The organism is Sulfobacillus sp. hq2, from assembly GCF_002903155.1.
GTDB classification, from domain to species: domain Bacteria; phylum Bacillota; class Sulfobacillia; order Sulfobacillales; family Sulfobacillaceae; genus Sulfobacillus; species Sulfobacillus thermotolerans.
Genome location: NZ_NWUL01000047.1, coordinates 346028 through 461370 on the forward strand (window position 1 = coordinate 346028; position 115343 = coordinate 461370).

At 51.2% G+C, this 115343-nt stretch carries 106 protein-coding genes, 1 tRNA gene and 1 pseudogene (2 of these 108 running past the window's edge); 42 read left to right on the forward strand and 66 right to left on the reverse strand.

Annotated elements, in window-relative coordinates:
• From CO251_RS15175 to CO251_RS15195, 5 genes and pseudogenes are all read left to right on the forward strand, one after another.
• Positions 1–1255: the 3' portion of an MFS transporter gene (locus CO251_RS15175; RefSeq protein WP_103376635.1), read on the forward strand. Its footprint begins 86 nt before the window's first position; 1255 of the gene's 1341 nt are visible here — the last part of the coding sequence; its start codon lies beyond the left edge, outside the window; it ends in the stop codon at positions 1253–1255.
• Between the two features lie 499 nt (positions 1256–1754).
• Positions 1755–2384, forward strand: a complete 630-nt coding sequence (locus CO251_RS15180) for an IS607 family transposase (protein WP_103376636.1) — start codon at positions 1755–1757, stop codon at positions 2382–2384.
• The gene (locus CO251_RS15185) at positions 2381–3568 is read left to right on the forward strand and encodes an RNA-guided endonuclease TnpB family protein (protein ID WP_103376637.1); all 1188 of its coding nucleotides are present in this window, start codon (positions 2381–2383) and stop codon (positions 3566–3568) included. Before CO251_RS15180 ends, CO251_RS15185 begins: the two co-directional genes overlap by 4 nt.
• Before the next feature lie 201 nt (positions 3569–3769).
• Positions 3770–4021, forward strand: a pseudogene (locus CO251_RS18120) (hypothetical protein); the annotation flags it as partial.
• 43 nt (positions 4022–4064) lie between these two features.
• On the forward strand, positions 4065–4973 hold the full coding sequence (locus CO251_RS15195) for a beta-ketoacyl synthase (RefSeq protein WP_103376638.1): 909 nt from the start codon (positions 4065–4067) through the stop codon (positions 4971–4973).
• On the opposite strand, the gene CO251_RS15200 is transcribed toward CO251_RS15195, so the two are convergent.
• Positions 4953–6563, reverse strand: a complete 1611-nt coding sequence (locus CO251_RS15200; RefSeq protein ID WP_103376639.1) for an AMP-binding protein — start codon at positions 6561–6563, stop codon at positions 4953–4955. The two genes, CO251_RS15195 and CO251_RS15200, sit on opposite strands and share 21 nt — an antisense overlap.
• A gap of 628 nt (positions 6564–7191) precedes the next feature.
• On the opposite strand from CO251_RS15200, the gene CO251_RS15205 reads away from it, so the two are divergent.
• Both CO251_RS15205 and CO251_RS15210 read left to right on the forward strand, forming a co-directional pair.
• On the forward strand, positions 7192–8973 hold the full coding sequence (locus tag CO251_RS15205; RefSeq protein WP_173677120.1) for an SLC13 family permease: 1782 nt from the start codon (positions 7192–7194) through the stop codon (positions 8971–8973).
• A 68-nt stretch (positions 8974–9041) separates the two neighbouring features.
• A complete protein-coding gene (locus CO251_RS15210; RefSeq protein WP_103376640.1) occupies positions 9042–9464 on the forward strand; it encodes a phosphate-starvation-inducible PsiE family protein in 423 nt (140 codons plus the stop codon).
• Between the two features lie 230 nt (positions 9465–9694).
• Here CO251_RS15210 and CO251_RS15215 read toward each other — a convergent pair whose 3' ends face one another.
• Positions 9695–10156 (reverse strand): NUDIX hydrolase, encoded by a 462-nt coding sequence (locus tag CO251_RS15215; RefSeq protein WP_207654694.1) that lies wholly within the window; start codon positions 10154–10156, stop codon positions 9695–9697.
• Between the two features lie 146 nt (positions 10157–10302).
• Here CO251_RS15215 and CO251_RS15220 point away from each other — a divergent pair, with 146 nt between their 5' ends.
• Positions 10303–10725 (forward strand): isoprenylcysteine carboxylmethyltransferase family protein, encoded by a 423-nt coding sequence (locus tag CO251_RS15220; RefSeq protein WP_158246382.1) that lies wholly within the window; start codon positions 10303–10305, stop codon positions 10723–10725.
• Here CO251_RS15220 and CO251_RS15225 read toward each other — a convergent pair whose 3' ends face one another.
• The gene (locus tag CO251_RS15225; RefSeq protein ID WP_103376642.1) at positions 10726–11352 is read right to left on the reverse strand and encodes a TetR/AcrR family transcriptional regulator; all 627 of its coding nucleotides are present in this window, start codon (positions 11350–11352) and stop codon (positions 10726–10728) included.
• An 86-nt stretch (positions 11353–11438) separates the two neighbouring features.
• On the opposite strand from CO251_RS15225, the gene CO251_RS15230 reads away from it, so the two are divergent.
• From CO251_RS15230 to CO251_RS15240, 3 genes are all read left to right on the forward strand, one after another.
• A complete protein-coding gene (locus CO251_RS15230; RefSeq protein ID WP_103376643.1) occupies positions 11439–12413 on the forward strand; it encodes an ABC transporter ATP-binding protein in 975 nt (324 codons plus the stop codon).
• On the forward strand, positions 12394–13173 hold the full coding sequence (locus tag CO251_RS15235) for an ABC transporter permease (protein WP_103376644.1): 780 nt from the start codon (positions 12394–12396) through the stop codon (positions 13171–13173). The genes CO251_RS15230 and CO251_RS15235 overlap by 20 nt, the downstream gene beginning before the upstream one ends.
• Positions 13174–13316: 143 nt before the next feature.
• Complete coding sequence (locus tag CO251_RS15240) at positions 13317–15071, forward strand: peptide ABC transporter substrate-binding protein (RefSeq protein ID WP_242968635.1); 1755 nt, start codon at positions 13317–13319, stop codon at positions 15069–15071.
• A 125-nt stretch (positions 15072–15196) separates the two neighbouring features.
• Here the strand turns inward: CO251_RS15240 and CO251_RS15245 are convergent, their stop codons facing one another.
• On the reverse strand, positions 15197–16843 hold the full coding sequence (locus CO251_RS15245) for a hypothetical protein (protein WP_103376645.1): 1647 nt from the start codon (positions 16841–16843) through the stop codon (positions 15197–15199).
• 212 nt (positions 16844–17055) lie between these two features.
• On the opposite strand from CO251_RS15245, the gene CO251_RS15250 reads away from it, so the two are divergent.
• Together CO251_RS15250 and CO251_RS15255 are read left to right on the forward strand one after the other, a co-directional pair.
• Positions 17056–17649 carry an RNA polymerase sigma factor gene (locus CO251_RS15250; RefSeq protein ID WP_158246383.1) on the forward strand — a complete coding sequence of 198 codons (594 nt, stop codon included), beginning with the start codon at positions 17056–17058 and terminating at the stop codon, positions 17647–17649.
• Positions 17633–18244: an anti-sigma factor domain-containing protein gene (locus tag CO251_RS15255; RefSeq protein ID WP_103376647.1), complete on the forward strand. Its 612-nt coding sequence runs from the start codon at positions 17633–17635 to the stop codon at positions 18242–18244. The genes CO251_RS15250 and CO251_RS15255 overlap by 17 nt, the downstream gene beginning before the upstream one ends.
• Here the strand turns inward: CO251_RS15255 and CO251_RS15260 are convergent.
• From CO251_RS15260 to CO251_RS15280, 5 genes are all read right to left on the reverse strand, one after another.
• The gene (locus CO251_RS15260; RefSeq protein WP_103376648.1) at positions 18241–18780 is read right to left on the reverse strand and encodes a DNA topology modulation protein; all 540 of its coding nucleotides are present in this window, start codon (positions 18778–18780) and stop codon (positions 18241–18243) included. The genes CO251_RS15255 and CO251_RS15260 overlap by 4 nt on opposite strands.
• A 310-nt stretch (positions 18781–19090) precedes the next feature.
• Positions 19091–19813 (reverse strand): hypothetical protein, encoded by a 723-nt coding sequence (locus CO251_RS15265; protein ID WP_103376649.1) that lies wholly within the window; start codon positions 19811–19813, stop codon positions 19091–19093.
• Between the two features lie 42 nt (positions 19814–19855).
• The gene (locus CO251_RS15270) at positions 19856–20155 is read right to left on the reverse strand and encodes a hypothetical protein (protein WP_146039109.1); all 300 of its coding nucleotides are present in this window, start codon (positions 20153–20155) and stop codon (positions 19856–19858) included.
• 247 nt (positions 20156–20402) lie between these two features.
• Complete coding sequence (locus tag CO251_RS15275; RefSeq protein ID WP_103376651.1) at positions 20403–21419, reverse strand: cupin domain-containing protein; 1017 nt, start codon at positions 21417–21419, stop codon at positions 20403–20405.
• A complete protein-coding gene (locus tag CO251_RS15280) occupies positions 21416–23068 on the reverse strand; it encodes a class I adenylate-forming enzyme family protein (protein WP_103376652.1) in 1653 nt (550 codons plus the stop codon). The genes CO251_RS15275 and CO251_RS15280 overlap by 4 nt, the downstream gene beginning before the upstream one ends.
• A 441-nt stretch (positions 23069–23509) precedes the next feature.
• Here CO251_RS15280 and CO251_RS15285 point away from each other — a divergent pair, with 441 nt between their 5' ends.
• Complete coding sequence (locus CO251_RS15285) at positions 23510–24940, forward strand: MFS transporter (protein ID WP_103376653.1); 1431 nt, start codon at positions 23510–23512, stop codon at positions 24938–24940.
• Positions 24941–25890: 950 nt separating this feature from the next.
• Here CO251_RS15285 and CO251_RS15295 read toward each other — a convergent pair.
• Positions 25891–26814 carry a fumarylacetoacetate hydrolase family protein gene (locus CO251_RS15295; protein WP_103376654.1) on the reverse strand — a complete coding sequence of 308 codons (924 nt, stop codon included), beginning with the start codon at positions 26812–26814 and terminating at the stop codon, positions 25891–25893.
• A gap of 15 nt (positions 26815–26829) precedes the next feature.
• Positions 26830–27300: a thioesterase family protein gene (locus tag CO251_RS15300; protein WP_242968636.1), complete on the reverse strand. Its 471-nt coding sequence runs from the start codon at positions 27298–27300 to the stop codon at positions 26830–26832.
• Between the two features lie 244 nt (positions 27301–27544).
• On the opposite strand from CO251_RS15300, the gene CO251_RS15305 reads away from it, so the two are divergent.
• Together CO251_RS15305 and CO251_RS15310 are read left to right on the forward strand one after the other, a co-directional pair.
• The gene (locus CO251_RS15305; RefSeq protein WP_242968637.1) at positions 27545–28765 is read left to right on the forward strand and encodes an FAD-dependent monooxygenase; all 1221 of its coding nucleotides are present in this window, start codon (positions 27545–27547) and stop codon (positions 28763–28765) included.
• 16 nt (positions 28766–28781) lie between these two features.
• Positions 28782–29015 carry a hypothetical protein gene (locus CO251_RS15310; RefSeq protein ID WP_103376655.1) on the forward strand — a complete coding sequence of 78 codons (234 nt, stop codon included), beginning with the start codon at positions 28782–28784 and terminating at the stop codon, positions 29013–29015.
• 54 nt (positions 29016–29069) lie between these two features.
• Here the strand turns inward: CO251_RS15310 and CO251_RS17935 are convergent, their stop codons facing one another.
• Positions 29070–29198 carry a hypothetical protein gene (locus CO251_RS17935; protein ID WP_255398166.1) on the reverse strand — a complete coding sequence of 43 codons (129 nt, stop codon included), beginning with the start codon at positions 29196–29198 and terminating at the stop codon, positions 29070–29072.
• A gap of 55 nt (positions 29199–29253) precedes the next feature.
• Here CO251_RS17935 and CO251_RS15315 point away from each other — a divergent pair, with 55 nt between their 5' ends.
• Positions 29254–30747 (forward strand): APC family permease, encoded by a 1494-nt coding sequence (locus tag CO251_RS15315; protein WP_158246384.1) that lies wholly within the window; start codon positions 29254–29256, stop codon positions 30745–30747.
• Between the two features lie 61 nt (positions 30748–30808).
• On the opposite strand, the gene CO251_RS15320 is transcribed toward CO251_RS15315, so the two are convergent.
• The 10 genes from CO251_RS15320 to CO251_RS15365 form a co-directional block, all read right to left on the reverse strand.
• Positions 30809–31663, reverse strand: coding sequence for a hypothetical protein (locus CO251_RS15320; RefSeq protein ID WP_103376657.1), 855 nt, complete (start codon positions 31661–31663; stop codon positions 30809–30811).
• 381 nt (positions 31664–32044) lie between these two features.
• Positions 32045–32869, reverse strand: coding sequence for a M20/M25/M40 family metallo-hydrolase (locus tag CO251_RS15325; RefSeq protein ID WP_103376658.1), 825 nt, complete (start codon positions 32867–32869; stop codon positions 32045–32047).
• Positions 32870–32875: 6 nt separating this feature from the next.
• Positions 32876–33238 carry a M28 family peptidase gene (locus tag CO251_RS15330; protein ID WP_103376659.1) on the reverse strand — a complete coding sequence of 121 codons (363 nt, stop codon included), beginning with the start codon at positions 33236–33238 and terminating at the stop codon, positions 32876–32878.
• Between the two features lie 3 nt (positions 33239–33241).
• Positions 33242–34630 (reverse strand): dihydropyrimidinase, encoded by a 1389-nt coding sequence (gene hydA, locus CO251_RS15335; RefSeq protein ID WP_103376660.1) that lies wholly within the window; start codon positions 34628–34630, stop codon positions 33242–33244.
• 113 nt (positions 34631–34743) lie between these two features.
• Positions 34744–36192 carry an NCS1 family nucleobase:cation symporter-1 gene (locus CO251_RS15340; protein WP_207654695.1) on the reverse strand — a complete coding sequence of 483 codons (1449 nt, stop codon included), beginning with the start codon at positions 36190–36192 and terminating at the stop codon, positions 34744–34746.
• A 695-nt stretch (positions 36193–36887) separates the two neighbouring features.
• A complete protein-coding gene (allB, locus tag CO251_RS15345; RefSeq protein WP_103376661.1) occupies positions 36888–38249 on the reverse strand; it encodes an allantoinase AllB in 1362 nt (453 codons plus the stop codon).
• Complete coding sequence (locus tag CO251_RS15350; protein WP_158246385.1) at positions 38236–39891, reverse strand: PucR family transcriptional regulator; 1656 nt, start codon at positions 39889–39891, stop codon at positions 38236–38238. The genes allB and CO251_RS15350 overlap by 14 nt, the downstream gene beginning before the upstream one ends.
• Positions 39892–39915: 24 nt before the next feature.
• Entirely contained in the window at positions 39916–41148 is a 1233-nt protein-coding gene (locus CO251_RS15355; RefSeq protein ID WP_158246386.1) for a M20 family metallo-hydrolase, read from the reverse strand.
• The gene (locus tag CO251_RS15360) at positions 41141–42403 is read right to left on the reverse strand and encodes a M20 family metallopeptidase (RefSeq protein WP_103376664.1); all 1263 of its coding nucleotides are present in this window, start codon (positions 42401–42403) and stop codon (positions 41141–41143) included. Before CO251_RS15360 ends, CO251_RS15355 begins: the two co-directional genes overlap by 8 nt.
• Positions 42381–43148, reverse strand: a complete 768-nt coding sequence (locus CO251_RS15365; protein WP_103376665.1) for an aspartate/glutamate racemase family protein — start codon at positions 43146–43148, stop codon at positions 42381–42383. Before CO251_RS15365 ends, CO251_RS15360 begins: the two co-directional genes overlap by 23 nt.
• 362 nt (positions 43149–43510) lie before the next feature.
• Between CO251_RS15365 and CO251_RS15370 the strand changes: the two genes are divergently transcribed.
• Positions 43511–44734 carry an MFS transporter gene (locus CO251_RS15370; protein WP_103376666.1) on the forward strand — a complete coding sequence of 408 codons (1224 nt, stop codon included), beginning with the start codon at positions 43511–43513 and terminating at the stop codon, positions 44732–44734.
• Positions 44735–44786: 52 nt separating this feature from the next.
• Here CO251_RS15370 and CO251_RS15375 read toward each other — a convergent pair whose 3' ends face one another.
• Together CO251_RS15375 and CO251_RS15380 are read right to left on the reverse strand one after the other, a co-directional pair.
• A complete protein-coding gene (locus CO251_RS15375; RefSeq protein WP_103376667.1) occupies positions 44787–45356 on the reverse strand; it encodes a sulfocyanin-like copper-binding protein in 570 nt (189 codons plus the stop codon).
• A gap of 95 nt (positions 45357–45451) precedes the next feature.
• The gene (locus CO251_RS15380) at positions 45452–46339 is read right to left on the reverse strand and encodes a response regulator transcription factor (RefSeq protein WP_242968652.1); all 888 of its coding nucleotides are present in this window, start codon (positions 46337–46339) and stop codon (positions 45452–45454) included.
• Between the two features lie 194 nt (positions 46340–46533).
• Between CO251_RS15380 and CO251_RS15385 the strand changes: the two genes are divergently transcribed.
• Together CO251_RS15385 and CO251_RS15390 are read left to right on the forward strand one after the other, a co-directional pair.
• A complete protein-coding gene (locus CO251_RS15385) occupies positions 46534–48438 on the forward strand; it encodes a PQQ-binding-like beta-propeller repeat protein (protein ID WP_103376669.1) in 1905 nt (634 codons plus the stop codon).
• A gap of 529 nt (positions 48439–48967) precedes the next feature.
• The gene (locus CO251_RS15390; RefSeq protein WP_103376670.1) at positions 48968–50440 is read left to right on the forward strand and encodes a PQQ-binding-like beta-propeller repeat protein; all 1473 of its coding nucleotides are present in this window, start codon (positions 48968–48970) and stop codon (positions 50438–50440) included.
• 70 nt (positions 50441–50510) lie between these two features.
• Here CO251_RS15390 and CO251_RS15395 read toward each other — a convergent pair whose 3' ends face one another.
• Both CO251_RS15395 and CO251_RS15400 read right to left on the reverse strand, forming a co-directional pair.
• Positions 50511–51542, reverse strand: coding sequence for an NAD(P)-dependent alcohol dehydrogenase (locus CO251_RS15395; RefSeq protein WP_103376799.1), 1032 nt, complete (start codon positions 51540–51542; stop codon positions 50511–50513).
• A gap of 329 nt (positions 51543–51871) precedes the next feature.
• Positions 51872–52342: an HIT family protein gene (locus tag CO251_RS15400; protein ID WP_103376671.1), complete on the reverse strand. Its 471-nt coding sequence runs from the start codon at positions 52340–52342 to the stop codon at positions 51872–51874.
• A 239-nt stretch (positions 52343–52581) separates the two neighbouring features.
• On the opposite strand from CO251_RS15400, the gene CO251_RS15405 reads away from it, so the two are divergent.
• Complete coding sequence (locus CO251_RS15405) at positions 52582–53127, forward strand: general stress protein (RefSeq protein WP_103376672.1); 546 nt, start codon at positions 52582–52584, stop codon at positions 53125–53127.
• A gap of 53 nt (positions 53128–53180) precedes the next feature.
• On the opposite strand, the gene CO251_RS15410 is transcribed toward CO251_RS15405, so the two are convergent.
• Together CO251_RS15410 and CO251_RS17855 are read right to left on the reverse strand one after the other, a co-directional pair.
• A complete protein-coding gene (locus tag CO251_RS15410) occupies positions 53181–54206 on the reverse strand; it encodes a hypothetical protein (protein ID WP_103376673.1) in 1026 nt (341 codons plus the stop codon).
• On the reverse strand, positions 54176–54922 hold the full coding sequence (locus CO251_RS17855) for an SEC-C metal-binding domain-containing protein (protein ID WP_242968638.1): 747 nt from the start codon (positions 54920–54922) through the stop codon (positions 54176–54178). The genes CO251_RS15410 and CO251_RS17855 overlap by 31 nt, the downstream gene beginning before the upstream one ends.
• 310 nt (positions 54923–55232) lie before the next feature.
• On the opposite strand from CO251_RS17855, the gene CO251_RS15420 reads away from it, so the two are divergent.
• The 4 genes from CO251_RS15420 to CO251_RS15435 are packed head-to-tail and all read left to right on the forward strand — an operon-like array spanning position 55233 to position 59065.
• A complete protein-coding gene (locus CO251_RS15420; RefSeq protein ID WP_158246387.1) occupies positions 55233–55964 on the forward strand; it encodes a glycerophosphodiester phosphodiesterase in 732 nt (243 codons plus the stop codon).
• Positions 55958–56899: a carbohydrate ABC transporter permease gene (locus CO251_RS15425; protein ID WP_103376675.1), complete on the forward strand. Its 942-nt coding sequence runs from the start codon at positions 55958–55960 to the stop codon at positions 56897–56899. Before CO251_RS15420 ends, CO251_RS15425 begins: the two co-directional genes overlap by 7 nt.
• Positions 56896–57723, forward strand: a complete 828-nt coding sequence (locus CO251_RS15430; RefSeq protein WP_103376676.1) for a carbohydrate ABC transporter permease — start codon at positions 56896–56898, stop codon at positions 57721–57723. Before CO251_RS15425 ends, CO251_RS15430 begins: the two co-directional genes overlap by 4 nt.
• A 31-nt stretch (positions 57724–57754) precedes the next feature.
• Positions 57755–59065, forward strand: a complete 1311-nt coding sequence (locus CO251_RS15435; RefSeq protein WP_103376677.1) for an ABC transporter substrate-binding protein — start codon at positions 57755–57757, stop codon at positions 59063–59065.
• Between the two features lie 52 nt (positions 59066–59117).
• Here the strand turns inward: CO251_RS15435 and CO251_RS15440 are convergent, their stop codons facing one another.
• The 6 genes from CO251_RS15440 to CO251_RS15465 all read right to left on the reverse strand — a co-directional run bounded on the left by CO251_RS15440 (position 59118) and on the right by CO251_RS15465 (position 66785).
• Positions 59118–59978, reverse strand: coding sequence for a carbohydrate ABC transporter permease (locus CO251_RS15440; RefSeq protein ID WP_242968639.1), 861 nt, complete (start codon positions 59976–59978; stop codon positions 59118–59120).
• Positions 59979–60012: 34 nt separating this feature from the next.
• Entirely contained in the window at positions 60013–60939 is a 927-nt protein-coding gene (locus CO251_RS15445) for a carbohydrate ABC transporter permease (RefSeq protein ID WP_103376679.1), read from the reverse strand.
• Positions 60940–60941: 2 nt separating this feature from the next.
• A complete protein-coding gene (locus CO251_RS15450) occupies positions 60942–62219 on the reverse strand; it encodes an ABC transporter substrate-binding protein (RefSeq protein ID WP_103376680.1) in 1278 nt (425 codons plus the stop codon).
• Between the two features lie 83 nt (positions 62220–62302).
• Complete coding sequence (locus CO251_RS15455) at positions 62303–64447, reverse strand: glycogen debranching N-terminal domain-containing protein (RefSeq protein ID WP_103376681.1); 2145 nt, start codon at positions 64445–64447, stop codon at positions 62303–62305.
• A gap of 75 nt (positions 64448–64522) precedes the next feature.
• Positions 64523–65527 (reverse strand): LacI family DNA-binding transcriptional regulator, encoded by a 1005-nt coding sequence (locus CO251_RS15460; protein ID WP_103376682.1) that lies wholly within the window; start codon positions 65525–65527, stop codon positions 64523–64525.
• 136 nt (positions 65528–65663) lie between these two features.
• Positions 65664–66785 carry a class I SAM-dependent methyltransferase gene (locus CO251_RS15465; RefSeq protein WP_158246388.1) on the reverse strand — a complete coding sequence of 374 codons (1122 nt, stop codon included), beginning with the start codon at positions 66783–66785 and terminating at the stop codon, positions 65664–65666.
• A gap of 209 nt (positions 66786–66994) precedes the next feature.
• On the opposite strand from CO251_RS15465, the gene CO251_RS15470 reads away from it, so the two are divergent.
• From CO251_RS15470 to CO251_RS15500, 7 genes are all read left to right on the forward strand, one after another.
• Positions 66995–68947, forward strand: coding sequence for a hypothetical protein (locus tag CO251_RS15470; RefSeq protein ID WP_103376684.1), 1953 nt, complete (start codon positions 66995–66997; stop codon positions 68945–68947).
• Positions 68948–69212: 265 nt separating this feature from the next.
• Positions 69213–70013 carry an IclR family transcriptional regulator gene (locus CO251_RS15475; RefSeq protein WP_242968640.1) on the forward strand — a complete coding sequence of 267 codons (801 nt, stop codon included), beginning with the start codon at positions 69213–69215 and terminating at the stop codon, positions 70011–70013.
• Between the two features lie 53 nt (positions 70014–70066).
• Complete coding sequence (locus CO251_RS15480) at positions 70067–71041, forward strand: thiamine pyrophosphate-dependent dehydrogenase E1 component subunit alpha (RefSeq protein ID WP_242968641.1); 975 nt, start codon at positions 70067–70069, stop codon at positions 71039–71041.
• Between the two features lie 22 nt (positions 71042–71063).
• The gene (locus CO251_RS15485) at positions 71064–72077 is read left to right on the forward strand and encodes an alpha-ketoacid dehydrogenase subunit beta (RefSeq protein WP_103376686.1); all 1014 of its coding nucleotides are present in this window, start codon (positions 71064–71066) and stop codon (positions 72075–72077) included.
• Positions 72078–72120: 43 nt separating this feature from the next.
• Positions 72121–73140 carry a 2-oxo acid dehydrogenase subunit E2 gene (locus CO251_RS15490; RefSeq protein WP_242968642.1) on the forward strand — a complete coding sequence of 340 codons (1020 nt, stop codon included), beginning with the start codon at positions 72121–72123 and terminating at the stop codon, positions 73138–73140.
• A gap of 223 nt (positions 73141–73363) precedes the next feature.
• Positions 73364–73945, forward strand: coding sequence for a TetR/AcrR family transcriptional regulator (locus tag CO251_RS15495; protein ID WP_103376688.1), 582 nt, complete (start codon positions 73364–73366; stop codon positions 73943–73945).
• A 12-nt stretch (positions 73946–73957) separates the two neighbouring features.
• Positions 73958–75415: an MFS transporter gene (locus tag CO251_RS15500; protein WP_103376689.1), complete on the forward strand. Its 1458-nt coding sequence runs from the start codon at positions 73958–73960 to the stop codon at positions 75413–75415.
• Between the two features lie 66 nt (positions 75416–75481).
• Here the strand turns inward: CO251_RS15500 and CO251_RS15505 are convergent, their stop codons facing one another.
• Positions 75482–76855, reverse strand: a complete 1374-nt coding sequence (locus CO251_RS15505; protein WP_103376690.1) for an FAD-binding oxidoreductase — start codon at positions 76853–76855, stop codon at positions 75482–75484.
• A gap of 169 nt (positions 76856–77024) precedes the next feature.
• Here CO251_RS15505 and CO251_RS15510 point away from each other — a divergent pair, with 169 nt between their 5' ends.
• The 3 genes from CO251_RS15510 to CO251_RS15520 all read left to right on the forward strand — a co-directional run bounded on the left by CO251_RS15510 (position 77025) and on the right by CO251_RS15520 (position 81995).
• Entirely contained in the window at positions 77025–78851 is a 1827-nt protein-coding gene (locus CO251_RS15510) for an APC family permease (protein WP_103376691.1), read from the forward strand.
• A 99-nt stretch (positions 78852–78950) separates the two neighbouring features.
• A complete protein-coding gene (locus CO251_RS15515; RefSeq protein WP_103376692.1) occupies positions 78951–80117 on the forward strand; it encodes a SufD family Fe-S cluster assembly protein in 1167 nt (388 codons plus the stop codon).
• Between the two features lie 135 nt (positions 80118–80252).
• Positions 80253–81995: a peptide ABC transporter substrate-binding protein gene (locus CO251_RS15520; RefSeq protein WP_103376693.1), complete on the forward strand. Its 1743-nt coding sequence runs from the start codon at positions 80253–80255 to the stop codon at positions 81993–81995.
• A 96-nt stretch (positions 81996–82091) separates the two neighbouring features.
• Here the strand turns inward: CO251_RS15520 and CO251_RS15525 are convergent, their stop codons facing one another.
• Entirely contained in the window at positions 82092–82829 is a 738-nt protein-coding gene (locus tag CO251_RS15525; RefSeq protein WP_103376694.1) for a TenA family transcriptional regulator, read from the reverse strand.
• Between the two features lie 214 nt (positions 82830–83043).
• Between CO251_RS15525 and CO251_RS15530 the strand changes: the two genes are divergently transcribed.
• On the forward strand, positions 83044–85389 hold the full coding sequence (locus CO251_RS15530; RefSeq protein WP_103376695.1) for a plasma-membrane proton-efflux P-type ATPase: 2346 nt from the start codon (positions 83044–83046) through the stop codon (positions 85387–85389).
• A gap of 103 nt (positions 85390–85492) precedes the next feature.
• Positions 85493–86353, forward strand: coding sequence for a cytochrome c oxidase assembly protein (locus CO251_RS15535; RefSeq protein WP_103376696.1), 861 nt, complete (start codon positions 85493–85495; stop codon positions 86351–86353).
• A 132-nt stretch (positions 86354–86485) separates the two neighbouring features.
• Here the strand turns inward: CO251_RS15535 and CO251_RS15540 are convergent, their stop codons facing one another.
• The 4 genes from CO251_RS15540 to CO251_RS15550 form a co-directional block, all read right to left on the reverse strand.
• Complete coding sequence (locus CO251_RS15540) at positions 86486–87265, reverse strand: G1 family glutamic endopeptidase (protein ID WP_242968643.1); 780 nt, start codon at positions 87263–87265, stop codon at positions 86486–86488.
• Between the two features lie 872 nt (positions 87266–88137).
• Positions 88138–88287 carry a hypothetical protein gene (locus tag CO251_RS17475; RefSeq protein WP_158246389.1) on the reverse strand — a complete coding sequence of 50 codons (150 nt, stop codon included), beginning with the start codon at positions 88285–88287 and terminating at the stop codon, positions 88138–88140.
• A 109-nt stretch (positions 88288–88396) separates the two neighbouring features.
• Entirely contained in the window at positions 88397–90289 is a 1893-nt protein-coding gene (locus tag CO251_RS15545; RefSeq protein WP_103376697.1) for a protease pro-enzyme activation domain-containing protein, read from the reverse strand.
• A 144-nt stretch (positions 90290–90433) separates the two neighbouring features.
• Positions 90434–92851 carry a hypothetical protein gene (locus tag CO251_RS15550; RefSeq protein ID WP_103376698.1) on the reverse strand — a complete coding sequence of 806 codons (2418 nt, stop codon included), beginning with the start codon at positions 92849–92851 and terminating at the stop codon, positions 90434–90436.
• A 187-nt stretch (positions 92852–93038) separates the two neighbouring features.
• On the opposite strand from CO251_RS15550, the gene CO251_RS15555 reads away from it, so the two are divergent.
• Both CO251_RS15555 and CO251_RS15560 read left to right on the forward strand, forming a co-directional pair.
• The gene (locus CO251_RS15555) at positions 93039–94151 is read left to right on the forward strand and encodes a class D sortase (protein WP_103376699.1); all 1113 of its coding nucleotides are present in this window, start codon (positions 93039–93041) and stop codon (positions 94149–94151) included.
• Positions 94148–94963, forward strand: a complete 816-nt coding sequence (locus CO251_RS15560; RefSeq protein WP_103376700.1) for a hypothetical protein — start codon at positions 94148–94150, stop codon at positions 94961–94963. The genes CO251_RS15555 and CO251_RS15560 overlap by 4 nt, the downstream gene beginning before the upstream one ends.
• Before the next feature lie 59 nt (positions 94964–95022).
• On the opposite strand, the gene CO251_RS15565 is transcribed toward CO251_RS15560, so the two are convergent.
• The 14 genes from CO251_RS15565 to CO251_RS15630 form a co-directional block, all read right to left on the reverse strand.
• A complete protein-coding gene (locus CO251_RS15565; RefSeq protein WP_158246390.1) occupies positions 95023–95718 on the reverse strand; it encodes an anti-sigma factor in 696 nt (231 codons plus the stop codon).
• A complete protein-coding gene (locus CO251_RS15570) occupies positions 95708–96268 on the reverse strand; it encodes an RNA polymerase sigma factor (protein WP_103376702.1) in 561 nt (186 codons plus the stop codon). Before CO251_RS15570 ends, CO251_RS15565 begins: the two co-directional genes overlap by 11 nt.
• 107 nt (positions 96269–96375) lie before the next feature.
• Positions 96376–96657 (reverse strand): hypothetical protein, encoded by a 282-nt coding sequence (locus CO251_RS15575; RefSeq protein WP_103376703.1) that lies wholly within the window; start codon positions 96655–96657, stop codon positions 96376–96378.
• 313 nt (positions 96658–96970) lie between these two features.
• Positions 96971–97447 carry a GNAT family N-acetyltransferase gene (locus tag CO251_RS15585; protein WP_207654696.1) on the reverse strand — a complete coding sequence of 159 codons (477 nt, stop codon included), beginning with the start codon at positions 97445–97447 and terminating at the stop codon, positions 96971–96973.
• Between the two features lie 1853 nt (positions 97448–99300).
• The gene (locus CO251_RS15595) at positions 99301–100617 is read right to left on the reverse strand and encodes a DUF5677 domain-containing protein (RefSeq protein ID WP_146039111.1); all 1317 of its coding nucleotides are present in this window, start codon (positions 100615–100617) and stop codon (positions 99301–99303) included.
• A 371-nt stretch (positions 100618–100988) separates the two neighbouring features.
• Complete coding sequence (locus CO251_RS18125) at positions 100989–101336, reverse strand: DUF6527 family protein (RefSeq protein WP_369825295.1); 348 nt, start codon at positions 101334–101336, stop codon at positions 100989–100991.
• The gene (locus tag CO251_RS15605; protein ID WP_103376708.1) at positions 101323–102735 is read right to left on the reverse strand and encodes a ThiF family adenylyltransferase; all 1413 of its coding nucleotides are present in this window, start codon (positions 102733–102735) and stop codon (positions 101323–101325) included. Before CO251_RS15605 ends, CO251_RS18125 begins: the two co-directional genes overlap by 14 nt.
• Complete coding sequence (locus CO251_RS15610) at positions 102732–103139, reverse strand: E2/UBC family protein (protein WP_207654697.1); 408 nt, start codon at positions 103137–103139, stop codon at positions 102732–102734. Before CO251_RS15610 ends, CO251_RS15605 begins: the two co-directional genes overlap by 4 nt.
• Positions 103136–103435, reverse strand: a complete 300-nt coding sequence (locus CO251_RS15615; RefSeq protein WP_103376709.1) for a multiubiquitin domain-containing protein — start codon at positions 103433–103435, stop codon at positions 103136–103138. Before CO251_RS15615 ends, CO251_RS15610 begins: the two co-directional genes overlap by 4 nt.
• A 51-nt stretch (positions 103436–103486) precedes the next feature.
• Positions 103487–103636: a glycine zipper domain-containing protein gene (locus CO251_RS17480; RefSeq protein ID WP_158246391.1), complete on the reverse strand. Its 150-nt coding sequence runs from the start codon at positions 103634–103636 to the stop codon at positions 103487–103489.
• 79 nt (positions 103637–103715) lie between these two features.
• Entirely contained in the window at positions 103716–104399 is a 684-nt protein-coding gene (locus CO251_RS15620; protein ID WP_103376710.1) for an ImmA/IrrE family metallo-endopeptidase, read from the reverse strand.
• A 24-nt stretch (positions 104400–104423) separates the two neighbouring features.
• Positions 104424–104762 carry a helix-turn-helix domain-containing protein gene (locus CO251_RS15625; RefSeq protein ID WP_103376711.1) on the reverse strand — a complete coding sequence of 113 codons (339 nt, stop codon included), beginning with the start codon at positions 104760–104762 and terminating at the stop codon, positions 104424–104426.
• Between the two features lie 120 nt (positions 104763–104882).
• Positions 104883–105143, reverse strand: coding sequence for a tyrosine-type recombinase/integrase (locus CO251_RS17940; protein ID WP_255398175.1), 261 nt, complete (start codon positions 105141–105143; stop codon positions 104883–104885).
• Positions 105035–105460, reverse strand: coding sequence for a site-specific integrase (locus CO251_RS15630; protein WP_255398170.1), 426 nt, complete (start codon positions 105458–105460; stop codon positions 105035–105037). The genes CO251_RS17940 and CO251_RS15630 overlap by 109 nt, the downstream gene beginning before the upstream one ends.
• A 126-nt stretch (positions 105461–105586) precedes the next feature.
• On the opposite strand from CO251_RS15630, the gene CO251_RS15635 reads away from it, so the two are divergent.
• A complete protein-coding gene (locus CO251_RS15635; RefSeq protein ID WP_103376712.1) occupies positions 105587–105817 on the forward strand; it encodes a hypothetical protein in 231 nt (76 codons plus the stop codon).
• Positions 105818–105833: 16 nt separating this feature from the next.
• On the forward strand, positions 105834–106139 hold the full coding sequence (locus CO251_RS15640) for a hypothetical protein (RefSeq protein WP_146039112.1): 306 nt from the start codon (positions 105834–105836) through the stop codon (positions 106137–106139).
• Positions 106140–106605: 466 nt separating this feature from the next.
• Here the strand turns inward: CO251_RS15640 and CO251_RS15645 are convergent, their stop codons facing one another.
• The 12 genes from CO251_RS15645 to CO251_RS15695 form a co-directional block, all read right to left on the reverse strand.
• Positions 106606–107046 carry a putative toxin-antitoxin system toxin component, PIN family gene (locus CO251_RS15645; RefSeq protein ID WP_103376714.1) on the reverse strand — a complete coding sequence of 147 codons (441 nt, stop codon included), beginning with the start codon at positions 107044–107046 and terminating at the stop codon, positions 106606–106608.
• Positions 107043–107312, reverse strand: coding sequence for a ribbon-helix-helix protein, CopG family (locus tag CO251_RS15650; RefSeq protein WP_103376715.1), 270 nt, complete (start codon positions 107310–107312; stop codon positions 107043–107045). The genes CO251_RS15645 and CO251_RS15650 overlap by 4 nt, the downstream gene beginning before the upstream one ends.
• Positions 107313–107627: 315 nt before the next feature.
• Positions 107628–107723, reverse strand: a tRNA-Sec gene (locus CO251_RS17485).
• Positions 107724–107775: 52 nt separating this feature from the next.
• Positions 107776–108720 carry a cysteine synthase A gene (cysK, locus tag CO251_RS15655; protein ID WP_103376716.1) on the reverse strand — a complete coding sequence of 315 codons (945 nt, stop codon included), beginning with the start codon at positions 108718–108720 and terminating at the stop codon, positions 107776–107778.
• 78 nt (positions 108721–108798) lie between these two features.
• On the reverse strand, positions 108799–109026 hold the full coding sequence (locus CO251_RS15660; RefSeq protein ID WP_103376717.1) for a twin-arginine translocase TatA/TatE family subunit: 228 nt from the start codon (positions 109024–109026) through the stop codon (positions 108799–108801).
• A 68-nt stretch (positions 109027–109094) separates the two neighbouring features.
• Positions 109095–109835, reverse strand: a complete 741-nt coding sequence (locus CO251_RS15665; RefSeq protein WP_103376718.1) for a type 1 glutamine amidotransferase — start codon at positions 109833–109835, stop codon at positions 109095–109097.
• Positions 109826–110860, reverse strand: a complete 1035-nt coding sequence (locus CO251_RS15670; protein WP_103376719.1) for a histidinol-phosphate transaminase — start codon at positions 110858–110860, stop codon at positions 109826–109828. The genes CO251_RS15665 and CO251_RS15670 overlap by 10 nt, the downstream gene beginning before the upstream one ends.
• A 4-nt stretch (positions 110861–110864) precedes the next feature.
• The gene (locus CO251_RS15675; RefSeq protein WP_103376720.1) at positions 110865–111605 is read right to left on the reverse strand and encodes an adenosylcobinamide-GDP ribazoletransferase; all 741 of its coding nucleotides are present in this window, start codon (positions 111603–111605) and stop codon (positions 110865–110867) included.
• Positions 111593–112594, reverse strand: a complete 1002-nt coding sequence (cbiB, locus tag CO251_RS15680) for an adenosylcobinamide-phosphate synthase CbiB (protein ID WP_103376721.1) — start codon at positions 112592–112594, stop codon at positions 111593–111595. The genes CO251_RS15675 and cbiB overlap by 13 nt, the downstream gene beginning before the upstream one ends.
• Positions 112554–114041 (reverse strand): cobyric acid synthase, encoded by a 1488-nt coding sequence (locus CO251_RS15685; RefSeq protein ID WP_242968644.1) that lies wholly within the window; start codon positions 114039–114041, stop codon positions 112554–112556. The genes cbiB and CO251_RS15685 overlap by 41 nt, the downstream gene beginning before the upstream one ends.
• Positions 114017–114553 (reverse strand): bifunctional adenosylcobinamide kinase/adenosylcobinamide-phosphate guanylyltransferase, encoded by a 537-nt coding sequence (locus CO251_RS15690; RefSeq protein WP_103376723.1) that lies wholly within the window; start codon positions 114551–114553, stop codon positions 114017–114019. The genes CO251_RS15685 and CO251_RS15690 overlap by 25 nt, the downstream gene beginning before the upstream one ends.
• Before the next feature lie 137 nt (positions 114554–114690).
• Positions 114691–115119, reverse strand: a complete 429-nt coding sequence (locus CO251_RS15695; protein WP_103376724.1) for a c-type cytochrome — start codon at positions 115117–115119, stop codon at positions 114691–114693.
• Positions 115120–115280: 161 nt separating this feature from the next.
• On the opposite strand from CO251_RS15695, the gene CO251_RS15700 reads away from it, so the two are divergent.
• Positions 115281–115343, forward strand: partial view of a hypothetical protein gene (locus CO251_RS15700; RefSeq protein WP_103376725.1) — the beginning only. It continues 498 nt past the right edge of the window; 63 of the gene's 561 nt are visible here — the first part of the coding sequence; the start codon lies at positions 115281–115283; its stop codon lies beyond the right edge, outside the window.

The window sequence follows — 115343 nt, forward strand, 5'->3', positions numbered from 1 at the left end:
CTTATTTCTTGATGGTTACGACCTCACCATTATTTCGGTGGCCCTGTTATTTATCAAACCGCAATTTCATCCCTCTCCATTCTTATTAGGATTAGTGGGTTCAGCAGCCGTTTTAGGAATGCTGATAGGATCCTTGTTATTTGGCAACCTGACCGATCGATTTGGACGCCGTACCATGTATCTTCTCGATTTAGTATTCTTTGTGGTCTTCGCACTATTAGCTGCCATATCGCAGAACATGGCTGAGCTTATCATTTTTCGCTTTTTCCTAGGGATTGGACTGGGGGCCGATTATCCGATTTCATCAACCCTGACCGCAGAATTTGCTCCACGACGCCGCCGCGGTATCCTAATGGTCACGACAATCGGCTTTTGGACAGTCGGTGCCATTGTCTCCTATTTTGTCAGTTTACTGCTTCTGCACACCGGTCCCAACGCATGGCGCTGGATGTTGGCATCTGGAGCGATTCCCGCCATCTTAGTCATCTGGGGTCGACGCTCTATACCAGAATCGCCCAGGTGGCTAGCAGCTGACGGACAACATGACAAGGCCATTGCCATTGCCCAGCAAGTGGCGCGTGAAGCTGACACCACCCTCAATATCCAAGATGGCGGAGGATTAGGCCAAGAAACCCCCACCACGATGGCGTCATTTTCCCGTTTATTTCACAAAGATCTGATCCGCATGACGCTTTTTGCGTCAGTGACATGGCTTTTGTTTGATGTCGGCAATTATGCAACGATCGTTTTCAGCCCTACCATTTTCAAAATGCTCAAGGGTTCTACATTGACGTCATCGGTACTGGCCTCGGCGGCCATGCAGGCGATTGGGCTCGTAGGAATTGCTGTGGTGTGGATCCTCGTCGACCGCGCCGGACGAAAACGCCTGCAATCTTATGGGTTTTTGGGTTTAGGCTTGATTTTCATTCTTACCGGATTATTACATCACCCCGGATTCGGACTCTTTCTCTCGCTATTTCTGGTTCTTTCGGTCGTGGACCAAGGACCTGGCCAACTGACGTACGTATACGCTGGCGAAGTCTTTCCCACATCCGTGCGTGCCACCGGTCATGGGTTTGCGACAGCTTCATCCCGTGTGGGAGCCTTGATCGGGATTTTAGTGCTCCCCCTCTTTATCGCCCACGTCGGATTATCAACCGGTCTTATTGTCTTTGGGATTTTGGATTTAATAGGTATGGTGTTGACCCTATGGTTAGCCCCCGAGCCCAAAGGCCAAGAGTTAGCCGGCGGATAATCCATTAGCATCACACCAGCGTCACATTGAGAGAACAAAGACGCCAACGAAAGTGGCCGTCCAATGATGTGTTGTGATAGACGTTACGTCACGGATGACACCGTCTATCGGAATAACAGGCATCCCATTCGGTTTCCAAAAGGTCACTGAAATCTCACTTAGGAAGCCGAATGGGATGACTCCTTTTCTTAAGCTAAGGCGCACCTTACCCGCCTAAGCGTAGGAGCTCCCCCCAGAAGAACACGGACTACTATACGGCCTTTACAGTGCCGATGACGAACATGACTCGTGTCTGACGTTCTATTGGTCACCTCGCGATCGCCCACCAAAGACCAGGGGCGTTGAAGTCAAACGTAAAATCCTGCAAAGTGCTATCATAATCACACTGAGAACACGCCTGCATGCGGTGCAACTGCGGCAAAGCCTTGTTTTTTTTAAAGGGGTTTGAACAGTTTCCTTAAATGTTGTATACACTTATCTAATGATGTAAGATCTGGATATGGATCGTAAATTGGTGAGTATTCATGAAGCGGCTCAATTTTTGGGGGTTACTCCGACGACCTTGCGCCGATGGGAGAGAGAGGGACGACTCTTACCGGATGCACGGACTCGCGGTGGGGATCGGCGCTATGATCTGAGTCGCTTGGGATCCGCGTCTCAAGGCTCGGACAATCCCGACCGAAAAACCGTGGCCTATGCGCGGGTGTCGAGTCATGACCAGAAAGAGAATCTGGAGCGCCAAAAGCAAGTCTTGGAGATCTATTGCGCCCACCACGGATGGACGTTTGAGGTCGTGGCCGACCTCGGGTCGGGGATGAACTATCACAAGAAGGGCCTGAAACGCCTCGTAAATGACATCCTCGCCGACCGGGTCGGTCGGCTGGTTGTGACCCATAAGGACCGTCTCTTGCGCTTGGGGGCGGAGCTCGTCTTTGCGATCTGCGAAGCCAAGCAGGTGGAGGTCGTGATTCTCAATCAAGGCGAGGACACGACCTGTGAGGAAGAGCTGGCTCAAGATGTCCTCGACATCATCACGGTCTTTTCAGCGCGGCTCTATGGGAGTCGCTCGCGGAAGAACCAAAAATTGCTGGACGGCGTGAAACACGCCGTGGAGGAGGCGTTGTCATGATGCGGGCCCATAAAATTGCGCTCGATCCCAACAACGTGCAGAAGACGTATTTCCGCAAGGCCGCCGGGACGGCCCGGTTCGCGTACAATTGGGCCTTGGATCAGTGGCAACAACAGTTCGACGCATGGAAAGCCGATCCGACGTTGCCCAAGCCGACCGAAGCGGCTCTGCGGCGTCAACTCAATGCACTCAAGCGCGACGCCTTCCCCTGGATGCTGGAGGTGACGAAAAACGCGCCGCAGATGGCCGTGATCCACTTGGGCCAGGCGTTTAAGAACTTCTTTGCCGGGACGGCGGAGTATCCGACGTTTAAGAAGAAAGGCCGTCACGACAGTTTTACCCTCACCAATGATCAATTGGCCATCAAAGGATCGCGGGTGCATATCCCGAAGCTGGGGTGGGTGCGAATGCACGAAACGGTGCGGTTCGTCGGGAAAGTCGTGGAAGGCACCGTGTCACGCACGGCCGATCGCTGGTTCCTGAGTGTCACCGTCGAAATTCCTGATCCGCCGGTCGTTCACCGTGAAAACCAAACGGTGGTCGGGGTAGACTTGGGCATTGCGGCGTTGGCCACGCTCTCGACCGGCGAGAAAATCATGGGACCGAAAGCCTATGCGGCGGCCTTGACAACGCTTGGTCGGTTGTCGAAACAGTTTAGCCGCCAGATGGAGGCCGCCAAGATTCGCGCCGGGCTCCAGCCCGGCCGGCCCATCCCGAAAGGGATGCCCATGCCCTTGTCCCAGAATATGCGAAAAACACAGCAGCGGATCGCGCGGCTCCATGCCCGGATGGCCCACATCCGGGCGAATGCCTTGCATCAACTCACGACCGATCTGGTCGACCGTTTCGATGTCATCGCCATCGAGGATCTGAATGTAGCGGGGATGCTGAAAAATCACAAGCTCGCCCGCGTTATGGCGGATATGGGCTGGGGCGAATTTCGCCGCCAACTCGAATACAAGGCCTCCAGGCGCGGTGTCACGGTTGTCGTCGTGAATCGCTGGTATCCCAGCAGTAAAATATGTTCCGCTTGTGGCGATAAAGTGCCGAAAATGCCGCTCTCCGTACGGGAGTGGACGTGCCCCGAATGTCATACGCATCATGACCGCGACATCAATGCGGCCATTAATTTACGACACGTGGCCGAGAGTTCGGTGAGGGGCTCCTCACCCGTTTCTGCCTAACGGTAGAACTGCTCGGTGACTCGCTTGGGGAGCGCCCTCCGGTGGACGATCGGTCTTTGAGACCCTAAGAAGCCGTGGCGCGATGAACCAGGAAGGTGGCAACAGAGTGGGTCAGCAATGATCCAATTTGGATAAGTCCATCAGAACGGGGACAGACGCCAAGAGCGCCACAACACTATGCAAATTCCGGTCGTCACAGGTATGGGAATTGTTTCATCCTTAGGATTAACGACCCAAGATTTTTGGCAACAGCTTCTATTGGGAACCCAACAAATTAGTGCCGTTGACTGGCCTTTTAGCCCGATACAGCATCCGATATGGCAATCGCCTATCACTCCGCATTTCGATGCTTCGCAATGGATCCACCATCCAAAGATTCTCAAAAATTCAGCCCGCTTTACGCTCTATGCCTTAGCCGCTGTCGCACAAGCATTGGACCAAGCTGCCTTACCAACTCTTCCTGCCCTTCGCACAGCGGTCATCATAGGCACCTCAAATGGGCGGCGTACCGGAGTTGGTGGACGCCCAAGAACAGTTAGCCAAAGGCCCTCAAGCCGTGTCGGCGCGTCTCATGGCCACCGTAATCCCGAACATGGCCAGTGCACAAATAGCCCTGCTATATGGATTACACGGCCCACAACTCACCCTTACCAATGCGTGCGCCTCGTCTATCGATGCCTTGGGCCTCGCAGCTCGCCTTATCCAATCCGGCACCGTCGACGTAGCCATCGCAGGCGGCGCCGAAACACTCATCAACCCCGTTGTTGGCTATAGCCTCTTTAATGCGCATGCGTTGTCACAAGCGGCGTCGGCTCAAAATGCTTCACAACCATTTGATGCCCACCGAACAGGATTCGTCATGGGAGAAGGAGCCGCCATCTTGGTACTTGAGTCGTATCATCATGCCCAACAACGGGATGCAAAGATTTTTGGCCAGGTGTTAGGCTATGCATCATTAGCCGATGGCTACCACGTGACCTCTCCTGAACCATCCGGAACGTGGGAAGCCCTAGCGATGCGGCAAGCCTTAGCCGATGCCCAACGGACGCCGCAAGATATCGACGCCATTATTGCCCATGGCACCAGCACCGTCGTAGGAGACCGTGCAGAAATGCGCGCGATGCACGACGTCTATGCACATCACCACATTCCGGTCACGTCGATCAAAGGACACCTCGGCCATAGTATGGGAGCTTCGGGTGCCATGTCCGCCATCGCGGCCCTTTACGCCTTGCAAGACGGAATGCTCCCCCCCACGGTTGGCACCACAGAGCTAGACCCGGAAGTAGAGTTTGACCTTGTTCAAGACAAGGCCAAACCCTTTTCCCTATCAATAATTCAAGTTAATGCTTTTGGTTTTGGCGGACAAAATGCCTCGATTATCTTAAGCCGGCTGCTGGGGTGAGCCAAGAACTCCATGACTCAGCCATTCACGCAACCGGTATTTCTGAATTTTGCCGCTCGGTGTTTTCGGCATTGACTCCAATACTTCCAAACGTTCTGGCCAAAACTGCTTCGTAAAATCGCACGCCTCAAGATAACGTAGCAACTCTGGCAACGTTAACGAATGCCCTTCATTAAGTACCACACAGGCGCAGGCGCGGTGGACGAGGCGAGAATCGTCTACCGCCACTAATGCCGCTTCACGGATGGCGGGATGACGGTACAGCAATTCCTCTACATCAGCAACCGGTACTTTCTCTCCGCCACGATTGATCATATCGCGGACTCGTCCCGTAATCCGCACATAGCCTTGTGTGTCTAGTACCGCCATATCCCCGGTCGACAGCCACCCATCATCGCTCAACACTTGTTTGGTTGTCTCAAGATCTTGATAGTATCCGATGAAATTTTGAGGCCCTTTGACTTGCAATTCCCCTTCCTGATAGGGACCCAGTTCTTGTCCTTGGGTATTGACCACACGACATTGCATGTGTGGAACGGGTCGACCATCGGTCGTGTAGGTTTTTTCCAAGTCATCCTCCGGGCGAACTAGCGTCACCAACGAATTCTCGGACATCCCCCACCCCGCTAGGATGTGCACCCCAAACTGGTCATGTGCTTTTTCGACCAAAATGCGAGGAATAGGGGCGCCAGCGCTAATAAAGATTCTAAGCGCCGCTAAGTTATGATCCTGTGCCTGGTAACGGTCGGTCAAGTCCGCTAAAAACGGCGTCGCGCCCATGGAAAACGTCACGTGCCACTGTGACATGAGAGCCAAAGCCGTGTCAGCATCCCAAATGTCTTGATAAATTGCCCGGGCGCCTAAAATTACGGGCAATAACACCCCGTAAAGAAATCCCGTTTGATGAGCAAACGGCGAAGCCATAAAGATAACATCATCGTGTCCTAGATGTAAAAATTCCGTTTGCAACAACAATCCCGTCATCAGCGTACGATGACTGTGCACAACACCTTTAGGACGTCCTGTCGTGCCCGAAGTAAACACAATTTCTGCTATCAGATCGTAAGACACCCCTTGGACCGGCAAAACATCTGCGGGTGTATCAACAAGCAGCTGATGAAAGTTCTGATTAGCGACTACGTCTGGCCCATAAGACCACACTTGCATCTGTGGCCGTTCTTGCCGCATGGTATTAACCATTTCAGCAAAATCAAAGCGACGAAAGGTCTGCGGCACCACCCAAAGTTTCGCGTCCGTTTGTCCTAAAATTTGGCGCACCTCATGGAGACGAAAAATCGGCATAATGGGACAAATGACTGCGCCAATTTTCCAAATCGCCCATGTCAGTACAACAAATTCCCAACTATTGGGCAATTGGACTGCTACCACATCTCCAGAACTAATACCAATATTTTGTAATGCCCGTGCGGTTTTCTTTACAAGCACCGCAAACTGTCCGTATGTATAAACCTCTTCCGCCCGTTCTAAAGAATGATCGACGACGTAGACCGCATCAGGTTGTACCACCGACCAATGATCGAAATAGTCAGCCGCAGTCCATTGCATGTTATCTTCCGCCACTTCGTTCATCGCCTTCCTTTATATAAGGGATTTAAAAACCACATCTGCCCGTTAGGCGCTGTTGTTATGGTTAACTTGTCCACCACTCATGATGGCTCGCGGCCTCGCATGGTCTGTCTTCTCTACTCGGTGGCTTGGGGTTCTCTACGAAGACGAAATGTGTATTACCATGAGCTTAGCTTAAAGGTTCTAACACAAGCCGGCGTAAAAGCTAGCCCGAGTTTTCGAACTACCAGACGTCAATGCAAGTGTTTTGCACATGCTTCCAGTAAATCACTCCATTGCATTAAAACTCTGCGCGGTTCGGGTAGCGAACCCGCCCGCCATGGACAGCCTCAGAAGCTTGTGTGTCTGGTTCATCTATAAAGGAAAATAGGTCCTGAAGCTCAGTCACTTCGGGCACCTGCGATCATTATACTCTTCAGATCTTGGGATGGGTTCCTGACGCTTTAATGTTAAAGATTTCAGGGACTCGCTGATATCTCAAGACGCTGTCCTATAGACCATGCGAGTGATGTGTGGTGCATCGTTCATTTCGCATGTCTTGGGACAAATTTCCCTAATCGCCCTCGTCTTGTATGATAGTAAGGGCTCACATACGACCAACACCATCCAAAAGGACAAAAGGAGCGGGTTTGTGCAAACCAACATCGTACTAAGCATCTTTGTCATCGCCATGATACTTCTGGCGTCGAATCGGGTGCGCATTGACCTCATCGGTCTCATTGTTTTGCTAGGATTAGGCCTCACCGGTGTGGTCCCATCCTCTCAATTATTTGACGGATTTTCATCCGAAGCCGCGATTTTAATTGCCGGAATGCTCGCCTTAGGCGAAGGGTTGGTTGCCTCGGGCGTTACCGAAGCCCTTGCTAACTTTGTGAGGAAGATGGGTCAAGGCCATGAGCGTCGACTGGCCATTGTTCTCATGATCGTGTCCGCCTTGCCGTCCGCCTTTATTAGCGATGTCGGCCTCGTTGGCATGTTTATTCCGGTGGTACGGAGCCTCACCCGTCGCGTACAGATCCCCGCTAGCCGTTTATTAATGCCCTTAGGAATCGCCGCGACGTTTGGCGGGTTGCTTACCATGGTCGGCAGTGCTGGCAATATTGTGGGCAATCAGGCCCTGGTTACGGCCGGCTATCGTCCTCTAGGTATTTTTGGAATTACACCTCTTGGGTTTCTGCTCTTATTATCTGGGGTGGCCTTTATGACCACCATAGGTCGGATACTGCTACCCAAAACGCCTCCCTCAACGACCATGTTGCTTGATGCCGATGAAGGGCATCTCAGACAATTCGTCTCTGAGTTGAAGATCCTTCCCGATTCTCCTCTTATTGGAAAATCCTTGGACCAGGTTCACTTTTTCTCGGACCACGGCATTACCATCTTACGGCGTATTCATGATGAGCAAATCATGACGGTGAACGGGAAAACAATTTTAGCGCCGAACGATATTTTATTGGTGCTCGGTGATGTCGACCAGCTGCTAGAGTCAGACAGTGTGCAATGGGGAGTGGGAATCGCAGGCGAACCCACAACCTTGTCCCTAAAGGAACATGTTGACGTCGTAGAACTCCTGCTAGGTCACCGTGCGCCATGGCTTGGACGCACCGTCGTCCAACTCAATTTACGTCAACGCTACGGAATCAGTGTCCTAGGTATTTACCGCGACGGCCAATTATTACTGCAACGGTTGGCCACCGTACGCTTACGCACCGGAGACATTTTGCTCGTACAAGGGGCGCCGGAAAGTGTTGCGGCTTTAAGAGGATTGCACGGCCTCATCCCCCTTAATGCCCCCATCACGCGACGTGCGCAGCCCTCCTACCGACTCTGGCTCTCTCCAGCCATTTTGTTAGGCAGTTTGTTGCTCGCGGCCTTCGGCGTCATGGGCTTGCGGTTAGCTATCGTCTTGGGAGTCGCTCTCATGGCCGGTACCGGCATCTTATCCTTGTCGAATGCCTATAACGCTATCGAATGGAGGATTGTGGTATTTGTGGCCGGAATGATTCCTTTAGGGTCTGCTCTCATTAGTACGGGGATTACCCACCACATGGTCCACGCCCTTGCACTCTGGAAAAGCGTAGCCCTACATCCTGTGCTCATGATCGCCGTCCTCTTCGTAATCGCAGCGATCTTGACCCAGGTACTGTCTAACATCGCCACCGTCTTAGTCATGGCCCCCGTGGCAGCAGAACTCGCCAAGACCTTGCATCTACTGCCTTATCCCTTTGTCATGGCTGTCATTGTGGCGGTCTCCGTTTCCCCCCTCACGCCGCTGGCTAATAAAGTTGACCTTCTGATTATGGGACCGGGCGGCTTTCGCTATGGAGACTTTTTGCGTCTGGGCATCCCTTTAAGCCTGGTCATGGGGATCGTCACAACATTGCTTATTCCCATCTTCTTCCCGTTGCATTAACGAGGGCCTCGCTTACGACCCTATCATCAGCACCCGCCGTAAACCATAGAGTGCTATGAGGTGATCTGATGAGTTCCATGCTGGAAGGCTCTCCCATGCGTCCCCTTGTCAATCGCCTGACAAGGTGGGGCGTTGATGCGGTCTACCTTTTAACCGTCATTGCGGTTTTGGCTTTAGCCGGTCGGGTCGTCTACAGCATCATCGAGATCTTGTGGCACGCCCCATCTTACAGCGCCATCGTTGACGTTTTAGACCCTCTTTTGTTTCTTCTCATGCTCGCTGAACTACTCCACACTATCCTCATGGCTCTGCAAACGCACCACTTGCCCCTAAGACCGTTATTGGCTTTGGTGCTCATGGCTGTCTTGCGTCATGGAGTCGTGCTGGCGTCGACGTCAGCACTCGACACATGGAATGCCGCCGCCACCTTGGGAGGTCTTTTTGCCCTGACCGGGTTGTTAGCGAAATTGTCATCGCATAATGCCGATTAACCCATACCCACGACAAGACCCTCAAAACATCGACTGCCGTGCAAGGCTAGATGATAAACCCGATGCACGGCAGGATTTTCATAACACCGAAGGACGGTGTAGAGACGACATCAACGCGAACAGTGTGTATCGACATTCTAAAAGGCCATCGCATATGCCCATTCACAGTGGTTCATTTAATAGTCTAGAGCAATCGCTTCGGTGCCGTCCTTAAGAATAAACAGGTGCTCTCATGATGCCACGAATCGGCGCAGGTATTCATGTAAAACACGCGTATCGTTAGGACCCATGCAATCTGGCAATTCACGGGGTCCAAACCACTGCAACTGCAAAGTTTCTTGCGGATCCGCATGCATTGTTCCTGAAAAATTCTTGGATATATAATACACGGCCGCCAAATACACGGGATCCCCATTGGGATACACATGAAAAGTCGCGGCACCCGAATCTGTCATAAAATATTCCAACTCATAGAGTTCCAACCCGGTTTCTTCGCGCACCTCGCGCCGGGCCGTTTCTTCAAAACTTTCTCCGATTTCCATCGCTCCGCCAGGCAATCCCCAGCATTCATTATCTCGGCGATGTTGCAATAACAGTTGCCCCTGTGCATTAAGAATAATGACACCTGATCCGGCCATAATCAGTGGCTTTTTACCCACTTGTTGACGCAATTCTTGAATATAGTTGGCCACCTAAGGCGCCTCCTCGCGTTCGATAATCCTTACAATACCAGGCAGGGTACCCATGCGCCAGTCTCTTAAGAAGTGTGTTAGGATCGATTTATCGATAAAGGAGGGTTTACGAAATCAAAAATTCCCCACACATCATTCCAGCGCCTTTGGTATACGCAGCAGCCTTTGTTTTAGGCGCGTTTGCTCAATCTCTCAAAGCCATAGCATGGCCCGCTGTCTCCATCACTCGGTGGAGCGGTATTCTTCTGTTTCTTAGTGGAGTAGGGATCACGATGGCGAGTTTAAGGGTTCTCCGGCAGCATCATACCCCGGTCGACCCCTCTCGCCCGGTCAATTTTTTGGTAACGACTGGCCCTTACCGGTGGTCACGTAATCCCCTTTACGTCGCACAGACATTATTGTACCTAGGCGCAGCTCTCTACTGGCATTTGACGTGGAGCCTTCTCCTCATCATTCCTACACTCCTTATTGTGCATTACAAAATCATTCGAGCCGAAGAGCGATATCTTCTGCACAAGTTTCCACAAACCTTCTCTCAATATCAACAAACCGTGCGACGTTGGTTGTAATTAGTGCGAGATTGATGCGATTCCCATCCACAACAAGCTTATGATTTTTGCGGGAATGTCCTCGGTAGGATACAAGGGCTGGCCGTCACGATCTTTGGCATAGGCTAAAGAAAGCAAAGCTAAGTACGCATGCGCTAAAAATTCCGGTGTATGATCCGCGTTGATTTCTCCCAATTCTTGGGCGTTATCAAATGCTTGAACCAACACTTGGGCTAAGTCATCCATACACGCATGCAATTCTTGCTGCTGTTTCGCCGTTAACGCCGGCAGCGCTTCACTAAGCACTTGATTAAAATCCAATCGGGTTTGAGCCACTTGTAAACGCGTCAATGTCAAGCGCATTAATCGTTCTCGGAGAGAAACCGGCTCGTGTAAAATTTTAGCCGTCTGCTGCCGGATAATCGTCAACAACTGCACTAGGGCCGCGACAAACAACTCGGTTTTCGTCGAGAAATAATAATAAATAGCGGCTTTTGTAATTCCAGCTTGTGTGGCCACATCGGCAATACTTACCCCATCATATCCAAGCTCCATAAATAACTGAGCCGCCGTGCTTAAAATGCGTTCTTGGGTTTGTCCTTCCGGAACGGCCTTAGGCCGCCCCAGCGGCCTGGATCCGGGAGCCACGTTGAATCACCTCGCAAGAATTTTATCACAGTCTGCTTGCACATTAATTAAATAAACGGTTAAATAAATATAGGGAGGTAATCACTATGAGTGAAACACCGCACTTTGCCATAAATGTTCGCCATCTTACGAAGCAATATGGAGACTTTCTCGCTTTAAATAATTTGGACCTCACCGTAGCCTATGGAGAGTTTTTTGGGTTTCTTGGGCCTAACGGGGCCGGAAAAACCACCTTAATTAAAATTTTGACAACACTTATGGCTCCGAGCACAGGGGAAGCTTGGGTTGGAGAATACCGAATCGGTGAAGACGACGAAGCTATTCGCAGTCATATAGGCGTCGCATTGCAAGACGTGGGCGTGGATCCCTTACTCACCGGTCGCGAAAACCTTCTTCTCCAATGCCGCCTTTTTGGACTCTCTCCCCGTCAAAGTCAAGCACGCGTCGACGAATTACTCGACCAGTTTGGACTAACGACCGCTCAACATCAAAGACTTCGCACGTATTCGGGAGGCATGCGCAGACGATTGGATTTAGCGTTAGCGTTAGTTCACAAACCCCTCGTCTTATTCTTAGACGAACCAACGACTGGACTCGATCCCACGAACCGCTTTATGCTGTGGGATCTTCTCCGCCAACTGAACCATGACGCCGGGATTACCATTTTTCTCACAACCCAGTATCTCGAAGAGGCAGACGTTTTATGCAACCGAGTGGCTTTTATGCGCCAAGGGCAAATTGTGGCAGAAGACACACCCAGCCACTTGAAGCAGCAGCTGGGGCATGACGTGGTGACATTCTCCGTCCCTTCCCCTGACCATATCCCTCGCATCGAACAGTGGTTACAAGAATCCAACATGTTGGGTTCTGTGACCGGCCAACGCGTGCGTATGACTACTCGCGATACGCTGGCGGATGTCGCGCAAACCACCATGTGGTTACAGTCAGCAAATATTTCAGTGGAGGATTTTCATGTCTCATCGCCTTCGTTAGACGATGTATTTTTGGCCGTCACGAATTCTCCTGAAGGAGGCATCCGCCATGCGCAAATTTCTGAGTGATTTGTGGCTTCTTACCGTCCGCGCATTGCGTGTAACCATACGCGTACCATTCGCCATCATTCCCAACTTGCTGATTAGCCTCTTCTTCCTTCTCGTCTATCAAGGAGGACTCTCGGGCATCGCGGCTTTACCTGTGTTTGGTAAGTTACCCTATATCAATTTTATTTTGCCCGTTGCTGTTGTTTCCGGCGCAGTCGGAGGTGCTGGTGGTGCTGGACAATCGCTAATTCGTGACATCGACTCGGGGTATTTTATGAAACTCCGTCTCAGCCCAGTATCGCGTACCGCCCTTGTTTTGGCTCCGATGATTGCGGGCATGGCCCAATTGCTCGTTCAAACCGCTCTGATTATCGCGGTGGCCTATGCGATGGGATTAACACTGCCCCACGGAGCTCTATCGCTTGTGGGCCTACTAGTCTTAACCGCGGGGTGGGGATTGGCCTTTGCCGGCTACGCGGTAGCCATGGCTCTCCGGTCCAAAAATAGTCAAGCCGCTCAAGCTGCTACCTTTGTGTTCTTTCCCCTGCTCTTTTTAAGTGATACCTTTGTTCCGATTCGGGCTATCCGTGCTCACTGGATGCGCATCGCAGCCCAGTTCAATCCCACCACGTATGTCTTTAACGCCATGCGCAGCCTGCTTTCTCCCCATTTTTCGACAACAGTTTATTGGCATGGCGTCCTTGCCGTGCTGCTTTCGGTCGCTATCACATTGTCTTGGGCATCATGGACCGCATCCCGGTCTTTGCGCAAAGAATTGTAGCCATGACCAAAAGAAGACGAAATACAAGATCCGAGTGATATCGGCAGGAGTTTTGATGAGTGTTGTCGAATATATCGCCCTAGTCTTTTTTTGCGCCAACATCTTGCGATGTCGGCGGATAAAGGCCAATAGAAGGAGGCTATATGTTGATTAAACGCAAAGCATTGGCTGCAGGATCCGTGGGATTACTGCTATCCGCTGCAGCACTGTCCGGCTGCGGAACTACATCTTCAACCAGTTCAACAACATCGTCGCACACCGGAGGCACCGCTGTCATTGCTCTGGCAACCCAGACCTCACCCAACTGGTTTTTCCCTGATCTGTCTGCGGCAGCCTTTAGTGATGTCAACACGCAGGTCGACAGCATGATGTATCGCCCCTTAATCATGTTTAACAAACAAGATCAAGTTGATTATGCACGGTCGCTAGTATCTAACATTTCTTACAACAGCACAGGAACGCAATATGTGCTGACGCTTAGCAAAAAGTACAAATGGTCCAATGGACAGCCCATTACGGCTCAAGACGTGGTTTTCACCTGGAATATCTTAAAAGCCACCAGCGGCTCTTCAGCACCGTGGACCTATGGCGGCGTAGGAATTGGTGGACTGCCCACAAGGTGGCAAAACGTCCAAGCCGAAGGCAACGACAAAGTGGTTGTCACATTGACCACTCCGTCCAACCCTGATTGGTTTATTCACAACGGGCTTGGCCAAATTTGGCCCGTACCAGAGTCGGTATGGAACAAAGATCCTAACAACATGACGGCTGAACTCAAGTTTATTGAGTCAGTGGCCAACTCCCCGTCAAATCCCGTGTACAAGGTCGTAGATGGTCCATACCACTTCCAGTCCTATGCGCCAAACAGCCACTGGACATTTGTCCCCAACCCCTCATTTGGCGGACACAAGTCCAGTTTGAGCAAGGTTATCTTTGAATATGAAGCCTCTGACGACGCAGAATTCACGGCATTAAAGACCGGGACCGTCAACATGGGTTACCTCCCATTCTCATCATGGGGAGCTCGCTCGCAACTCACGAATGACGTCTTGACCATTCCTTATCAGCTCGGCTTCAATTATTTGATTCTCAATTTCAATCCCAAAGCCCCCGGTGGACTAGGGCCAATCTTCTCCAAGTTGTATATTCGCCAAGCCTTGCAAATGGGCGTGGATCAACCCGGCATTATTCAAAGTATTTTCAACGGCAATGCCATCGAAGAAGGAGGGCCGGTGGCTTCCTTGCCCAAAACCCCCTATGCGGATCCCGCACTATCCAAACCCCTGTACGGCTTTGATCCGGCTAAGGGGAAAGCACTGTTAGAGCAGCACGGATGGCACGAAGTTAACGGAGTCATGACACGCAACGGCATCAAACTGGAATTTACCTTCTTAGCGGTTTCCGGAGACCAAGCCCAGACCAACTTGCAACAACTACTGAAGAGCGACTGGGCCCAAGAAGGCATTGTCGTCAACATCCAACAGCAGCAGTTTAACAACATTATTGCAGACGCCAACCAGCAAGGCACAGACCCTGAGAAATGGAGCATGGCCGACTGGGGAGGCGGTTGGACTTATCAACCCGATTACTATCCCACAGGGGGAGGATTGTTTGCGACCGGCGCTGCCTCCAACTTCCAAGGCTACAGCAGTCAAACGATGGATACCCTGATTCAAAAATCCTACGCGCCGGGGACTCCTGCCCAAACGCTGCAAGCCCTCTATAACTATGAGAAATTCGCAGCGCAACAACTTCCGGTCATCTGGCTTCCGTACCCTGCGTCATCGTACGCTGGAGCATCCTTGCCAGAACACGCCAAGAACCTACACGGCACGGTCAGTACCTTCAACCCCATTACGGACATGATTTTCCCGAACTACTGGACGGTTTCTCAATAGGCTCTGCATGCACCTTGTACCCTTAATAAGGGGCGCCAATTCTGGCGCCCCTTATTGCTTAAGCCTTTATGACGGTTTGTTCTCTATTCACAACCGCGTTCCTCTCACCAGCCCATGGTCCCGGTTTACTCTAAAACGTTTACCGTATTGGTGTTGTCGTCGGTGTAGTAGACGAATAAATGTCCATTGGAGGTAACAGCATCGACACCAAATAAAGCCGAGCCCGCACCGGTCTTAGGATTCACCGGCGTATTATCCAACACCTTCTGCCCTGCGACATAGGCATGGCCATTATTCAAAGCGATTTCGACCAGGTTGTTGTTGCCCTGATTTACAACCAGCAAGTCGCCATTCAGCGGATCGAGGGTAATACCCGCCGGTTTCATCAATGCACCACCCTGGTAGATGAGCTGTCCTTGCCCTTGATTTGGGGTATTGGCGCCAGTCCACTCGTAGGCGCGAATGGAATTGTCTGCTGTGTCCGTGACATAAACCATGTGCGTCATCGGATCATAGACCATCCCTTGTGGCCCTTCGATGGTACTAGCCGTCGACCCTGAATGCGCCAATCCACTGCCAATCTCCATAAAATGGGTATCGGTGTTAAAATTAGGCGGAGCAAAACCATACATGGCATCGACTGTCCCATTGAGGGCATTCGTCACAAAGAATGCCGGCGTCGTTGGATTGGGAACGAACGCTTGCCCCCATGGGCCATCGAGGTTGCTTCCCGTTATCTCACTGCCACCGTTGGGAAATACACCGCCACCCGGCGTTAACACCATGACATTGCCATTCGTTCCCATAGTGCCAAAGTCTGCAACCCAAAGTGGACCCTTAGGGCTGACGGCCAACGCATCAGCTCCTTGCACATCAGATGAGAACGTCTTAACGCTACCAGTCTGGGGATTAATCGCTTCAATCGTAGTGCCCGCACCTTGGGCCCCTGCTGCATTCGAAAAGTTGGAGACCAGCAGATCGCCATAATAGGGGTTGGGCGCAGCCGAGGTGCCGGCAAAACTGTCGTAAGTGAGTCCATAGGGATTGCTGTCGCCATTCGTAGCATCGACAGTGCTGGCAACTTTTTGGATGGTATGCATGATGCTAACATTGCTATTCATCAGGCTTTGAGTCGACGATGCCATAGTCTGCGCACTCGTCGCCGGACTGTCAATAGATTTCGCGTACGCCACAAATTGATAGGCGCCATTTTCTGTTAACGGAACCGAAAAATTCGGATTGGATTGATATGGACCACTGGCTTGCCATACGCCGCTTGGAGTCTTCCACCATAGTTGATAAACAGGCTGACTCACGTTCGATGTCGCTACGGTAACCACTTCCGCAGGTCCGGATGCGCCTTGTTCGCTCATCATTTTGACAGACACGGTAGCATTGACATACAAACTGTCCGGCGCTGTGGCCATGGCCTTTGCCCAATCACCTTGTTCCACGTCTTGACGGCTTAGCGCGTAGGCGACAACCTCATAACTTCCTGCTTGGACATGGGGCAATATAAAATGCGGGTTAGCTGAATAGGATTGCGCCATTTTCCATTGACCCGAAGGTGTTTCAATCCAAAACTGGTACTCTGTCGACGAGGTCGCTTGACTGTCTTGCACGGTGTATTGAATCGTTTGCCCAATACTGGCAGTCTCCGCGCTTGCTTGTAAGACAGGTCCGGAACTTGCCGCATAGGCCGTTAATGGCAACCATGCCATAGACAAGGCAGCAGATGCCAAAATAATCCGTGAACTCTTCCCCATTGTCATGCAATAGCCTCCTTGATAAAAATGCCGTGTCATCACGGTTTTGGTAATTTGTTCTAACCTTCATTTAGCAATACGCTGAAAAGGTTCCCCATGGATGCACGCCAATGGGCTTCATCCAATGTTTTTATACGCTGAAAATATCATCCACGAATTCTGTCGGATTCTCATGCTATGATGACTTTAAGACTAAGACGACTTTCTTGGGGCGATGGATGAAAACGCAGGGAGAGGATGAACAGCGTACCGATTTAGAGTTAATGGTACGAATTCAAGCAGGCGATCAGGATGCCTTTGCCATTTTATATAACCGCTATGCCCCTCGCGTGCTCGGGCTCACGAGACGCATCATTTTTGATGACCGTGAATCCGAAGACGTGATGCAGATCGTATTTCTTAATATATGGCAAAGATGCCATGCCTATAAACCTGAGCGGGGGTCCGTTGAAGCCTATATTTTTCAAATTGCTAAAAGCCGCATCATCGATGCATTGCGCCAAAAGCGACGGGTAGTGACCGAAGTCTCTAGCACCTTTCTCGATGAGCCAGCGCCGTCTGAAGATGAGATGGCCAAAATTGACGCCTTATTGACGGCCAGACAATTGATCCAACCTCTGAGTTCGCAGGAACGACAAGCCATTATCTTGACGGTTTACGGAGGATTTAGTCAACGAGAAATCGCGCAAATGCTAAGGAAGCCCTTAGGATCCGTGAAGAGTTGGATACACAGAGGACTTCATAAACTGCGAACCGCATTGGAGACTCATCAAGAAACAGAAAGGAGAGAACCCCGTGGCCCATTTAACTGATGAGGCATTGCTCACAGCACATCGTCGCTACGGCCGCGTGCCCAAACACTTGCGGACCTGCCAATTATGTCAAAAGCGCCAAGCCGACCTACTTCGCGCCTTACATCAACTTGCACCGGAACCCTACGCGCACCCTAATGTCGATGCCTATAGCATTTTGGCCCAAGCCCACTTTACGCCACGTCCAAAGGTTTCCCGTATCCTTGCGGTGGTAGCTAGTGCAGCTGTTTTGGCAGCCATCCCAGTGGCCCCATCACATCCCACGTGGCCCACTCCTGTTGCCATGACGGCGTCAAGTCTACCGTTTAGCACTAGTCACGTCACTCTTCAGTGGCGACCAGGCGATATCATGGGACGTATCCACACCACAAATCTGAGCCCCCACTTGGGCCGAGTCCTCGAAGTCTGGATGGTCAAAGGACACCAACACATCCCTGTCACCGTGTTGCCTCTCACGCGCACACCCCAGACGATAACTTTTGCGGTGCCATACCCCGCCCGCGATGCGCGCGCCGTCGGCATTACCATGGAACCGGCCCCTAATATGCCGGTCCCAACCAGCCCGCGCATTTTCGGTTACCATTTCTCTTCCTAGCCCTCTCCCTGAGATGACTGCTCTCGGCATTGTTGAGCCATGCGCGCAAGAAAATCACGCACTTGCCTGGGTGTTTTAAGCGTTATTTGCGTCACGTTAGGAGCTTGGCTGAGCCGTGCCATAACCAGCGGCCGTTCATCCACCGGCCAGCACCAAATCCACCGTAAAAACTCCCTATCGATTTTTTCTGGACAGCCCGGCGCCATGTCCGGACGACTTCGGCCACGATATTGGACCAGGCGCTTTAACACTCTCCACAAACACAGGTGCCGGGGAAAATCCAAAAAAATCACGGTATCCGCAGCTTGCAGCCGAATATCCAATGTCGCCCCATAATTGCCATCGATAATCCACGTGGGTCTTTGCACGAGATTTTCTTGCAAAATTCGCCATTCGTTTCGGCTGGTTTCTTTCCAATTTGGATGCCAATAGACTTGGTCTAAATGAATGACAAAAATCCCCGTCAGTTCTTGTAATTGTCTCGCCAGCGTGGACTTACCAGCCCCACTGGGACCAATAACGAGAATTCGTTGCATAAAAGCTCCTTTCGTTGCGGGGCTCCTCTAGTATGCCGAACGAGCGAAGGTCTCTTCGCCAAACTCTAGGCTGCTGTGTATTCTGCTTGACAGCCCAATTCGCCCAAGCCCACAACACGAGGCATCCGTTTAGGTTTGAAGTAACCGTCCATAGTTTAACGCGCTTTAGACCGCGCCACATCAATCATACCAGCCGTAGTCCCTGTCTGTTCGTCAGCAAACCTTGTCGCGACCACCTGCGCTACGTGGGAGTAATCCCCAAATAAAAAAGAAGGCTGCCCCCATGGGGACAGCCCTAGGCCATTTAAGGTCAATTACTTGAACTCGCCGTAGATGACGCCGAGGGCGACGTGCTTGGAGCGGTGCTCGTACTCGTCGAGGGCGACGTACTGGATCCGGTGGAAGGCGCTGTACTAGGGCTAGTACTCACCGTCGTTGTCAAAGCCTTGACCTGGGCAGTCGCTTTGACAAGGGCTGCGAGTTCCGCTTGAAATTTGGCGATGACGTTAGATAACGCGGTCGGTCCAGATTGACCCCCCATCGTTGCTTGCGCATGTTGAGCTGCCATGACCGTTTGGACCGTTTGCGCTAACGTCGTTTTAATCGTCTGCAATTGCGTCAACGCTTGCTGCATTCCGGTCGCAGATCCTGTCGAGACCGTCTGCGATAAGCCTTGCAGATAGGCGCGAATGGCCGCGACATATTGCTGACGCGCCGTCTTTACCTGCATGATGAGGGCATGCATTTTTTCAACATCCGCCAGCACCTGAGACGACTGGCTGTGAGCGTGGCTGGTCGCCTGTTTTGGCAACGACACTACATGGCTGGGGACAGCGGTCGAACTCTTAGATGCCACAGAACTCGCCTGCGATACACGGGCCGCAACCCCATTAGATGTCGTAGACACGGCATGCGCGACAGCCTGACTGGGCAAGTTAGCTGGACTGTGTCCATGGCCTGCTGCCATGACGGGTACGGCCGCGGTCACCGCTAATGCCGCCGCCACAATAGGCGCTGTTTTCCACACGTTCATTATTCCATCACTCCTACCAAATGTTTTGTCTTGTTTTCTCGTTCAGGGATTTTGCAGTTCTTGCAAAAGCTGATTCAATTGCGCAACAGATTTCTGCAGTTGTTCGACGGTAGCCGTCGAAGCCTTCGACGATGTCGCTACCTTAACCGCTAATTGCCCATGATTTTGCACCACGCTAATATGAACCGCTGGTGATTTGGTCACCGATTTTGCGGTCACAACGGAACCAGATACAGCAGTAGGACTTTGGGGCGTGGCCGTCGCGGTATGAGCGACCCCACATCCCGCGGTTAAGCTCCCTATAATTAGGAGCCCGCCAACACGCCATCCGTGGCGTAACATGGATTCCCTTCCTTTCGTTGTGTCTTCATCATGCATGATTCGACACCACCGTAATCCTTCCTCTTTTTCCTACCGTGTTTTTACCACTAACCTCTTTTGGCCTTTTACGGTTCTGATACAACATTCGATACGTCAAAGAAATCTCTGGGGGTCCTGTGGAAATCTTTTCCGAAGTTTTTAACATAAAAAGTGGCACCACGAAAAATCTTCGTAGTGCCACTCTTCTAGGCTTTTCGCTCGACCTTTACTATATGTGGCGATATAAACCTAACGCTTTCATGACGGGTTCATCGGAATACGAGAATAAGATCGCATCTTCAGACGCCGAGCAATTGACATGCGCATACTGTGCCCAACCGGGAACACAAAACGTGTCGTGTTCCGCCCAATCCAGTTTGACTCCATCAACCACGGTTTCGCCTTGACCCTTGACGACGTGATAAATAGTGCTCGCAGTGTGCTTAAAGGGCAATCCATGAAATCCAGGCTTCAATCGACTCACCCGGCAACTCATCGTAGGCATCACCGGCCCACCCGTCCATGGATTGGTATATTCGAGAACAATCCCCTCGACTGCACTCCCTTCGGCTTCATCAGAAATCCCAGCAAGAGCCTTTTCAGTTTCTGACCAGGGATAGTTTCCAATAGGTGAGTGAGGGCCCGCTGGACTTTCCCAAAGTGGCAACAACCGCCCATGAATAAACTTTTTCGTCGAACTATTGGCAGGCACTGTCTGTTCTTGCATTCTTACGCCCAAAAGTTCAAAGAAGCCTGCTTCAAGCTTATTGACAAGAGGATAATCTAGCCCATCGAGCCACATCATGGGGCAATTTCCTTCATGGGAATGATCGTGCCAATGCCAGCCCGGCGTTAACAGCAAATCGCCCGGATGCATATCAACTCGCTCCCCATTGACCGTGGTATAAGCTCCTTCCCCTTCAATAATGAAGCGAAACGCCGAGGCGGAGTGACGATGGGCTTGAGCCGTCTCACCCGGCAAAATAATCTGGATACCAGCGTATAAAGAATTCACCGTCGCAGGAGGCTCCGTTAATCCAGGGTTGACTAACATTAAGACGCGCCGCTCCGCTTCATGTAAGGACAGCACCTCGGAAAAATGCAACATGTAGGGGCGAAGGTCTCGATACCGCCATACATAAGGCACGGCTTCACTTTTAGGCTCAGCGGGGAACAGATTGCCATAGTATTTCCACAAGGGAGCCGCCCCTAATTCTTTAATGGCTTCATACGGATCTTGTATCATTTCGATGCTCCTTCCGATGTCTTGTTACGTTCCGCTTCTAAAACCGCTTCTTTGAGCAATGCGCGAGCAATTTTTCCTGTCGGCGTAGTTGGCAATTTCTCTAGCACGACTAATTCTTCTGGCCATTTATATTTCGCGAGCCCTTTGGCCTCCAAATGGTGGCAGATGTCTTGAAGCGTCAAAGAGGCTCCCTCACGGAAAGACACCGCAAGACAAGCGCGTTCCCCCAATCGTAAATCGGGACGCGGCAGAATCGCGTGTTGAGCAATTTCTGGCAGGTCGGATAATAAGGACTCGACTTCCAATGCACTAAATTTCAGTCCCCCACGATTCAAGGTTTCCGTCGCCCGTCCCCGGTACTGAATCGTCCCATCAGCATTCCAACTCGCTAAATCTCCCGTACGGAGCCATGCCTCTGCATCCACCTGCTCCGCCGTCAATTCCGGATCGCCATAATAGCCATGAAAGAGATAGGGACTCCGGTAATACAAATCGCCGACATCCCCAACGGGCGCTGGAGCCCCCTCGATCAAAATCCGCACCTCCGCACCGGGAGCCGGAAGCCCCACACTCTCCCCAACAATGGCATCAGGTACGCCGGGCCTCGTAAAGATACCCGACCCAATTTCTGACATACCCCACTGAATCACTACTCCTGCATTCAAATGCTGACGTACCGCAGCAATGAGCTCTTTGGGAACAGCAGCCCCACCTGTACGAATCTCACGAACCGATAATTGATAAGAATGAGGATGGGCATCCAAAGCACTCATCATGTCGCGCAACTGCGTCGGAACAGCAAAAATAACAGTGGCCTGAGACGATTGCGCACGTTCTAGAAAGTCCATAACGTTCCAGTGCGCGATAAGGCTTTGCCCTCCCCCCATAAGCAGGCTGATATGAACCGATAAGATGCCAAACAAATGGGTAAAAGGGCTGCCACTGAGAATGATGTCCTCGGGCCGCGCCTTCCCTTCGGTGGCAGTAACCCAAGCATTAGACAGCAGGCCGTCATGGCTATGCACACAAATTTTAGGACGCGTCGATGTTGTACCGGATGACGCGATAAGCATAAACGGATCGTCCGGACGCACCAAAACGGGTTGCCACGAATCTTGCCGCCCTCGCTCCATTAACGTGTGGTAATCCTTCATGGCGGGGTGCGAGAACGACCCTCCCTGGGCTCCTACCACAATAATTGTTTCCAGAAAGGGAAGCGTTTCCAGCAGATGTTGTGTCAACGTGGATTGCTGATGGCCCCGAAATTGATCTGGCGTGATGACAACACGAGCTTGAGTCCGGGATAATAGAGCCGATATTTCCCGCTCCCCGTGCGCCATATGCAATGGCAGCATCACCGCGCCGCGCATGGCAATACCCACATGAGCCACTAAAAATTCCCACGAATTGGGCAAATGAACGCCAACAACATCCCCACGTCCAATCCCCATGTTGGCCAGAGCTGTTGCAAAAGCGCGAGCGTCTTCCTGCCATTGTTGCCAGGTATATGACCTTTCCCCATCGTATGCCGCAATACGGTGGCCATAATGCGCCACGGTTTTGTCAAAGACGTCAGGGAGTGTGTAGCCCTGAAGGTAGGATTGCAATGACACTGGAATGTTAAATAAATAATCTTTTTCCGTTAGCACTGGCCTTACCTAGCTAAGTTCTCGGGAAACAAATCGCGTTGTCCCATGGTTGTAGCCGTCTACATGCTCAAGACGAACTACATAGCCAGGCATCCTCCCTTCTTTGAGATCCGCTGCACGTTGCGCGTGAGCGATTGCGGTAATTAAAATTTACCGGAAAACATTATATATAATGTATTATTCATTCTAGCCAACCAAAGCCCCTGCCGCAAGACTCCAAACCTCGTAAATATTCCAAAGCCTCCTAGGCCAAGTTCTTACTTTCGTGCCATTATTCTCGCAATATTAAGCCCCCCCCCCCTCATTGACCCCTTACACAAGGCTACTCACAAATAAAACCTTGTTATTGGCATCATTTTTATTGAAGCCCTCTTTAATATAATATATTATATATGCGCATATCCTCCTTATCTCTATTTTCTGACAAACAGAGGTGAATTTATGAAGCCTGAAACAGCGATTTCTCCGAGTAGCGTGCTCTCCCGACTCGAACGATTATCCGTTTGGTCTATGCCCTATTTATTTATTGGCGTCATCGGCGTGGGTTTTTTGTTCACGTTCTACGACATGTTTGATATTAATGTGTCGTTTATTCAAACCTGCACCCAACTCGTCCATGGTTGTACGCCGGAGAGTTCGTCCACATGGCTTGGTTTGCCCGTTCTTTTAAACCTTGTCGGCTATGTCATCGGCACCTTAATTTTAAGCCCTTTGTCTGATCGCATCGGCCGGCGCGATATGCTGCTTGTCACCATGATGATTACAGGAATCGGCTCCTTATGGACAGCTTTTTCTCCCACCTATAACCAATTCATCTTCTCTCGCATTCTGACTGGCGTGGGAGTCGGCGCAGACTTGGCCATTGTCAATACGTATATCAACGAAATCGCCCCACGACAGGGTCGAGCCAAGTATACCTCCTTGATTTTTATAATGTCCTCGTTAGGAGCGTTTTTAGGCATTTGGCTAGGCTTGTTACTGACAACGCCTGCCACTCCATTTCCTCTGGGCTTGCCGTTTGCTATGGCTAGCGCCCATTACACCAATGGCTGGCGCACCATGTATTTGATTGGCGGACTGCTTGCTGTCACGGGCATTTTTGTGCGTATCCGCCTTCCCGAATCGCCCCGTTGGCTCATTACCCAAAATCGAATTCATGAGGCCAGCATGGTTGTGTCCCTCATGGAAGACATGGCGTCTTTACGCGGACCCTTGCCCCCTATCACAGAACAAGTCGAGCCACCAGCAATTGGAGAGCCTGCCATTCCCTACTCCGCAATTTTCTCCAATCCGCTCTATCTTAAACGGACAATTTTACTCATGGCCATGTGGTTTATCAGTTACGTGACGGTGTATACGTATGCAGCGGGGATGACCAGTATTTTGGTCAGCTTGCATTTCGCGCCACCAGAAGCAGGGCTGATCGCTGCATTTGGAACCTTCGGATTTATTTTAGCCACGATTGTCGCATTTTACACTGCAGAGCGGCTTGAGCGAAAATACTGGCTGCCGATTTCTGCCGTCATTTGCATATTAGGCGGCATTTTCGTTGCCGAAGCGGGATCAGATTTTGTGTTGTCTGTGCTGGGTTCCTCGATGATCTTTTTTGGCTTTAACCTCTGGGTCCCCATGACTTATAGTTGGTCGACAGAAAATTACCCCACTCGCGCGCGCACCACGGGATTTGCTTTGGTGGATGGCATTGGCCATTTAGGCGGCGGTGTCGGCTTGATGGTGATTGCACCACTAGCCTTACACATGAGTGTGATGTCCGCATTTTTGATGACGGGAGCATTTTTAGCCGTAGGCGCCATCATTGCACAATTCGGGGTCAAAACCCGCGGGCGCCAGTTGGAGGAAATCTCCCCGTAACTTTTCTGTCCGTAAACCCTACCTTGATTGGGGTCAAAATTCGAGTAGCGGCGGGTGACTAACCCGCCCCNAGGGCTACTCACTTGGAGTAGCCCAACCCCCACGGAACCCAGCGTGCGGGTTTCCCGCACTGAGCTCTTCAGCGCTGAGTGGTTGTGAGACATAGGGTTCCCTCTCTGTCAGGATTTTCTAAAATACTTAAACACAGTATCTGGTTTTGTGTGGATCACGGTGGTCCCAACGCTTTCTTCGCGGACGCACTCATCGGAAAGTCTTTCGTCTTCCCGGTCTTCTGTTCGGTAATCTGAATGCGCTCCCGCCATTTCGTGGGCGTTTCGCGCACATCCCCGACGGTCAGGTTGAGCAGGTATCCGACGGCCAATCCATATGATCGAACGTTTAAAGAACAAGCGGTTCAACTGGCGGTGACACAACAAAAAAGTGGCACGCGAATTGGGCATGCCCAGTAAGACCTTAGGTAGTCGGCTGCCGTCGTGAGTCCCACGAATTCATGAGCGGCACCACTTTCTGGTCATGTTCGGCTCTGCAGCCCGCGCGGGTCTAGACTTCTCTCCCGTCACGCGCACCTTGCGGTGCGCCTGTCCGCTTTAGCGGTACCGCGAGAGACCTACCCGGCTAAGAACGTGTACGGTCCCTCCATCTACCGGGTGCATTTACGTGACGCGCGCTTGACCGTATTGGGCTTCATTCTGTTGAGCGAATTCGCCCCACGCGCCCCGCCTCGGATGCACATCCTGTTCGTCCGGCCGGAGGTTTGCGACCGGCTTCCTTCAGATCCCGCCTCGCGACGAGCACCTTGCCTTAAGCTATGGTTGGAACGGTCATCCCCCCCTTTGGGACTTTCACCCTAAAGCACACACCCATGCCGGACGCACCGATAAGCCGAGTGAGATTATATTCTCACTCGGCTTATTATTAGCAAAAACAATTTATGCGGTCACAGTGCGGGCCACGGTAAATTTGTTGAACCAGTCCCCCATATTGTTTGGTGGAGTGGCTGTCATCTTTGACACCCGCACGATTAAATCCCCAATCCCATCCACTTGCAAATGCATCTCGTCGCCAGGCTTGACTTCCCCCACGCCTTGCGGCGTTCCCGAGGCAATAATGTCGCCAGGGAATAAGGTCGTTTGATATGAGGCCAACGAGATTAATCGCCGGATGGAATAAATCATGTCTTGGGTGCAGCCTTCTTGCCACAACGCCCCATTAACCCATAATCGAAAGGTCATGTGGTTGATATCCGGTATTTCATCTTTGGTAACAATCCACGGCCCAATCGGACAAAACCCGTCAAACCCTTTACGATACGGGCGATCTTCAGGCCCGCGCACGGACAGATCGAGCAATCCCGTAAATCCAAAAATCGCTTGTTCTGCCTCGTCTTCTGTAATGTTTCGCACTTGACGACCGATGATAACACCGACTTCCGCCTCATGATCCGTTCGCCGTTCGGCAAAGGGAAGCGTGATGGTCTCATCCGGCCCTGCAATAGATGAGGAAGGCTTCAGAAATAAGCCGTAATCTTCAATGGTTTTGACTTGTGTGCCGGCGTAGACGCCTTTGGCCCCCCCCATCTCTTGCTGATGCAATACGTAGTTTACGGGGGCAGCAATAATTTTCGAGGGCATGGGCACAGGCGCGCGTAAATGCACCTTGTCGAGCGGCTGCCGGGGGCCATTGGCTGCTAAATCTTCCCACTGCGCACGTTTCGCGTCAAACTGAGCAATAAAGGGGAGCATCCAAGCATACGGCCAACGAGGTGACCAATCCGGAACCCAATCGGTAATATCAACCACGCTGTGATCGACAATAAGGCCAACTCGCGCTTCATCAAATACGGCTAACTTCATTCGGTTTCCTCCTGACTACGATGACTGCTGAGATACTAATCGGCGCAACAATTCGGGGCGAACCGTCTCCGGAATAGGAATCGCCACGGGAGTTTCTACATCTTTAAATGTTACCCACGCCCGTTTTTCACGGCCATGCGCAATACGTTGACCACGACAGACAATATCGTGTAACAATGTCATAGACTTATTCCCGACGTGCTCCACCGTCGTCGACACTTCAATAGGATCGCCAAAATGCAACGGAGCAAAAAATTGAATAGAGGCCTCGAGCAAAGGAAAACCAATACGCTCCACCGTAAACCACTGGGGACTACTCTGTGCTAAAGACCCGATAAAGTGATGAGTTGCTTCATCAAACCAGGCAAAATAATTCGGATAAAATACGAAACCCGCCGCGTCGGTATCCCCCCATGCTACCTTAGTGCGCCAGATATCCTGCCCTGGTGTTGGTTCATCGTCCTGCTCCATACGGTCTTCTATCATGGCTACCTCTCCTTGCTCAGAAATACATCCAGGATTCTTTATTCGTCAGATTAATATGCAAGGCGCGACATCTTCTATATTATATATTATACTTTTTCTTGAAGACAATCTAAATTGTCATGATAACCACGAACTTGCGCTCCATGGCGAAACAACATGTGCCCTGCATAATGGATTGGGCCCATGCAGCATGCTAGAGCATTGATTTTGTCCGTTACAATTCATCATCCTAGGAGGTCAACCGGTGAGTTTACAAGATATCGCATTTCCCGCCATTGTCGTCGGCGCTGGTCCTGTAGGCATGACGGCCGCCTTAGCTTTGCGTCATGAAAATATTCCGGTCATGGTCTTAGAAGCGGAATCTCAAGACCGCCTACGTCCCGGTAGCCGTGCCATTTTTCTGCATAAGGCTACACTGCAATTACTCGAAGACATCGCCCCCTCGTTAGGGAAGACCATGGCACAACATGGAGTGGTTTGGCCGGTTAAGCGCACGTGGTTTGAAGGGCAAGAAGTATACACCAAAACGTATCCATCCCCTTCCCCCGATACTCTTCCCCCGTTTACCAGCTTGCCCCAAGTACAAATCGAGCAATTTTTATATCAAGCGTGCTTGGAGCAAGGAGTTGAATTTGTGTGGTCTAGTCCTGTTGAGACATTACAGATCGAGCCCACCGGCGTTGTGGTGAAAACCCGCAATGGCCACACTTATACCACGTCCTATGTCATCGGCGCTGACGGAGCCCATTCCACTGTGCGTCATGCTGCTCATATCGATATGGAAGGCACACGCTCTGCCAATACCTTTATTGTCGTCGATGTTTCTGAAGACCCCGATGATCCCCTACCGCTAGAACGCGTGTTCCATTACAACCACCCGCAAATGGATGGACGCAATGTCTTGTTCGTGCCTTTTGCGGGCGGTTGGCGCATCGATCTGCAATTAAAGGACAGTGACGTCGTCGAGGACTATGCTGGTCTCGACGCGGTACGACGTTGGCTTCCACTTGTTATGGATAAGAAATATGCGGACCGCATTACGTGGGTATCGACCTATCAATTCCTTCAAGTTGTCGCGAATTCCTTCACTGATTCTTTGTACCGTGTCCTGCTCGTTGGCGAAGCCGCCCACCTGTTCGCGCCCTTCGGTGCCCGCGGATTTAATTCCGGCGTCCCCGATGCCGTAACCGCTGCGCAAGCCATTCACCAAGCGCTGAACGCCAAGTCGTCCTCCGCAGCGCAAGAGGCTATTGCTCATTTTGCCGAGCAACGCCACCACGCCGCGATTTACAACCGGAACGCAGCCGGCATCGCCCTCGAACACATCCAAGGCGCATCGAGCGGCATGCAAGCCAAACGTTATGTCGCTGCTGCTTTGTCTCCTGCGTGGCCTGCACTCGGGCGCTGGCTTGATGAAGGACCATATGGACCGCGCTCCGGCCCATCTGCTACTACCAAATATTAAGAGAAGAGGGTTGCTAATGACACTGCCGGAATTCACCGTGTTTTACTCGCAATTGAATCCAGAGCGATTAGGCAAGGTTTATGACAACGCCTTAAAAATGCTGACCGACCGCCTAGCCAGTAGTCAAGAATCGCCGGAAACCTTGAGTCCCGTGATTCTTGACGCCGCTATGATTCTCAGTACACACTTGCTGCATGAATACCATAACTGGTTAGCCCAATCCCTTGCTTCCACTGCAAAAGACGAATAATAAACACAAAGGGCAGGCCCTGAACAGCCTGCCCTTTGTGTTTATTAACAAACGTTACGAGACATAAACTTTTTGTGCTTTAATATGGTAGTACTGGTAGTAATAGATATCAATGTTTTGGACGACGACCAACGCTTGTTTCTCACGGACCACCACTAAGCCATCATGACCTTTTTCCGCCATGTTACCACAGCCTTTAATATACTTTCATATGTCACGTGGGAGAGGTGAACGGAAAATGATTGAACCCGGTTCTAACACGAGGCCCTATCAATTGGACAAAGTGGTGGGGGTCATTGCCATTATGGCCTCGGCACTTTCCCAAGAATACGGTTCCGGTATCAACTTTGTCGCGACACAAAGCCTTAGCGTCTACCCTCGGATCGAATACCTCGTCCCTTTAGCCATGTTTGTTACCGGCTTATTCTATCTTCCTAAAGTCTTTCTCTTTATGCGCTTTGGCAAAGTCATGCCAAGAGCCGGCGGGAGCTATGTTTGGATTACCCGAAGCCTAGGCATGCAAATCGGCTTTATCGTCCACTTTTTATGGTGGGCCAGTTTAGCTTTCGCCATAGGTGTGCTAGCCTTTGCCTTTGGTACCTTCCTATCCGCAGGACTTGTCAGCGCAGGATTGCCAGGCGCGACCTTCTTTGTCACGCCATGGGGTCATATTTTGGCCGGAGCCGTAGCCATTTGGCTCATTTTTTGGATGCATTACCGCGGTATAGGGCATTATGCCAAACTGGTAACCATCTTAATGGGTGTCGTCATTCTGACGGCCGCTATCGTCATCGCTGTGGGATTCAGCAACACGCCCGCTACATTTGCACAAGCGGTACACACCAAATTACACGTGTCGTTGGTGGCTCCCACCACCTTTCCTGCCCCAAGCTTATCGGCATTTCTCTCGGTCTGCACCCTCTTCATTTTTGCTTACGGAGGAATCTCTGCGGCGCCGTTTTTAGGCGGAGAAGCCAAAGACAGCACGCATTCCATTCCCCTCGGAATTTTTTGGGGATGGCTTTCGGCAATCGTGTTGTTTTCTCTGGTATCCCTGGCCATTTTCCACGCGGCTCCCTGGTGGGGCGTCGTCACATTAATTCATCACGGCGATACAGCGTACGCAACCACCCCAGGACTGGTAGGACTCTTAGGATCTCCAAGCCTTGCCGCCGCTCTTAATCTATTAGTCGCCCTCATTGTTGGCAAAACCCTCGCTCCACAAATGATGGGCACATCTCGTCTCGTCTTTGCATGGGCCCAAGACCATTTGTTTCCGGCCCGGTTTGCCAAAACATCGAAATGGCACACTCCGGCGGCTGCTCTATTTCTCAGCGCCGTGATCGGCACCTTATCTTTAATACAGTCGGCGCTCGTCGGATGGTCGATCGGCGTGACATTTCGGTCCATTGCGATCTTATTGGTCCTAGCCCTGCTCGGCATTGGCGTGCTAAACCTAAGGTGGGGATCGCATTTTCGCCACAGCCATTGGCGAGAACCGATTGCCCATGGTTGGGCAGTCGTTATCGCCGCTGTCTTAGGAATTATTATTGCAGCCCTGTTAATTAGCAGCGTCCTCATCGTACCGAAAACCCCCGTAGTCTTCCAGCCTGCCTTTCAAGCCGTCGTTGCCATTCTCGTAGGAACAGCCATCTACCATTGGTCTGTAGCACACGCCAAAAAGAAAGGCATTCATATTCATGCCATTGCTGAGGACCTTCCTTTGGAATAGGACGCATTGGCCTTCCACTAAAAACCGCTCCGGATTCCTCTCACCGGGGCGGCTTTGGTCTTTAGCGTATTTGTCTTAATATATTAAGGCGCATAAGATTTGGACGCGGTTTTTGTCTTCCTATCGTTAAAAAGGCCACCGCCGAGGTAGCCCATGACAGCCAAGCGACAATCAGCGTGTCCCCCACGACCGTTCCCGTAACAAAATGTGTAATCAATGCAACCCCTAGCAAAGGTATCCCAACCAAGCTATTTACCAGATGGTGAGCACTATGGCGTTGTTGCCACACCCACCACACGGCACCAACTGCTACCCCCATTCCGCTTAAGTGAAACAGCTCCTGTACAAGAAGGGTAGGGTGAGCATAAGTGATCCACGCGCCCATATATAAATTGACGGCCAAGGCCGTTGCCATCCAGACCTCAACACGAGACGACAGAGCTGTTCGGGAAGTGACCACAGGATACCGCCATAACGCCAAAACCATCACAACTAGAACGCTCTGAGCCGCTAACCCTAACGGGGCTAAAATAGCCATAATCGCAGCCGGAACATTCCACAAGACTCCTAGAGTGCAAATCACAGTCTCAATAGCTAATAAGCTCAGCAATATCACCATAAAGCGCTTCCACTGCTGCGCATAACGGCTGTAGCGCCACGCACCGACTAAAAATACCACGAGAGCCACTACAAACCCTAAAGTCAGCAAACGATGTACATATTCAATCACCACAGCTGTGTTATCAAAACGAGGGACCACCGCGCCGTGGCACAATGGCCAATCCGCGCCGCATCCCTGGCCTGAATGCGTATCATGATCGATAAAGCCTGCAGCGTTCACAGCAAAGACACCGATGACACTGATGATGCCCATCGCTTTTAGCCATCTCAAAGATGGTGTGGTATTAGATCTCATAGCCCACCTCCGATTAAAACCTCCTTATTACATATCGCTTCGACAACCCCTTGCGTATACCATTTTCCTTCATATCCCCAAAGGGACTGAGAATGTCCATGGAGGATAGCTTCATTATAAATATTATTGGAAATGATTGGGTAAAATATGTCATTTAACTCAAAATACATGACACAATGGCGGTCTCAGACATGAGGCTGCCACTTGTCTGGGACCACCCACACTCTCCTCTTGTCAAATCCTGTCCCATCCCATGCCTTCAGGCTTATACAGTAACCGGTTAGAGCCTTGACTTCCTTGCCCCCATGTTTGGCTCTTTTTGTGCCCATGGCTCAAGGTTAGCAAGCATGGTCTAACAGGTTTCTACTAAGCCTTCAATGTTCAAGTCCCTGTCAATATTGTCCGAGCTGCTTCTTCGAACACCATCACCCCGATTTCGCAATCTTGGGGCGAAGACCATTCATCGCGAGCATGACTAACGCCCGCAGCACTTGGAATAAACAGTAGTCCTGAGGGCACGGATTGAGCCAAGATCATAGCATCATGTACAGCCCAACTATTGAGAAACATTGTTGGAATCTGAAGGCGAGCAGCAGCGTCGCTTAAGATATTGCGAATCGTAAGGTCTAACGCTACTGCCGCCTTATCAACCCTTTGCACGATAGCCCCTGCCGCCCATGAGGCTTGCCACCGGCGCAAAACCGCTTCCCGTATATCGTCATTAGGTGCGCGAACATCAAAAGAAATTGCAGAATGACCGGCAATAACATTAGGACTACCAGGATCCGCGATAATATCGCCAACCGTCCCCACACATTCATGGTCCATAACGGCCTCATGCAAGCCCACAACAGCCTGCGCTGCCGCAAGCAAGGCATCTTGTCTTTTGTCCATGGGCGTAGTCCCTGCGTGGTTTTGATGCCCCGTAAACTGCACATACCCTTGCGACCTTCCCGCAATCACGTTCACAATCCCTAAAGGAATTTGGCGCTCTTCAAGGATCGGACCTTGTTCCACGTGGATTTCTAGATACGCACAGATCGGCACCGGTCTTATGGCAGACAAGGATTCCCATGTCACCCCATACGCAGCCGCCGCATCCTCTAAACTGTGGTTTCCACTTGCATCTGCCATTGTCATAAATTCTTGGCGCGTCAAAGCGCCTGTGATAGCTCGGCTTCCTAATAAACCGGAATTAAACCGCACCCCTTCTTAATCAGCGAATGCCACGATGGCCACATTGCCATAACCGCCAAATTGGCATTCACGCAAGGACAAGAGCGTTTCTAGTGCCGCGGCTACCCCGTAGACTCCATCGAAATCACCTCCGCCCGCCACGCTATCTAGATGGCTACCGAGCACCAGATATTCTTGCCCTGGCTTAGGTGTCCACAGTCCCCAAACATTACCCGCCCCGTCGCGAAACGCAGTAAACCCCTCATACGTGAGGATCTCTGCCAACTCTCGCCGCGCCAACATATCCTCATCCGTCCATGCTACCCGAAATACTCCATTGTCCTGGCGCCCAATGCCTTGTAGTCTGTGAAAGTAATCCCAAAACCTTCGTCGGTTCATGGGCTACGCCCTCACTGCCGCATGCTGAAAACCAATAAACTGCCCATTAGGGGGCTGGCCTGTAGATTGATAGTCCCGAATAGCCCATTGGCCACCTACCATCACGTCCCGCGGAAAACCTCGAACGGCCCACCCTTCATATGGTGTATAATCGACACGCTGATGCAATTGTTCCACATGGATGGGCGGTGGAACCCTTTGAGGATCAACAATAATAATGTCAGCATCGCTACCGGGCAACAGTGCACCCTTATACGGAAAAAGTCCAAACGTTTTAGCAGCATGCGTCGACATCCAACCGACCGTGGAACCCAAGTCAATCTCTTTACGCTGAACCGCATTTAACAATAATGGCACCCGCGTCTCAATTCCTGGCCCTCCATTAGGAATCTGTCGAAAATCATGAATGCCGAGTTGCTTTGCCCCCTCCATGTCAAAAGGACAATGATCGCTCGAGACAATGCCAATGTCTCTTCTTTTCAATGCCGTCCATAAAACTTCCTGGTCTTTAAGGGAGCGTGATGGGGGCGTGTACACAAAACGCGCGACAGAAAAACTGTCCGGTTCATAGACTTGGTCATCTAAGAATAAATATTGCGGGCACGTCTCCGCTGCCAAGTTCGCACCTAATTGGCGCGCGAACGCGAGAGCTTGGACCGCCTCATGAGAACTCATGTGCACAATATATGCTGCCGCTTTGGCTAGTCTGGCGAGTTGGCCCACACGAAACACCGCTTCCCCTTCCAGTTCTGCCGGCCTCGTTATCCCATGATAACCCGCTTGATAATGACCAGCCATGATGGCGTCTTCGGCAATCACATCGATTACCGGACCATTTTCCGCATGAACCATGGTCATAACACCACTGTGACCTGCCGTTCGCAAAACTTTATAAATATCCGCATCGGAGAGCATAAGTTTGCCAGGATAAGCAGTAAATACCTTAATCGTGTGCACTCCTAGGGAAGGCAATAATGCCAGTTCTTTAAGCCACTGGTCATTCATTTCGGGAATGATGATGTGAAAGCCGTAGTGGGCCCACGACGCCCCACTTTTTTCTTTCCATCGTTCCACTAACGCGGGCAACGATTCCCCCGGTTGTGGCTGGATAAAATTCATGACGGTTGTCGTACCACCAAACACGGCGGCCTTTGTCCCTGAACCCATATCATCAGTCGTCACCGTGTCGCCAAAATCCCAATCGAGGTGCACATGTGGGTCAATCCCACCAGGGAGAACCCAGCATCCACTCGCATCCAATTCCACATCATAATCTTGACGATTCACATCACGGCCAATGTAGTAAACGCTTCCCTGGACAATGCCCAAGTCTGCCTGAATGAGTGTATCAGGCGTCAGACCAATGTAGCCGTTTCGAATTATCGTGCGCACGAGTAGCCCCTCCTACTGTCGATGTTGACGTTGTTATGCTCACGCGAACCCTCTAAAACAAAGTAGCGATGCGGGTATAGAACGTCTTAAGCGCATCGCCACTTTGTGATGCGTTAAAGTTCTGCTTCTTTGGGCTCTGGAATAACCGTAGCAACCACATAGGGTCTCATCAGCAACGCATAACTTACAAAACTAGCAACGATTCCGACAAACCACGAATACGTATACAAAACGTGCAGGCTTGGAATAAAAAGTCCGATAAAAGCTCCCAATAGCCCCACCCCAAAGGCCATTAGACCCCTGAGATTCCAGCCGTTTTGGTAACGAAAATCTCCCGACCGTTCGAAGAATTGCTCAACATCATAATGTTGGTTGCGTACGACATAGAAGTCCGCCAACATCAACCCCGCAACAGGCCCTAAAGCCCCACCAATGGCACCTAACACATCGTAAATCGTGGTGGCATTGTTAAACCACATCCACGGGACAAACAAGACTCCTAAGGCAATAGCTAAGATCCCCGCGCTCACAAAATGCAGTTTTCTCGGGAACAAATTGACTAAATCGTAAGCAGGCGATACGACATTGGCACCAACATTCACGGATAGCGTAGCGACGATAAGAGTCAAAGCACCAAATACCAAGATGAGAGGATTATGGAACCGTTGCAATAAATCGACGGGATTTGAAATGGCGCTTCCAAAAGCTGCTAAAGCCCCAGACGTCGTGATAATGCTAATAAGGGCAAAGAGGATGGCGGTAATCGGCAATCCAATAGCCTGCCCTACTACCTGATCGCGCTGGCTTTTAGCAAATCTTGTGAAATCGGGAATGTTCAGGACTAATGTTGCCCATACTCCAATCAGTCCGGTAACCGCCAAGGGAAACGCCGCGTCAAATGCGGCCGGTGATAGGTGACTTGGCTCGGTAAACAGGGGCCCTAATCCATGAGCAGCGTTAACCGCCCATACCACTGCAATCAATCCCATAATAATCACCATGGGGCCCGCCCATAATTCGAAATGTCGAATTCTCTCCATACCATGGGATATGACCAACGCATGCAAAATCCAGAACAATCCAAACGCAATCGCGACATTAGCCTGCAAGCCCAAGAAAGCATATTGTGAGAGACTGTTCCAACCCGGAATCAATAAACCAAACAAGGCATTGATGGCTAAGCTACCCGCGTAGCTCTGCACGGCAAACCAAAATATCGCGACAAAGGCACGCAATAACACGGGGATTTGTGCCCCTTTGTAGCCAAAAGCCGAACGAATCAATACCGGAAAAGGTAATCCATATTTAGCTCCCGCCACCCCATTCAACCACATGGCCAAGACCAGAATCACATTGGCAATTATGACAGCAAGCAAGGCTTGCGCCACACTAAAACCTTGGCTTAGAAGAGCCGCGGCGGTTTCGTAGGCGACAATATTGTGGACCATTCCCATCCAAATGGTGCTGTAATTCACCCATGTCCAGCGCCTCTTTTCTTTCGAAATGGGAGCAAGGTCGACATTGTACAATTCAGGGTCTTTTACCATCAAATCGTTGGCCATTGCCGCTCTCTCCTTTTTCATGTTAACTTCATGGTTAAACTATCATTTTTATCTATCATTACCGATATAGGATATGACAAAAATTTTTATTTCGTATGTTATTTATTACAAAAAGCTATTTACTTGTGTAATGTATTTCTTTCACTCAAAACTGATCGGCAGTAACGGTTAGCGTGGCCTAGTGAATGAATCCTGTAAGACGAAAGACCCATCAATACACGTTTACACGGACAACTAATCAACCAAATTCCTGTGCAACGCACTCATATATGTCGGAAATCTCTTGTCAGGCACGTCAAAAGAAGCCGCTCGCAAATCGTATTCTTTCTGGATACTCAGCGACTGCAGAATGTTGTGCTTTAACTGCCTTGGGGGGGCACTGAGGTTGATGCGAAAAGTTCCTTAACACTCGCAACGTGGATCACCCACAACGCACGCAGGCACTTGGAGCAGAAACCAAGTGGCGTTTACAGAACACACAAAATTAGAATTGAACTTATAATCCACCATGCGCTTATACGCAAGCAATGCTGCCTCATACTATTAAGGCTCTTTTGGCTTTCACGAACCAAAAGAGCCTATGTCTTGCAAACGTACGCCGAGGCTTTCGCTTCATTTTTGGCAACACGCCGGATCCCAGGCGATCTCTATAGCATCTATACCCTGATAGCGTCAAAGGATCCACTGCCCCTGCGTCACAGCAATACGCCTGGGCCAGGGATCCATTGCGGCGTGAAATCATACCATTCGCCCTGCGCATATGCTATTTGGCCATTAAGCCAAGTCGCTTGAATTTTCGCGGGCAATACTTTCCCACAATAAGGATTGTGTCGGTGGGCATCGTAGATAGTTGAAGACTCCAAAGAGTGATCAGAATGAGAATCAACTATGGCTAAATCCGCCCAATACCCTCGTTGAATAGCCCCCCGGTCTTGCAAACCAAATCTTTTGGCCACATTGGTACTAAGCAACGCGGACAGCCGTGGCAATGGGATTTGCCGCTTCAACCACCCTTCCGATAACAGGACTTCCACACTCGATTGTATCCCGGATATCCCTCCCCAAATTTTTGACACATCGCTCCCCGTTTTCAGCCCTGGCGGACTCGGGGAATGATCACTCGCGATCCAATCCACATAGCCCTTCGCCACACAGTCCCACAAATCCTCGACATTTTGGGCAGAGCGCAGCGGCGGGGCGCATTGATAACGTGCTCCCCTTGTCAAATAGTCCTGATCGGTCAAAGTCAGGTAATGCGGACACGTCTCTACTGAAACATCGACACCACGCTGTTTCGCCTTGAAAGTTTTCACCACTGTATCTGCCAAAGAAGCATGAACAATATGAATTTTAGCCCTCAAACGCTCTGCCCAGTATAAAAGTCGGTCGACCGCCGCTATTTCACTATCTGGGTTGTGAACCTGCAAATAATCTTCGCGCCGCCAGCCATTTTCAAGAAAACGCCGTTGACCATCCATTACGGATTGGTCCTCAGCATGCACAGCGATCAAGGCACCCGACTCCGCCGAAAAACGCAAAGCCGCTATGAGCGTCTCTTCATCAGCCGCAGGAAATTCCGGAACGCCAGAGTCTGCCATAAAAAGTTTAAATCCCATGACGCCCGCGTTCCACAATGCGCGCCATTGCTTTATTCCATTATTCGCTACCCCACCCCATAATCCAAAGTGGGTGCGACAATGCGCTTGGGCAGCCGCCAATTTTTGCTGTAAAGCTTCCCTAGTTGTGGTAGGAGGCAGACTATTCAATGGCATGTCAAAGATAACACCAACCCCGCCAGCCAAAGCCGCACGAGACCCCTGATGAAATCCTTCCCAGTGAGTACGTCCTGGTTCATTGAAGTGCACATGCGCATCGATCATGGCCGGCATAACGACCGCGCCCCGCGCATCATAACTTGCGGAAACTAATCCCTTAGCTAAGTTTCCTGGGCCAATCCTTTGGATGCGTCCCTGATCAATAGTTACGTGTCCCCACATCTCATTGTCCTCCAGCACAATGTGGGCATTGTAAATCGTACGCATCTTAGTACATGTCATGACGCGGCGCTCCTTCCCTTAAATCCAGTTCTTTAAGAAAAAGGAGCGCAACCCGCACTGTCAAAAGATCTTCGGCATCACTAAGCGACCGATGCAGCAAATCTTCCAACTTACGTATTCGGTACAACACCGTGTTGCGGTGGACATACAGAGCTTTAGCCGCTTCCGATGCCTGATTTTGGTTTTCAAAAAAGATATCCATGGTTTCCAGCAAAACAGCACGTTCCGGTTCTGAGAGTGTTAACAAGGGCCCAAATACTTCTGTCACAAAACGCGCACGGTCTTCGGGGGCAATCTGGCGAAGCAATGCTTGAAGACTTCGAGCCTGGTAGACGTTGATCACATGATTCGTAAGCGTCTTTGCGACCTCGCGGGCTTCTTGCAAAGACAATGGCAAATGACTTGCTGAAGGATATAATCGTCCTAAATGAAACGACACCTTAACATGAAAGTGAGCCCACAAAGCCTGGCTGGCCTCTTCTAATTGACGATAATTCCACGAGAAATCGTCTCCTTCCATCGACTTAGAACCAGGCGAAGCGATTCCCACCAACTCATCATCGTCAGAAGCCAGAATCAGTCCCCAACCCTTCTGGGTCAAAAACATCTGGAGCCATTGAGCCGTTTCATCCAAGAGCGAAACGCGTTGATTCCAATGGTTACCCATTCTCTGAAAGCCCGGTCCCGTTTGCACATGCACCACCATGGCACCATAAGGACCCTTGAACAATACGTGATCGAACCGAAATGGCGAAGTCAATGTCGATACAGGTGTCAACGAGCCTTCACGGGTCATACCCTCAATCCATTGACGTTGTTGGACGTACAATTGCTGCATGGACCAATACTGCTTGGCTCTCAATAAGGCAATGGCATGGATCGCCGCCGACAGCGCCATTCCTAGCGGTTTTCGCCGCCTTACAAGAATAATCTCTCCGTACCATACACCTTCCCGAATAACGGGATAGCCTTCTGCAGTTTCCCCACTAGCTACAAGTCCTTGAGGACTTCCATCACGCACATAAGAAGCTCTGTCGCGCAATTGCTGTGCAACCATTTCAAAAAGAGCATTATTTATGCCTCTTGCGGCCACGGCGCGAATAGCACGGGTATTATCTAATAATCCAACCGAAGCATGCCACAGCTGGCTAAGATGTTGAGCCACCATCTCCCATCCCTGATGCCCTCTTAACGCGATATCCGTCATTTCTAAAAAGACTTTCTCTTGCGTGTCATCATTCCAGTCCACGTCGTCGCGCCTCAGTAACGCACGAGTAATCTCGTGAGAGATTATTCCCAATGGCAATTGCTGAGGCAGCTCAATAATAGGCAAACCCCATTGATTCGCTTGATCGTAGAGTTCAGCAGGAACGCGCTCCAAATACCGTTGAGGTTTAATACCTAATGCCGCACATCCTCTTTCCGCTAGTTGAGGAATGAGCGTATTAAGGACCGACCTATCGTCTTTAACACTGTAAAGGGTCGTAATCAGAATTTGCTGGGGACGAATCCATTCCACAATATCCGGTGCATCCATCATGTTGACAGAGTCGGCCATGCGGTTAATCCCATCATATCCGGCCACTAAGCGCGCTTCTTTTAGAATCGGCGTTTTCATCAGGCGAGCGATCGTCAGCGGCACAGGCATTCCTCCCTCGTCCCTTACCTAGCCATTTGCCAGTTTCTCCAACGTGGATTCGAGAACAACACTGCCATTCATTAAATGCTGACGATGCGTATATTCGTCAGGATGATGGCTAAGACCTTGGGCACTCGGCACAAAGATCATCGCAGTTGGCAAGGCTTGCGCAATAATTTGCGCATCATGACCTGCCCGGCTAGCTATTGGCATTTGAGAAAGCCCGATGGCGCGGGCACGTTCACTAATCGTGTTCCGCAAGGACTCGTGCATTGGTACGGCTTGGGCCACGGTTTTCGGGGAAATATTCACGCGCACACCATACCTTTTTGCCTCATCTTCTATGGCATGGCGGATTTCATCCGCCAGTCTTTGACGCACGGAATCTTGGGCAGCTCGAAAATCGACCGAAAATTGCACATGACCAGGAACACAGTTGATCGACCCGTGAATGACTTCCAATATCCCCACAGTGGCTATACCAATCGGTTCATAGCGATACCCCAAGGTATTGATGGCCAAAACCATTGCACTGGCCGCGACCAAAGCATCTTGACGACGTGCCAACGGCGTCGTCCCCGCATGAGCACTGTCACCCCTTACGCTGACAAGCCATCGTTCTTGGCCAAAAATTTCAGAAACCACGCCGATGGCACACTGGGCATCTTCTAATTCTGGACCCTGCTCCACATGAAGCTCAATATAGGCTTCATAATCCGAACGATTTGCTTCTCCCATAGATCGCCAATCGAGGCCATTCATCTGCATGGCTTCGAACAAGCTCGTCCCTTGATCATCCACAAGACGCGCCACTTCTTCCGGCTGCCAAGCGCCCAAGATGGCTCGACTGCCCAAACATGTCATGGGAAAGCGGCTTCCTTCTTCTTCACAAAACGCTACCACTTCTAAAGATTTTTCAGGCACTCTACACCGCTTCTTAATTTGTGATAAGGCGAAAATTCCCGCCACGACGCCGTACACTCCGTCATAAGCGCCACCACCCCGAACGGTATCGAAATGCGATCCCGTAAGAATCGTATGGCGAGAACGGCCCTCAATCCGCCCATGTACATTGCCTACCGCGTCAACCCAGGGATTTAATCCTTCCCCGCGCATTAACTGCACAAGGTGTCTCTGTGCCGCTGCCCATTGAGGGGAATACAGGCGCCTTGTAACCCCTTTTCGCGTCGGTTCTTCCGTGTATTGGGCTAACTGTTGTAAATCGTCTTCTATTCTTCTGTATGGATTGAGATCAATCATGCTCATCACCTTTCGCGGTCAAAGCTAGATCAACAAGACTCGTAGGACCTTTACGCCACAACGTCGCCACGACGGTTGAAAGTACCAACATGGCCCGAGATGAATCGGCCATGGCAATGTGTTCATCAGGGCCATGCGCCCCCATTTCGAAAAGATTGGCTTGCCCCGCCCCATAACAAATAGTCGGAATCTGTGCTTGATCAAAATGGCGTGCATCGGTAAATAACGGCGATGCCCCAAGGGGAATAGGCTGCTTCAGTACACCTGCGGCATGGTCTGCAAACCACTTTGCCCATGTGTGATTGTTTTCTCCATTCATAGGCTCAGCCGCAACAACCTCCTCGACATGCCACTGAATATCGCGATGCCGCTTTGCCCAGCCGTCTAAGACCGCCTGCAACTCCTGACGCACGGCACTTAATTGCTCACGCGGATTAACTCGGCGGTCAATGTGAATTTCAAAAGACCCCGCTACCATATTGGCTGCTACGCCTCCCCTAGCTATGCCACAGGTTAGCCATCCACCACGGCGCACAGCATCCGCATCGCGATATTGATAGAACTCGGTAATCAGTTCCGCCCCGGCTTTCACACTGTCGCCGCCGCGTTCACTGACAGCGGCATGCCGCGACCGCCCCCTAAGCACAATGGTCCACAAAAGAGCCCCTCCGTGTCGATCCACTACCACATCAGCACTACCGGGGCAAATGGCCACCGTGTGGGCAGGCCATGAGCCAAGTGCCAACAGGCGCTGGGGACCAAGGTATCCCCCTGTTTCCTCATCGCCAGTGAGCATGACAAACACAGGAAATGAAGGCCTTACCATCTGATATGCCATATATACCGCATACAAATATCCCATGACGTCGGATTTTGACACAGCAGCACCCCGGCCATAGATCACCTCATCTTTCAGGTGGCCGCTGTAGGGGTCGACACTCCAGCCCTCCCCGGGAGGCGTTGTATCAAAATGCGCATTAAGAATCACGGCCTGATCGGCGTCTGGACCGATTCGGGCTAAAACATTCACCGCTTTCCTCACATGGTGCTGGTGCGCTAAACTGTCTGGCACATGATCGATTCTAACGGTATACCCTAATCGCTCGGCGACTGCCGCTACATATTCAGCGGCCAACGTCATATCCGCCCCAGGGTTTTCACAACGCACCTGCAATAGACCGCGAAAATCTTCAATAAATTCTCTCATAACGTGATCTTGAAGCCTTTGCATCTCAGCGAAGCCGCTTATCCCCATCGCACACTCGCTCCTCACACCAATTTTTTATCCAGTCCGCCGCCGCCTCTACCCCATCTATAACCGGATAGGACCAATGCGGCGTGATATGAGATGTCAGCCCCGTCATCGCCGCACATCCTAAACACAGAGCATACGGCGTAGAGGGATCCGCATCCACCAATTCTGTCCGAATCGCATCAATAGTCGCAGAGGAATTCGCAAAGAGGTCGGCCGCCGATGCATGGACAGCCCGGACAATGCCCTCCTGCTGCCGCTGGGATAAATAATTAGACAACACAGGAATCCATGAATCACCACTTGTTACAATTAAGGGGGGAATTCCAGCATTTGCTGAAGCCCATAATGATGCTTGCAAAATGCCAATAACAGGTTTATGGACCAATCGGTCCCGCAAGACCGGAATTAATGGATGGTCACTATAACACGCGACAATAACGGCATCCATTTCCGCAGGCAGTTCGCCTAATTCCTCCATACAATACCAAGCACTCTCCCACGCATCCCGTTCAGATTCAATAGAAAGCGGGCCCCTTGTCGGACAAAAAGCCACGATTTCCGCCTCTGGCAGCTTGTTGCGGACCGTCTCGGCCAATGCGTAAGATAATTCCACCTGCGTATTTGGATTAATAACAAGAACTCGCACGCAACTTGCCCCTTTCTTTCCCACAATCAGCGCCTGACGCCATGCGCCCACGACAAGACCACCCGTTAATATTGTGATCGTGTCGTAGGCGCCAAGCATTGTTATATCCTACAAAGCTTTTGGGGCCATTCGTGACAAATACCATTGCAGGGTCTTTACCAGTCCCCTGACAACGTCGAGACAAACATCCCACGACCTCATACGTATCTTGGGAATACACATAACCTATTTGCGTTGATTACTGGCATTTTTGACAAAACATTTCGGACCAATCCAAAAAATGGTGATATTTTAGACCAATATGTGGTAGATTATCATGTAAGTGCAAGACTCTTTTCTCGCACCTATTGATATTTAACCCCATCTCAAACACGCACTCGTGAAATACAACATCGTTGCCATCAAACTCATTCTCTTGGCCCCAATCGGGTGCCCTATATATTCGAATAAGGAGGCACTTTATGTCCACCAATCCCCGCCCTCAACCGGCGAGCGAAGTTACTGTCAGGTCCGTGGCCAGACGTAGTACAGCGATGTTCGTACTCATCGTCATCATTTCTGCTATTCCCGCGTTTCTTGAAGGGTTTGATACCAATCTATATACGTTTGGCTCGCCCTTTGTCGTTCACAACGTGCATGGCACTGTAGCGTTATTAGGTGAAGTGTCTACCGGTTATGCGTTTGGCGTGGCAGTGTTTAGCTTAGTTGGCGGCTACTTATTTGACCGTTATTCTGTCAAATACACCATTATGACATCGGTCGTCATCTTTGCCTTCTTTACCGTGTGGACCGGATATGTTACCAGTCCCACGGGCTTATTTATCGCCCGCCTAGGGGTAGGCATTGGCGTCGGCATTTTTCAACCCGCTATCGTGGCATTGTTGGGCGATATCTTCTTTGAAACCCGAGGACGTGCCGTCTCCGCATTTGCGGTGGTCTTTGGGCTGGGACTTTTTGTCGGTCCCTATCTCATGAATCCTTTCTTACCGCATTACCGTACTCCCTTTATTTTATCCGGCATTGCTGCCGTTATCTCGCTTCTGTTGTTTTACCTCATCATTCCCAAGACTTATAAGAAACTCGAAAAACGCCAGGTAGGATTTTCTGGCCTATTCCACCGCAATGTGGTTGTGTTGTCTTTCGCTATCTTTCTCTTTGGGATCGCCCTATTTGGATTTCTTGGTTACTATGCCGAGTATTTGCTTAAAGCCATTGCCTTGTCCTCTGCACACAGCGCTGAAATTGTTTCCATGAGCGGACTTGGTGGGTTCATCTGCGCCTTTCCCATTGGCTATTTGGCCGACAAGCTGGGGCGAAAACGCATTGTGTCATTCGCGGCCCTACTCATCGCCATCGGATGCTTAGGCATGTTTAGCGTCGGCAACAGTATTCCTCTTCTTCTTATTCTCACCTTTATTTTTGGGGCAGGTTGGGGAATCTTTGTTGATTTAGTAGCGACAATGGGGCAAGACTCCGTGGATGACTCCATTGCCGGCAGTGTTACGGGCTGGCTGTTTCTTGTTTTTAACATCGGTGCGTTATTAGGAGGCCCGCTCTTTGCAGCGCTGCTGCCCGCAGGTTTCGAAACTGCAGGTCTCGTAACGCTAGGACTCACCAGCGTATTGTCCTTGATTTTCACGTTGATGACCCGGCCCGTGGATCACAGTAATATCGTCACAGATTAGTTCGTCAATAGAAGCACGCCCGGCGTTTGGAGCCCGGGGCGTGCTTCTATTTTTATGGTTTTCCCACCACCATGGATGGCTTTGGTCCTGATATCACATCAAAATTCACGTACATGCCCACGGCAATATGACCGGGTACCAAGCAAGCCAACTCATAATGTGCAGGATGAGAAGGAGTCCGGAATGAGAATGTGGCCGTGCTCCCTGGCGGCAGACCTGCTACCGCCTGCGGAATAGCAGCACCCTTGATTATGGGCCCTGTAGGATTTTCTGCGCCCGCTTTAACCAAACCAACCGAATGCGGCATGTTCCCATCATTGGTAAAGTTCACGGTCACCGTGTAATTCTCCGGCATGCGAATGGTCAATTCCCCAAACGAATACCCATCAAAATCGAATCCACCATTTTCGTTGTTATAATCGGCATCCATAGCCAATGTTGCCGTTTTATGGTTAAGGTTGTCTTGCAAAAATGTATGAGGATTAGGACTATGAGGGACAGGGGGCAACGTTCCGGTTTGCCCCGAAGATACCGACGTCCCCCCTTGAATTCCACACCCTTGGACTAAAAAACCTATTGTAAATACCGCCAAAGCCTTACCCATTCTAGAAGATCTCATCATTATTCCTTCTTCATCGCGGCAAAATCAAATCACAATGTAGTATACCATGAGCAGGAGCGCTAAAAGGCTTTCCTCATCAGGCCCCACCCACAGTACTAAGGCAAGAGATGGTGTTGATGGGCCCACTGGAGAGCTTCTTCACGACTATGGGCTCCAGCTTTGCGCAAAATACTTGCCGCATGAGCCCGAGCAGTCCCTTCGCTAATTTTTAGCATGTGCGCTATCACACGGTAGGGGTGGCCGTCTGCCATCAACCGTATGACTTCGTGCTCCCTGGGCGTCAATAGCACAGACGGCAGCGCCGTGCCTGAAGTGCGAAGCACATTGGCCAGCGCTTGGGCAAGTCCTGCGCATTGGCCCGGTTCAAAGCGTTCGGGCATTTGACCTAAGAGCTCTTCCAACGAGCTATTCCTCCAGGGCTCCCCAACCCCATGGACCACCGTTTCGTGAATTAACGTAGCAACAGCGGCTCGAACATCTCGTTGCCGCGAACGCATAATGTCTTCAGGCAGCGCAACATACCGCAACATCCGTCCTAGAACCGCAGACATCGCCACCACTAAAACAATAAACAGGGGCCAGGCTGGATGGGGAAACCACCCCACCATGCGATGCAACGTCCAGATGCGCACACCAACCAATCCCACACTGACACCAAACACTTTATGCACGAGAGTTTTCGTCCCCATATAACTCAGTTCCATGACGGGGATAGCGGCAAGCAACATCGCCGGCACATGGGAATTTGTTAAATAGACCACGTAGAATCCTATGGCGTAGAGGCAATCACGCCAACTCGCCGTACATTGCCATTGCTTAGATGCATAAGACGTGCAACATAAGGTAACATCCAAGGCTGCTGCGCCGCCAATAACAAAGGCTGGCTGAACGTTGCGCACTCCCGTCAGAATTTCCGCCAAACACAAGATGGGGAGAATATAACGAGCCACTGCAACAAATTGTCTTGGAGCCCATAAAGTCATCGGCACATTTTCACCTCCTTAAATTCTCTCTACACCTAGAGCCTCCAACATCGCTCTCATTATCCAAAATCTGCCTCGTGAATTCAATATTGCCACTGCCCTTATTAGTCTAAAAATAAGAACTAATCCAATAGATTATAAGAATCCTATGGCTCCATACTGACATTGCATTTCGCAAAGAAAGGAGCCTTCTTATGAAAAAAATCATTCGCGCCACACTCAGCACTCTGAGTATTGGCGCCCTAGGCTTTTTGCCCGCGTCCGTCTTAGCTATGACGCATCACACGACTCTTCATCCGACATCATCGGCTTCACCTTCTGCCACAGCAGCGACAATGGCCCTCCGTCTTTTCCCTAGCGGGACTAACAATGTGATTTTGTGCTCGTCGTTGCCATCCCAGGCACAAACCGTGGTTGCCGCGCAAGGCCTCGCCACAAAAATAGGAGCTGCGTTATTGTTAACGGAGAATGCGGTTGACCTAGGACAAGCCACCGCTCATGCCTTGAGTTTAATGACGGTTCCTCAAGTATCGCCAACCGGAACCGTCCAGCCGTATCAACCACCAGCCGGAAAACCCACCGTCACTATCGTTGGCAATACGTCCGCCATCAGCGCGAGCCTTGAGCAAACACTTAGAGCTCAAGGCTATCCCGTGGTGAGAATCTCAGGGCACGGTTCGTTCCTGATTCAAAAGCTTATCCACATCGTCGCTCCTCCCATTCCAAACGCCGCTCAATTACCGGGGTTTGCCCAATCATGGGACGTATACGCAGGCTCTCCATCTCATAACGCAGACTTCCCCGTACCCGCCACAAGCCCGAAATGGGAACAGACGGGAGTTCAATGGAATTTTGCCGAAGATTCTGCTGTACCCCTGAACGCTTCCTTTCCTGACCTCGCCAATTTAGGCGCACGTGGTGCCCCAGTCAAAATGACCCAAAACCTCGGCAACGCCGTAGGGGTTACGGCGGTTGGCGGCATTATTTATGCGGAGTCTGACGATTATCACTTATACGCCTTAAACGCCCGCACAGGAGCTTTATTATGGCAAACGGGTCCCTTGGTCAACAATCTGATGGGTAATCCGATCGTCCAAGGCAATATGGTCTATGTCACAGCCGGCGATACCGGATTTCCATTCTCCCAAGTCCTAAAATACGAATTATCGGGTGGACAAGCCTCATTAGTTCGCGGGCTCATGTATTCTGCGCTTTATGCCTTTAATCGCTACACCGGCCGACTCGTGTGGCGGCAAGATTTCCACGGAAACGCCATGCCCTCCCCCGTTATTGTAGGCCAAACGATCTACGAACCAACGGGCGGCGGCAATTTGTGGGCACTGAACGCCAACACGGGACAATTGGAGTGGAAGACGGCTCTAGGCGGATTCGACAGCATGTCGAGCCCCAACGTCTATGTCAATCCCACCACCCACCAAACCGAAATTATCGTGGGAACGTCTGATAGCAATCATGTCGTGGCGGTCAATGCTACCACCGGGCAAATCCTTTGGACTCAAAAAACAGCTCTCAACATCTTTAATACCGGCATGGGCGACAATTCGCCCACCGTCGATGAAACGCACAATCTTGTTATACAAGATTCCGTGGTCAACTTCGACAAAACTCTCGGAACTACTAATTTGGCCGTTTATGCCATGAATGCTACAAACGGATCCGTCTTATGGTCGACCAACCTGGGTGTAGGCAGCGCTCCACCAGCTTATAAAGCTGGGGTCAGCATGGTACACGATGGCATTGTCTATGTGGGCTCCCCCGTCACTTCTACCTTTTACGCCTTAAATGAATCAACCGGATCTATTTTATGGACCTTTCCCTTTGTAGGCGCAGGACCAGCAGGCGCTGGACGCGGCAACGCCGTCATCGCCGATGGGGTTCTCTGGGTAGCAGCAGGCCCGCAGATCTATGCCCTAAACCCTTACACGGGGCAAGAACTCGGCCACTATACCCCTGGAGGTCGATTTGGCATTGTAAATCCCGTGATTGTGGGCGGCACCATGTATGTCGATAATTCCTACGACTGGGTTCAAGCCATTCCTTTAAAAACAATTGATCCAAGTGTCGTGCTACAGCCTTAAATCTTGGTGACTATGAAGGGAGCTGTCCCAAGCAGGGACAGCTCCCTTCATATGGCCTCTTCTTTTGTAATGGAAACGATTAAGTTTGCACCCGACCGGCTCTGTGAACGCGCCCATCTCATACATGCCGCCAACTCCACGTATTACTGCCTACGTTTTTCTAGGTGGTACCTTTTGCAAAAGAATCATTTCGCATTGTGTAAAAAAGGAAACCGCTTTAATCTCGATTTGTCTAAACAATAGCTCACACGATGTCCTTTGCTCCGGCTTATCTAAATCACCAAAGAGTCCGACCCAGAATCTCGGAATGACTGCATCACCCTATAGGTCTTGGCCCATTTCTATCTCCGTTTAATCTAGCGACAGGCATTTAAAACCATCTAAGCTTTAAATCCTATAACCCTTAACTTGATTTAAGCATTATTTTACCTAAATATTCTAAATAATCCGTTGACTTGTTCGTCCTTCCTTCCATATAATGGTCTAGATTTACATGCTGTAGATTATACTTTGCAAAGGAGGGGCAATATTGCCCAGAATAAAAAATAACAAGCCTTTGGTGGTCGGAGCTATGGTTTCCATCGCGTGTTGCGGTCTCATGGCGACAAGCCTCATATCTTCGCATCCGGTCGATGCTTCCCCCGGCCCTAGCGGGTATTTCACCGACACGGCTTGGCGTTCATATAGCGAGTTTCCCGGTCACAACGCCGTCGTCGCCCTTTCTAAAACAGCTCCCACACCTTTAAGGACCGGGGTACAATGGCAAACACCGGAATTCGATGCCGTACCGCTTAGCCGCCAACCCCTTGGTACCCAAGCCTTTGGTGGCATGGTCAATGCCGCCGTTACCATGACCCAAAATTTAGGCAACGGCGTCGGGGTATCAGCTTGGGGGAGGGATATCTATGCGGCCTCTAGTGCGGGTTACATTTATGCTGTTAACGCCTTAACCGGTCACATGCAATGGAAATTTCGGACTTTGAACGTCGACATGTCCAATCCTTTGGTGGCCCATGATACGGTCTATGCCGGGACCGGCAACGTGGCTTTTAATTTTCCTGCCCTTATGACATTTGCTGCTGGACAACCCACCGTACGCGGCGGAGGATACGGTGGCGTCTATGCCCTAAATGCCCAGACCGGCCAACTGCGTTGGTTCCACCCACTATCCGGTGAGCAAATGCCAACGCCCGCGCTTTACCGAGGGACACTTTATTTTGCCAATGGTAATGGCTATTTCTATGCTCTGTCCGCTGCAACGGGCAAAACCCAGTGGAAACTTTTACTCGGCGGGTTTGACAGCATGTCTTCGACCACCATCTGGACTAATCCCCTAACCCACCAAAGTTATGCCATTTTAGGAACGACCGAACCCAACGTGCTCAACGCCATTAATTTAAGCACACACCGACTGGCTTGGACATTAACGGTGCCGGGCATTACCCTGACCGGCATGGGTGACTCGACTCCGACCTATTCCCGAACAGCCAATATGTTAATTGAATCGGAATCGGTTCGCATGGAGTCAGGCAGCAACGGACAAACCAGCAATTTCGGCGTATACGGTATCAATCCCCAAACTGGCACCGTCGTATGGCAAGACTCCTTGGGCCGAGGCCCGGTTCCGGCCGCATATCGGGGAGCCGTATCGACGTCCCACAACGGCGTCATTTATGTATCCGATACCGCCACAAGCACCTTATTTGCCATTAACGCGAAGACAGGAGCTGTTCTTTGGCACAGCGCAATCCCCAACGTCCTCTCAGCGGGAGCGGGAAGAGGCGCCCCCACTTACGCGGACGGTATCATTTGGATTGCGACGGCGCAGAACATCAACGCTTTTAATGCACGCACGGGAGATCTTTTAAGCAGCTACCATGTCGGAGGGCGTTTCGGCATTGTTAATCCCGTCATCGCCGGAGGAACCATGTATATTGACAATAGCTATGATTGGATTATGGCCATTCCCTTGAAAAAAATCGTGCCTCAGATACGTCTGTAAAACTAAGGTCATGACCACAGCGTACCCGTAAGTGCGCTACGGTCATGACCCCTCTACAGGCTTGTCACCTTTACGGCACCAACACGGCTCTGCCCATAATTTCTCCCCGGTCCAACATCTTGAGAACATCTGGAGCATCCACCAACGGGTATTGTTGTGCAGAAATCGATACACGGCCTTGCCGATGCAGTTCCATCAGCTCAACTAACTCATTGTAGGTCCCTACCAAATTACCTACGATATTAATTTCCCGATTTACAAAATCTAGCGTTGGTGTCGACACCTGGCCACCATATCCAATGACCGAATAGGTGCCTCCTTTCGCCAGCATAGAAGGCGCCACGGCAGGGGTGCAATGTTCTCCCACAAAATCGAAGACAACATCCGCACCACGGGGAGCAATTCCTACGACATCTTTTAGCCCCCCATCCGAACCCGCCAACACCCCATAATGCGCGCCCAATCTCTCGGCAAAGGCCAGGCGCGCTTTGTGCGTGTCGACCGCAATAATCTTAGCCGGCGTCAAGGCCCGAAGAATTTGGATAGCAAAATGGCCCAACCCTCCAACACCGATAACGACCACAAAGCTCCCAGGATAGAGCAATGGCACAAGTTTCTTCACCGCATGGTAAGCGGTAATACCGGCATCTGCAAATGGCGCTAACGCGACTGGATCAATATCTGGCGACAAAGGAACCACGGCGCGCACCGACGTTTTCATATACTCAGCATAACCGCCATCGGTCCCATCAAGTCCCGGAAAGCGTCCCGCTATGCAATGCATATCCTGTCCAGCCCGGCAAGCGGGACAAAGACCACAAGACATCAACGGATGCAAAATAACCGGATCACCCGGTTTCAAATGCTTCACCCCAGATCCCACTTGCTCTACCCATCCTGCATTCTCATGTCCAATTGTATAGGGCAAGACAGGATTGGCCAACGCATCTTTCCATACCCCTTCAAGAATATGGAGGTCCGTTCGGCACACTCCAGCTCCACCGACTTTAATAATGACATCGGTTGAATCTGTAATTTGGGGGTCTGCGACATCATCAATCGTAATCGGTTCGTTATATCCATGGATACGAGCGGCTTTCATCAGTTTCACGGCGTAAGACCCTAACGTTCAAACCAGGACCTTCCCGCCAATTCCCCCCCTTCTCTTCCTTTTGGAGTGAACACCTCGGCGCCGGCGTTTTTCGGTGTGGAATATGAAGCACGCCCTAAATGCTTAATGTTACGGATATTATAGACTATTTCACTAATGAGGGTATCCGTATTTTGCGATTGATCGGCTGTTGCCGTCTCTTGGTTTAACTAAGAGGGCTTCGGGTGACCTGACCGGAGTGATGTGTAAGGCGACACAACCCGTTAAAGTGATTGTGGTGCGGATGTCTTGCGCAGAACGCTAACGCCGACAAGAATAGCTCAGCGGTCACTTTCCACCATAAGTTCCTCCAATCGCTGCGTAATATCCGTTCGCATAGCCCCATGGAGTGCATCCGTATATTGTGTGATCGGCATTTGCCACATTTCGGCGGGGTATCGCCACACCGGACGCCATCTCCGCTCTTCAGGTTCCCATGCGTACCGAGGAATCACGTGAGCATGAAGAAATTCATCGGAGTTCCCGTAAATCGCGTAATTCATGCGCCAAGGCTGGCACACATCGGCCACCGCTTGGCCTAAGAGAGCCATGTCCGCTAAGTATTGGTTGCGGTCCGCCACTAATAGGTCTTCGAGCGCATGCACCTTGGGATAGGCCAACAACACACAATAACCCGGCAGGAACTGCGTATCACCGATGACCACATAGCCGCTTTTCATTCGGGCCATAATCATTGGATTCTCCCCGCGTTCTATCGCTCCAAATCGGTCTTTCTTCCATTCATCGTGCATCCATAATCAACTCTTTCATCAAAATATAGCGCAGCGGATACGTCGGCCTTTAGGCCGGAGATGAGCCGCGTAAGCGCCCCCCCCTTCTCCATGGCCCATAATCCCCATAAAATGTGACCATTCGGTGGACAAGAATGGCCCAAGAGTCCCTGTGTGTTACACCGCGAAATTGATACGCTGACACTACTGGGCGGATCCTTAATGTGTAGACGCCCCGCAAAACGAAGGGAGAATTGAAAATGGCCGATCAAACTTCTAAGGCAGAATCTGCAGTTATCGGTATTTATGATACCCACGAATTGGCTGACCAGGCAGTCAAAGAATTGCAACATGCGGGATTTGATATGAAGAAGCTCTCGATTATTGGCAAAGGTTATCACAGCGAAGAGCAGCCCATTGGCTATTACACCACGGGCAAGAAAATGGAAGTCTGGGGAGGCATTGGCGCCAGCTGGGGTGCCTTATGGGGAGGGTTTTGGGGTCTATTAATGGGTGCTGGTTTTTTCATGATTCCAGGGGTTGGGCCCGTTTTAGCCGCTGGCCCATTGGTCGGTCTCGTCGTGGGAGCATTGGAGGGTGGTGTGGTAGTCGGAGGGCTCAGCGCGCTGGGCGCCGCTTTATTCAATATCGGCGTACCCAAAGATCGCATCGTTCGCTATGAGAGCGCGATCAAAGCGGATAAATTCGTTTTGATTGTCCATGGCTCGGATGACGATGTGGCTCGTGCCAAAAAAATCATTGACCAAGCCCATGCCACCGAAAGCAGCATCTACTCCGCATCATAAAAGACGCGCAGGAGGGACCAAAACGCGAGTTCCCTCCTGCCACTTCCATGTCATTACGGAAGAATATGGGCCTCAACATCCTGAGACGAAGGGACAGCCGTAGCCCCAAGGTTCTTTGGAACAGGGTTAACATCAAAGGTCACCACAAACCATCCGCGATTCGTAAACGCCTCAATAATTGTCCATTGAATCTTTCCTAATGCCCATAAGTTCCCATCGCGAAACACCACGTCTGAAATTGGTTGTCCGACTAAAATCGTTCCAGGTCCCTCTTGCAACTGGTAGCCTGCAGGCAGCATCACCTTAGGCGCTAACGATTGTTGAGGGGAATAGGCGTGAAATGCCGTATACAGGACGGGGCCGTGTGATTTTACCGAATAGACCGGCACGGTATATTGCGTTCCGACTGCCACCACGTCAATTTCATGGGGATCACTCTGTTGGAAAGACTTAAGACCCATAGTTTCCGTGAATAACGTCGGAATATAAAGCGATTGAAAGCCCGGATCTTGCTCGGCAATATTTCCATGCAACTCTTGGTTTATGGTGACAGGATTAGAACTATTGAATGTTGTGCCCGCCCCACGCAGAATATCTTCACGAATCCCCCTAAAGCGCGACGGATAAGCCAGGTGGCGAATCGTATCGACCATAAGGAGCACTGGATTATTGCGCGTCGTGGTGCCTTGATAATACCAGGGCACAGACTGCCGAGGTCCAAAAATCTGACGCGCGGCACCTGTAGAAGAACTTGTCAAATGAGGAAGCCCCGTCGAGAGTCCTTGAGCCACAAAGTTCGGCACGTCACGGCGAACGGCTACAGGAATGGCCGGCTTTAACAGGTGCGTCGGTGACAAAACAATCTTCGCACTTACGCCCCCCGAGTATTTGTTATCATTGCTCGGATGCGCTTCATGAAGTGCAGGCGCTGATGTCAACGCGGCCTGTTGACCGCATCCTGTAAGCAGTCCCGCAAGTCCCAGCCCCAATCCCATACCAACCCACCGACTAATGCCCACGCGGTGAGTCCTCGATTCCGTCCTATGCATCATGGTGCGATTCCATTCTGGCTGCGCCATGCCATGAGGTCATCCCACCGGCGCCGTATCCCGTCGTCCGCTTCATCCATGGCCCGCGCTTTTTGATAGAGACTAACAGCTTTATCTGGCTGCGGTAGCGCCCACCGAAAAACCGGGTTATATTGATCGCCCCACCAAATGAGAGGCCATGGGTCATTGGGATAACGGTGGTGCAATGCCGCAAAAACCTCATCCCCCTCAACGAAATTGCCCATGAGGAATAACGCATCGCCTCGAGCGGCTCGTAAAGACGCTTCCTCTTCGGAGACCCAATCTTTAAACCGGACAAGAACGCCGTCAATAAAATTTAGGCAACGCCCCGCCATCTTGCGGTCGGTATACATCGCATTATGCAAGAGATCATGATAATCTGAAAGCCACACGCGAAGCTTGCTACGAAGCGCAGGAACGGCTGTCACCTGGGTGACATTTTGTTGCTGGATGACTTGCCAGATCTCTTCTCCGGTGTCTATTGATTGGGTTATTTGACCCCTTTCAGCCATGGCCAAAGCTTGATCTAATAATTCGGCAAGCCCACGTCTTTGGCCCTTCACGTGTTCAGGATCCTTATCAATACAACACTTCTTATACTTCTTTCCACTGCCACAAGGGCAGGGATCATTGCGTCCCGTTGTCAATGCCCATCCTCCACGACGATCTGTTGTTGATGATTTCCCCATCTTGTCATTAATCATATCATGCCTGTGCTCGACCATTTTCCCGAAACTCCAAGCACATGCCCACTAAGCCACTCGTGTACGTTTCAGCAGCCACGGGAACCCCGTGAGCCGCTGAATCCCCCCGGGCATGTGGTTTATGACCCATAGTGAGACACCTTCAAGAGGCCTTTAAGGAACGCGATGCAATGCGTTGTCATCAGAACAAGGTGGTGGTGTGTGGGCATATGCAGTGCGGTTGGGCTCAACCTAATCTTCCCACAATCTTCACCCTCTAATCGCCTAGTCTTAATGCCCAGTTGATACATTGGCTTCGTCACATAAGCTGATGAGAAAGGAGAATACCATTGTGGCGCAGCATTGCTGGGTATGGGGACACCGCGGATATCCCTCGTGTTATCCAGAAAACACAGCTGCGGGTTTTGCCGCCGCTATTGCCGCAGGAGTCAATGGCATTGAAACCGATCTGCAATTGACGGCCGATGGCGAGGTAGTCCTTTTTCACGACACTCACTTAGAACGCGTCACGAACCTAAACGGCTTGGTCCGGTCGAAACGTTGGTCCGAACTTCAATTGGCGCGGGTTCGGCGGCCCAACGGCGACTTATCTACAGAAAGTCTCTTGCGCTTGGAAGATTTGTTTCGTTTGTTCGCCAAGACCACCCAGTATTGTTTGGAACTTAAGCCCGTAAAAGAGACTAGAAGGACGTTGGTGGAGCGTACGATCGAGACCCTTCAGCAAATGGGGATGACCTCACAGATTATGATCTCATCCTTTGACGTCGCCTCTTTGCAACTGCTAGCCACCCATATGCCCGATATTCCCCGAGCATTGGCTATTAGTCCCTTCGATGTCGATACGTGGCAACAGTCCATGTCCGCATGCTCTCCCCAGTGGGTGCATCTGCACTATCAGGATTGGGAGTCATGGCAAGCGCTTGGCGACAGCCGTGTCCATGCAGCATTGTGGGGATTTACCTCAAGCGATCAAATCTCTCTCACACTAAAAAATCAGTGGCCCGCCGCGCTCTTCGTGGATGACCCGCACTGGCCCTACGTGCCGAGGTTGGCCCCATGTTGAAAGAACACTCCGTGCGCGAAAGAACGCCATGGATCAACGCATCGGCTCTTGTGCGCTACGCCCATCGCACAAGGCTAGTAACGCCTTGGCTTATGCTTGCACCTGCCCTTCTTGGGCTGAGCGTCTTCGTCTTGCTTCCTACTGTGGCCATTGTCGGATTGAGCTTTACAAACTGGAACCTGATGACACCTCATCCACACTGGGCCGGCGTTGCCAACTATCGATCGGTGCTCACCTCTTTCGACTTCTGGAACGCCATGCAACATACCGCGATCTATGCAGCAGCCGTGGCAATTGTCATTCTTCCAGCGAGTTTCGGACTGGCATGGCTCCTCAATTATCCTCTTCGAGGGCGCAATGTGTACCGCATGATTTTCTTTCTCCCCTATGTTATGCCCTTGGCCGCCAGTGGCATTGTGTTCAGCGGGTTGCTTTCGCCATCAAGCGGATTGATCAATATTCTACTGGGCCATCTGCACATTACCGGCCCCAATTGGTTAGGTTCCGTGCATTGGGCGTTAATAGCTGTCATCGCCGTCACAATCTGGGAATATGTCGGGTTTTATATGCTGCTCTTCTTAAGCGGGCTACAGCAGTTGAACCCTGCGCTATCGGAAGCCGCCGCCATGGATGGCGCTGGCAGCTGGCCTCGGTTCTGGCACGTCATCTTACCCCAATTGGTGCCCACGATCGTTTTTGCGGGGGTCATGGTGGTTATTCAGACCTTTCAGGCCTTTGACCAAATCTATGTCATGACTGCTGGAGGGCCTGTCACGGCAACAACCACCTTAGTGTATTACATCTATGAGCAAGGCTTTCAGTTTTTTAATGTCGGCCAAGCCTCTACAGCCTCTGTCTTGTTCGTCATGCTGGTCGGCGCTATTACGGTAATACAGTGGCGCGGAATGCATCGGTGGGGAGGCGACGGCTCATGAACGCACCTCGCAAACTGTGGCTGTGGCATGTCCCCCTTATTCTATTAAGCGCCATCATGTTGCTGCCTTTGTGGTGGATGGTTGTTGCGGCTTTTGATCCGATGCACGCCTTAATTGGGGGGCATCTCACGCTATGGCCCGTTACATGGAATTTGAAAAACTTTGTCGCCGCGTGGCGCAGCCAGCCCTTTGGGAGGTATTACGTAAATTCCATCGCCACGACTATTGGCATTGTGACTTTGCAAATTCTTACCTCGTCATTAGCGGCGTATGCCTTGGTTTTTCTGACATTCCGCGGAAAACGCATCATCTGGGGAATGACTTTGCTGGCCATGATGATTCCCGTGCAGGCCATCTTCATTCCAGACTACTTGATCTTGAGTCAATTGAATTGGATCAATACCTACCAAGCCTTAATTCTCCCCTTTGCAGCATCCGCCTTTGGTATCTTTTGGCTACACCAAGCATTTCGAAATGTACCACGGGCCCTCGTAGAAGCCATGATGATGGATGGCGCGTCGCCTCTTACGATTCTGTGGCAATTGATTTTGCCTAATACGCGCCCTGCCGTTATCACCCTAGCGGTTCTTAACACCGTCTTTCATTACGGATATCTATTCTGGCCGCTACTTGTCACCAACACGGCCGCTTACCGCGTGTTGCCTTTAGGTCTATCCTATTTTGTTGCGCAGCAAAGCGGATTCATGCAATGGAATCTGATGATGGCGGCGGTCTTAATGACGGTCTTACCCATGATGGTTTTGTTTGCTTTAGCCCAGCGCTATTTGCGAGCCGGCGTGATGCACTACGGAATCCGCGGATAGTCGCCAACCTTACTTAAAAAGGAGAACACTGATGACAACCTTTATAAAAGCCACTTCCCTTGCTATTCTCTCCAGCGCTCTACTTGCCGGATGTGGCACTAGTACGGCTAGTGCTCCCCAGCCAATACAAGCCACCACCGCGCATCCGACGACCGTTGTCTTCTGGTATGGTCTTGGGGGCTCACTGGGTCAACAGGTGCAAACCATGGTTGCCGAGTTTAATCGCAGCCATCCTTTGATTCACGTCGAAGCCGACTATGAAGGGAGTTATAGCGACAGTGGTCCGTTACAACAGAAATTGCTCGCCGCCATCGTCGCCCATCGACCACCCGACGTGGCGCAGATTGAAGTCCATTCCATGCCGGTATTTGCCGCTACCGGGGCACTAGCCCCCTTAAATCAGGACATTAGCCGCTCATCCATTGACGGGCCCTCTCACTACTTGCCCGGGATGGCGGTCACCACAACGATTCATGGTACGATTTATGGCGTGCCATTCAACCGTAGCGTTCCCCTGATCATTTATAACGAGACGTTGTTCAAAAAAGCGGGCATTACCCAACCCCCAGCCACGTGGCCTGAGCTCATCCATGATGCCCAACTGTTGACCCAACATGACGGCAGCCAAAGCGTTTACGGATTTGCCCCACTGGCAAATTGGTGGCCATGGGAATCCCAAGTTTGGTCCGCGGGCGGTCACATTATGAATAAATCCCTAACCCAGGCCACTTTCGACAGCCCTTCTGGCGAAAAGGTCACCAAGGCACTAGCTGCGCTAATCCATGCAGGCGATGCTGAAGCCTTTCCCGGATCGGAAGGATGGGACAATACCATGACCGCATTCTATCAAGGTAAAGTGGCGATGATGGAAGATTCGTCGGGAGACCTCGGGTATGACGCCCAACAAATTGGCAATAAGTTTGCATGGGGTGCTGCCATGATGCCGAAAGATCCCGTCGAAGCCGTGCCCCCAGGGGGAGCCGATGCGGTGATTTTCAAAAACTCTTCAAAACAAGTCGCTAGTGCAGCATGGACCTTCATTCAGTGGTGGACAGCGCCTGCCCAAACCATGGCCTGGTCTGAGGCCACAGGATACCTCCCAGTACAGCAAGCCGTCTTATCCAACGCCAAATATCAGCAGTTTTTGGCCACCCATCCTCAGAATAAGGTGGCATTAGCCGAATTAGCGTATCAAAAGCAGCCCCCGCAGTCCCCTCACTACTTGGCCTTGCTCCAATATGTCCAAGATGCCATGCAGTCGGCGTACTTTACCAATACCTCCGTGGCCCAGGCCATGAAGACGGCCGCGCAACAAACCAATGCGGTAGTGTCCGGCCAGTAGACCCCCTTCTTGGGCAATGAACGAGCGCCATGGGCAACACCCTTGGCGCTTTTTATATAATTTTTGGATCATTCAAGCCTGTGGTCGAAATCCCTTGGATAAACCATTTTTGCAACAGCAAGAACAAAATCGTAATGGGGACCGTAGCAATGACAGCCGCCGCCATCAAATAAGGCCAATTCGTATAATATTGTTGCTGAAACATGACGACACCTAGAGGCAGCGTCCAAAAAGTCTCGTTGTTGGCCACTAACAAGGGCAACAAAAAATTATTCCACGATCCCATAAACATCATAAGCGCCAAGGTCAACAGCGTAGGAACGACCATGGGTAAAGCAATGCGCCAAAAAATCCTAAATCGACTTGCTCCGTCAATAATAGCCGATTCTTCAATTTCCCCTGGTACGTTAAGAAAGGCTTGTCGCATGAGGAACACTCCCATGGCGGAAACCAACTGCGGCAAAATGAGCCCCGCATAACTGTTAATTAAACCCAAATCCCGCAGAATAATATACACGGGCAACATAATAGATTGGAATGGAATCATCAGCATAGAAATAATCGCAAAAAAAACAACAGATCGCCCTCGAAAATTAATACGCGCTAGCGCATATCCCCCCATCGAATCCAAAACAACATTGCCCACGACAACACTGACCGACACTACCATGCTATTCCAAAACCAATGCCCCATGGGAACAATACTCCATGTTTTGACAAAGTTATCCCACAATGGAGGATGAGGAATCCATTGAGGCGGATAGACCAAGGCTTGGCCGAGAGATTTTAAGGATGTCGACAACGTCCACAGGAACGGAATCAACATGATGATTGCCCCCACTGTAAGAATCAGCAGATAGATTCCGTAAGAAATACGATTTAAAAGTTTTTCGGTTTGGGAACCGACCATCATACCAGCCTCCTCTTACAACACCATATCGGCGTGATTAATATTCAATAGGTTTGCCAAGCCACCGATTAATGAGCAACGTTAGTCCCAATACAAGCACGAATAAGAAGACGGTGGCAGCCGCTCCATATCCGACATGGCCATAAGAGAAAATCTCTTGATAGATTAACAACGCTATGGTTAACGTGGAGTTCAATGGCCCGCCTGTTCCCCCGGATATAATGAATGATTGATCAAACATTTGCAGCGTGCCAATCATTCCCATAATGACGATGAAAAATGTCGATGGCCTTAACAACGGCACGGTGATCTTCAGAAAGCGTTGAAATCCTGATGCTCCGTCAATGGCTGCCGCTTCGTAGAGATTTTGTGGAATAGCTTGGAGTCCCGCCAAGAAGACGACCATGAAATATCCCGCAGTACTCCATATATTCAAGATCATAATGGCAACCAGGGCAAAATGCGGGTTCCCGATCCAATTAGGTCCGGAAATATGGAATACCCCAAGAAAGCTGTTCAGGAGACCCAACTTGTTAAATATCCACATAAACATAATGGAAGCCACTGCCGAGGAACTAATCGAAGGAAAGAAAAAGGCCAACCGGTATAACGGTCGAGCTGGTAAGTGCTGGTTCAATATCACCGCAAAAACCATAGCAATAATCGTTTGGACTGGCATCACAACTGCCGCAAAGACCACTGAGTTTCGGACAGAGGTCCAAAAGAGCGGCATATGAAAAATCATGTCGTAGTTGTGAAACCCCACCCACCGCATATGATTGAGCAAGTTCCACGACACCCCGCTCAAGAAGAATGCGTAGGCTGCTGGGCCGAGAGAAAAGCCCAGCAGCAACACAATAGTCGGGAAAGTAAATGCGTAGGCGGTGGTGGTTTCCTGCCGCCGCCATTTCTTTAGTCCTCCGTTCGTGAGTTTTGGAGATCTTTTGAGGCTGAGCGCAGCCACCGTCAGTTCCCCCCTTGTTTCAAAATACTCTCACCCTGGCTTTGCAACTGCGCAAGAGCTGCTTGAGGCGTAATTTTTCCTTCTACAGCTAAAAGCGACACATTGGATAAGGTACTGTTGACATATTGGTCAAAGCCGTTGGGGAAGTTCCACGGAATGGCTCCTGGCAGTTGTGCCAAAATATTTTTGTAGATAGGGTGCGTCTGGTAATATGGCATATCCACCAACGATTTTCTCACTGTCACAAGCCCCCCTTGCTCCACCCACCGGGCTTCACCCGTTCCTGTTAAATATCGAATAACTTCCCACGCTTGCTGGGGATGTGCCGAGTCTTTAGTAATAGCCCAAGCGGTCGGGAAATCTAAGCTGACATTGCTGACAGGTCCCCGAGGCAGTGTTGCAATGGCAAACGGTGTATTGGGATAGGTGTCTTGCAGGTACGGAATAGCCCAAGCGCCCTCGAGAGTCATTGCCGCACGCCCCATTCCCAAAGCCTGCCCGCCCCATGTTGCTCCAACCTGAGAAGGCTGGGCAGCAACACCCATCCGATAAAGATGTACGAAATAAGAAAAACCTTGCAACGCTTGTGGGGTATTTAAGGTCATTTTGGTCATCGAAGCATTCATAACGCTTCCACCCGCTTGATAAATAAATTGGGCCCAACGCGGTTCCTGGGGCGTTTGCACAAGTCCATAGATTTTTTGACCAGGATTGGTAAGCTTTTGAGCATCAGCTTGCATTTGCGCCCATGTCGTAGGGGGGCCGGAAATTCCGGCTTTCTTGAACAAAGCGGGATTATAATACAACACCAGGGGAGACTGATCGCGAGGGAGACCGTATACTGTTTGACCTGCTTTAAACATGTTCATGGCTCCCGAAAAGAAGTCCGACAGCGAATAGTGGGATTGTGCAATGTACGAGTTAAGGGGAATGACCATGCCTTCCGACTCAAACGTGGGGGCTTCACCGCCGTTATTCAATGTAATAATATCGGGGGCATCTCCTGCTACGAATTCCGTTTTCAGCAATGTTTCATAATCTCCGGAAATAGGGCGGTAAACGGCATGAATCGTCGGATGGGCTTTATTAAAAGCGGCTAACTGTTGATCAATAATACCGTTGGTCACGTTGGTTCCCGCCCAACTGGCCACAACAATTGTGACGGGTTTTCCAGGACTCCCCCCAGTGGAACCAGCGGCCGCACTAGTGCCGCATCCTGCAAGCCCCGTCGCCACCAGCCCCATCATAGAGGCGACGGCCATGGTTTTAATGCGTACCATACATAACTCCTCCTCGCAGTATTTTTTCTTTTTTGTTGGTTCTGTCTTTTCTGATTCCAGTCTGTTAAGTTCTTTCGCACGTATTACCGCGGCACCCCCCCTTTCACATACGGGCTCCGACACACAACCCAACCCGTTGAGTTTTCGATGATGTCAATGTCGACAGCCGAAGCGCTCCGCCACATCCGCAGTGACAGAATCCCCACGCCAAGACGAATTCCTGTAATTTCCAATTGCGTCATAGATGGGGGGAGAACCGGGTCAATCCCAATGCTTTGACGAAGAGCATCAGGCCGAAGACCTATCAATTGTTCTAAAATAAATACAGGAATAGCTGCTGCCCACGCTTGCGGGGAGCAAGATACCGGATAAGGCACCGGACGGAGCGATTCTTCGCGGGAAAATCCTGCAAACAATTCAGGTAGCCTGTGCTGGTCAAATTCATCTTGCGCTCGCAACAGACTGTCTATCACCGCTATGGCTTCAGACAAATAGCCATAGCGCCGCAGCCCATAAACTATCAAACTGGTATCATGCGGCCATACGGATCCATTGTGATAGCTAAGAGGATTGTAACGAACCTCCGCACTCGACAACGTACGAATGCCAAATCCCGTTAACATATGCGGAGACACCATAAGCTGAGCCACAACATCCGCAATTTCTTTTCCTATTAAGTCACTCACCAGCACTTGGCCCATGTTGGAAGATGTCACAAGGCAGGGTTGCTTATGCCCATCTAAGGCAAGCGCTATGCGCTTGTCCGCTTGAACAAATTGTTGGTTGAAGCCGTCTTGAAGGCGAATAGCCTGCATACGCATGCGCTGCGCATGTCCGGTCATTCCTAACGCCGAATAGATTTCTGCCCAGTCCGCGTAGGCCCGGTGGGCATAAGCCTGTACTTCACACAACGCCACAGGCCCTTCAACCAATCGTCCATCCGCATACATGATGGAATCCCCAGAATCTTTCCAGCCCTGATTGGCAATCCCTTCCCGTGCCTCTTGCCAGTATTCAAGGAAACCGTCGCCATCGCGGTCGCCATACTCCTGCATCCAGCGAAAAGCCCGCTCGACATTGGGCAATAAGCTGCGCAGAAACACCTCATCGCCCGTCCAACGATAATAATCGGCCAGCAACATTAAAAATAAGGGGGTCGCGTCCACGCTGCCATAATAGGGAGCGAAAGGCAACAACCCTATGCGACTGAGTTCGCCATCTCGGACTTCGTGGACCACTTTGCCAGGTTGTTCATCCCGATCAGGCTGATCCTCTTGCCCTTGAAACTGTGCCATCGTCCAAAGCGTACCGCGCGCTACCTCAGGCGCCGCCAGTAACAACTGGCGAGCCGCGATCAAGCTATCACGACCAAAGGGCACAGCATACCAGGGGACACCCGCAACAATCATATTGCCATACCCAAGATTACTTTGCAGCATGCGGACATCTCTCAATCCTTGGTTATACCAAGCCGCATACCGCAAACACCCCGACACCTTGGGCATCTTCGATAGCCACTGTTCATGGGACGCCGCAATTCTCTCAAAGCCCTTGGTAGGGCCTGTATCCTCACCGCACTGACAGTCCACCGGATTTATGAAGACAGAGAACGACACTTCGATCTGGCCACGGGGTTCGAGACGCATTCGACCCTGCCATCGACGCTGTGTAGCGTCCTCTTTCGTCCCGCTCCACCCTGCCAGATCGTCTAGCTGCGCGAAGGTGCACGACACGCCAACCTCAGCGCGCGTCTCATTTATCCGACCATCTTGAGCAACATAACGATAGGTGCAGGCAGTTTTACTATGTTCTACAGCAATATTACGGTTTAACCGATGGGAATCAAATCCGCGCAACTCAAACATATCCGCAAAATCGCTGTCAACTAAATAACTGACACGAAGGCATACTGGATCCATCGCAAAGTTTTCAATGGTCAACCCTTCATGAAATGAGCCTTCCCCAATCCACTGATGCCGGGTTATCAACAAAGACTCCCGTGCTATTGACGATTTTTCCGATGGCGGCTCATTCGTATAACGATATACGCTATCAAACGCGCTGACTGCTTCCGATTCCAACAACACCAAGACATCCGGCTCACAAGACCATTGCATGCGGGACAAAAAACGGGTGTCCCGCGAAAAGAGCCCATGACGCCCCAACGCCATGCCCTGATAATCCGACAAATAAAACACATCATTTTCTTTAATCACACGATAATCCACTCCAAAGATCTCCTTCCTGATTCCCCCATAACGTTATGGATTTTGGGCAAGCAAAAAATTTTCAACGGAAAAAGACTATGAACTTTGGCGGACAATCAACTCCGGAGACAGAATACACGCGCTGGGCTCTCTTTGTCTTTGCAACATGCTAACCAACATTTCTGCAGCTTCCGCACCCATACGATATCGCTGCTGCGCGACTGTCGTCAGGGCCGGCAATACCCATTGACCCACATCAATATTGTCAAATCCTACAACAGCCACATCTTCAGGAACCATTCGGCCGATTTTCTGTAAGTACCGGATTCCCCCCAAAGCCATCAAATCACTAGCGTAAAAAATAGCGGTAAGATCGGGCACCCTTTGCACTAATTCAGCCGTAGCTTTCTCGCCTCCTTCAACCAAAAAATCCGCATGCACGACTAACTCCGGGTCAAACCCTATCCCCGCTTCAACCAATGCTGCTTCGTAGCCTTTAAGACGATCAATGCTGACCACCGCGTCCAATCGGCCGTTCACAAGCCCTATTCGTTGGTGGTTTTTAGATAACAGATGGTTAACCGCAAGCTTAGCCCCTGCCACATTGTCGGTCATTACGTAGCCACAATGCTCGCTTAAAATTGGCAAATCAATTCCAACGGACACAAGACTCGCATCGGCTACTTCGCGCATATAGGGATCGTCCATACGCATTCCCATGACAATGACGCCTTCAAGTCGCCGCTCGGTGCAAAAGTCAATATAACTTATAAGTTGTTGACGAGCTGTTGTCGTACTCAACAGCGTGACGTCGTATCCTAAATCGGCCAGACGGTTATGAATTCCTGCCAAGACATCGAACAAAAAGTGATTGCTACCAGGATTTGCATTGAAGTCAGAAATAAGTAGCCCGACACTCTGCGTTTGTTGCAGCACCAAACTCCGCGCCACTCGACTCGGTCGGTATTTCAAATCTTTGGCGACTTGCAAGACACGCCGCTTAGTTTCTTCCCCCACATCTTCATATCCATTAAATGCATGCGAAACGGTGGTTACCGAGACACCCGCCGCTCGAGCTACGTCACGAATGGTCACAGGCATTGGCCCACATCCTATTCCGAAATCTTACAAACTTTGTCATCGCTCTTACTATAGACCATAACGTTATGGCTTTGCAATGCTTTTGCAAGATAATTCAAAAGTTTTTGTTGCCATCTAATAGTATTATCCTAATGGCTTATTCCATGGATACCGCCGTCGGAACAAACAGGGTTGGCACTGGCGCATGCATGAAGACATAACGCGCGACGCTCCCCATCCACAAATCGGCTGAAGGGGTACGCGTTTTCTTTCCCATCACTACCATGCTAGCGTGAACATCTTCCAAGAAGCGCACCATCGTTGGCCCTGGCTCCCCTTCCAAAACCGAGGACTCGCACCGAAATCGATGCTCATCCAATAATGCCTGCGCACGGCGGTGTTGCCGTGACCAAAAGAGACGGTCTGTTTCCGCCACCTCTTCGGCCCTAACCTTTGGGGGAATAATGGTAATGAGATGAACGCGTGTTCCTGAAGCCACAAAGCGGTTAATCCATGCAGCACCTTTGAGCGCCGTTACCGAGCCATCAATAGCCCACACCACAGGTCCCTTCTGTGTCGCCTGATGTGAAGACACCTTGTCAGACGCCCGAACGCCCGACACCACCGCGACTAAATCCCCTAACCAATAATGGCGAGCTATTGTCGCAATGCCTAAGTGTGCAGCCTCCGAGCTCAGCTCATCGGCCGTAGGCGCGTGTTGTAACGAGACACCAAGCCATTGATAAGGCACGAGCGCATCGTTCGACAAATTGGCCGTGATGGCATCAAGACCTTTGCGTGCCAACGCTCCCAACGACGTCACCGGCTGCACCATTTCTAAAATGGTCAATCTGCCTCCCACTTTCAGAACACGGACCATTTCTTTCAGACCCTCAAGCCAATCACTCATATTACGCAATGAAAATTGGGCCGTCACCCGATCGAACGTTTGGTCGGCAAACGGCAGGTGTTCTGCCGCGCCTAGCACCCACTCGACCGGGGCGCTCTCAGGATCGGGGACTATCTTACGAGCCACGCCCAGCATTGCCTCAGCTGGATCCAAACCCACGACACGCGAAGTCGGCCCCGCAGCTTTCGCCATTAGACGCGTGGCGGTGCCTGTTCCACAGCCCACGTCTAATATGTTAAGACCAGGACCCAGACGCATCTGGTCCACGGCAAAATGATGCCACGCACGAATCCCTTCTCCCGATAACAGATTGCTCCACCGGTCATAATGGCTGGCAATTTCATTAAAAAGCTCTGGCGTCTCTCCCATTTGCATATCCCCCAGCGCGTAATCGCCTTGCAATGATATTCATTGTACACAGGCCTCTCTCTCATCTGCACGGCCTGATGACCTATACATACGGGCCCTCATGGACCGAAAATACATGACCTCATCCCCGGTTACGACAAAACGTAACCCCCCACCACGCACGGCGTTTTATAATCAGCAGAACGATTCGCCCGAAAGGAGTAAACTTCATGAAAACCCGCGTCCTATGGATGACCGTAGCAGGTCTCGCCGCCCTTTTAACCGGGTGTGGCAATCAACCCGCCGCGTCTCCTCCTGTTTCAACCTCACAACCTGCTAAGACGTTTCCTATCTCACCCGATCACCTCGTCCTCTCTCCGAGCCATGGAGCCCCCGGCGCGATGGTTACCGCATACGGCAACCTTCCTCATTTGGCACACGATACGCGCTTACCGAACGAAACGGCAAATGTTGTTATCGGTTCTTGGACGGAAGGATTCCAAGAGCAAGGGTTACCCGTCACGTGGTCGAAAGCCCATCCGGGTTATTTCTTCGTCCGCTTCCGCATGCCTGCTGTCCCTTGGATCACCCCGCATGGGGCGCATCCCCTAAAAGATGGGCCCGTAAGCATCGGGATTCAGTGTCTTGGTGAACCCGTGCAAGGCTGCGGTCTCAAGGCCCCCACCATGCAGGCCCCGTTTGACCTCACAGGGCCTATCCCCAAGGCGCCTTCTCATGCCGTGTTGCACCTTCATCCCGACCACGGCGCCGCCGGCACCGTGATCCATGTATCTGGGTGGGCACCTCTGACCACCGTTATTGGCGAACCCTTTGGCTATGAACTGGACTGGCAAGAACCTGGCAAGCGCGCCGTTGCTGGCCAACTCGGTCAAGTACAACAGCAGTGGAATGGCGACCTCACGGGAACCTTTCAGGTGCCAGCGTTTTTGCCGTCCATGGGCGAGCTGTCCGCAGGTCCCGCAACTCTTGATCTCGCCTATGTCTTTGTGAGCAATCCTCAGTCGGCCTTAGCCCCATTGCATTCGTCAAGAGGGGCGGGATTTATCACAATAGCACCGACCCAGTTTGTGGACACATCGTCTCCTGAGTGGTCGAATCTCGCCATAATTCCTCGCCACATCGCTTCGAACCAAAACGGTCTCTCTTTTGCTGCGCCAACGCCCTTAGCCGTCAACGGTCAACATCTCGTGATCCAAAGCGCTTATCATGGCCCTTTGTGGCAATCATACAATGGCGGACAAAGTTGGCAACCATTGTCACTCCAATCTCTGATTCCCCTAAGTAATGCCGCCGGTTTCCCAGCGGTTTGGCCGGGTAACTCCACGAGCGTTCAAGCCACCTCCATTACCTTGGATCCGGCCTATCCTCACAGTCTTTTTGTCGCCTTTAGCGGGGTCTTAAAAAAGTATGATCAGGCGCCGCCCGTCTACAATCTTCCCGCTTTCTCGACCAACGCAGGAGGTAGTTGGCAACTCGTCCCCGTTCCCTCTGGCATGGTTTTAGGCGACTTTGGCGGATTCTATCACACATCGCAAGCGGTCTATGCGCTTTTTTCCAACGGCTCCTTAACAGAGACCGAAGAAACATCTAATGGCGGTCAAAGCTGGTCTCAACAATCGTTGAGCGCTGCAGTGAATCATGCCACACTCATTTGGGGAGCGGTGCCCAACCAAAACAACGGGCAAATGGGAGGCTTTTCACCCCAGTTGGTCCTTTATAAAAATAACCAAGGCGACTGGACACCTACCGCCCATGTTGGCTTATTAGAAGGGCCCTCAGATCTTGTCCGTTTGCCTCATCATCAAGCTCTGCTCGTCTCTAGTAGCACTTCCTATCCCGTGCAATTTAGCCGCAATGGCGGAAAAACATGGCAGAACATTCAATTGCCAACACCTCCTGGCGCCACAACCCAACAAAGTCCTTACCAGACTTTGCAACTGTTGCCCAGCGGTTCTTTGCTCGCCGATGTGATTGAAAGTCAAGGACCCAACGCCTGGTTTGTGCTCCCTCCTCATGCTCAACAGTGGCAGCCGGTACCAGTGGCTCTGCCGCAAAATACCCCCATCACCGTCGGAAATAAAGGAATTTGGTGGAATAGCAGCAGTGCTGAAAGCCCACAAGCTCTTCCAATCATTCATCACGTGTTGGACAAAGATCTGTAACCGCACGTGCCGCGATGTACCCTCCCACTTCGCCTGAGTTAAGCGGTGGGTGGGCCATTGGGAAAACCGCGCACCTAAACCATCAACCGGTATTTCGCTAGGCGAAGCGCCTTTTCTTACGGGGGCTTCACCTAGCGAAACCTTGTCCCCTAATTCTCATCATCTGAAATTTTGTCGGTTGAACCAGCAAACATTCTTCGTATAATGAAGTCAGAACCATTGGTTTTTTCATTCAGTTTTAATCATTGGGAAAGAGGGGCTTGTCGTGAGTAACTCGACGATTCACAGCCTATCCCGTGGGTTGCGCTTACTGGATTACATCGCCCAATATCCGGAAGGCCTGACCGTAAAGTGGCTCAGCGCGGCAACGGGTATTCCTTTGGGAACGTGCTATCACCTCATCAAAACCATGGTTGAGGAAGGCTACGTCGAAAAAGACAAAATAACCCTACTCTACAAATTGTCCTACAAAATAGCCTATTTGTATAATCAAATGCGTCCTGCGTTAACGGTCCCCGACGCTATACGGTCTCTCTCCCACGAAATCGTTGCGGACTTGCAAGAGACCACGTACGTTGCGAAGTGGGAACATGAAGAGGTCATTATAGAACATATTGCCGAAGGCAATCAGGCGGTAAAAGTGCGCGCCTTATATGTCGGATACCGCGACCACGCCTTTGTACACGCACTGGGTAAAGCCATTCTGTCAGCGTTACCGCCACGCGTTTTGGCTCGCTATCGACAGACTCACTTCCCAGTGGCCCGCACCGCTCGCTCCCATGCCACCGACGAACAGATTGTGCGCGAATTGCAAATTACCGCCGAAAGAGGGTATAGCCTCGACGTTGGAGAGTGGGAAGACGGCGTGTGTTGCATTGGCGCTCCCATTTTCCAGTACGACGGCACGATTTGGGGCGCAGTCGCCATCTCGATGCCAGAAAGCCGCTACGATCCCCGGTCGGAAGATACCGTACACTACCTCAAAAAATACGCGCAAGCCATGTCTAAATATTTAGGCCAACCACAATCGAGCCGTTCGTCAGTGCCGTTCTTATCTGGTCCATAGTTGCATAGAAACCCAAGAGATCCGTGATTGCAAATACCAAGGGGGGATTAATATTGGACGCACCGGTTGAGATGTACCGCATGATGTGCCTGATTCGTCAATATGAAAACCGAATGGCGGAAGTGTATGCCGAGGGCAAAAGCCCGCTATTTAGTATCGCCGCGGGCCCTGTTCCCGGTGAAATGCATCTGGCCGCCGGACAAGAACCAGTAGCCGTAGGCGTGATCCACCATCTCCGTGACGAGGATGTCGTCACGGCCCCACACAGGCCACATCATTTCGCGATCGCCAAACATGTCGATCTCAGGCGCATGACCGCGGAAATTTTTGGCCGCACGGACGGATTATCCCATGGAAAAGGCGGGCACATGCATCTGTTTGACCCGCGGGTACACTTTAGTTGTTCCGGCATTGTCGGTGCTAGTTTTCCGCCAGCCGTAGGCGCTGCCCTTGCTTTTCGCCACCGGGGGCAAGACCACGTTGCAGTCGCTTTTGCTGGTGAAGGTGCTGCAAATCAAGGAACCTTTCACGAAAGTTTAAACCTTGCCGCGACGTGGAAAGCTCCTGTGATTTTCGTTATTGAGGACAACCACTACGCGATTTCCGTTGCTAAAGACACCTCTACCGCCATCGCCAAAAACAGTGACCGGGCTGGGGCGTACGGCATTCCCGGCGTTTTTATCCGTGGCAATGATGTGTTGGCGATTTCCGAAGCAGCCAGTGAAGCCATCGCCCGGGCCCGCGCCGGCAAAGGCCCTAGCCTCTTAGAGATTGAAACCACACGATTTTTTGGGCATTTTCAAGGTGACGCCGAAGCCTATTTGCATCCTGGCGAAAAAGATACATGGCGTGCGCTTGATCCTATTCCGCGATTTCGCGACAGCCTATTCGCCCAACGCTTGTTAACAGCCGATCAAGATGTGGCCATTCAACAAGAGGTAGCAGAGCTTGTCGAGGACGCTATAGCCTTCGCCCGTGAGTCACCCGAGCCCCAGCCAGCCGACGCTTTAACGGATGTTTTCGCTTAAGTGACAAGGGGGAAATGTGACAATGACGACAACCATACGAAAATTAACCATGGCACGCGCTATTAGTGAGGCCATCGCCCAAGAGATGGCACGAGACCCCAATGTCCTCGTTTGGGGCGAAGACGTAGGCGTATACGGAGGCATCTTTGGCGCAACGCAGGGATTGTATCAGAAATTTGGACAAGACCGAGTGATTGACACCCCTATCTCCGAAAGCGCGTTTATTGGCGCCGCCATCGGGGCAAGCGCTGAAGGATTACGGCCCATTGTGGAGCTAATGTTCGTTGATTTCTTCGGCGTGGCGATGGACCAAATCTATAATCATTTGGCGAAAAATCACTATATGTCAGGAGGCAGCGTGACTCTGCCGGTTGTGCTCATGACCGCTATTGGGGGCGGCTACAGCGACGCCGCCCAACACAGCCAGACACTCTATAGCCTTTTTGCCCATGTCCCCGGCTTGAAAATCGTAGTCCCCTCCAATGCCTACGATGCGAAGGGGCTCATGACCACAGCCATTCGAGACAATAACCCCGTTATGTATTTTTTTCACAAAGGTCTACTCGGATTGGGTTGGATGCCCTCTGATGATTGGGCGGAAGTCCACGTGCCTGAAGAGGCTTATACCATCCCCTTTGGACAAGCCGCTAATATCGGGGAGGGTACGGACATTAGTATCATTACTATCGGAGCTATGGTCCCCAAAGCCTCTAAAGTACGAGAACAGCTCAGGCAAGAAGGGATTTCCGTTGAAGTTCTCGACCTACGAACACTCGTCCCCTTAGACAAACAAGCCATTATCCAAACGGCGAAGAAAACTCACCGCGTTCTTATTGTAGATGAGGATTACCGGTCATTTGGCATGAGCGGAGAAGTAGCCGCGATTTTGGCCGAAGACGCGCTTGACTACTTGGAATGCCCTGTCCGGCGGCTCGCCATCCCAGACGTTCCCATCCCGTATAGCCGTCCCCTCGAGCAATTTACTATTCCCTCCACAACACGCATTGCAGAGACGGTGCGTGCCATGATGGACTAAATATCTCAATTCAGGCTTGGCCGCCGAAAGGTAGATGATGAGTGTGGACAGCACGGATATCACAGTCAACTTTAGCGATCAACACGACGCGGAAGCGGTTCTGGTTCACTGGGTGTATGATGAGGGAGCCTTTGTGCACGCGGGCGATATGGTGGCGGAAGCTATGGTAGACAAAGTCACCTTGGAAATTGAGGCACCTACCGATGGCTTCTTGGTTCCTCTTCTCGCCGCGAATGAGGTATTTCGATCGGGCCAAACGATCGGACACCTCGCCGCTTCTAAAAGCGATATTTCCTCTGCTATGCGAGCTAGCAGTCCTGGAGAGAAACAAAAAGAATTAGCCCGTGACCCCTTCATCCCAGCGCCTCCCGCGGTTCGCCGCTACGCCGAGGAAAAGGGCGTTCCCTTAGCCGAGGTTCGCCCCCGTACACCGGGCAAGCGTCTAAGCTTGGCCGATGTCGACCAATGGCTTCTCGAACACCAACGCCCACCAACCCTATCCTATTCCCCCTTTCGCCAAGCCTTAATTGAACACTTGACAGACCCCGGCGCTTTGCCGACAACCCTGCATCGACGCATAGCTCGGGGCATGCCAGCCGCTGAAGTTCTCCCTCAGATAGCATGGGCGCTCACGCAAACCCTCCCCCAATTCCCACGCCTTCACGGGTGGGCTGATGCCCAGGGATACACCAGCGCTCAAGAACTCTTGCTGGGCATTGCTTCCCAAACAAGCCAAGGGCTGTTGGTGCCTGTACTCCGTCAACAAAACAGCCTCGATGCATGGAACAAGGCGTTTAGCACCTTACGCACAGCTATACGCAATCAAACGCTTAACAGCCTTGATTTCTCCCCGCCGTCTTTTGTTATCAGCAATTTAGGGGCACGCCAGATCGAATACTTTACACCCCGACTTATGAGCCCCACCATCGCCATTCTTGGAATAGGCGCGGTCGACAGCTCCGTTCCCGTCTCCTTAACCTTCGACCACCGAGCCGTGGACGGAGCCGAAGCCGCTGAGTTTTTAATGGCGCTTGACAAAACCTTAACCGCCTATTTACTCTAACACGTTATCAACAAACAGATTGATGGCAAGCTACGGCTTCGCGAAGCCATAGCTTGTCATTAATTCATTTACCCCTTAATCCGCCATCTCTCTTCATCACGCGGTCGGTAAGGACTGGCAATGATTATGCCAAGATTTTCAATCAATCGATTGAGTGTAGTGGCACAACACTCTAAAATGGTGGTGGACTCCACTATACGATGGCTGCAAGGAGGTGAGTAAAATGATTCACAGCACGACCCATCTTACGCCCCGCGGCATGGCCACACGAACTCAGATTATTACCGCAGCCTATCAAATTTGTGAGGAAAAAGGCCTTCACGCTATTCACACACGGTCCGTAGCAATCCGTGCCAATATCAACGTGTCAACTTTGCATTATTACTTCCCTACCAAACACGATTTGTTGCTCGCACTGCTAGAATGGGTTCTCGCACGATTTGCGGAGAAAACTCCATCACCAACCACCTTATCAGACGAACTTCGCTCGGCCGTATCTTGGGTATCAACGGAGCCCGGAATGTTAGCCGTATGGTATGATTTTTGGAATTTAAGCCGCACCGATTCCCACGTCAAACATATGATCCATGATCATCTTCTCAAATGGCGCGCACATCTGGCGAGCCTTCTCGCGGATAACCACTCAACGGCTGATTCCACGGTTTTCTTAGCCTTGGCCTTAGGACTGCCCGTTGTCGCCGCTGCGTTGCCAGAAGCGTCAACAACGGAAACCTTGCAAGCCGCTGTCAACAAATGGCTAGCTCCAAACGGATCACCGCGCCTAAACCACAAATACGAGAGATAAGGGGGCAGAGCTTTGCAATCCAGACAGATATCCGAAGGAAAAGAGGCCAAAAGTGGATGGGCGCTGGCGGTTATTGTCACCGGCGTGCTCGTAGCCGCTGTTGATACAACCATTGTAATTTTAGCGCTTCCTACCATGATGCGAGCTTTGCATGCCAATCTGGCCGACATTATTTGGGTGATTATGGCCTATCTTCTAGTTATCACATTACTCGCCACGCAAGTTGGCCGCCTTGGCGACATGTTTGGCCGTGTTCGGATGTACGAGTTGGGATTTTTGGTCTTTGTGCTAGGCTCCTTTTTATGCGGAATCGCGACGACAGAGACCGCAATCATTGGTTTTCGCGTGCTACAGGGCATTGGCGGGGCTCTCATCAGTGCCAACAGCGGGGCAGTAATCGCCGATACCTTTCCGCCAGAAAAGCGCGGGCAAGCCTATGGATTTACAAGCATCGGATGGAATTTAGGCGCGATCCTAGGCATTTTATTAGGCGGTCTCATCACCACCTATCTTTCGTGGCGGTATATCTTTCTGATCAATGTTCCGATTGGACTGGCCGCCGTAATTGTCGCGTGGTTTGTCTTAAAAGAACACGGCAACAAGCAGCCACGAAACTTAGACTGGTGGGGCATGATTTTGTTGGGAATAGGACTTCTCTTGGTTCTTCTAACTATGATTCATGCCACGTCCCAGGCCTTTACATGGCATCTCGGCATCATATTGTTTTTTGGAATTTTAGCGTTAGCACTGTTTGTCGTCGTGGAAACTCACCAGACTCAGCCCATGATGAAACTCGATCTGTTTAAAAACCGCATTGTCAGCGCGTCCTTGCTCGCTGCGTTCTTTCAGGCCATTGGGAATTTTGCGGTTTTGTTTTTAGTCATTATGTATCTTCAAGGATTGCGCCAGCTGACACCTCTCAATGCCTCCCTTTTACTCGTACCGGGCTACCTCGTCGGAGGGATATTAGGGCCGGTATCAGGACATCTTTCCGACCGTTTTGGGTCCGCTCTTCCCGCGACCGTAGGTCTCAGTATTGAAGCCATTGCTCTATTTCTATATGCCCACCTTGGATTACATACGCCGTTATGGTGGATTATCATCTTTAGTACAGTGAATGGCATCGGTAATGCAGGATTCTTCCCGGCCAATAATGCCGCGGTCATGAAAGGCTCTCCGAGCGGATCCTACGGGATTGCCTCCGGAATGTTGAGAACCTTTGCCAATATCGGTATGGTGCTCTCTTTTGCTTCCGCCCTCCTTATCGCCTCGACCCAAATTCCCCGCAACTTGGCATTTGCCATCTTTGTGGGCACCACCGCTTTGAAAGGGCATTTGATGGTCGCATTTAATCACGGGATCCATATGGCCTTTTACTTAGCCATTCTTCTCATGGCCGTGGCTGCCGTGTTTTCGTTGTTGAGAGGTTCCACCAACCTTGCACAAAAGTCCCCAACTTCCACACAGTAATTGGAGAGGCGTTCCCTCCATGTTCTAGGAGGGAACGCGCAGACGCCAATTTTACATCCGCCATACTTAGTCCCGCCTTGGTATGGTTTTCCCTGGATTCAAGAGATTGTGCGGGTCCAGCGCATCTTTAATAAGCCAATACAGTGCACTAGATTCCCCCCGTTCTTCGCGTAAAAAGCGTGTTTTCCCCATTCCAATGCCGTGTTCCCCTGTACACGTTCCCCCTTGCTCCCATGCATACCGAATGACCGCCTCATTGACCGCTCGCGCTTGATCCAGCTGGTGTGGATCCTCTGGGTTAATCCCCATCACAATATGATAATTGCCATCGCCGACATGCCCTAAGACCGCCCCTTGAATCCCCATACGATTTAATGTCTCCCGAGCATGTCGCAAGGCTCGTGGCAAAGCCGATAGGGGAACAGCAGTATCGGTTGTAAAAGGATGGCTTCCTCCAGAAGCGGCCAAAATATCCAAAGCGGCTTTGTGCCGGGCATGCCATAAGGCTTGGCGACGATCGGCATCCCATTCCACAGTCCAGTCGCTCGTGCCATGATCAGAAGCCACACTTCGGCACGTCTCCAAGTCTTCTAAGAGCGCATTGTGGTGATTGCCTGCTAGTTCCAAGAATAACGTAGGCTGTTCAGGAAATTCGGTGCCTTCGACCACATTCACAGCATGAATCGTTTGTTCATCCATCAATTCCAGGCGATTAGCGGCCACCCCGTGCATAATCATCTCGGTCGCGGCTTCCCCTGCGTCTTCAATCGTGTTAAATACAGCGCGTGCCGCAACCGTCAGCTGAGGAATCGCATAGACCTTTAAGGTCAACTCCGTAAGGATCCCTAATGTTCCTTCTGCACCGACAAACAGGCTCGTCAGTTGATAACCCGCCGACGATTTCATCGTCGGACCTCCTAGACGCATAACGCGTCCATCGGCTAACACTACTTCAAGCCCCAATACATGTTGCCGCATCGCCCCATATCGTAAAGCCTCAGTGCCCGCTGCATTCGTGGAAGCCATTCCCCCGAGTGACGCGTCAGCTCCGGGATCCACGGGGAAAAACAATCCGTAAGGTCCCAAGATTTTATTTAACGCTTGTCGAGTAATACCTGGTTCCACCTGCACCACAAAGTCTTCGGGCCGGACAGCCACCACGCGATTCATGTTGGCAAAATCAATAGTAATACCGCTTTGTAAAGGGATCGTATGTCCTTCCACTCCCGTCCCCTGACCGTAGGCAATCACGGGAATTTGGTACCGATATGCCACCTGCATGATGCGACTGACTTGCCGCGCGTTCGTAGGAAATACCACGACATCGGGTTGATGACCATGGTGATAGGAAAAGTCACGCGCATGTTGCGCTTTCACTGACTCGCCCGTGGACAAGCCATCGGGTCCGACAATCTCTATCAACTCGTCAATCCAAGTCACAATCTCAACTCCCTCAATTACAGCATGATTTCATCTATCATCAACCATTTCAGCAAAATATCAGGCCATCAAGCGTCCCAAGCGCCTCTGTATAGGCACTATAAGACAAATCCCTTATACTGTTTTGCAAGTAGTATATCGCACCATTAAAAGGGCAGGAGACCATTTGATGACCACCCAAGGTTCCTCGAACACCAGGCAAACTCAGCGTCTCCTCGTTGGCGTCTGGGCAGGACTCGCAGCGTTAGCGCCAGACGCTTTGTCTTCGATCGCCTACGGACCGCAAGAGATGATTATCCAATTGGAACCCGCAGGCCTTCGAGCCGAATGGTACATTTTGCCCCTGGGCTTCGTACTCATTTTCTTGCTCGGATTTCTTGTCTTCAGTTACCGACAAATTATCCAGTCCTATCCCAATGGTGGTGGCAGCTATGTGATTGGACAAGCCACATTTGGCAGTACTATTGGCATATTGGCAGGATCCTCATTAATTATCGACTATATCATGACAGTGGCCGTCAGTGTTACGGCAGGCGTAGACGCTCTAGTGTCCGCCTTCCCATCCCTTCAGCACGACATGGTGACCGCCGATGTCTTGATTATCGTAGCGATTATGGTGTTGAACCTTCAAGGCGTGCGAAAAACGGCACAGGTCTTAAGTCCCGTCACGTACCTGTTCATCGCCATGATCTTGATGATGGCGACAGTCGGACTGGTACATCCATTTCAGCCGATAGCCCCCCACCCCAAAATTTTTCCCTTGCCGTCGGCTTTGCCTTCGGTTGGCGTGCTAATGCTGTTGCGATCCTACACGTCAGGCTCGTCAGCGTTGACGGGCATCGAATCCGTGTCGAATGCCGTCCCGATATTTAAAGCGCCTTCGGCCAAATTTGCCAAAAGGACCGAAACATTATTAGGAATTTTCCTTGGCAGCATGTATGTCGGTGTTATTCTAGCAGCCTTAAGAGAACATGCGATGCCAACCGCACATATGACACTACTTCAACAAATCGCCCAAGAAACTTTTGGCCATGGCGTATTCTTCTATCTGCTATCTTTCGTCACCATGGCTATTTTGGCTATTGGCGCTAATACAAGTTTTACCGGCTTACCTCAGTTAGCCAGTTTAATGTCATGGGATCAATGGATGCCGCGCATGTTTCTCTTTCGCAATGATCAAGACGTGTATCGCAATGGCATTTTTGTCTTGGGAGGAGTCGCGGCATTTCTTGTCCTCCTGTTTAATGGCAATATTAATCGTCTCATTCCCATGTACGCCATTGGTGTCTATCTCAGCTTCACCATCGCTCAAGTGAGTTTAATCAAGAAAGCCCTCACCGACCGAAGAGCAGGAAAGCCCACAGTCCAACTGCGCGTGTTGCCCTTCGTTGCTATCGGATCACTACTGACGATGGCCGTGGTGATTTCGTCGATTATCTCCAAGTTTCAAGGAGGTGCCTGGATAATTGTCATTGCTATCCCTCTGATGATGTGGGGCATGGTCTCCATTCGGCGACGATATCGAACCGTGGATCAAATCCTCTCCCTCGCCCAGCCTGTACACATTCCTCCAAGCCGACCCTCAGCGGTTCTCGTACCCGTCGACACATTAAATCAACTCACCGTACAAGCATTGCACACCGCCCAGTACCTCGCACCTCAAGTCATCGCGTTACACATCGCACCTAACGAAGCCGCCGAACAGGAATTTGCGGCGGTCTGGGCCCAGTCCGATACCCACGGTTCACTGCATTTGCGGACAACGTCCGTTCAAAACGCCTCGGTGATGGAATCTTTGATGGCCTATATCGAGGACTGGCAACAACAAAATCCCGGCCAAGTCTTATGGGTTATTCTCCCAATATTGACCAGCAAAAATCCATGGGAAGGCTTTCTCTATAACCAATTCGAGAGATCTCTCCATCAACAACTGGTATTCGGTCACAATATCATGGTCACAACGATGCCATTTCCCTTGCAACAACCCTCGTTGTAATTTCCCCCTAAGACCATTTCTGATATCTTCATGCGAATACGCTACAATAACCTTAACAATTAGCCCCAAAAGCTATATCATCCGGCAGGAGGAAAACCCGTGGCCCAAGAGATCTGGAAAACATTTACTGACATCACCCCGCAGTCCATCGTAGCCCACAGCCAAAAGCGGGGTGAACCCTCGTGGCTTACAGAGTTTCGCCTTTCAGCTCTCGCCACGCTCAACGCAGATCTCGTCACCCCTTATTGGCCTATCCAAGGGTTTCAAAAACCAAACACCAATATGGCAGAGTCTGGTCAAACACACGCTGATGAAGCGGAAGTCGTTTACCAGCAATTAACAAAACGCTTAGCGCAGGACCAAATCATTTATGGGAACTTTTATGACGTCATGCGCACGCACCCGCAGTTACTGCACAAACTTTTGGGCCACATTCTTCCCCCCCAAGAAAGCGCGAGCAGTGCGCTTAATGCCGTGCTCTTCACCGGCGGTATGGTGTTATATGTCCCACCGGGAGTGACTTGCCCAGTGCCGGTCAGCTATTTTCGACCCCAGGGACACCCGGGTCAAATCGAGCGCCATCTCATTTGGCTAGACCGTGGTGCCCACGCGCAATTCATTGAAGGACGCCCCTCATTGGACTTTGCGCCGTCCCATCTCGTGCACACCGAAGTGCTCTTAGGAGCGAAGGCCACCTTCCAATACATTGCGGTGAAAAATTGGGCCCATACCGTATCCACTTGGGTAACAAAGCGGGTGGTTTGTGAAGCGGAAAGTCAGCTCACATGGGTCGAAGGGCATTTTGGCGGGGCGAAGACTTATGAATCCACGCAAATTATTCTTCAGGGCACACAGGCCAGTACTCGGGTCATCACCTGTGCAGTAGCCGAAAGCGACCAACACATCATCTACCGACCCACAATTTATCATTTGGGGTCACATACCGCATCGTCCTTATCGGTCCATGGCTTCAGCAAAGATGGGCCTATGCGCATACAGGGCGGTATCTTTCTTGCACCAACGGCTACCCATGCCCGCCTTGAGCGCGATGTGTTGTCGACGGGCCCACAGGCCACGGCCACTGAGGAGAATGTCTGGCTCACTTTGCCTGACGTGATTACAGGTCCCTTATGGACAACTTCTACACCCTCCCTATCTTGGACCGCTGCCAAACCCTTGACCCAGCCGTTTGTGGACCAGTTGCCTCTAGAGTTCTCCATTGAGGCCGAACGGTTGCTACGCCAAAAATTAGGATCCGAGCCTTAAAATGTGTCCCCGAGGCTATTTTCCAATTGGTTACTCCCATCATCGATGATATAATGGCAACATTTCCAAATAATGTGTCCTCGCTATCACACAGACATGAAATCCACACACGTTAATAGTGAAGGAGTGCAACAGATGCGAAAAGTCTTAGCCCTGACATCGTCATCCGTTTTACTCGGAGCACTTTTGGCCGGTTGCGGGACGAATGCAGCCCAATCTTCTAACTCCTCCACTGGTGCGGGCCACCCCATTCATGGAGGGACCGCGGTGATTGCGCTTACCAGCCAGCAATCCCCCAATTGGTTTTTCCCATTGCGATCAGCGGTCACGGATACGGTAACCAACGAGCAAGTAGAACTCATGATGTATAAGCCCTTAATTGCCGTGAATGGCCATGATCAACTCGACTATCAGCGTTCCCTCGCGCAGTCTATTACTTGGAATGCGGCCGGGGATGTTTACACCATCAAGCTGAATCCGAAATGGCATTGGTCCAATGGCACACCGGTTTCCGCAGCCGACGTCGTATTTTCCTGGAACGTCATGAAAGCGGCAAGCAATGCCAGTGCTCCTTGGACCTTTTGGGGTGAAGGCTTTGGAGGCTTCCCCAGCTTATGGCAAAGTGTCACCGCCAAAGGCCCATATACTGTCGTGGTAAAGATTGCTGCACCGCGCAACCCCGCATGGTTTGTGCGCAATGGACTAGGCCAAATCATTCCTGCTCCTGCGTCCGTCTGGGACAAATACCCCACCAACATGACCGAAGAACTGCACTATATCGCGTCATTGGCCAATTCACCGCTTAACTCCGCCTATCGTGTCGTCGATGGTCCCTACAAACTGAGTGCAATGTCGCCCAACAATTTCTGGACCTTTGTCCCCAACAAAGCCTATAGTGGGCATAAATCATGGCTGAGCAAGGTGATGTACCAATACGAATCGTCACCCTCTAGCGAGTTTGCAGCGCTCAAAACGGGAGCGATTAATGCAGGGTCGTTGCCGCCCTCCCTGATGACGTCAAAAGCTCAATTGACCAGCGACACCGAAGTCCCCGAATACGCCATTGGCTTTAACTACATTGTGCCTAACCAAAATACAGCCGCGCCCAACGGCATTGGCAAAGCCTTTCAACAGCTTCCCGTCAGACAGGCGTTGCAAATGGGGATCGATCAAAAAGCGATCATTCAAGATTTTTACCACGGCTATGCGGTAGCAGACGACACAACCTTGGCGCCATTGCCGCGTACACCATTTTTTAATCCGGCTCTAGCCAAATCGCCCTATGCTTTTAATCCAGCCGCTGGTAAAGCCCTATTGGAGAAAAACGGATGGCATGAAGTCGGGGGAATCATGACGAAACACGGCATCCCACTCAAATTCACTTTAATTTACGCCTCTGGAAGCACTGCCGGAACCGACTTGGCCGAACTTCTTAAGAGTGATTGGGCCCAAGAAGGGATTAGTGTGAGTCTCTATGCAGAGCCATTCGACGAAGTCGTCACCCACGGCGCCGCAAATGCCTCAAGCTGGGCCATGATCGATTGGGATCAATCGGTGGGTGGTTGGACCTACGGTACCGGTTATCCAAGTGGCGGCGGATTATTTGCGTCGACAGGATCAGAAAATATGGGAAGCTACGACAATCAGCACATGAACCAACTCATCCAAGCCACTTACGCTCCGGGTACGACAGCCCAGACCTTGCACAATCTTTACGCCTACGAGTCCTATGCCGCTCGGCAACTGCCGGTCTTATTCATTCCCGATCCGGCCGAAATCTTAGTGCATTCGAAAACATTACACGGGGTCTCGACGTACTTTGACCCGGCGGGGGCCCTATTTTTGCCGAATCATTGGTGGTTTTCCGCGACCCCTTGACATTGTGCAGTACAGGAGGCAACCATGCGCAGCCCTAGGCATGGTTGCCTCCTTTTCATCGAAAGTGTCTTCAGCACTTATGTGACGAACAATCCGTCAGCGCGCTACTAATGCCTGCATTTCCTGATGCAATCCCGTATACATCGCCAATTCCGACGCAGCAATCATTTGCCCTGTTTCCAACATCATGCCGAGATCGGCAGGATCCCGAAACTGCTGCAAAATGCTACGACAGAGCTGGTAATGGCGGGGTTCATCCGTTTCCGCATGGACCCTCCAAAAGGTGAGATCAAACTCGTGATGTTGTTGATACCGCATATGCTCTAAGGAATGTCCAATGCGGCCCATGACTTCCCCAGCAAAAAATTCCGAACCCAAGCCCACCGCCGCCATGGCTTCCAACGGGGTCGAACGTCTAAAGAAATCAATAAAAAAGTCCGTAGCCTGAGCCACCACAGTAGACATTGGGTGCGGAGGTAAGCCCTGATCATCGAGCCTCATGGTGGGATCAACGGATAACAAAAAGGTCCGGTACAGTTCTTCATGGGATTTACCGGGCACACCCCGTCCCGCCTCATCCCATAAGTTATCGGCCAGAGGCATCCACCACTGCGGATACGGCGCCATCGCCGAGATCGCCGCGCCTAACACCCGCGGAAAATGCCGACTATAATAGCCATATTGAATAGCAAAATGACGTAATTGCACGGGCGTATACTGCCCCGAAGCAAGTGCTTCGAAAAAGGGGCTGTTAAAAAAGGTTTGTTCCACCCATTCGCGCATAGCGACTTCCACATCGTCCAGGGTAGTCATTTGCTTCACAGACGCCGTCATGATTCCCACTCCATTCTCAGCCGTTCTTTTGGCACATCTTTGCCTAGGGTACAAAAAATTAAGAGCGTCGTAAAGCGATTAGGCGGTCATAAGGTCTACGACCAAATGACCTCTAAAGAGAGCCATTTGGTCGTAGACACTCCCCTGGACAAATTGCCATGATATGAACAAGCTCATGCATCTAAGGTACAGGCCTAAACTAAAGGAGCGTTCTATGGACACTACAAAGGGACTAACTACGAGCGAAGCCCAAGCGCTTCTTCAGAAATTCGGACCGAATCAAGTCAAAGAGGAAGCTCCGCACCCCATCCGGTTGTTTCTGATGAAATTTTGGGGACCGGTTCCGTGGATGCTGGAAGTCACGCTGATTCTCGAGGGCATTCTCCACAAAACTCCTGAAGCGCTGATTATCGCATTCCTCTTAGTGTTCAATGCCATTTTAGGGTTTACTCAAGAACGCCGGGCCCAAGGTGCTTTGGATCTCTTACGGACTCAGTTAAAAATTAATGCCCGCGTGTTAAGAGATGGCTCGTGGACCGAAATTCCCGCCGCCGATCTGGTTCCTGGAGACTATATTCATTTGCGCATGGGTGACTTTGCCCCGGCCGACACGCTTTTGGATGCCGGATCCGTGCTGGTTGACCAATCGTCTCTGACCGGGGAAGCAGCACCGGTAGAACGAAGCGCGGGTAGCATCATCTATTCGGGTTCCATCTTACGCCGTGGTGAAGCGAGCGGAACCGTTCAAGCGACAGGGGCCCGGAGTTATTTCGGGAAAACCGCTGAGCTGGTGCGGGGCGCAGGGTCTAGGAGTCACCTTGAAGATCTCGTCATGGGCATTGTGCGCTACCTGGTATTGCTTGATGGCATTCTCGTGGTGGGTATTTTAATTTACGCCACCGTGCACAGCATTGCTCTTGGCGATATTTTACCATTTGCCCTCATTTTGCTCGTCGCATCCGTTCCGGTCGCGCTCCCCGCCACGTTTACCCTAGCTACGGCCTTAGCCTCCTTAGATCTGGCACATCATGGGGTCTTAGTCACGCGTCTAGCGGCGATAGAAGAAGCATCGTCGATGGACGAGTTGTGTACAGACAAAACAGGAACCTTGACCCTCAATCAACTGACCCTGACGGCTATGCAACCTGCCCCAGGTGTCTTAGAATCGGACCTTGTTACCATGGCAGCCATCGCTTGTGATACCGCTACCCAGGATCCTTTAGATCTTGCAATTTTGCAAGCGGTTCAAGAGCAGCATCTTACCTTACCGCCCCGTCAAGACTTTATTCCCTTCGATCCTGCCACAAAGCGGTCGGAGGCCACGTTTATTCATAACGGTGTGCCGTGGAAAGCCATTAAAGGAGCCCCTCAGACCATTGCGGCTTTAACCGCACTAACCGACTGGCAAGACGCTGCCGAAAAACTGTCACAAACCGGTGCACGGATTTTGGGGGTAGCAGCAGGCCCGGAAAATTCCTTGACTTTTCAAGGATTTTTAGCGCTCTCCGATCCTCCAAGACCTGATGCCGCCCAAGCTGTGGCCGATTTGACGGCTTTGGGCATTCACGTACGCATGGTCACAGGAGACAGTGTCCCCACGGCTCAAGCCGTTGCGAGCCAATTGCATATTGCAGGTCCCGTCTGCGAGCACGACGCCATTCAAACGTCAAACCAAGATTGCGGGGTATTTGCGGGTGTGTTTCCCGAAGACAAATTTCATATTGTGCAACGCCTGCAAAAACAACACCGCATCACCGGCATGACCGGGGATGGCGTCAATGACGCACCAGCGCTCAAACAGGCGGAAGTCGGTATTGCCGTGTCCAATGCCATGGATGTCGCGAAAGCCGCGGCAAGCTTAGTGCTCACGCGACCTGGGCTAACCGATGTGGTCACCGCCGTCAAAACAGGGCGACTTGTGTATCAACGCATGCTGACCTATACCCTCAACAAAATCGTGAAAACTTTTCAGGTCGCTATGTTCTTAAGTCTCGGCTTACTGTTATTTGGACAATTTGTCGTCACTCCGCTTCTTGTCCTCTTGCTGCTCTTTGCCAATGATTTCGTGACCATGTCATTGGCCGATGATAACGTGCGGTACTCCCAAGACCCTGACCACTGGGATCTTCCATCACTCATAGGCACATCGCTCATCATTGCCATGGCCTGGCTCATTTACATTTTTGCCGTCTTCCTGGTCGGCCGGTATGATTTCCATTGGCCGCTCCCCACCTTGCAAACCATGGACTTTTTGGGTCTCGTGTTTTCTGGCCTTGGCAATGTCTTTGTCGTTCGAGAACGCTCGTGGTTCTGGCTATCACGGCCCGGACGCTTTCTGACACTGGCTGCCCTAGGCGACGTCATCGTCGTGTCGCTATTGGCCGTTCATGGCTGGCTCATGCATGCCGTCACCTTACGCGCTATCGTCTACCTCTTTGTGTTCACGCTGCTGTATATGCTGATCCTCGATGGAATGAAAGGCATTGTTCTACGTTTCTTTCATAGCCGGACCGCTTCCCCTAGCCCCGTCCCGGGTGTTGGCCCCTCAGAGATGTCATAACGTCATCCGAGCGAGGCCTGTCTGATGTTGGCAAGCATCCATCGTCTAAGACGCCTGCTAAGTGTGGCGACTCCGAGTACAATGTTAAGGAGAACGACCCACAATGACACAGACGCATGCGAGGTGGAATATGGCCAACTTTTGGCGACACAATGTATTTTTCTTATGGCACCCGGTCATGGCATTGATTCTGATATTAGTTTTCTCTTTCTATCTTCGCTTGACAGGACGAAGGCATCACAACGCCACGGGATACTCTGCCAGCTTTTTACAGCAAACCTATTTCACGCTGGCTCTTTTGATGTTCTATCTCGCCATGGGCTCTCCCATCCGGCTGGCGGCCGAACACTATCTTTTTTCTGCTCATATGTTGCAATATGCACTACTCACGATGGTAATCCCCCCGCTATTTTTGTTAGGCCTTCCCGAAGCGCTGCTGGCACGCGTTTGGCATCACGGGACGTGGTCACGCCTTTTAGCGGGCGTCACGAATCCTGTTGTTGCTATTTTACTATTTAACATCGTTTTCGCTGGATTCAACTATCCACCCCTGCTCGATGTCAGCCTATTATCGGGATGGCTTTATATTCTCGAATCATACGTCGTATTGATCTTGGCCATTACCATGTGGTGGCCTATCTTAGCCCCGCTGCCGGTCAAAGGGTTCACGCCATCTGATTCCTGGGATCAAGACCACATCGAATTAGGCATGGTGTCCCGGATCTATCAACTCATGTATATTTTTTTCAACTTCGCTCTGATGATGCTCGTGTGGTTTTACATTATTGATACCCACGTCGCTTTCTACTCGTTCTATGTGCACGCCCCGCGCCTGTTGTCCCTGACACCGCTTGCGGATCAACAACTCGGCGTGGTTATTCTGGAAGCTTTTATGGGACTCGGATTCGTTGTGGCATTTGTGGCTTCGTATTCACGCTATGACGACTCGCATTGGTATGATTAACCAGATTTTGCAAGCGACTAGACAACAGCGTTTCAAATGGTGCCGTGTTCTATAAATCGTTGCTAAAAGCTCACCGCCATCCGTCACAAGCCGAAGAAACCTCGTAAACAAGGCCCCCGCAGGGGCCCTTGTTTACGAGGCGGGAGCGCTAGGCGCTGTGGGGCCATAGGCCACGTTAAACCCATCCGTATCGCTGTCCGGAACCGAGGGTGTCGAAACTTGCTTGTTCTTTTGAATCATGACGCCCCCATCCTCGGTCGTGAAATCAGGATTGGCTCCCCCATTGACTGTGCCGGGATTAAACGTTGTCTCCCCGTAGTTGGCCAATGTGGCGACATGCCCTCCGATGGTCGGAGCCTCCAAGATCCATTCAGCAGACGCACCGGGTCCTGAGTAGTCCTGATTGGTTGTAAAGGTCCAGCCTTCCGTGACATCCTTTAGCGTGATAGTCCATACCCCATTGCCGTCATTCACAATAGACGCATCCATCTGGTCGCCCGGCGCAACCGGTTCGTTAATGACCGTTTCTGCTGCCGGAAGAATTTCCCACCATGCCGAATACTGTGCCGATCCCCCAGTATAGTCTTGTTCTGTGCCTGTCTGAATTAGATCGCTATTATTAAAGCCGTCAATCCCAATCCACGCCGACGAATAGGTCGACCCATGCCCTGCTGTCACCGTTGGGACAATCCAACTTCCCGTAATTTGGGTGTAGGGCCCATTGGTTACGGCGTAGCCGGACCAATTGCTCGAAGACCATCCATAATTGCCGATTGCATGAGATGGGCGGGACAATTTAAGTCTTGGCGCATGGGTAATTAAAGGAAGGGCCGACGTTCCCATAGCCATAGTCGGCGCACCCACGACAAAAGATGCCATCGCAGCTGTCATAATCCATGAACGAACACGCATGAATAAATTCCTCCTCGGTAAGAGCAAATGGATGGTCAATCCCGTTAACAGCATATCCATGGTACATATTGTGTGTTCTGTTCTTTCTGTTGTTTTTCCTTCTTTTTCCATAGAATTTTTTGGGTTCTATTTCTTTCGTCGTTTTGGCGTCATCCGATGCACCATTAGGAAACAAGTGAGGAACCAAATGGCGATATCACAACTATTCCTTGTAACAATAATATGGTGCCGTCAGTACACTCCGCCAACAGCCCACCTTGTGGACCATCACGCTTCGTTATCGGCACTCATTTACCGTGCTTAATCGTGCCCCATGTCCGCCACATCCTTCACGCATCGGCGGTAGCGGTCAGTTTTCTCCAAGGCTCCAAGTCGGTCCCAATCTTCTAGTGCAAATCATAATTAATAACGCTGCCGCTGCCATAGCAGCGGCACGGTAGCCTTGGCCGTTGGATGTGTTCTCAACCTTTTGGGATGCGTATGACATGCCTCGTATTCGGAGCCTTCGGTCCCCTGCCAGGATATAAAGCCCTCTGGCGTCCTTGGCGAAGACGCTTATCCGAAAGCAAAGTCCATTCTAAAAAGCTGCTAAATTAGTGAAAAATTCCGTGGTGTCGACAAATCAGCAGTTAGGCATTCAGTCTACCATGTAAGAATAGACCCAAACATAGGAAAGAAGACAAAAGGGCTGATTGGAGCCGTTTCGCGATCGCAACAATGGCCCCGAGCCATACTTTTTTTGCGCACATAATGCAATTCACAAATTCTCAACCAGGGTCAGCCGTCATGAGAAGCGGGCTTCTTTGTATGTCTAGCGACTCCACGTCTTTCTGACTGAGCGAGACTATTGCCCCATCGCCACCCTGACATGCTCAATTTTTCAAAAAGAGACCTAAGCCCCCCATACCCAGACCAATCACCGCAACGCCCACCCATACTAAGCCTAATCCGCTTGAATCAGCATTCATGAGTACTGCAAACCCTTCTAAAACAATCGCAAATAACAACATCTTCGTCCCCATGCAAAGATCCTCCTTAAACACATCTCCTCCTTATCATGCCCGTTTTTTCCATGTAGCCCCGTGACAAAAAGGCGAAGCAAGCTTTTCGCTCCTTCGCCTTTGCCAACCTCTACTCTTGATTCCACGCCGTAAGACTTTTCGCCAACTGGGCCACGTCAGGAGAGCCAAGGCCCGTGACGGCGTTCCATCCAGGTCCCGCATTATAATACCAATTGTTGCCTTGCGTGATGGGATGAAATCCCCCGCCATTGGCATTCGCATAAAATGCCGCGTTCACCAATCCTTGCGGGCCCCGGAGATCTTGGTCGATCAAGGCCATAATCCCTGCCCATTGCGGTGCGGCAAAAGACGTACCGCCCCATCCATTGGTCCAACCGTCAGATTCGGTCGTATAGAGCGAATTCGTGTCGTAAATCGCATAGCCTGTAAACGGATCGGCATCAAACGCCACATCGGGCACACCCCGAGCATTGGCATTCCCCGTACCCGATTGCCACCAATAAAGACTCGCGCCATTGTCAGGAGTCGATGACGTCCAAAACGCGCTATATCCTCCCGTTGATCCGAAGGGATAAATATCTCTTTCCCATATGGCTTCAGATTTGACACCAAAATTAGCGTAATAAGGCAATAAATATTGCCATCCCCAGCCTTGCTCTCCCACCATGGCAATCGATCCGTTAGGAATGGGAATATATCCCGTTTCTGAAGTCCCGGGTGATATCGGATTCGCGTTCGGCTGGGTCGACACCATCGGCAACGTCGTCCCACCAGCCGCCAAAATATCGGGGCTTGACGCGGGCGAGTCGACCGCGAGCTGTTTGTCGGTAGGATAGCCGTCATATGCCCCATCATCGCCAGACGCTGCAATCATGGTCATCCCTTCAGCGGCCCCTTGCATAAACGCTTGGTTGAGCATGTAGGCATAAGAGAACGGTTCGAAAAACTCCGCTTCTCCCCAACTCGTCGTCATGACTTGGACTTGGTCAGCTGTAGCGACCGTGTCATAGAGATCAATAAAGCCCGTAGTGGTATTCGGTGCTTCATACACAATGATGTTGGCCCCTGGCGCCATAGCGCCCGAACGTTCAACATCTATTGAGGTTTCACTCCCCCCTATTCCTTTCCCAGAAGCGGTCGTGCTTTGCCCGTCGACTCCAACTTCACTGAGGCTCCCGGTTCGGTTAATGCCATAATACTGCCAAAAATACGTCGCATCACTTGGCACAAAGGGCGCCAAAGTGGCCACCCCAATCGTAACCCCCTTTCCTGTAATGTGATGCGCCAGCAATGGCGTGGCGTTATATGCCGCAGCAATTTGCTGCGGTGAATAGCCGACGGGCCCGGATTGGTCATTGAGATGCGTCACATTGGACTGTTGCACGGTATGGGGTCCAATCCCGTTATAGGTGGTCATCCCTGCGACGCCGGAAACTAAACGCGCTAAATTATATGACGTACCTTGATACGTATAGGACATTGGCAGCGAGGGGTTTTCATCGTTGGCAATAAAAGATCTCCCCGCCGAAAGATAATTGTTGATGGAAACCGAAAACGCCTGCTCCACGTCGCCTACTGTCCCGGTCACATTAATGCCTAAAGGGTATTGGACAAAGTGGCCATGGACAGTGACCGGAACAATATGGTATTGCGCCAAATAATTAAGCAATGCATCGACTTGATCCGGGGATGGCGCGTAGTCCGCCGCAAACTGGGTCTCCGTAAGAAAATGGTGAAACAACGCATTGCCCGGCGTTTCGGTATCCTGAATGTACTGCGCAAGACTTGGCATGTTGGCCGGTTTGACAAAATTAAACCCCACATATAGGGTAACTTTCGCCGACGTGTTTGCTGCCCCAGTCATTGTGGATTGAGCCAGCAACGCATGGGCAATATTCCCCGAGACTCGTCCATATTGACTGGCAGCGGCCGATCCCGGTAGAGCCAAGGCCGGTAGAGCTAAAACCGTCGCGGTACTTAGTACCGCCCATGTCCGTTTCATGAAACCGTCCCCCTTTATGTTAAGTCCATGAATCTGATCAAAATATTCGGTTTTTGCCATAAAATTCCTGCAATGTTTTTTGTTTATTAACATAAAAAAACCGTCCGGGCTGAAAGCCCGAACGGTGATAACCCGTTTTCGCTACTAGGATTGCCGTCGCGTCCTTAATAACAGTCCTGCTGCTCCCATCAAACCGACTCCGATTCCCATAATCGGCAATAAGGGCAGGCCCGTAACGGGCGATGTCGCTCCTTTCATCATGGCTGTAGGCGTCGTTGCAGGCCGCGTTACCGCAGGCGTTGAACCAAACTTATTCGGAAATTGAGCGACAATGCCTGACGCCAGATATTGGCCCGCCGTGTACATTAAATTGTAGTCTTGCCACAAACTGGCATCAGATGCCGCAGCTTCTCCCTTAGTGTCATCGAGAAAGGCGGTGGTGATTTGGTTGATGTGTTCTTGTAAAACCGTCGATAGCGTACTTTCACTCAGATGCGGATCGGCCGCGGCCAAAAATTGGCTGAACTGGTTCTTGTATTGCGTCAGTGCCATTTGTGCGGCTTGAGCTCCAGACGCGTTGCCATCTTTAATATCCTCTGCATAGGTGAAGAAGAGCATATGGTGGTTCCACAAGGTCTCGAACTCGCTCGCCGCCTTCGGGCCATAAATACTGCCAATGGCTTGAGTGAGACTGGTGGTATTTTGATTCATAGCTGCCGTGAAGGCTTGTTCCGCGGCGGTATTATTGGCGTAAAGGGCCTGCATTCGCATTTCCAACAAGAAAGCATGCATCCCTAACAGTTGGTCCAAAGAACTTACCAATGAGCCCGCCGCAGTATTCGGAGAGGTACTGGCAAATTTCTCGGGAAACTGCGCTTCAATGCCCGATGCCAAATAATCGGCGGCTTGGTACATCAACCCATAATCCGCGGTGAGTTCCTGCACCGCTCCTGCCTGATTGCCCTGCGTAAAATCATTAAACGCTGCCGTAATTTGATCAATATGCTCTTGGAGCACTGAGGATAAGACGCTGTCACTGAGATGTGGATCAGCACTTGCTAAAAATGCCGCGAAAGCGTCCTTATAATGCGTGAGTGTGGCTTGAGCACTATTCGCGTCGACCAAATCCGTAACGTAGGAAAAAAAGTACATATGCTCGTTCCATAACGATTCAAACTTTTGTCCAGCACTTTGCCCGTAAATACTGGTTATGGCCGCTGTCAACGACTGCGTATTTTGATTCATGACGGCGGTATAGGCATTATAGAGATTGGTATTGCCGCTATATAAGGCTTGCATCCGTAATTCGAGAATCAACGCGTGCTCACCAAGCAGTTGATCCAAATCCACCCGCAAGTTTCCGGCCGCAGTATTCGTCGCCGTGTGATCAAATTTGCTTGGAAATTGCGCGACAATGCCCTGAGCTAAATATCCCCCCGCCGTATACATCAGATTATAGTCCTGCATCAACTCTTGAGTTGCGGCCGCATCATTGCCCGCCACATAATCTTGAAATGCGGTGGTAATTTGATTGATGTGCTCTTGCAACACGGTGGACAAGGTGCTCTCACTCAAGTTCGGATTGGCCCCCGCTAAAAATTGGCTAAATTGGTTCTTATACTGCGTTAACGCCGCTTGGGCGGCCCTAGCACCGGGCGTATTGCCGTCTTTAACGTCGTTCACATAGGTAAAGAAGTACTGGTGCTGCTCCCACAAATGCTCGAACTGCTGACCCGCAGCCGTCCCGTAAATACTGGCTATGGCCTGAGTCAATGCTTGCGTATTCGCATTCATTTGCATCATATAAGCATGATACAAACCTTGGTTGCCACTATAGAGAGCTTGCATCGCCAACTCTAAAATCATGGCATGTTCTCCCAGTAGTTGATCGAGTGCCACTTGTAGATTGACAGCCGGAGTCGATGGGGACTGGTTGTCAAACTTGGCAGGAAATTGTTTTGCAATACCGCCCGCAAGATATCCGCCTGCCGTGTACATCAAGTTATAATCTTGCACGAGTTCTTGCGTCGCAGCGCTATCTTGACCCTGGGCATAGTCATTGAGGGCTGTGGTAATTTGATTGATGTGCTCTTGCAACACGGTGGACAAGGTGCTCTCACTCAAGTTCGGATTGGCCCCCGCTAAAAATTGGCTAAATTGGTTCTTATACTGCGTTAACGCCGCTTGCGCCGCATTTTCCCCCTTTACCGCATTCACGTAGTTAAAGAAGTACATGTGCTGGTTCCACAAAGACGCAAACTTTGTCCCCGCGGCACTGCCATAAATGGACGACACTGCCTGAGTCAGTTGTTGCGTATCTTGGTTCATAATGGATGTTAGGGCATTATATTGCGCGGTATTCCCACTATACAATGCTTGCATGCGCTCTTCGAGTACTAAGGCATGCTCCCCCAGCAACTGATCCAATGTAAGGCGCAATGAGACCCCAGGAGTCGCGGTCATCGACGAGCTCGGTGAAGCAGCAAAGGCCATGGATGCAGATGCCCCAATCGTCGCCACACTCAGGGCTGTCGTACTCAAGATTTTTGTCAGATAACGCATGAATTTTTCCTCCTCGTGATGACTGATTTCACTTCATATACGGAACGCAGAACGAACCCGATCTCTTTTTGGAGAAAAAATTTAAGGTTTTTTTACGAGAAGATTTCCTGGATTTTTTGTGGAAGAGATCGCATCCGAGGATTTTTACGTAGGCCCAAGTAAAGCACGATAACGAGGAGGGAATACCATGCGTCGAACATTCGCAATAAGTCTGGCCGCCTTGGGTCTAGGCATGATGGCCATTCCGTTATGGATTGGCCCCGCGGTGCAATGGACCAGCCAATTTGCTGCTCCGTTACCTACGGTTAAGCCGTCTCGCACCATACAGCCATCTCAATCCTTATCCCCAGAGCCCCAATCACTGCAAGCAGCCCCTCTACAAGACAACCCTAAACCCGGTCAACGCTGTGCAACCCTTTGGATCCCCTCGCTCCATTTGAAAGTGCCCGTCGTCCAAGGCACCGCCTATGGCGAGCTGCTGCTAGCGGCCGGTCATTATCCTGGTTCAGTCATGCCAGGCCAATTAGGCACTAGCGTTATTGCCGCGCATAACGCGACCTATTTCCGACATCTCAACCAATTACGACCGGGCAATCGCTTGATTGTGACAACATCTCAAGGCACATTTTGGTTTGATGTCACAGGCCATGAAATTGTTTCAGATACGGCAGGATTACCCGTCAGTCCCGCATCCACATTAGATCTTGAAGCCTGTGATCCGTTAAATGCCCTGTACTTGACCCCGAATCGATATATCGTTGAGAGTCGACTGGTCCGGTCGGTCCTGACGGACCATGCGACCCCAACGGTTCTCATGCCCCCCGCCTCACCCTATCACGCCATGATCCCGTCTTTTGTGACGGACCACTATTCTTTGTCTCTGCAAGACAATTCTCTACCGATGGGTACCTTGCGCTATCAAGACGCCGGCACAGCAGCCGATTTTACCTACCAGCAATCTGTTTTACCACTGCAAGCCGCAACGGAGGCTGTGAATCTTTGGTTGGCGTTTAAAGACGCAAGCCAAGTAGATAACTCGTCTGCCATGCAAGCTCTTTGGACTCATGCGGTAGGCAACCCTTATGTCAACGCCAAGGCGATTGCATTTCCCGGAACCTTATCCTTGCTCTTTCGCCTCAATGCCTCAGGCCAACCGCTATCCATTACCCTTCGTGACCCGTTTGTCCGGATCAATAATCAACTGTTTTCCGTTACTATGGACACCAAGTTTACCGGCGACACGCTCTTCATTCGCCAAGTGCATTTCGAACGATTAATGTCATCAGGAGGTGCTTCATGACGCGCATTCTTATTCAACGGATTTTGGGCGCCATTTGGTTATGCGATGGTTTACTGCAATTAAAGCCACAAATGTTTACAAGCGGATTTATTACCGCAAACATCTCGTCAAATCTCCCGGGTCAACCGCTTTGGCTTCAACATCTCCTGGAGTGGGAAATCTTCTGGGGATCGCATGCTGAATGGCCCTTTAATTTAATCATTACTCTCACCCAAATATCCATTGGGGTGATGTTGCTAAGCAATCGCTATGTCAAAACAGCTCTAACCCTATCCATTGTTTGGGCCCTTTTGGTATGGCTGTTTGGCGAAGCACTAGGCAATCTTGCGTTCGGCCAGTGGAGTCTCAAAGACGGAGCACCCGGGGCCGCACTACTTTATGCCCTCCTTGGCGTTGCTCTTTGGCCCAGTGCCGATGCCCCCATCCAGTGGAACCGTTTCGCTAAACCTCTGTTGCTCACCCTAAGTCTAGCGGGATGGCTCGAAACCGCGTGGCAATCCTGGTATTATCCCTTTGCCACAACCGGATTTTCCACAGTTCCCAGCCATCTCTTTGCGCTTGGCGTTCTAGGGGCTTTGGCTGCACTTATTTGGCCGCGCCTACGCCGCTTAGGTGCTGCAGGCCTTATCGTTTTGTCCATTTGGGCTTGGATTACCATGCAACAAGCAGGACAATTTTGGCTGCCCTATGCGACGGACTTCAACAGTGGAGCGTTGTGGGCATTATTTGCGCTCGCTTTATACGGCTGTTCCTCCACCAAAAAGGCTCTTCACATAACCGGTTCGGGTGAACACTCGTCCCAGTCCGCATAAGACCAAGATTCAAAGGCCCCCGCTTCAAACACGGGGGCCTTAACGTGCTAAAGGTTCTTCTAACCCGGCAAGGTAGCCATGACCAAAATCGGGGTAGTTGGGGTTTTCGTGCCGCCAACGGGCTCTACCGTAATGGCGAATGCTTCTGGGTGCGGTACGGGCACTTTCAACGCCGAAGGTGTGGAACCAAAAGTTCCCGCCGCAACTGGATGTCCGCCTTGAATCCACCAACCTTCATAGGTTTGCCCGTGGCCGGGAACGGGCAGATGATTTGCCAAAACAACGGCGCGGTTCTTGGACAGATACAAGGCGGCACGGTAAGGCCCATGCGGTGATGTCAAATCCAGTCGTTGACCACTGGCCATGAGTCTAATGACCTGTTCTTGCTGAGAGGCCACATGATGCAAGTGATATGCACTAGCCCAGCCTCCTAACCCGATCACCACAACGGCTGCCCACCCTACTGCCGATGGGAGGAATCCTGTGTGGCGACGTTTGGTAGCCGTCTGGGGTGTAATACGTTCGGCGTTCAGCTTTTCCAGAAATTCTTGGCGTAAACGGTCGTGTTGGTCCCAGTCTTCCGTCACATCGTCCTCATGCGGGTCCAACTGCTGCAACAAGGCCTGGTAGTCATGATAGGCTTTTTGGCAACTGACACAAGTCTGGAGATGGACTTCGAGTTCTGCCGCTTCATCTGAAGGCAACGATCCTGCTGCCAAAAGCGGTAAGTTGAGCTCTAGTCTGTCATGGTCCACTCGTATACACCTCCAAGGCCCTTCGCAATTTTTCCAAGCCTAATCTCAACCGCGTTTTCGCCGTCCCTACCGGGATGTTTTGGCGCCTGGCCGCTTCTTCCGCAGTTTGTCCCCGAATATACACCGCTTCAATCATATTTTTCTGGGCAGCCGGCAAGGTTTCCATCGCTTGATGAAGCGTGGTCTCCGCTTCTCGCTTGACCACGGCCGTCTCGACCTGGTCGCTCGGGCCGCCCTCCAAACCGACCGCTTCGTCGAGACCTGCTTGGGTCGGTTCGCGTGCCACCTTGCGAAGCCGATCTATCGCTCGACTCCGCGCCAACGTTAACAGCCACCCGGTCACCGGCGCCCTTCCGGCATCATAGACAGCCGCCGTTCGCCACACCTGCATAAAGGTGTCTTGAATAACCTCGTCTGCAATGTTTCGATCAGCAATCATCTTTCGACAATACCCTGCCACAATGCCAAAATATTGATCATAAAATTCCATCATGGCTTGCTGATTTCCCTGGGCAATTTGGCTCAGCAACTCGCCTTCGTGACTTGCCATGACATCCGCCTCTCTAACCATGAATCCGAAAATCCGGCGTAAAACGATCTCTCGCCTACGAATTTCATGAAGAAACTTTTGCTTCCGAATCTGTGGGAGACCTACTCTTAGTCGCTCCGGTAGCGACTTAGCAAGCGATATACACCGTAGCTGATTAACAGCGGGTCAAAGACCACACCCCACCCTATACCCATTGTCACATCCGATGGTCCATGAAACCTCGGGAAGACTTGCGCATAAAAGATCTGAAAGGGCCCAAATCCGAGAAAGACAGACCCTTGATGCCACGTCATGGCCCACGACTCATACCGCAGAGCAATTATATAAAGTGCCGCCGCACTAATCGCCCCAATGCCGCTAGCCGTAACGAGCGCCCACCGCTTTGTCAAGCGACGTCATCTCCTCACCACATCAATCAATTCGAACATTTTATGTTAGTATAGCCTACTTTTCGCGTGCCCGTGCGGCAGGTGGCATCGTCCTTAAAGCGGTGACCCCAAGGATTTCGAGATGGTTCACACACCTGGATAGAAAGATCACGCAGAAAGTCGATTCCAAGTTCTTGATGCTCTTGAGTTCTGTTCCCCCATGAACCAATCCTATCAAACTCGACATGCCTCCGCCCATCTCGAGCCAATACACGAACCGAACAATCATCCTGATACGATCGCCATCCACGACCTTTTTCACGTCCATTACTCATTAAATCAACATCTTACCCATTCTCCATACCGTATGATCAGAACCTTCTTCTTGAAGATTGATTAGACCGCACTTTTGATAGAATCGAACAGCACGAAGATTGGCCGGGGATACTCGTAAATGATATTCAGTGACCCCCTGGTTACGGAAGCAATGTTCCGCATAATCAGACAACTGTGCTCCCTTTCCTTGTCCGCGAATCGACGGAACGAGGTAATATAGACTGACAAACCCTATCAACCTCTCCTCATGGTCTCTCGTAAAAATCTCCATTTGCCCAACTGTATCTCCGTGTTCTTCCACCATCACATATCCCCACGGAAATTGAACGGTCCGTTCCGTCAGAAGTTTAACGTATTCACCGGGATTAAAGCCCTTTTCGGAGCCAAAACTCACCCGAAACGAATCCTTCCGAAAGTCGATGCATGTACTGAGGTCCCTTGTCACATCGATAGTGCGGAACGAAAATGCCATCATCTGGCCCCCTCATGAATCCATTTTCCACGCTAGGTATTGATGACAAACGTGGTTAACAAAACCTATGCTGGCCGCTATGCCGTAGTGCTTGAGGCGTAACGCGCTGACAACGATGTCTGACTCATGCCCATAGGTTAGAGCTGGTAACCGGAGGCGGGCTGGATTCGCCAAGAAACCGTCGCGCATGATCCAGACTGTCTTGGGCAGCGGCGATGTCCGTTTCAGCCTCATTCCAAGCGATGTCGATAAGGACTTGGGGAACGATTGACCGCATACCCATTAAATTTTGCCTATTCCATTGAGAATTCCGGACAGGCGGCTTGAGCGGCCGATAGCATCGACAAGCCGGCTCGACGTTTAACAGTCCGGGATGGCTCTTTAGCTCAGCGTGTAATTCAGTAATAGGGGGTTGACCGACACACAAAACTAAATTCTCGAGTACGTTAAGAATTTTGTCGTCGGGAAAAGAAAACACTTCTTCATACAGCTTACGAAATATCTTCTCCCGCCCCGCATCTGTCCTATGTCTTTAAGAATACTTAACCGATCTGTGGGGTGTTTCAGATCCCATTGGTAAAAAGCAGAAGTCGCAGGAATACTCGAGGTGGTGAGAAGAATCAATGACTTGAACTTCGCTGCGTAGTCATAATTTTTTAACCAGTTTCTTAGTGACTTCCAGAAGTCTTCGCTGCGGTCGCTAAGATTATGTTCGGATAAATGGTGCTTTACTTCCGTTTGCACAGAATCCTTAGGGGATATTTTTGCAATATCGCCGTACTGTTCGACATAAATTTGCTCATTCTCTTTTAGTTCTAGGCAATTCTTTACAACGAACAAATATTGATATACATCGCCTAACCTTGTTAGGGTCGCATCATTGCCGAGCCGTTTCATACCAGCAGGCGCCCCTGCTTGTCGCATTCCCGATGTCGGGAGGCGTGTTCATAAGGCGAACCGAGAATGGGCTGTTCAGCGAACTGGTTTTCCATATAGTTTTGACCTACCTCAAAAATTTTTCCGTTTAAAGAGAAAACAAAACTTCCTTTCGTCGTATCCAGATATCGACATTATTAACGATACTCTGAGTTCAGGTCAAAAAATGGGGCCATTATACATCCGAACGGACCCGGACCATTAGGCATATCCCCGAATTTCGTGGAATTTGCAGTTAGCGATCCCCCGTCCGGAGTCTGATTGAGTTAGGGTGTCGAAGCCCAAATTATCCGACCACAGAAGGGAATCACGGTAAATCTCATTATAAAGAAGCCCCACGAAAAGTGACCCTTCTATTCCTCCGAATTGCCCCCGGCGTTGGTGGGCCCTGGTGGACCTGCTTAAAGACGCGGAAGGTAGGCGTCCAGGGACGTTGCAGCAACTCATGGCCTCCGAAGTCGACGCGTTGATGGGCTCGCCCGAAGGGTCAGCACAATTCGAGCCGCAAGACCGTGCGACTCGGAGTCGAGGACGGCTGTGTCTATGTGGGGGACCGGATGTATGCGGCCGAACCCGAGCACGTCAAATTCTCCTTCGCACACGAACGGAAATCCATAGAGGGGCCGACGATTCGTCAAAAAACCCGTTCGGATGCTGAGTGCATCTGACTAGGTCTGGGCGAGCGCCCATTGTTTTGTTCCCAACTAACATGATTATCGCTATGGCCTCCTCCAACTGCCGTCCTAGTATGTCCATGGCGATATCGTCGGTGTCACTTCCGACGCCGCACGGTCGTCGGGCAACCATGGAAATCGCGGCCCATACACATGGTAGCAAATTACTCTTTTTGGGGCAGCCATGTGACGCCCTTCCCATGTTAGTCAGATCCTTGATCTTTGTGCCATTCTTGCCTGCTACAGCTATAAAGATGGCTGAGAAGTGATGGATACTCGAAACGGAAAACCTGGGTATAGCTGGTCGATCACTCCCAAAATTTCGTCAGTCAACGAGCAAGCATCTTCGACGACGTCTTCAAGAGTATTGGCACTGCGCGTCAAAATTCGGTGAAGGCGGTGAAGAGGATTGGCACACATCTGAAAGCAACTTGCTCGCGCCGCAGCCCACGAGCCATGAACAAACCCGGAAGTCCACGGATAATAACGGTCGTAAATATCCTTGAGGTTTGCCTCGATGCTTATGTTCCTAAGGTTGCTATTATCCCAATGGCCTAGATTTATCGGGACAAATTCATGCCACATATCCTCATTAGCAAATGCCTCTATTGTCTCTAGGTTAGCAAATGGAGGCGGGGACACGGATTCATCGAGTTTTAAGAAAGTGAGTTTTGCTTGACCTACACCGTAGGTTCTATACTCCTGCCACTTATGGGGATCCCTTTGCGCAGTAAGATAGGCGATGGTAAGATATACCTCCAATAAGCTACGGAGGCCCATGCGGCCCAAGATGGAAGAGCTGTTTCCAAAGAGAACTAACTCGCCGAGGATGGATAAACTATACGCCGCCATCCCAAACGAAGAATCGTGCTGCGCATCTAATCCGGTGGAAGTGGCCGTGGTCATGGAATGTTCGACCAGTCTACGTTGAACCTCGCGAATTGTTTCTACGGTAGTACCCACTGATGATGCGTTCATGGTCTCGGTCTTCGAGTGTCCCCATGGTTCGCACTGTGTATCGCGCCAACACTGCTGCCAAAATGCTTCGGCCCAACCAGAAGAGGCCAACCCCGTTGCCGCCGAAAGGGCACCTTCTGTGGCACGGATCATGGGTCTTACCTTATGCAAGTCTCCCCGTAGTGGATAGTCTTTGAGTTCCTCAACCAATTCTTGCGAAGGCAAGACTAACTCGCCGGCAACGACCTTAACGAGAACGCGCACCCACCTTGAATCGGTTGCCGCTTCAGACTGCGGATCCAAAATACAGATTACCGCATCTCTTAGGTCCATCCAGTCATCTTCTTCAGGCTGTAGACCGATAGCGTTTTCCCATGCATTGCGAGCTGGCAAGTCTTCAAGCAACAGAAGTGGCCGTAATGTCCTTTTGAGTATGCAACTCGACGTTAGCGCCGTAAGTACTACAGATTGCACAGATTGTGGTAAGGCGGAAATCCCTGTCTGAGTGACATCCAATGTCTTCGGGATCGAAGCTAAACCGTGTACGGCTAACGCTACCCCCCGAAACACGGTAAGAGTACTGGCCCGGCCAATCCGTGCGAGCAACAATCCGGCCCATAGGAATTCTGGAAGCCTCTGATCAAGCCAAGACGTTAGGGGTAGATTTGGTATTGTAGACATAGGTGGAATTAGCGATTTGCCTTGTCTCGTGTGCTGACCTACCGTCGAATGCCGTGAACCTGCCCTTTTAGGGTTTTTTTTCTTTTTGGACATCGACCTGCTCCTTCCCCAACAATATGAATCATGAAGAGCTACTCTTCCACGGTGAATTGGAGGGGTCCAACTCGAAGTGCATGGTACCCATATTGACATCCAGTCTGAGAAGCTCAGTCAGGCGGTTCGTTCGAATGCTTATGCTTAGGAATTCAGTTCGCATCCTAAATGTCAGAGGAGAACTCGAATTCGCCCCCCCGCACCTACACCCACTCGATCTTCCCATCCTGAAGAAAAAAGTGACTTTTGCAGCCCACCTTTCTCCATACCGAAGGATACAGGGACGGTTCACCGTTGGGCCCTCTCTTCAACTTCCAACATGGCCGTGCTTTAGGAAGGAGATTAAGCTGAATCAGAGCACCACAGTTGCAGGGGCACAGAAACCCGACCGCCCATTCGTACGGAGGGTCTCCCAAAACATAGAGCACGTTTTGCTTTGGCATCTCCGGTAACGCATCGCAATTTATGACCGTATATTGGCCGACTCGTCGACGGAGTCCCAGCCATCCAAGAATCCGAAGAATACCATCCCTAACTTTACTGTACAACATTCATCTCACCCAACGGGGGGACGGTGTCTCCCCGGCCGACGTAGGGAGCCAGGCTCGATTTGACGTTTGGAGCAGGCTCGTACCGAAAATAGGCGTCACTCAAGTTGAATCGACCTGCGCTACAATCGGCATTTCTGAACCAGCGAAACCCATGAATGCGCGCTAAGAAATCATTCACGGCGAGACTTGCGGCTAACGTATTAACGCTAATGACCGCAGGGCGCTCTTCGCGGATTCCCTGAATGTAGCCCTCGTCCAACAAACCCTCATATTCCTCGGGGTCAGTGCGTTTTAGGTGACTCGCCCTAAGTTGCTCCGAGGTGTATGCCTTCCGTTCCAATAGGGTTGGGCCATCAGGGGTCAGGTAGTGCACCGAGACCCCGACGAACTCAACCCCGCCGTTTCCGTCAGCCTCTATGCCGACTCCTACATCCCAATATGGCAGGCTGTAGTACACTGCAAGCTTATTAAGCAAATCGCGACCGACTATAGAATCCATACACCCAAAGACCATGTCGCATTGTGCAAGGGCGGCGATCGCCGACGTGTGATAAAGGTCTGTGTGAATCGGCAACACTTTCGTATTTAGCCCACTCTGCTTTATTGCCCTCGCTATGACATCGACCTTGTAAATTCCGATATCCCGCCTAGAGCTGTTGTAAATACGCCCTAAATTCTTCTTCTCTATCGTGTCAGCATCCACAAGTACCAAGGAACCCACGCCAAGCCGAAACAACATTTCAACAAGGGGACTGCCTGTACCCGAAACACCGACTACACCCACCGACAGCTTACGGAGGATAGCAGTCGTACCTTGTCCAAAAGTTTGGTGAGTACGCTGTTGGATTTCGTCCATATCTTCATCGACCGGGTCTGCCTCATTCATGCGGTTCCAGATGTAAATGTCGTCGCCCGCGACAACCACCGATTCGAAGTATACGGGAGTGGCTCCACCATCCCAAGCTCTCGCCACGATTCGACCTCCGGGGAGCATTACCGCACTAACCAAGACGAAGTCGCGTTGAAACCATCCCGCCAAACTTTCATACAGACAGCGGTCTGATTCATCGTCCAGTTCTGAAAATGATTGGCTGCCATCTGGGTGGCTATGGATTTTAAGAACGACGAACTGCTGAGTTGAATTTTCAGCTATTAATTCGGAGAGCAATTTAGTCGACCAAGTGACTCGACTGCTAGTCCTCTCGGTACACTCACTGTAAGGGATGTGCTCGATGCAATGAACTGCAACGATTCGTTCAACGCGACCTGTATCTTGACGCTCCGCGACGCCACACAGGGACACACTCACTGCCTCAAGTCCGTCATCGGTTAACAAATGCTTTCTAAGCGCGTCGTATTGGTGACCTGTCATTCTCAATTTGTACTGTTTTGTAATCATTTGACCCTCTCAAATTCCCGGCGCAACCATTGCTCGATGAGGAGCAGATGGGTTACCAGCGAATCATTTCCGGGATCCCATGGAGCTTGAGATGTGCGATGCCTAGACCAACGCTGAAACGCCCGGCCATCAATCTGTTCGACCACATTCACCTGGGCGATCGACTTGTTATCGGCTCGTGACAAAGCCGGCGTGAAATAACACATATCCAGCCCTTGTCGAAGGTAATCTAAGGATGGAAACTGTACCGCCAGAGTAGCCTCCGTCACATTGTAGCCTGGGGGTATGGGAAAGTGACTCACCAGCAGCCAAAGCTTCTTCCCTTCTATGATGGTCTCCCAGTGGTAACCCTTGGCGTCCATGTACTGCTCGTCATCCGAATCTAGGTTGAATTGTCTTCTCACTTTGACCCTTCCGTTTGGTCCAATTTCATGTAAGTGAACCGTTCAAGACCCTTACGTGTCAATTCGACCACTTCAGTTAATTCGATGGGCTCGACCACCCCGTGCTTGAACTTCTGATTCAGCTGGTACTGGGTCACCGGAATCAGTTGAGCAAGTTCGAGAATTTGCTTACCCGTTATTGTCGGCTCACTCCAAATGAGAAGCTTGTTTCCGACTTTGAATCGGTATTCAACACCGTGCGTCGGTACCTCCTTACCATCTCTTGCGAATTCCTCGATATCGACAATATTAGCCATCAATCCTCTTCCTTCCCGTTAATGATCCAGAGCGATTGCTTCCGTAAATCATCAGTTTTTATTTCCTACCTCATGTCCAATGACCGCCGCTACAATTGCCCCAATTGCGGCACCTACGGGCCCTCCAACGAGAGCCCCCACGAATCCTCCTGCCGCCCCTCCAAACGTGGCACCTACCACTGCTTTCGCCTTCTTGGCCATGAGTGTATCCTCCTTTCGCATTTCCCCAATCCGCTGTTACGCTTAATAGCGTATTCTGTCCTATAAAAAAAGTCAAGCCTCACAGGAAGAAGCCAAGTTCCCCACTTTGGTTCGAAGCATACCCGACTTTAGCAAGTCGAACTTTGGCTGCCTGTTCGGATACATGAAAAAGTTCTTGCATTGCTCTTACCAACTTGGACTCATCCGAAATAGTTGATGAACTTCCATTCCCCATAGAGTCAATTAACTCTCTTATTGCCGTGTACGGCATTAAAAAAGCTCCACATGCATATCCAGCCTGCCATTCCATCCAATCGACCGGATGGACGCCCAGCACAGCCTCCCGATGACAGCGGGCCTCCAACAAACCGTTGGCAAACTCAAATTCGATCTGATTTTTCTTTTTAAGCCAAAGCGGGTTATGAAAGACTACATGTCCTAATTCGTGTGTCAATGTGGTCCGCAGCCGATTTTCCCTTTTGGGTTCCCAAAGCCGTTCCGAAATCCGTACTGTTGGCTGAGTACCAAATTCGGTCAGTCCTTCGACATCCTCGCCTTCTTGAGACAAGTCCGCCATGGAGTCCAAGTTTGCGTGCTGCTCAATCAGTACGGTCAAATCGTCCGTTTTAATCGGAAAGGAAAGCGCGCCGCGTCGGGTAATCGCGAACTCTCTAATAATAGCCGCGCATCTGTCTTCCATCTCTATGCCTTCGTAGTACGGACGATAATCAAACCGACCAGTATTGTCCGGTATCCATCTCATATAGTGCGATTCTCCCCAACAACGTTAACGTGGATCGTTCTTCTTTTCTATTGCGCGCCGAAACGCTCGGATTCCTTTTTCGACCGCATCTGGTTCTAATTGAGTAGTCTCCAAATCTTGAAGGGCTTGTGGAAGCTGTCGTGCCAAGATGCTGAGGTAGGCTTCCGCAACTCCCAACTGGGACGCGAGTTGACGGATATAGTAGGCTGGCGGAGGGTTGCGACGTCCGTGCTCTATGTCGTTGAGGTATTGCAACGATATGGGAGTTCCGTCCTCCTTCAAGATTCGCGAGGCAAGATCCTTTTGGCTTAAGCCTAACTTCTTTCGCGCGTCGGCAATGTACGCACCAAAATCATTCATCATTTACCACCTTCCGCTTAATAGCAGAATATCAGAGATATACAACAATCACAACAGTTAAGCTCGCTAGTAGTATCTCGGTCACTGTTTCTATGGCTTACAATCTGCCACTTCCTGAGTTCCTCATTCGTAGACTCCCTTTTGGTCGTCTATTTCCTTACCAAACAGAATCCTCGCAGCTCCCTCCGCCTGTTGATTTGGCAAGGCATGCGCGTAGACCTGCAAAGTAAACGCCACACTGGCATGCCCAAGTCTCTCCGATACGACCTTGGGGTTTATCCCGCTCGCCAACCAGTGCGTCGCCATCGCATGGCGCAGGTCATGCAATCGCCACGTGTTCGGTAAACCAGCCTTTGCCAATAGCTTCTTAAACGCGAGCGTGATCTGACTGGGGTCCAGCGGCGTACCCCTTGAGGTGGTAAACACAAATCCGGTTTCCCCCAGTCGTCCCCGGCGACCTGCCTTTCCAGCTGTTGTTGCTTGCGTTGCGCCTCCAGTTCGTTGACAAGAATCTCGGGAATGGTAATCGTCCGTACACCGCGTTGCGTTTTGGGAGTGTTGAGAGTGCGGCGCTTTCGCCCACTTCCCGAGAATGTCCGCTGAATGGTGACAACACGGCGCTCCCAATCTATATCCTCCCACCGCAGGGCCAAAGCCTCGCCGCGTCGGACACCCGTTAATGCGATAAACTTCCACAACACTCGCTAACCCATCCCCAGTATTCATGTCGGCATGTTCTGTATAGACAAAATATTCGACGCAAAGGAAAATCGGGATCCCCTGGCGAAGTATGCATTGCCATGACTCTGCGCCGAAGGGGGATCCCGATGATTCAACGACAGTCTATCACGACGTTTTTTCAAACGCACGGCCACTTACGCAAATCTCAACGCACGACGCTCGCTGCGTTGGTCTGGGCGGTTATCCCGTCTCCGCGTTTAGGATCCGCCATCATCGGGCGCCATCTGGCGATGGCGGACGAGATCACCACCAGCGCCAAACATACGATCAAGCGGGTGGATCGTTTTTTGGGCAATTCGCGGATGGATATGGGGTGAGCGCAAGGCGATGTGATTGCTTATCTCCTCAATGCTGTACGAGGCGTTACTCACCCTCGACTGGACCGATCCGAAGGATGGAGTGCATCAATTTCTGTCTTTAAATTGGCGGGCCCATGGCCGCGCGATTCCCTTAGGCTGGATCACCGTACGGAAAGACGCCTTAAAGGATCGCATGCGGGCCATTGAAGTGAACCTGTGTCAGCGCGTGGCCTCCTACATCCCTCTTACCTGTCATCCCATTCTGTTGGCCGATCGAGGCTTTGCCGCCGTCGAACTTTTCGGGGGTTGGCACACCATGACCTGGTTTGGCGCACCCTGATCCGCACCGTGCGCAACTTTTGCCGTCGCATCCCGCCTGTCCCGATCCGGGGTCTGAAGACAGACGCGGGGCCATAAAATCCGAGGAGCGCCCACCATCCTTCCGGCCCGATTCGCCACCTGCGGGCGAATCGGGCATGGCCTGGCATTCAGGTGGTCTGCCTTTCGCGGCCTACGAAAATGCGCGCTGGGCCTCCAGGATGCGTCACTTTCGGCGCTCCAAACAGCGACCGAACCGGCTGGGTTGTTACAAAAACTCTATTTTTGTGGTACAAACTGGGGATCAGTCAGCCCCAGAACGGTCCGTATTCGGTTCCATCGACAGCAGAACCCGCTTTTTATCTTTCTTGGCGAGCCATCGTGTCTTGAGGAGAGGGACTGTGGCACGGCAATTTTTACAGGTCACCGTCCGCGCCCAAAGATACGCGACGTCGCAGTTCGAGAGCTACCGAGAAGTCACAGTCTTATCAACCGAGAATGCCAATCTTGTCCAAAAACTCCTTGGGATTGAGCACGTGAATTCGCTGGTCGCGGAGGTAGGCCTTCACCTCCTCCGCATCCCACAAATCCGCATCTCCACTGACCAAAAACTGGGCCTTTCCCCTTTCCGCCGTCTCGATCACCACATTGTCATCCGGGTCCCGACATACACGGACCGTGTGATGGATCGGGATAACGACGGCATGTCTCCTCAGGAGTGCCTGTAGGGCCTGAACGTCTTCATCCGTCACGCCGTATTTCCGCACGATCTTGGGCCGTCGCAGAACCTCCACTAGCTCTTCCAACAGGGGCTCACTGGTGACAACGGTAAACCGCAGATCTCGATAGGCGTCCAGCACTCGCGCCGGCATTCCGTTCCGGTAAATCAATCCCGAAACCCAGACGTTGGTATCAATGACCGCGTTCATCGTCGTCGAGTTCTCACGTCGTGCCTCGCCTCGCGGATATCGCGCTCAATTTGGTCGGGATCGATGGCAGGAGACACGCGGCTACGCACCCGCTCGATGAGAGCCGTCATATCGCTTTGCCACGTCACATCGTTTTCTAATCGACTGCGCAAGAACTGGTCCACCGCTTGCCGAACAAAATCGGCCACCGGCTTATTCTCTTCGGCAGCCAGATGTTTGAGGAGTCGTAACTGGTCCTCGTCCAGATAAATGTTGGTCCGCTGCATGCCATCTCCTCCTTGCTATGTGGGCCATAGTCTCAACGACTCATAGCTCTCCCATCAGTCTATGTATTCATTATACATCGTGATGTATGTCCGCAAACTTCGAACGTGTGAAATACACCCGCGAAGTTTGCCATGACTCATTGACGCCTCAGAATTCTCAGTAGCAAATCTGGCGCTGGCCGTTACCATCGCGAGCGTCTCTACTGTCACGTCTTTCAGCTCCGCGCTCGGGCCGGATAAAACTTGCTGTGTTTGCGCATTTTGAGGCAAATAAAAATGGCCTCCGATCCTCGGAAGCCTTGCGGAAATTGACTTTGGCGGGAGCATGTGGGAATCGAACCCACCATCGACGTCTAACGCCGACCACTGGATTTGAAGTCCAAGGAAGGCACCATGCCCTCAACTACCCCCAAAGCTGCTTTATTGTACGGAAAAAAACGTAATTTGTCAAAATCACGCAGCACTATTCTTGCTCGGCCATCTTTAGCCACTCTGATGACGTGGGCGGATACAGACCTGTCGACAAATAACGCTCGCCGGAATCTGGAAAAATGACGGCTATGTGTTTGCCATCATAGTCCCCCGTGTCTAATAGATGCTGGACAGCCCAATACGCAGCCCCCGAGGACAAACCGACCACCAAGCCTTCTTCGCGTGCTAACAATTGGGTGGCTTGAATAGCGCCTTCATCCGGGACATCCACCACCTTCGTGACCACTGACATATCGAGGACTTGGGGAATAAAGCCAGCGCCAATGCCTTGAATACGGTGGTTGCCGGCTGGCTTGCCGTTCATGACCGCCGAATTTTCTGGTTCCACGGCGACAATTTCGATATCCGGATTGACGCGTTTGAGGAATTTACCCGTGCCCGTTATCGTACCGCCAGTTCCCACTCCAGCAACAAGCACATCGACATGCTGTCCCATTTGCTCCCAAATTTCCGGCCCGGTTGTCATCTCATGAATCGAAGGGTTTGCTGGATTTTCATGTTGGCGCAACATTAGCGCATCAGGCAGCGATGCCTCCAAGGCCTTTGCCCGAAGAATCGCTCCCGCGGTCTTTTCCTCCCGCGGCGTCTCAATGATTGTAGCGCCATAAGCCCAAAACAGCTGCTTGCGCTCCGAGCTTTGTCCCTCCGGCATAAAGACCACCAAGCGCAGATGGTTCAAAGCACAGACCATCGCTAACGCAATCCCGGTATTCCCGGACGTCGCTTCAATGATGACGGTCTTGGGACCGACTTTGCCTCGGTCCATGGCATCTTTAAGCAACGACCATGCCGTTCGGTCCTTAATCGATCCGCCAGGATTGAAAGATTCCAGTTTCGCAAAGACCTGGGCGCGCGGAGCTAAAGAATCTAAAAGAACCATTGGTGTGTGGCCAATAAGGGATGACAAATCCGCCATAATATCTCTCCTTAAGCAAAAAAGCCTCCAGTTGCAGGCAATTGCCGCAAAGAAGGCCTTTTCAATAGTCTCACGCCATCATTCTGTTGGCGGTTGTTGTTCCTTTATAACAGCTTGTGCCGGATATTCGGTTGGTGCTGGTGCTGCCGGATTTTTGGTTTCTTCCGTCATTTGATTCATGGACTGCTTGAATTCTCGAATACTTTTGCCCAGTCCCGAACCGATTTCCGGAAGTCTTTTAGGTCCAAAGATTAAGAGCGCCACGACGAGTAATACAATAATATGCATAGGTGATAGCAAATCCATAGGACAATCCCCTTTCTAGTCACCCGAAACCTTGTCTGCCATATAGGCTATTATAGCACGACTACGCATTAAACATGCTTTATTTTGCTGCGCGCAACAATTACCTCATGCGCTGCCATTTCCCGCGTGCTCTCCATGGGCTCTAAGACCACCTCACCATCATATTTGCAATCCAGAGCCCACTCAAGCAATAGGTCCGTTAAATGCGGATTTTTGGGCAATAACGAGCCGTGCAAATAAGTGCCAATGGTGTGATTCTTCCATGCTCCTTCCGTCCCGTCTTCTCCGTTATTTCCCTTGCCCAGCCGAACGGTGCCTAAGGCTTGACTGCTTGGACCCAAAAATGTGCGGCCGCCGTGGTTTTCAAAACCTACAAGCGTTTTCGGATAATCAAAGAGCGGCGTCTCACACACGACATCCCCAATGGCCCGGGTAGACCCAGCTTCTGTGGTAACGTCCAAGTAGCCCAGGCCCTGAAGCCTTTGGCCATCCGCCGTCTGATAGTGATGGCCCAATAACTGATAGGCGCCACAAATCGCGAGCATTGGCACCCCCTTGTCAAGAATTGCCATAAGAGGTTCCGCGCGGCGCAAAAAATCTTCATAAATCCGGGCTTGATGGGAATCTTCCCCGCCCCCCATAAACACTAAATCGACCGCATCCCAATCCACCGGATCGTCTAAATCCACATCGATAACACGAACCGCGATACCCCGACCCAAGGCGCGATACCGCAAAGCCAAGACATTGCCGCGGTCCCCATATAAGTTCATATGACGTGGATACAAATGGGCAATGGTCAGGTCCATGGTGCTGTCCCTTCTTTCTGAAATATTTCGTCAAGCGCCTCTATAAGACGATTGGAATCTTGAGGGGTTTTAACCGCAATGCGGACGTACTCCTTATCCAACCCTTCAAAGTCACGCGCATCGCGCACCAAAATCGCGCGAGCCCTCAATGCCGCAATCACCGGGTCCAAGGGCATCCGTGGAGAAAATAAGACAAAATTTGCCTCCGCCCCTTCACGAACTGTCCCCCATTGGCGAAGCAGGTGTGACACTCGCTCACGCTCTTGCTGAAGATCTTCGCGGGTTTGTGAAAAATACTCTTGATCCTGAAGCGCTGCCTGAGCCATGGCTTGCGCCACCAAGGATACGTGCCATGGAAGTGCGTATCGGCGCACAGCCTGTATATAGTCAGATGTCCCGACCAAATATCCCACGCGCAAGCCTGCTAACCCATAAAACTTGGTGAGTGATCCGATGACAATCAAATGGGAATCCCGTTCAGCGTGCTGACTTAAGGTAATGTTTCTCCAGTCCGGGATAAATTCTAAAAAAGCTTCATCGACGACCAACAGTGAACCCTGACGCTGTGCCCATTTTACATACGGAAGGAGTTGCTCTGCGCGAAGAACCTCTCCCGTAGGGTTAGCCGGATTGGCCAAAAACAACAGACCCGAGCGATTTGTTATGTCTTCAATGCGAGAAATGGACTCTACCGTCATTCCGTGTATTTCTGCACGTTCTTGGTATTCACTAAAAGCAGGAATTTTAACAAATACCTGCGTTGGCCGAAACACTTGCAACACCAAGTCAATGGCTTCGACCCCCCCTGCGGTCAACATGAGGTGGCTTTTCGCGATATGCAGGTGCTGCGCGGTTATCTGGGTGGCCTCTCGTGCTTTCCAGTCCGGATAACGATCAATCCTATTCACCAACGTTGGCCATAGTGCCCGAGCTTTCGGCCCTGGGCCATACGGCGAGATACTGCTTGATAAATCGAGCATAGGATAAGGCCCAGGTTCTAGTGAAGCCCAGTCTCCTCCATGCATTCTCTCATCTCCAAATCCAGCTCCATGAGCCTACAGCGAGCACCGCAAGCTCCGTAAAGATGACGGTCGCTCCTAAAATATCGCCATTTAATCCTGAAAAGATCCGCTGCCAATAGCTCACGAACATCGCCGCCAGCAGCACAACCACCGCGTCTAACACCAAAGCACGGGGACCTATTAACCAATAACTGAGCCCCACCGTTAACAAACTGCTGATGATGCTGCCCCTAGGGTCGGTCATCTGTTGGACCCATTGTGCCAATTGGCTTTGGGCAGAGGCTTTGGGCAAAGCCGTGGCCACACTAATGACTCCGCGCGCAAAGACGGGACTCAAAAATAAAAGAGGCCAACGGAGGGTGTCAGCCCCCAGCCGCCACAGCTGCACCATAGCCACAAACCCGGCCACGAGCCATAGCACGCCTATAGCTCCGATGCGTGAATCCTTACGGGCTTGTTCCCGGCGGCCAGGCCCAGCTCCCCACCCATCAAAGACATCAGCCCATCCATCCCAGTGCATGCCGCCTGTCAATAAAATTTCGCTGACGATAGCGCCGGTCGCTCGCAATGGTACCGGCATCCCTGAAAATAGTTTCCACCAGGCCAGCCACAAGACACCGACACCCGCCCCCACTACAGGAAACCAAGCCAATGCCCATGAACGTTTGGCGCCGTGCTCGCTAAAAGGTCCCATGGGAATGCGGGTTAACAAGCTCACGGCTTGGCGCAACCCGTCTATGACAGCCACCGCCCTGTTGCCATGAATGCCACAAAGCCTAACACCAACGAGACGACCAGCGTGACCCGCATCGTAATCGACACGGCTTGAATAATCATCGGGACCGAAAGGGCCCGGTCGCTGCGGCCAATTTTGGGCCTAAGCGAAACGACCCCTTGATAGGTATTGACACCGCCTAAGCTTACCCCCAAAGCCCCCGCCATGGCCGCTTCAGAGATGCCACTATTAGGGCTGGGATGACGCCTGCCATCCGCACGCATCACCGCGAAGGCCTGGTGTAAACGCCCATCAACACCTGCCGCCACAGCAATCGCCGGGCCTGAAATGCGGGCCGGAATCCAGTTAAACCAATCGTCCGTGCGCGCTGCAAACCACCCTAAATCTTGGTATTCTGCGGAACGGTGTCCAATCATCGAATCCATCGTATTCACTGCTTTATAGAGCCAAAGCCATGCAGGGCCCCCGATAAAGGTAAACAAGAGAGGAGCTACGATACTGTCACAGGTGTTTTCCGCCACGGTCTCAATCGTCGCGCGAATCATTTCACTTTGTGACAATTTTTCCGTATCACGACCAACAATCATGGAAAGATAATAGCGGGCTTCATTCCATTTTCCTTGAGCCAATGGCCGGTAAACCGCCAATGCCGCCTCCGCTAAACCCCGTACCGCCACCCCCCAGTAGGTGAGCAACACAATGAGCAAACGAAATAGCCAGATGGATACCACATGGGCCACGATCAATAAAGCCGTCACCAAGCCCAGAACAATGACCATAACGAGCATCGTAAGCGCCATGCCGGCCCAACGCAGTTGCCGAGGGCTATGAGCGATATAGCGGGCCACTTTTTCGAGCCGTGTAACTAACATGCCAATTAAGCGTACAGGATGAAAACGCCACGGTGGATCGCCGAACAGAATATCCAGCACGAGTCCCAACAAAATCCAGGCAGCTTGACTAGCCCCCCACCAAACGGATAAGAGCAGCGATATCGACATATTGTTCTATCACCTCTTTCCATTGTCGGATTACAGATTCAAACACGTCGCCAGCCAAGAGCGACCGCGCACCGAGTTGACGAATGATGCGGTGACGAAATTCTGGATTATGAAAAACGCCGTGCAAGTACGTCCCCCAGATGTGGCCGTCTTCAGTAGTCAAGCCGTCTGAACGGTCATCTAACGAAAACAAAGGCGCATACCTGGTTTGGTTTTGAGATTCCACCCGTGTCGTGTCGCCCATATGCAATTCATAACCGTGCACGTGCTCACCTTGCCATGGGCCAGCACAGACAAAACCACTCACTTGACGCGTAATCTTAGTCTCCGTCAATACGGTCTCAATCGGCAGCAACCCCAAACCGTCTTCTTGTGACAAGGCATGGCTCTCGACCCCCAAAGGATCGCGCACGGATTCTCCCAGCATTTGATAGCCTCCACAGATTCCGGCGACCATGATGCCCTCATAGGCCCATTTCTTGATAGCATCCGACCATCCTGACCGCTTCAACCATGCCAAATCGGCCAGGGTATTCTTACTGCCCGGCACAACCACCAAATCGGGCGGCTCCGATGGCAAATCAGAAGTAAAAATCACGTCAACATCGGGTTCCATCCGCAAGGGATCAAAGTCGGTAAAATTGCTCATGTAAGGCAAGGTCGGCACTACCACCGTCACCCGCGCCGAACCCTTTCCCCCTTGCGGTACGCCTAGGCTATCTTCTTCAGGAAATTGCAAAGGAACATAGGGCACGACACCCAATACCGGCTGATGCGTCAAGGATTGCAAGATCTGCACACCTTCTGTAAATAAGGATGCATCCCCCCTAAACTTGTTGATAATCAATCCTTTAAGACGCGTTTGCACAGTTTCGGGTAACAACGCGACCGTTCCGTATAACGACGCAAAAATCCCGCCGCGGTCGATATCCCCCACCAAAATCATGTCGGCATCCGCATATTCTGCCATGCGCACGTTGGATAAATCAGTGTGCATCAGATTCAATTCCACAGGGCTACCCGCCCCTTCAATAATCACGACATCGTATTGGGCGGCTAATCGATCATATGACTCTGTGACCGCACGAAACAACTCATCACGATTGTAACGAAAATGATGGGTGCCGTATGCGCCTTGGACCTGTCCATGCACAATCAATTGCGATTGCTGGGCACTTTGCGGTTTGAGCAGTATCGGATTCATATCGCGATGCGGAGCAATTCCAGCACTCCAGGCCTGCAATGCCTGAGCATAAGAAATCTCCGCGCCTTCACGGGTGATATAGGCATTAAGAGACATGTTTTGAGCTTTGAACGGAGCCACCCGAATTCCCCGGTCACGAAAAACCCGGCATAGTCCGGCCACCATCCATGTTTTCCCTACATGAGAACTTGTCCCAAGGACACTCAGCGCTTTGGCGGTCATACGGGTCGACCCTTTATCCACAACGGTAACCCCGCGACGACGAGCACGACGCTGGTAGCTAACTCGGCCAATCGTTGATTGACTTGGCCTAAGGCATCGACAAAGGACCGTGTTTGTGGGGACGAAGCCAATAGCCCCCAGCCGACTTCTTCGCTCACAACGACTGTGTCCCCTTGCCTTTGGGCCAAAAGAGAAAGCCGATTGAGCCACTCCGTGAAATGCTCAGAATTCTCGAGCAGCATACGGCTTAACACAGGACCAATACCATCCCACAATACCGGAGCGTCCGTCGCTAAAGACAAGATACGTGCCACCGGATCACTTGGTTCTTGCCATAGGGTCCAATCTTGCGGGCGCCGCAGGCGGTGTGCCGCAAGTCTTCCCTGAAACTCCACATCGGTCGGGTCCATTAATGTTTCATCGATTGTCGCGATGTATTGTACCCCCATATGCCCCATGGTCGACCCGATCAGCCGTTCGGCAAATGCGCTTTTCCCTGACGCGCTGCCGCCAAGCACCAGCCAAAGGGACATCTAATCTCCCCAATTCTTTACGTAATTTGTCTTCATTATAGCAAGGCTTTTCGGGATTCAGATAATGCGGCATGAGATTTTACCGAAAAAGCCGTCCCAAGGGGAGGCTTTTTCGGTAAACATTGCGGTAAAGTCTTTTATTTCTTTGCAAGACCCCATACATAACCGGACACATTTGTCGCTTGTTGAGGCGTTAGCGATCCCGGATCTGTAGCCGGCATATTGTGCGCTACAAATGCCTCCAATGCCGTCTCGCTGCCAAATCGCGAGACCACGGTGGGGGAAGCCGCCAATTTGGGTCCTTGACTGGTTCCGGCACCATTTTTCCCGTGGCAAGACTGACATGTGGAGGCATAAAGTTTTGCGCCTGTTGTGATGTTAGGCGGAGAGACTTTGGTATTGTCGGCGGCATTATAGGGACTGGTTTTAACATTTTTAGGAACGTTGCCAGAATGCCGGGCGCTTTGCTTAACGTTAGATGGAGCGCTGGAATTATGACCGCAGGCACTAATAGTGGTTGTCAAAACCGCGGCAAACAGCATAATCGAAAAAACGCGCCGTTGCATCTGTTCATCCCTCCCTTCTACCTCCTAGCGTGGCCGCGGGGAGAAGCGGTTATACAGAACACGACAATCCCTTACCTTGTAAGTTAGGCCGGTCAAAACGGTATAATAAAGGTGAGAACCTGCACAAAAGAAGAAGATATTAACGGAAGGAACATGCCCTAATGCCTGACGAAACCACCTTAGCCTATGGGCTGAGCGATGATCTGAAAAACCGCATCGAGCAA

Excerpts from the sequence above, each read along its gene's own strand:
- CO251_RS15180 (WP_103376636.1), top strand. The coding sequence starts at position 1,755 with ATGGATCGTAAATTGGTGAGTATTCATGAAGCGGCTCAATTTTTGGGG.
- CO251_RS15185 (WP_103376637.1), top strand. The coding sequence starts at position 2,381 with ATGATGCGGGCCCATAAAATTGCGCTCGATCCCAACAACGTGCAGAAG.
- CO251_RS15195 (WP_103376638.1), top strand. The coding sequence starts at position 4,065 with ATGGGCGGCGTACCGGAGTTGGTGGACGCCCAAGAACAGTTAGCCAAA.
- CO251_RS15200 (WP_103376639.1), bottom strand. The coding sequence starts at position 6,563 with ATGAACGAAGTGGCGGAAGATAACATGCAATGGACTGCGGCTGACTAT.
- CO251_RS15210 (WP_103376640.1), top strand. The coding sequence starts at position 9,042 with ATGAGTTCCATGCTGGAAGGCTCTCCCATGCGTCCCCTTGTCAATCGC.
- CO251_RS15230 (WP_103376643.1), top strand. The coding sequence starts at position 11,439 with ATGAGTGAAACACCGCACTTTGCCATAAATGTTCGCCATCTTACGAAG.
- CO251_RS15235 (WP_103376644.1), top strand. The coding sequence starts at position 12,394 with ATGCGCAAATTTCTGAGTGATTTGTGGCTTCTTACCGTCCGCGCATTG.
- CO251_RS15240 (WP_242968635.1), top strand. The coding sequence starts at position 13,317 with ATGTTGATTAAACGCAAAGCATTGGCTGCAGGATCCGTGGGATTACTG.
- CO251_RS15245 (WP_103376645.1), bottom strand. The coding sequence starts at position 16,843 with ATGACAATGGGGAAGAGTTCACGGATTATTTTGGCATCTGCTGCCTTG.
- CO251_RS15250 (WP_158246383.1), top strand. The coding sequence starts at position 17,056 with ATGAAAACGCAGGGAGAGGATGAACAGCGTACCGATTTAGAGTTAATG.
- CO251_RS15260 (WP_103376648.1), bottom strand. The coding sequence starts at position 18,780 with ATGCAACGAATTCTCGTTATTGGTCCCAGTGGGGCTGGTAAGTCCACG.
- CO251_RS15265 (WP_103376649.1), bottom strand. The coding sequence starts at position 19,813 with ATGAACGTGTGGAAAACAGCGCCTATTGTGGCGGCGGCATTAGCGGTG.
- CO251_RS15270 (WP_146039109.1), bottom strand. The coding sequence starts at position 20,155 with ATGTTACGCCACGGATGGCGTGTTGGCGGGCTCCTAATTATAGGGAGC.
- CO251_RS15275 (WP_103376651.1), bottom strand. The coding sequence starts at position 21,419 with ATGATACAAGATCCGTATGAAGCCATTAAAGAATTAGGGGCGGCTCCC.
- CO251_RS15285 (WP_103376653.1), top strand. The coding sequence starts at position 23,510 with ATGAAGCCTGAAACAGCGATTTCTCCGAGTAGCGTGCTCTCCCGACTC.
- CO251_RS15295 (WP_103376654.1), bottom strand. The coding sequence starts at position 26,814 with ATGAAGTTAGCCGTATTTGATGAAGCGCGAGTTGGCCTTATTGTCGAT.
- CO251_RS15300 (WP_242968636.1), bottom strand. The coding sequence starts at position 27,300 with ATGATAGAAGACCGTATGGAGCAGGACGATGAACCAACACCAGGGCAG.
- CO251_RS15310 (WP_103376655.1), top strand. The coding sequence starts at position 28,782 with ATGACACTGCCGGAATTCACCGTGTTTTACTCGCAATTGAATCCAGAG.
- CO251_RS17935 (WP_255398166.1), bottom strand. The coding sequence starts at position 29,198 with ATGGCGGAAAAAGGTCATGATGGCTTAGTGGTGGTCCGTGAGAAACAA.
- CO251_RS15315 (WP_158246384.1), top strand. The coding sequence starts at position 29,254 with ATGATTGAACCCGGTTCTAACACGAGGCCCTATCAATTGGACAAAGTG.
- CO251_RS15320 (WP_103376657.1), bottom strand. The coding sequence starts at position 31,663 with ATGAGATCTAATACCACACCATCTTTGAGATGGCTAAAAGCGATGGGC.
- CO251_RS15330 (WP_103376659.1), bottom strand. The coding sequence starts at position 33,238 with ATGAACCGACGAAGGTTTTGGGATTACTTTCACAGACTACAAGGCATT.
- CO251_RS15340 (WP_207654695.1), bottom strand. The coding sequence starts at position 36,192 with ATGGCCAACGATTTGATGGTAAAAGACCCTGAATTGTACAATGTCGAC.
- allB (WP_103376661.1), bottom strand. The coding sequence starts at position 38,249 with ATGACATGTACTAAGATGCGTACGATTTACAATGCCCACATTGTGCTG.
- CO251_RS15355 (WP_158246386.1), bottom strand. The coding sequence starts at position 41,148 with ATGATTGATCTCAATCCATACAGAAGAATAGAAGACGATTTACAACAG.
- CO251_RS15360 (WP_103376664.1), bottom strand. The coding sequence starts at position 42,403 with ATGGGGATAAGCGGCTTCGCTGAGATGCAAAGGCTTCAAGATCACGTT.
- CO251_RS15365 (WP_103376665.1), bottom strand. The coding sequence starts at position 43,148 with ATGCTTGGCGCCTACGACACGATCACAATATTAACGGGTGGTCTTGTC.
- CO251_RS15370 (WP_103376666.1), top strand. The coding sequence starts at position 43,511 with ATGTCCACCAATCCCCGCCCTCAACCGGCGAGCGAAGTTACTGTCAGG.
- CO251_RS15375 (WP_103376667.1), bottom strand. The coding sequence starts at position 45,356 with ATGATGAGATCTTCTAGAATGGGTAAGGCTTTGGCGGTATTTACAATA.
- CO251_RS15380 (WP_242968652.1), bottom strand. The coding sequence starts at position 46,339 with ATGACTTTATGGGCTCCAAGACAATTTGTTGCAGTGGCTCGTTATATT.
- CO251_RS15385 (WP_103376669.1), top strand. The coding sequence starts at position 46,534 with ATGAAAAAAATCATTCGCGCCACACTCAGCACTCTGAGTATTGGCGCC.
- CO251_RS15395 (WP_103376799.1), bottom strand. The coding sequence starts at position 51,542 with ATGAAAGCCGCTCGTATCCATGGATATAACGAACCGATTACGATTGAT.
- CO251_RS15400 (WP_103376671.1), bottom strand. The coding sequence starts at position 52,342 with ATGCACGATGAATGGAAGAAAGACCGATTTGGAGCGATAGAACGCGGG.
- CO251_RS15405 (WP_103376672.1), top strand. The coding sequence starts at position 52,582 with ATGGCCGATCAAACTTCTAAGGCAGAATCTGCAGTTATCGGTATTTAT.
- CO251_RS15410 (WP_103376673.1), bottom strand. The coding sequence starts at position 54,206 with ATGGCGCAGCCAGAATGGAATCGCACCATGATGCATAGGACGGAATCG.
- CO251_RS17855 (WP_242968638.1), bottom strand. The coding sequence starts at position 54,922 with ATGGTCGAGCACAGGCATGATATGATTAATGACAAGATGGGGAAATCA.
- CO251_RS15425 (WP_103376675.1), top strand. The coding sequence starts at position 55,958 with ATGTTGAAAGAACACTCCGTGCGCGAAAGAACGCCATGGATCAACGCA.
- CO251_RS15430 (WP_103376676.1), top strand. The coding sequence starts at position 56,896 with ATGAACGCACCTCGCAAACTGTGGCTGTGGCATGTCCCCCTTATTCTA.
- CO251_RS15435 (WP_103376677.1), top strand. The coding sequence starts at position 57,755 with ATGACAACCTTTATAAAAGCCACTTCCCTTGCTATTCTCTCCAGCGCT.
- CO251_RS15440 (WP_242968639.1), bottom strand. The coding sequence starts at position 59,978 with ATGATGGTCGGTTCCCAAACCGAAAAACTTTTAAATCGTATTTCTTAC.
- CO251_RS15450 (WP_103376680.1), bottom strand. The coding sequence starts at position 62,219 with ATGGTACGCATTAAAACCATGGCCGTCGCCTCTATGATGGGGCTGGTG.
- CO251_RS15460 (WP_103376682.1), bottom strand. The coding sequence starts at position 65,527 with ATGCCTGTGACCATTCGTGACGTAGCTCGAGCGGCGGGTGTCTCGGTA.
- CO251_RS15465 (WP_158246388.1), bottom strand. The coding sequence starts at position 66,785 with ATGGGAGAGACGCCAGAGCTTTTTAATGAAATTGCCAGCCATTATGAC.
- CO251_RS15470 (WP_103376684.1), top strand. The coding sequence starts at position 66,995 with ATGAAAACCCGCGTCCTATGGATGACCGTAGCAGGTCTCGCCGCCCTT.
- CO251_RS15485 (WP_103376686.1), top strand. The coding sequence starts at position 71,064 with ATGACGACAACCATACGAAAATTAACCATGGCACGCGCTATTAGTGAG.
- CO251_RS15495 (WP_103376688.1), top strand. The coding sequence starts at position 73,364 with ATGATTCACAGCACGACCCATCTTACGCCCCGCGGCATGGCCACACGA.
- CO251_RS15510 (WP_103376691.1), top strand. The coding sequence starts at position 77,025 with ATGACCACCCAAGGTTCCTCGAACACCAGGCAAACTCAGCGTCTCCTC.
- CO251_RS15520 (WP_103376693.1), top strand. The coding sequence starts at position 80,253 with ATGCGAAAAGTCTTAGCCCTGACATCGTCATCCGTTTTACTCGGAGCA.
- CO251_RS15525 (WP_103376694.1), bottom strand. The coding sequence starts at position 82,829 with ATGACGGCGTCTGTGAAGCAAATGACTACCCTGGACGATGTGGAAGTC.
- CO251_RS15530 (WP_103376695.1), top strand. The coding sequence starts at position 83,044 with ATGGACACTACAAAGGGACTAACTACGAGCGAAGCCCAAGCGCTTCTT.
- CO251_RS15535 (WP_103376696.1), top strand. The coding sequence starts at position 85,493 with ATGACACAGACGCATGCGAGGTGGAATATGGCCAACTTTTGGCGACAC.
- CO251_RS15540 (WP_242968643.1), bottom strand. The coding sequence starts at position 87,265 with ATGCGTGTTCGTTCATGGATTATGACAGCTGCGATGGCATCTTTTGTC.
- CO251_RS17475 (WP_158246389.1), bottom strand. The coding sequence starts at position 88,287 with ATGGGGACGAAGATGTTGTTATTTGCGATTGTTTTAGAAGGGTTTGCA.
- CO251_RS15545 (WP_103376697.1), bottom strand. The coding sequence starts at position 90,289 with ATGAAACGGACATGGGCGGTACTAAGTACCGCGACGGTTTTAGCTCTA.
- CO251_RS15550 (WP_103376698.1), bottom strand. The coding sequence starts at position 92,851 with ATGCGTTATCTGACAAAAATCTTGAGTACGACAGCCCTGAGTGTGGCG.
- CO251_RS15555 (WP_103376699.1), top strand. The coding sequence starts at position 93,039 with ATGCGTCGAACATTCGCAATAAGTCTGGCCGCCTTGGGTCTAGGCATG.
- CO251_RS15560 (WP_103376700.1), top strand. The coding sequence starts at position 94,148 with ATGACGCGCATTCTTATTCAACGGATTTTGGGCGCCATTTGGTTATGC.
- CO251_RS15570 (WP_103376702.1), bottom strand. The coding sequence starts at position 96,268 with ATGGCAAGTCACGAAGGCGAGTTGCTGAGCCAAATTGCCCAGGGAAAT.
- CO251_RS15585 (WP_207654696.1), bottom strand. The coding sequence starts at position 97,447 with ATGATGGCATTTTCGTTCCGCACTATCGATGTGACAAGGGACCTCAGT.
- CO251_RS18125 (WP_369825295.1), bottom strand. The coding sequence starts at position 101,336 with ATGTTGTACAGTAAAGTTAGGGATGGTATTCTTCGGATTCTTGGATGG.
- CO251_RS15605 (WP_103376708.1), bottom strand. The coding sequence starts at position 102,735 with ATGATTACAAAACAGTACAAATTGAGAATGACAGGTCACCAATACGAC.
- CO251_RS15615 (WP_103376709.1), bottom strand. The coding sequence starts at position 103,435 with ATGGCTAATATTGTCGATATCGAGGAATTCGCAAGAGATGGTAAGGAG.
- CO251_RS17480 (WP_158246391.1), bottom strand. The coding sequence starts at position 103,636 with ATGGCCAAGAAGGCGAAAGCAGTGGTAGGTGCCACGTTTGGAGGGGCG.
- CO251_RS15620 (WP_103376710.1), bottom strand. The coding sequence starts at position 104,399 with ATGAGATGGATACCGGACAATACTGGTCGGTTTGATTATCGTCCGTAC.
- CO251_RS15625 (WP_103376711.1), bottom strand. The coding sequence starts at position 104,762 with ATGATGAATGATTTTGGTGCGTACATTGCCGACGCGCGAAAGAAGTTA.
- CO251_RS15635 (WP_103376712.1), top strand. The coding sequence starts at position 105,587 with ATGATTCAACGACAGTCTATCACGACGTTTTTTCAAACGCACGGCCAC.
- CO251_RS15645 (WP_103376714.1), bottom strand. The coding sequence starts at position 107,046 with ATGAACGCGGTCATTGATACCAACGTCTGGGTTTCGGGATTGATTTAC.
- CO251_RS15650 (WP_103376715.1), bottom strand. The coding sequence starts at position 107,312 with ATGCAGCGGACCAACATTTATCTGGACGAGGACCAGTTACGACTCCTC.
- cysK (WP_103376716.1), bottom strand. The coding sequence starts at position 108,720 with ATGGCGGATTTGTCATCCCTTATTGGCCACACACCAATGGTTCTTTTA.
- CO251_RS15660 (WP_103376717.1), bottom strand. The coding sequence starts at position 109,026 with ATGGATTTGCTATCACCTATGCATATTATTGTATTACTCGTCGTGGCG.
- CO251_RS15665 (WP_103376718.1), bottom strand. The coding sequence starts at position 109,835 with ATGGACCTGACCATTGCCCATTTGTATCCACGTCATATGAACTTATAT.
- CO251_RS15670 (WP_103376719.1), bottom strand. The coding sequence starts at position 110,860 with ATGCATGGAGGAGACTGGGCTTCACTAGAACCTGGGCCTTATCCTATG.
- cbiB (WP_103376721.1), bottom strand. The coding sequence starts at position 112,594 with ATGTCGATATCGCTGCTCTTATCCGTTTGGTGGGGGGCTAGTCAAGCT.
- CO251_RS15690 (WP_103376723.1), bottom strand. The coding sequence starts at position 114,553 with ATGTCCCTTTGGCTGGTGCTTGGCGGCAGCGCGTCAGGGAAAAGCGCA.
- CO251_RS15695 (WP_103376724.1), bottom strand. The coding sequence starts at position 115,119 with ATGCAACGGCGCGTTTTTTCGATTATGCTGTTTGCCGCGGTTTTGACA.